Genomic DNA, 113,343 nt, shown 5'->3' on the forward strand with positions numbered 1-113,343 from the left:
ATTCGCGAAGGCGCGCTCCTAGCAATATTGCGCAGCGCGTCAAGCGGTAAGATAGGCGCTCGACAAGTACGTTCAAGCGGGGCAGGGCGCTGCGCCATGAATGACAATTTCAAACTGCCCGAGACCTGCACGAACATGGCGGAAGTACGGATCGGGGTGGACCAGACAGACCGTGAGTTGATGGAATTGCTCGACCGTCGGTTCGGCTATATGCGCGCCGCCGCCCGCATCAAGACCGACCGCAATGTCGTGAGAGACGAAGCGCGCAAGGCCGAGGTGATCGAAAACGCACGGGCGGATGCCGAGCGCCGCGGGCTGCCAGCAGAAGAGCTTAAGCGAATTTGGGACGATCTGGTCGAAACCTCGATCGCCTACGAATTGGTCGAATGGGACCGGATCAGGACTTAGGTTCGCGTTCCAAACTGGACAATACACCGCGCAGGGTTCGCACCTCCAGATGGTTCCAGCCCGGCTTGGTGAGGACACCCCGCAGGGTCCGGCGGGTTGCTTCGGCGCGGGCTTCGGGCAGAAAATAGCCCTTTGGCTCCAACAGGCGTTCGAGATGCCCGATCAGGCCGTCGAGTTCCCCCTGCGGTGCCGGCGGGAGGAGGTCTTCCTGCGGCGGCTGCACCAGTTCCTCGTGCTTGGACCACTCGTAAGCGCATAGAATCACCGCCTGCGCCAGATTGAGCGATCCGAATTCCGGATTGATCGGGACGGTCAGGATGGCGCGGGCAAGGGCGACGTCTTCGGTTTCCAGTCCCGACCGTTCCGGGCCGAACAGGATTGCACTGCGGCCGTGTGCTTCGGCAATCTCCCGGCTTGCCTCTTCCGGAGTGACGACGGGTTTGGTAACGCCACGCTTGCGCACCGTAGTGGCATAGACATGCGCGCAATCGGCCACCGCCTCGGCGGTCGTGGCATAGACCTGCGCCTTCTCCAGCACGATGTCGGCGCCCGCCGCAGCCGGACCTGCGGAAGGATTGGGCCAGCCGTCGCGCGGCTCGACCAGACGGAGCTCGACCAGCCCGAAATTGAGCATGGCGCGAGCGGCCTTGCCGATGTTCTCGCCCAGTTGCGGTCTGACGAGAACGATTATCGGTTTGCGGGTCTCAGCCGCGCTCATGGGCAGCCGCTTCCTGCACCGTGCTGGCGAATTCCTCGAAATCGCGAGCCTCGCTGAAGTCCCGATAGACGCTGGCAAAGCGGATATAGGCCACGCTGTCGAGACCCCGCAGCCCGTCCATAACCATTTCGCCGATGCGCTGCGAGGGGACTTCAGCCTCTCCGGCGGTTTCCACTTGTCTTTGGATACCGCTGACAAGCTGGTCGATCCTCTCTTGGGGCACATCGCGCTTGCGGCAAGCGAGCGCGATCGACTGCTCCAGCTTGCTTCGATCGAAACTTTCGCGCCGGTTGCCACTCTTGACCACGGTCACTTCGCGCAGTTGCACGCGTTCGAAAGTCGTGAACCGGGCGCCGCAGCTCGAGCATTGACGACGACGACGAATCGAGGTCGAATCCTCGGTCGGACGACTGTCCTTTACCTGGCTGTCGTCATGGGCGCAGAAAGGGCAACGCATTTACGGTCGCAGGCGCTTGTAGAGCATGAAGCCAGCGCCTGCGACAAGACCAAGCGGCCATGTCACCACGGGGAGTATCCCGCCGGCCAGGGCGCCGACGGCGGCGCCTGTCAGCACCGGCTTGGTCGAAGGGTGACTGAGTCCCTCCTTCGCCATGCCCTTGATTTCCGCACCCGCGTCGGAAACCAGATCGTGATCCTGATGCTGCGGTTCTTTATCGTCCATCGCTCGTCTCCTCAGCGGCCCGGATAGACGGGGAAGGCAGCGCAGAGCTCGGCGACCTCGCCGCGCACCCGCTCTTCGACCTGTCCGTCACCTTCGGGGCCATTGCGCGACAACCCATCTACCACTTCGCAGATCAGCGCGCCAATCCGACGGAATTCCTCGGGGCCGAAGCCCCGGGTGGTGCCCGCCGGGGTGCCCAGGCGAATGCCGCTGGTCACGAAGGGGCTGCGGGTGTCGTAGGGGATACCGTTCTTGTTGCAGGTCAGCCAAGCTCGGTCGAGACCGGCTTCGGCCGCCTTGCCCGTGACATCCTTGGCGGTGAGATCGACCAGCATCGAATGATTGTCCGTCCCGCCCGAGACAACGCGCAGCCCGTTTGCTTCGATGCCTTCCGCCAACGCACGCGCGTTTTCGACGACGCGGTGCGCATAGTCCTTGAAATCCGGGCGCAGCGCTTCACCGAATGCGACCGCCTTGGCAGCGACTACGTGCATCAGCGGGCCACCCTGCATGCCGGGGAATACCGCCATATTGATCGGCTTGGTCAGCTCTTCGTCGTCCCACAGGATCACGCCCGAACGCGGACCGCGCAAGCTCTTGTGGGTCGTGGTGGTGACGATATGCGCATGGGGGAAAGGGTTAGGATGCGCTCCGCCGGCAACAAGGCCCGAAATGTGGCTCATGTCGACCATCAGATAGGCGCCGACCTCGTCCGCCACCCTGCGAAAGGCTTCCCAGTCCCACACGCGCGAATAGGCAGTGCCGCCGGCGATGATGAGCTTGGGCTTGTTGGCTTTCGCGATCGCCATGACCTCGTCCATGTCGATCAGTTCGTCATCCTTGCGTACGCCGTAGCTCACCGGATTGAACCACTTGCCGCTCATATTGACCGGCGAGCCATGGGTGAGGTGCCCGCCCGAATTGAGATCGAGCCCCATGAAGGTATCGCCCGGTTGTAGCAGCGCGAGGAAGACCGCTTGGTTCATCTGGCTGCCAGAGTTGGGCTGGACGTTGGCGAAGTTACAGCCGAACAGTTGCTTGGCGCGTTCGATGGCCAGTGTTTCGATCACATCGGCATAGTCGCAGCCGCCATAATAGCGCTTGCCCGGATAGCCTTCCGCATATTTGTTGGTGAACACCGAGCCCGTGGCTTCGAGCACAGCACTCGAAGCGATGTTCTCGCTTGCGATCAGTTCGATCTTATCCTGCTGGCGCGCGAGTTCCTTGCGGATCGCAGCGTGGATCTCGGGATCGGCCTCGGCAAGCGTATCGTGCCAGAAGCGGTCCATCGGATTGCGGTCGGTATTGGCGGACTGGGTAGCCAAATCAGATCTCCGGATTGGAAAGCTTGTCGACGCGGCGCTGGTGACGCCCCGTTCCGTTTGGAAGAGAGTCGGCGAATTCGGTTTCAAGGAAGGCTGTAAGGCAGGCCTTGGCCATGTCGCTGCCGGTCAGGCGCGCACCCATGGCGATGCAATTCGCATCATTGTGTTCGCGCGCGAGGGATGCGGACAGGGGTTCCGAGACCAGCGCACAGCGCACGGTAGGGTTGCGATTGACGCTCATCGAAATGCCGATGCCAGAGCCGCACAAGGCGACGCCGCGCTCGGCTGTGCCGTCTGCAACGACGCTCGCCAGCTTGTAACCGAAGTCGGGATAATCGACGCTGTCTGTGGTGTCGGGGCCGAGGTCCGCGACCTCGTGACCCTGCTCGATCAACCAGTCGCGCAGCTCGGTCTTGAGGTCGATGGCGGCATGGTCGGAGGCAATGGCAATACGCATGGGGGCGGCATAGGGATTTGAACGCCTAGCTTCCAGTGCAAATCGGATTTTGGCAGGGGTAAAAAGCCGTGGTGATCGTGAAATGTCCTTTAACCAATCGCGCTTAAGTGTGATTCCATGTCGACTGGTCTCAAGCTTGCCTTACCTGCGGAAAAGCACCCCCTGCGGTTCGAAGCGGTCGAGAGTGAATCGATCCAGCGGATATTGCATACAACCCGTGAACATCTCGGAGCCGAAATCGCCTTCGTCGGACGCTACGTCGATGGGGATCAGCGTGAGTTAATGCACGTCGATACCGATCTTGACCTGCCGATGGGAGCGGGCTTTCGCGAGCCGCGCGAGGACAGTTTCTGCTGGCATATCCTAGAAGGACGTCTGCCCGAGCTCATTCAGGACGCTGCCGACTACGAGCTTGCCAAGAGTTTGCCGGTCACCAACATGCTGCCCGTGGGGTGCCACCTGAATGTCCCCTTGCGGTTTTCCGACGGAGCGGTCTTCGGAAGTTTCTGCTGCGTCAGCCGACAAGCCGATAGGACCGTAACCGAGCGCGACATGAATGTCCTTCGCGCGTTCGGAAGGCTCGCAGCCGAGCATATAGAGAGTTCGATTGCCGAGGACGAGCAATCAATGCGGCTCGATCGGAGGATTTCTGATGCTATCGGACGGCGTGCGATCAACATCGTACAACAACCGATTCATGAGGTGCGAACGCAGCGTGCTGTAGGCGTCGAGTGTCTATCGCGTTTCGAAGACGCGCAATCTCGCGGTCCCGACAAATGGTTTGCGGAGGCCGTTGCGGTTGGACGTGGCGTCGAGCTTGAGCTGGCGGCGATCGAGCTGGCCCTCGAGACGGTGGAACATGTTCCTCCAGGCGCGTATGTTTCCATTAACGCTTCGCCGGAAACCGTCCTTTCGGGCGAGATCGCGCCCCTCTTAGAAAAGCATCGCGCTCGTAACATAGTGGTCGAATTGACCGAGCACGAAAAAGTTAGTGATTTTATACGGCTGCGCGATTCGCTCAGGGAGATCGCAAAGTACGCGCGCATAGCGGTGGACGACGTCGGTGCTGGTTATGCAGGGCTGCGCTACCTCGTCGATCTGGCACCCGACCTTATGAAGCTCGATATGAGCCTGACCCGGAACATTCATCAAGACCTGGCGCGACAGGCCTTGGCAAAGGCGATCGTGAGCTTCGCCGGAGCAATCGGTAGCAAGGTTATTGCCGAGGGCATCGAATGCCAAAGCGAGCTGGATATGCTGACCCGCATAGGAGTGGATTACGGCCAAGGCTACCATTTCGCCGCACCCATGTCGGTCGCCGTGGCATCACGCCATTTGCGGGAGCATGCTTGACGGGACCGCAGGCGGCCCCGTCCGGCACTACTGATCCAGGAACGAACGCATCTTGCGGCTGCGGCTCGGATGCTTGAGCTTGCGCAGCGCCTTGGCTTCGATCTGACGGATACGTTCGCGCGTCACCGAGAACTGCTGACCGACTTCTTCCAGCGTGTGATCGGTATTCATGCCGATGCCGAAGCGCATGCGCAGCACACGTTCCTCGCGCGGGGTCAGGCTGGCAAGGACGCGGGTGACCGTTTCCTTTAGGTTGGCCTGGATCGCCGCGTCGACCGGGATGATCGCGTTCTTGTCCTCGATGAAATCGCCGAGGTGCGAATCCTCCTCGTCGCCGATCGGCGTTTCGAGGCTGATCGGTTCCTTGGCGATCTTCATCACCTTGCGCACCTTCTCGAGCGGCATGGAGAGCTTCTCCGCCATCTCTTCGGGCGTCGGCTCGCGGCCCTGATCGTGCAGGAACTGGCGCGAGCAGCGCACCAGCTTGTTGATCGTCTCGATCATGTGGACCGGAATGCGGATCGTGCGTGCCTGGTCGGCGATCGAGCGGGTGATCGCCTGACGGATCCACCATGTCGCGTAGGTGCTGAACTTGTAGCCACGGCGGTATTCGAACTTGTCGACCGCCTTCATCAGGCCGATATTGCCTTCCTGAATGAGGTCGAGGAACTGCAGGCCGCGATTGGTGTATTTCTTGGCGATCGAGATCACCAGGCGCAGGTTCGCCTCGACCATTTCCTTCTTGGCGATCCGCGCCTCGCGCTCACCCTTCTGGACCTTGTTGACGATCCGCCGGAATTCTTCCAGCGCCATGCCGGTCTGCGCAGCGATATCGGAAATTTCGGCGCGGATGCGCTCGACCGCATCTGCTTCCTTCTCGGCGAAGGCGGCCCATTTCTTGTCCTTCTTCGCGCGCGCCTTGAGCCAGCTATCGTCGAGCTCGTTGCCAATATAGGCATCGAGGAAATCGATCCGTTTGACCTTGTGACGTTCGGCTAGGCGCAGCATCTGGCCGCCCAGTGCGGTCAGCCGACGATTGAACGCATAGAGGTTGTCGACCAGGAACTCGATCTTCGTCGCATGGAACTGGACGCTTTCCACTTCCGCGGTAAGCTGTTCGGACAGCGCTTCGTATTTCTTTTCCTTGGCGGGCGGGAAAGCATCGCCCTTTGCCATGACATCGACGCGCTCTTTCTGGAGCTTCTCGAATTTGCCGAAGAGGTCGGTGATGCGGGCGAATCGTTCGATCGCGTCGGGCTTGAGTGCGGCCTCCATCTGAGCGAGCGACATGGTGTTGTCCTCGTCCTCGTCGTCGTCGCTCTTGGACGAACCCTCTTCGCCGTCTTCGTCTTCGCTGTCGTCGTCTTCATCGTCGCGTATCGAAGGGCCGGCGGTTTCTTCCGAAATTTCGCCGTCATCGTCTTCCTCTTCCTCCGCCATTTTCTCGGGCGGAGGTTCCTTCGACAGCATGGCATCGAGATCGAGGATTTCGCGTAGCTGCATCTCCTCGGCGTTCAGCGCTTCGGACCACTGGATGATTGCGTGGAAGGTGATCGGGCTCTGGCACAGGCCCATGATCATCATGTCGCGGCCGGCCTCGATCCGCTTGGCAATCGCGATCTCGCCCTCGCGGCTGAGCAGCTCGACCGCGCCCATTTCGCGCAGATACATACGCACCGGATCGTCGGTACGCTCGCCAGTGGCGGTCTTTTTGGCAGCCGGCTTTGCCGCTGCCTTGGTCTTCTTGTCGTCGGTCGCGATTTCCTCGACCTCGGCTGCTTCTTCCGCAGCCGCCTCGGCTTCCTCGTCGTTTTCGACGATCTGCACGCCCATGTCGGAGAGGGCGGACTGGATATCCTCGATCTGGTCCGAACTCATCTCGCCTTGAGGCAGGGCGTCGTTGAGCTCGTCATATGTGACGTAACCCTTTTTCTTAGCCTTGGTGATGAGCTTCTTGACCGACGCCTCGTTGAGATCGATCAGGGGAGCGTCGCCATCGTCCTTGGTCTTCGACTTGGTGGCCATAGAGATTTCAAATCCAGTCTATTCGCTTTGGGCGGGTCGCGATCCCGCCAAGATCAAGTATCCGATTCGCCGTCTGCCGCGGCTTTCCTGCGACCGAAACGCTTCAACCGCTCGTTTAGTGCCAGCAACCGCTCGCGCAATCGGGCCTGTTCGGCGATGGAGCCTTCCGGATCGCGTTCGAAACGCACCGTGGCCGCGCCAAGCGCAGCCTCCAGCGCCGGTCTTTCGACCAGCAGCGATACGGCCTCGGCCAGATCCTCGCGCGCATCACCCGGGTCGGTGCCTTCATCGAGGAAGGCGAAATGAGCTTTTGCCGGTGGGGCGGGAAGGCCTCGTTCGAGCGATATGGTCGATTGCGCGGACAAATCAAGCGTCTCTGCGGCTTCGAGCAGTGAATCGAGCGCCGGACCGACATTTTGGTCACGCCTGGCCAGTTCGGAGAGCGCTTCTTCGTGGCGCAGGATCTGGTCGGGATATTTGACCAACCCGGCAATCACCGCGCGGGTCAGCGAATCGCGCGCACCACCGCCCATCGCGCGGGTAAGGCTGTCTCGGGCCTCAGGCGACAGAGTCGGTGCGGGCTGTTTGAATTGCCCCTTCTTCCAGTCTCCGCGAGACCGGAATTCGCGTTGTGGGCGGGGCGGGAAGGCGAAGGCCGAGAAGCGTTCGAGCAGTTCGCGTTTGTAGAGCGGACCGATATCGGGGTGCTGGATGCTGTCGACATGGCCGAGAAGGCGCGCTTTGAGGCCCGCTTTCTCCTCCGGGGAGTCGAGCGGGGCCGCCGCTTTTTCGAACTCCCAAAGCGTATCGAGCAGACTCGTAGGATGCGCGAGCAATTCCTCAAGCGCGCCGACACCTTTCTCGCGGATGAGATCGTCCGGGTCGAGCCCGGCCGGAAGGCGCACGATCGCCAGCGAATGGCCGGGCCGCAGCATCGGCAGCGCGCGCGATATCGCCCGCATGGCGGCGCGCTGACCGGCATTGTCGCCATCGAAACAAAGGATCGGCCGTTCGACCTGCCGCCACAGCAGCTCGATCTGGTTTTCGGTCAGGGCCGTGCCGAGCGGAGCAACCGCTTCCCGGATGCCCGCATTGGCAAGCGCGATCGCGTCCATATAGCCTTCGACCACGATCATCCGCCCGCTTTGCCGCGCTGCGGGCGCGGCGCGGTGGAGATTGTAGAGCGTGCGGCCCTTGTCGAAGAGCGGTGTGTCGGGGCTGTTGAGGTATTTCGGCGCCTTGGAATTGGCCTCGCTGTCGAGAATGCGCCCGCCGAATGCAATCACGCGGCCGCGCGTGTCGTGGATCGGCAACATCAGCCGTCCGCGAAACCGGTCGTAGGGTTCCTTGTCCTCGACCGCGATCCGCATGCCCGCTTCGATCAGCATGGGCTCCTCAAATTTGCTCAGCGCGCGCTTCAGGGCCTGCCGGTCTTCAGGCGCGAAACCGAAGCCGAATTCGCGGATCGTCGCATCGGAGAAGCCGCGCCGCCCGAGATAGCCGCGTGCCTGCACGCCTTCGGTCCCCCGCAAATTGCTCTCGAACCACTCCTGCGCGGCGGCGGTCACATCGTGCAGGCTGGCGCGTTTTTCCGCTCGCTTCGCGGCTTGAGGGTCGGGGGCGGGGACCTCCATCCCGGCCTCGGCGGCCAGTTCCTTCACCGCATCCATAAAGGGCATGCCGCGCTGGTCGGTCAGCCAGCGGATCGCATCGCCATGCGCCTCGCAGCCGAAGCAGTGGTAGAAGCCCTTCTCGTCATTGACGTAGAAGCTTGGTGTCTTCTCGTTATGGAACGGGCAGCAGGCCTTGAACTCGCGGCCCGCCTTGGTCAGCCGCAGGGTACGACCGATCACGGCGGAAAGCGTGGTCCGCATGCGCAATTCGTCGAGCCATTGGGGAGACAGGGCCATAAGGTCACAGACCTTACCGGACCCGCAGAGGTGCGGCTAGCTCCCGGCGGCGCCCTCCACAGGCTTATCCTCAGGCGGGAAGGGGCCGGTCGCCGCGACCTGATTGCCGTCGACTTCGAACAGATAGGCTTCCGCCGGTCCTTGCGGGGGCAGGGTCGATTGCCACCAGAAGGTCACCGTACCGCCGGGCTTCCACCCCGATCCGCGAACCACGCGCCAGATCAGGCTGCCATTATCGTTGCTGATCGAGATCGCATCGGGATCGCCCAGCACGGCCTCGGCTTCGGCGGTCGAATAACCGATCGACTGGTTGAAGCCCGCGGCCTTGCGTATCGTGCGGAACAGAGTGGGTGGGGCCTCGACCACTTCGGGTCCTTCGGCAGGGTCCTCGGACTCGCTTTCCTCTGCCAGCGTGACCGCATGAACGTAAGTGTAGACTGTCCCTTCGGACATCTCGCCAGGCCTGCACTCCTCCACACCGGCAGGGCAGGCGACGTAGCTTACCAGCGTACCGACCTGGCGGTTGCGTGCGCTGAGGACAGTTTCGACCTCCGATCCTTGCGGCCCGGCGATCCTCGCACCGAGCGTCGACAGATCGAGATCTGCGCCGACGAGGGTGCGCGGTGCGGCGACGGTCGGGGTCGGGGTGGGCGCGGGCTCCGGCTCGGGGGAGCCGCACGAGGCGAGGGCAAACATAATCCCGGGTAGGGCAAGGGACGCGAGGCGCATTATCAGGTCATCCCTCGGCACCGGAAACGATGTCGCGATCGCAGGCATTGACCGCATCGGGTGCCTCGCCGGGGTAAGGCCCATTTCCCATGGCCATCGTATAGTTGGCCTCGATCGCATAAGCTTCCACGGGGCCGGCGGGCGGCACGGTCGATTGCCACCAGAAGGTAAGCGGTTCGGCCTGTTCCCACTGGTCGCCGCCATCGCCTGCGCTGACGGTCCAGACCAATGCGCCATCGTCGCAGGTAATCACGACATCGGCCTTGGCCCCGATCGCGGCCATCGCCTCGTCCTTGGAGTAACCCACCGCGCCGGTGAAGCCGGTGGAGGGTCGTGTCATGCGAAAGGCAGTGGCGCGTTCCACATCGGAGGAATCCGCGCCTTCACCGCTGCCGCTGTCGGGCTGGTTATCCTCTCCCGGATATACGATATGAACATACGTGTAGATCGTGCCCTCTGGCGCCGTCGCCGGATCGCATACCGTCATGCCTGCCGGGCAGGCCACATAGCTGCGCATATCGGCGAAATTGCCTTCGGGGTTGGACAGAGCGGCTTTCACCTCGGGGCCTTGTGGGCCGACGATTTTCGCGCCGAGTTCTAGGTCGAGGAAGTCGACTGCTTCGATATTGCGCGCCAGCGCTTCGGCCGCGCCAACGCTTTCGGCGGTTTCGAGATCGGTCGGCGGTTCGTCCGCGTCGGAACCGCAGGCGGCAAGCATCATTGCAAGCGCCGGGGTGAGGGAGAGGGCGACCGAAATCCTGTTCATGAAAGCGCTTCCTTTACCAGTCCGCTTGCCTTGCTCATGTCCAGAGTAGCGCCGTGGCGGCTCTTAAGTTCCCCCATTACGCGGCCCATGTCCTTCATGCCCTCGGCGCCAAGCTCTGCCTTGATCGCGGCAATCGCGGCGCGGGTTTCGTCCTCGCTCATCTGCTTGGGCAGGAATTCCTCGATCACGGCGAGTTCGGCCTTTTCCTTGTCGGCCAGTTCGGTGCGCCCGCCGTCCTCGTACATCTCGATCGATTCGCGGCGCTGCTTGGCCATTTTGAGCAGCACGTCGGTGACCAGCTCGTCGTCCTCCGGCTTCTTATCGGAGGTGCGCAGTTCGATGTCGCGATCCTTGATCTTCGCCCCGATCAGGCGCAGCGCGGCGGTGCGTTCCTTGTCCTTGGCCTTCATGGCGGTGACGGTTTCGGCCTGAATTTTTTCGCGCAGCATTGGGTTTCCCGGGTGGTTGGTGTCTGATTTCACCGGCTCATTTAGACCAGTGCGCCGATAAGCCAAGGGTTCCGCTTGACGGGACTCGTGCAGGTCCCTAGCGGCTGGGTCTTAGCACACATCGCTGGAAACCTTTTTATCCCGGAGCGCCCATGGCCCTGTCCGCATCTTCGCACGCGCAACCTAAAGATGCCACGGGAGTCCTCGTGTTAGGCGACGGCACGGTCGTCTGGGGCAAAGGCTTCGGCGCCACCGGATCCGCTGTGGGGGAGGTCTGCTTCAACACCGCGATGACCGGATATCAGGAGGTGATGACCGATCCCTCCTATGACAGCCAGATCGTCACCTTCACCTTCCCGCATATCGGCAATGTCGGCGCGAACGAGGAAGATCATGAGAGCCGCGGCCTCGGCGCAGTCGGCTGCGTCACGCGGCAGGAAGTGACCCCGCAGTCGAACTTCCGCGCGCAGAATGAATTCGTCGAATGGATGAAGGATCACGGCAAGATCGGCCTGTCGGGCGTCGATACGCGCGCTCTGACCCGTCGCATCCGTATTTCGGGCGCACCCAATGCGGTGATCGCGTACAGTCCGCGGGGTGAATTCGACCTCAAGGCGTTGAAAAAGCAGGCCGCCGAATGGAGCGGGCTCGAAGGGCTCGACCTCGTCCCCGGCGTGACGCGCGAGGCCCAAGAGGACTGGACCGGCGGCCACTGGCAACTCGGCTTCGGCTATACCAACGGCAGTGCGGAGAAGCCGCATGTCGTCGCGATCGATTACGGCGCGAAGGACAATATCTTCCGCAACCTCGTGAAGGCGGGGGCGAAGGTCACCGTGGTGCCCGCACGCACCTCATTCGACCAGATCATGGCGCTGAAGCCCGACGGCGTGTTCCTTTCGAACGGTCCGGGCGATCCGGCGGCGACGGGCGAATACGCCGTTCCAGTGATCAAGGCACTGCTCGACGCCGATACTCCGCTGTTCGGCATCTGTTTGGGACACCAGATGCTCGGGCTGGCGGCAGGGGCGAAGACCGCCAAGATGTTCCAGGGCCACCGCGGCGCCAACCACCCCGTCCAGCGCGTGGGTGAGGGCTGGGGCGCAAGCGAGGGCCTCGTCGAGATCACCAGCATGAACCACGGCTTCGCGGTCGATGTCGACACGCTGCCGCCGGAGGTGGAGCAGACCCATATCTCGCTGTTCGATGGCACCAATTGCGGCATTGCGATCAAGGGCAAAAAGGCGTTCGGCGTGCAATACCACCCCGAGGCGAGCCCCGGCCCGCAGGACAGCTTCTACCTGTTCGAGAAATTCGTGGGGATGTTGGGGTGAGGCGCAGCAATTTGGTTGCTTTTGCATTCGGCGCATTCGCTTCCTTGGTCAGCGTCGGAGTCGCGTCCCAATTCAATGCCGATCCAATTGAGGCCAAGGCATACCGAACAGTTTTTGCGCCGGACATCATCGAGCCTGAAGGCGAGTTGGACGAAACAAGCAATATCGCGTTCGAAGTCGGTGAAGTGCTTCGTGAATGCGGCCTTTCGGAGTTCGATATGAAGCTCGGCGACCTGCATGGAATAACATACGAGATCGAGATCTCAGCGAAAAACATGCGAGGCCTTCACTGCATCGAGGTCCGCGCCCGAGATGTCGATAATGCAGTCAAACTCGGTTTTAAGGTTATCTAATGCCCAAATGCACCGACATCTCCGCGATCCTCGTCATCTCCCTTCCCCTTGGGGAAGGGTTGGGGATGGGGGTCCGGCAGTGATGGGGCTGAGCTACATTTCGGGCGTCGTACACCCACCCCTAGCCCCTCCCTCGAGGGAGGGTGATTGGCAGTTAGGAAGTGGCACTTCAGTGCTGGTTTCGGGCGATTTCGATTTCTTTCATGATCGCTTCCAGCACGCCGTCGGTATTATCGAGGATGTCGTGGTTCCAGAAGCGGATGACGCGGTAGCCATGGGCTTCGATGACAGCCGCGCGTGCGGCGTCATTGGGGCTGTCGGAATGCTGCCCGCCGTCGCATTCGATGGCAAGCCTGAGGCTGCGACAGGCGAAGTCGGCGACGTGGTTTCCGATCGGGAACTGCCGTGTGAATTTCGCGCCCATCGGCCTTGTGCGCAGGTGCGACCAAAGCCGCCGCTCCGCATCCGTCATCTCGCGTCGCAGCTTGCGCGCAACGTCAGTCAGTCGCTTTTCAGCCATCGTGGCACACCCATCCCCAACCCTTTCCCGCAAGGGAAGGGGCTTTCAGTAGCGAAGTCGAGCTAGATGCCCAAACGTACAGACATTTCCTCCATCCTCGTCATCGGCGCCGGGCCGATCATCATCGGCCAGGCCTGCGAGTTCGACTATTCCGGCACGCAGGCGATCAAGGCGCTGAAGGAGGAGGGCTACCGGGTGATCCTGGTCAACTCCAACCCCGCCACGATCATGACCGATCCGGAAATGGCCGATGCGACCTATGTCGAGCCGATCACGCCCGAGATCGTCGCCAAGATCATCGAGAAGGAACGCCCCGACGCGGTGCTGCCGACGATGGGCGGGCAGACGGCGCTCAACTGCGCGCTCGACCTTGCCAATCAGGGTGTGCTGGAGAAATTCGGCGTGCAGATGATCGGCGCCAATGCCGATGCCATCGACAAGGCTGAGAACCGCCAGCGCTTCCGCGAGGCGATGGACAAGATCGGCCTCGAAAGCGCGCGCAGCGGCGTGGCGAACACGGTCGACGAGGCCTTCGCCGTGCTCGAGCGCACGGGCCTTCCCGCCATTATCCGCCCCAGCTTCACGCTCGGCGGGACAGGTGGCGGCATTGCCTACAACAAGGCCGAGTTCGACAAGATCGTGCGCGAAGGTCTCGACGCCTCACCCACCACCGAAGTCCTGATCGAGGAATCGCTCCTCGGCTGGAAGGAATACGAGATGGAGGTGGTGCGCGACCGGAAGGACAATTGCATCATCATCTGCTCGATCGAGAACGTCGATCCGATGGGCGTGCATACGGGCGATTCCATCACCGTCGCGCCCGCGCTGACGCTGACCGACAAGGAATACCAGATCATGCGCACCGCCAGCATCAATGTGCTGCGCGAAATCGGCGTGGAAACAGGTGGTTCGAACGTACAGTTCGCAGTCAATCCGAAGGATGGCCGCCTGATCGTGATCGAGATGAATCCGCGCGTATCGCGCAGCTCGGCGCTGGCTTCCAAGGCCACCGGCTTCCCCATCGCGCGCGTCGCGGCGAAGCTGGCGGTGGGCTACACGCTCGACGAGATCCAGAACGAGATTACCGGCGCAACCCCGGCGTCGTTCGAACCGACCATCGATTATGTCGTCACCAAGATCCCGCGCTTCGCCTTCGAGAAGTTCAAGGGATCGAAGAACGAGCTGTCGACCGCGATGAAATCGGTCGGCGAAGTCATGGCCATCGGTCGCTGCTTTGCCGAAAGCATGCAGAAGGCGCTGCGCGGCCTTGAAACCGGGCTCGACGGCTTCAACCGCATCACCGAGTTCGAGGGTGTCAGCCGCGAGGTCATCACTGCCTCGCTCAGCAAGCGCACGCCCGACCGTATTCTCAAGATCGCGCAAGCCTTCCGCGAGGATTTCACCGTCGAGGAAGTGGCCAGGATCACCGGCTTCGACCCGTGGTTCCTACGCCAGATCGAGGCCATCATCTATGAAGAGAAGATGATCGGTCACAATGGCCTGCCGGGCGATGCGGCCGAAATGCGCCGGCTGAAGGCCATGGGCTTTTCGGACAAGCGCTTGGCGACGCTGGCCGTGCGATCGGTCGGCGTGGCGGGAGGCCTCGGCGAGACGCAGGCCAAGCGTTCGGGCCTGCTGCACGACGCATTGCGTGCCATGGCGGGCGCGACCAGCGAACAGGAAGTACGCGATCTGCGCCGCAAGCTCGGCGTCTATCCGGTCTACAAGCGTATCGATAGCTGCGCCGCCGAGTTCGAGGCGATCACGCCCTATATGTATTCGACCTACGAAGCGCCGAGTTTCGGCGAGCCAGAGGACGAGGCCGATCCGTCCGACCGCAAGAAGATCGTTATCCTCGGCGGTGGCCCGAACCGTATCGGGCAGGGGATCGAGTTCGACTATTGCTGCGTCCACGCCTGTTTCGCGCTGGCCGAGGCTGGGTTCGAGACGATCATGGTCAACTGCAACCCGGAAACGGTTTCGACCGATTACGACACTTCCGACCGCCTCTATTTCGAGCCGCTGACCGAAGAAGACGTGCTCGAAATCATGCGCGTCGAAATGTCCCGGGGCGAAGTGGTGGGCGTCATCGTCCAGTTCGGCGGGCAGACCCCGCTGAAGCTCGCCGCCGCGCTCGAGCGTGAGGGTATCCCGATCCTCGGCACCAGTCCCGATGCGATCGATTTGGCCGAAGACCGCGAGCGTTTTGCCAAACTGGTCAACAAGTTGAAGCTCAAGCAGCCGATGAACGGTATCGCCAAGAGCCGCGACGAGGCCGTGGCCGTGGCCGCGCGGATCGGTTACCCGGTGTTGCTGCGCCCGAGCTACGTGCTCGGCGGACGGGCGATGGAAATCGTCGACAGCGAAGCGCAGCTCGACGATTACATTAACACCGCCGTCAACGTTTCGGGCGACAGCCCGGTGCTGGTCGATCAGTATCTGCGCGATGCGATCGAATGCGATGTCGATGTGGTATCCGACGGCAATGACGTCCGTATCGCGGGGGTGATGCAGCATATCGAGGAAGCCGGGGTCCATTCGGGCGACAGCGCCTGCACCCTGCCGCCTTACAGCCTGCCGCAGGACATCGTCGACGAAATGTCCCGCCAGGCGACCGAATTGGCCAAGGCGCTGGAGGTCCGCGGCCTGATGAACGTGCAGTTCGCGGTGAAGGACGGCGAGGTCTATCTGATCGAGGTGAACCCGCGCGCCAGCCGCACCGTGCCCTTCGTCGCCAAGGCCATCGGCCAGCCCATCGCGAAGGTCGCGGCACGCGTCATGGCGGGCGAGGCGCTGCATACGTTCGAACCCTTCGATCTCACTCCGGGTCACATGGCGGTGAAAGAGGCTGTCTTCCCCTTTGCGCGCTTCCCGGGCGCCGATCCTATCCTGTCGCCGGAGATGAAATCGACCGGCGAGGTCATGGGTATAGATCGCGATTTCGCAGCGGCGTTTCTCAAGTCGCAGCTCGGTGCGGGAATGAACCCGCCTCAATCCGGCACGCTGTTCGTATCGGTCAAAGATACCGACAAGCCGCTGATCGTGCCTGCGGTTCGGACACTGCTCGACAAGGGTTTCCGGGTCATCGCCACCGGGGGCACGCAGAGCTATCTGGCGGAGCAGGGCCTTGCAGTGGAACCGGTCAACAAGGTTGCCGAAGGCCGCCCGCATGTCGTCGATGCGATTATCGATGGCGAGGTGCAGCTGATCTTCAACACCACCGAGGGTTGGCAGTCGCTGCTGGACAGCAAATCCATCCGGGAAGCGGCGCTTGAAAAGAAGTTACCCTATTACACCACGGCTGCGGCATCGCTCGCGGTTGCGCAGGCTGTAGCCGAGGTTTCACCCGATCAGCTTGAAGTGCGTTCGTTGCAAGACTATTATAGCTGACGAAGAACACGCGCTTATCCCTCCTGACATTCGTATCGATCGGGCACCGCAATCCGGCGGGCCGGGTCCGAATTGTCCCGGGAGGCGCCGAACAGGAAGGACAAAGGGGTCCGATGGAAAAAGTGCCGATGCTGGCCGAGGGCTATGAGAAGCTCACGGCGGACCTGAAAGTCTTGCGTGCCGAGCGTCCTAAGATCGTCGATGCGATCGAGGAAGCGCGCGCGCATGGCGATCTGTCCGAAAACGCCGAATACCACGCCGCCAAGGAACGTCAGGGCCAGGTGGAGGCGATGATCGGCGAACTGGAAGACAAGATCAGCCGCGCGCAGATCATCGACCCGACGACACTTTCGGGGGACAAGGTAATCTTCGGCGCGACCGTTACCCTGCTCGATGAAAACGATAAGCCGGTGACATACCAGATTGTCGGCCAGACCGAAGCCGATGCCGCAAAGGGACGTATCAGTTACAATTCGCCCCTTGGACGCGCGTTGATCGGCAAACAGCTCGAGGAAGAGGTGGAAGTGACCGTTCCGTCTGGGGACAAATTCTACCTGATCGACAAGATCGAGTTCATCTGAGCCGCTTTTCCATCGCCCAGTTGTGAATCGGGACATCCCGACCCTCATTGGCGATGGTGAATTCGCGTTTGTTCGTCACGACATAGCCTGCACGCTCGAAAGCGGGTCGGGCGAGATCGCTCGCCTCGGTATAGATCCGCTCCACGCCGTGTGCCTGCGCATAGATTTCCGCACGCGCGAGCAATTGCGTCGCCAGACCGCGCCGCGTGTGGTCGGGGCGGTTGTAGAGATGGTCGAGATGATCGTCGGGCTCGATCAAGGCATAAGCGACCGGGCTGTCGTCCGCATCTGTGGCGACGAAGATCGCATGACCTTCCGACACACGCTCCCGGTACCGTCTGGCACCGGGATGTCGCGCGCTCCAGGCAGCGACCTGCTCGGGTGACTATGCGTGCGGGCCAATGGCGGCAATCGCCGCGGCGATTGCCTCGGCCAGCGCCTCGGCGTCATCGTCCCGATATGGCCTTATGGAATAGGCCATGGGGCAGTTCAGGCCCCCGGGTCGAGCAGCTTGTGCAGATGAACGATGACATATTTCATCTCGGCATCGTCTACCGTGCGCTGGGCATTCGAGCGCCAGGAATCGACGGCAGCATCGTAGCTGCTGAACACGCCTGCGACATGAAGGCTTTCGGGATCGGCGAAAGTGACGCTGCGCGGGTCTGCGACGCGGCCACCCATGACCAGATAGAGCGTTTGCTTGCTCTCGGTTTCTTCCATCGGATCGTCTTTCTCTAGGGAGGAATGAATCGTTGCGCGCCATAGCGAAAGCGGCGCGACAGGCAACCCTGTCGCGCCGCTACGGCATGCTACTAAATGACTATCATCAATGGGTGATACGAGTACGCAGCGCGCGATAGGCACGGCTGCCTTTGCGGCTTGCTTTCCGGCTCGAGCTGCGCAAGGCGTCACCGGCGACATCGAGTTTATAGGCCGTATCGCGGCGCAGGCCGCGCGCTGCCGTCGAAGCGCTGTCACCGAGATCTTCCATCCGGTCGCCCGCATATTGAGCGCCATCGACGACGCCATCGATCATTCGCGCGCCGTAGGCGAGGGCTGCATCTGCGGCGAGACCGGCCCAAATACTCCCGCGTCGACCGAGCCTGCGGCCCGGGCGTGTCATGGCCCCAATCGCAAGCCCGGCGACAAGTACGCCACCGACCACAGCGAAGGGGTGTTTCTTCGTGAATTCGATCGCGCTGTCGGCAACGTCTTTCGCCTGATCGGTCAGGCTGCGTTCTTCATTGCGCTTCTCCCCGGCCTCGATGCGGGCGCGCAATTGTTCGCGCTTCTGCTCATCGCTCAATTTCCTGTCGGCGCTGATAGGGGTGACATTGTTTTCGGCCGTGTCTGCCATGATATTTCTCCGCAATGCGTGTTCGTCGAAACAACGGTTCGTAAGGCGCTAACGTTCCGGATTTTCGGTCGCGGCGTCATCCCCTTCATTGGGGTCCCGCCCAAACAGTTCCATGATTGGATTGCGTGCAAACCAGACAACTATCGCCGCAATCAGAGCTGCCAGAGCACCTTTGTTGTCCCCGGCCATATCGGCCGCTTCTTCGTAGAGATCGGTGGCACCTTCTCTCACGCGCTCAATGGCGCGTTCTCCCAACCCTTTATGGGCGAAGTCGGATTTGAGGTGCTCGATATCGGCTTCGACCAATGCGCGAGCGGAATCGCGCATATACTTGTCTTCCAGCATTCGGATCCGCCGATCGCTCATTCGGCGTCCTCCTCTTCGAATGCGTCCCGGATATCGTCGAGGCGCCCTTTCAGCAGTCGCAAGAGAAATACCCCGCCCGCAATCAGCGCGAGCGTTACGATGGCAGTCGCGCCCCAAGGTCCGACGATGGGCGCGAGCGCGATGACGAGCCCAACCGTGGCCGCAATCAGGGCGAGGTGAAAAACGCCGAAAGCGCCGAGCCCGAAGGCGAGGGCGCCCTTGAACCGGTTCCCGATATAACCCGCGCGGCTTTTCTGGAAACGCAGTTCCGCTTCGGCATATGTCTTGCCATCCTCAAGCAGCGCGAGAACATCGTCGGTCAAGGAAAACTGCCGACCGCCTTCATCCTCCTCATTGGGGGATTCGTGCTCGTCGGGCAAATCGAGCGGGCCGGAATACTCATCGACCCGCTCGTCGTTATCGTCTCGCATTCAAACCCCCGTCATCGCTCGCTCAACGCGAGCCGCGGAATAGACGCGAAAGCATGAAACCGACAATCGCTGCGATCCCGAGTGCCTTGCCGGGGCTCTTGCGGACGAATTCACGGCCGTCCTCCACGAGATCGTCGACGCTTTTTTCGTCGAGCTTGGCAGCATAGCCATCCAGCGACTTCGAGGCGCTGCGAGCATAGTCACCGTATTTCGCGCCCAGTTTTTCGTCGACCTGATGAGCGTTCTCGTTGACGAGCTTGCTGAGCGAGCGCAGGCCTTCGCCGGCCTTGACCTTGCCTTCTGTCGCAAGTTCGCGGCCCTTCACCTTCGCTTCTTCGCCATAGGCTTTGGCTTCGGCGGCGAGGTCGTCGCCCTTGTGCTTGGCTTGATCGCGGTAGGCGGTGGCGCGGTCGCGGCCTTCTGCCTTGAGCGCGGCTGCACCTGCCTTTGCCTCTTCGAGAGCCGCGTTGAAGCGGGATTTCGCTTCGGCGCGGTTGTCGGTGGTGGGGCTTGGGTGCTGTATCGGTCACGGGGTCATCTCCTTCGCTGCGCCCTTCTTCGCCACGGTCTTGCGCGGCGTCTTGGCGCTCGTGGATTTCGAGGCTGCGGTCTTCTTGGTGGCAGGAGTATTGCGCTTCTTGGGCGCATCGCCTGCGGTGGTTTCTGCCATGATGGTCGTCCTTGCCCTTAATTCGTATTCGTCCGGCGAAATGGCCTTCGATGTTGCAACGCAACTTGCGCGCCAATGTTCCGGCGAATAGAGCGCTGCCAACTCCCCATCTGGGGGTGTTTTAGACGATTACAACACCTTTACCCCGGAGCGCCAGCACCCATGACCGCGATCATAGACATCCACGCCCGCGAAATCCTTGATTCACGGGGTAATCCCACGGTCGAGGTCGATGTGCTTCTCGACGATGGAAGCTTCGGTCGCGCGGCGGTGCCCAGCGGCGCATCAACCGGTGCGCATGAGGCCGTGGAGCTGCGCGACGGGGACAAGGACCGCTATCTCGGCAAAGGCGTGATCAAGGCTGTCGAGGCGGTCAACGCCGAAATTCGCGATATGCTGGTGGGCGCTTTCGATGCCGAAGACCAGCGCGACATCGATCTTTCGATGATCGCACTCGACGGAACGCCCAACAAGGGCCGCATCGGTGCGAACGCCATTCTCGGCACCAGCATGGCAGCGGCCAAGGCGGCGGCCAATGCGCGCGGCCTGCCGCTTTACAGCTATATCGGCGGCGTTTCGGCCCATGTGCTTCCCGTTCCGATGATGAATATCATCAATGGGGGCGAACATGCCGATAACCCGATCGACATTCAGGAATTCATGGTCATGCCGGTTGGCGCGGACAGTCTCGCCGAAGCGGTGCGCTGGGGCGCTGAGGTGTTCCACACGCTCAAGAAGAAGCTGCATGACAAGGGCCTGGCTACTTCGGTCGGTGACGAGGGCGGCTTTGCCCCCGACCTTGCCAGCACGCGCGACGCGCTCGATTTCATCATGGCCTCGATCGAGCAGGCGGGCTTCAAGCCGGGCGAGGACATCGTGCTTGCTCTCGACTGCGCCTCGACCGAGTTCTTCAAGAACGGCAAATACGAGATCTCGGGCGAGAACCTATCGCTCACCGGTCATGAAATGGCCGAGTATCTCGACAAGCTGTGCCGTGACTATCCGATTCGCTCGATCGAGGACGGCATGGCCGAAGACGATTTCGAAGGCTGGAAGGCGCTGACCGACCGGATCGGCAATACCGTCCAGCTGGTCGGCGACGACTTGTTCGTGACCAACCCTCAGCGCCTGCGCGAAGGGATCGACCAGGGGCTTGCCAATTCGCTGCTTGTTAAGGTCAACCAGATCGGCACCCTGTCGGAAACGCTCGACGCGGTCAGCATCGCCAATCGCGCGGGCTACACCGCCGTCATGTCGCATCGGTCGGGCGAAACCGAAGATGCGACGATCGCCGATCTGGCAGTCGCCACCAATTGCGGGCAGATCAAGACCGGCTCGCTGGCCCGGTCGGATCGGCTCGCCAAGTACAACCAGCTCATCCGTATCGAGGAAGAGCTGGGTGATAGCGCGCATTATGCCGGGCGGCACTGTTTCGGGCGTATCGGGGGCTGAAGCGGGGGTCCCCGTGCAGGCGGGGACCTCGGTCCACCAGGCCTGAGGGTCTGAGACGTCCGCTTTAGCGGAAGGTCAGCTTCGGTTCTTCGGGTGGAACCAATATTGCCATACGCCCCAGGCGTTGATCAGCAGCAGCACGCCGTTCATTGCTGCCAGCGGCAGCGCGTCTTCGGTCAGGCCGATATAGATCCACAGCGCCGAGACGACGCAGAACAGGACAAAGCCCCAGGCGGTTGCGCGGCGCCCCAGATCGAAGGCGATCATAGAGGCGGCTATGACCGCCCCGATCGATGCGGCCCATTCGAAAGCGCCGTTCATGACGTTTCTCCCAGCATGATTGTGACGACGCGCGGCGCCAGCTAGCGTTCCGGGAACTGCTTTTCTCACGCCTCATGCAAGCGAACAGGGGCGGGCGGGTAAGAGCCGACAAGACATGATTCAAACCCATCATGCGCGGCCGACGAGCGTATCCTCACCCAGCTTGGGAACCGTATTCATCCCCTATGGATTGCACCGGGCGCAATCGTCATGCGTTCGGCGATTTCGACCATGGCGTCAGGCGGCGAAGCGCGCCTGCAGATCGAGCAGGGCGATGGCCGCCTTGGCCGCTTCGCCACCCTTGTCCTTCTGGGCCGGATCGGCGCGAACCAGCGCCTGCTCCTCGTTCTCGACCGTCAGGATGCCATTGCCGATCGCCATGCCGTCCATGGTCAGCGCCATGATCCCGCGCGCGCTTTCGCCTGCGACGATTTCGAAGTGATAGGTTTCCCCGCGGATGACCACACCGATGCCGACATAGCCATCGTACCGGCCGCTTTCCGAGGCGAGCGCGATCGCTCCGGGCACTTCGAGTGCGCCGGGCACGGTCAGCACCTCGACCTCGTGCCCTTCCGCCTCGAGAGCGGCGCGGGCACCCGCGACGAGCATATCGTTGAGATGGTCGTAGAAACGGGCTTCGACGATCAGGAAACGGGCCATGCGTGTCACTCCGGGATAGGTTTATGATCGACGATGTTGAGGCCATAGCCTTCGATCGCCACGACATTGGGTTGCGAATTGCTGAGAAGGATCATGTCCTCGATACCGAGATCGGCAAGGATCTGTGAACCGATGCCGACGTTTCGCTGCGCATCGCTCTCGCTATAGCCCCGGTTAGACGCCGGTCGTCCGGTAATCAGCACGATCACACCGGCTCCGTGCTCGCCGACCGCATGCATGGAGCGCTGAAGCGTGCGCTTGCGCGGTCCCGGCCTGCCGAGCACGTCTTCGAAGATCGAAATCGGATGCACGCGGGCGAGGGTGGGCTGACCCTCCACGACATGGCCCTTCTGCAGGACGTAGCTTTCGCTGCCGTCCACTGTGTTACGATAGGTCAGCAGGCGCCATTCACCGCCATAATCGGATTCGAAACCGTCTTCGCCGACGCGTTCGACCAGATGATCGTGGCGCATGCGATATTCGATAAGATCGCGGATCGTGCCGATCTTCATATCGTGCTTGCGCGCGAAGGCGATCAGATCGTCGAGGCGCGCCATGGTGCCGTCCTCATTCATGATCTCGCAAATGACACCCGAGGGGTTGAGGCCCGCTAGGCGCGAGATATCGACGGCTGCCTCGGTGTGGCCCGCACGGACCAGCACACCGCCATCACGCGCGGCGAGCGGGAAGACATGGCCGGGCGTCACGATATCGTCCGGCCCCTTGGTCGCATCGATCGCCACGCAAACGGTGCGTGCGCGGTCGGCCGCGCTGATCCCCGTGGTGACGCCTTCTTTCGCCTCGATCGAAGTGGTGAAGGCGGTCTGCATGCTTTCGCGATTGTCGCGGCTCATCGGCTCGAGGCCGAGCGCCTCGACACGTTTGCGATCGAGCGAGAGGCAGATCAGGCCGCGGCCATGTGTCGCCATGAAATTGATTGCGCTGGGCGTCGCCATCTGGGCGGGAATGATAAGGTCGCCTTCGTTTTCGCGGTCCTCGTCATCCACGAGGATATACATCCGGCCGTTGCGCGCCTCGTCGATGATTTCCTCGGCGCCCACAATGACCGGCGTGTCGTCATTGGCTTCGAGAAAGGCTTCGAGCTTGGCGAGGGTTTCGGCGGTGGGATTCCAACTTTCCTCGCTGCACTCGCGCAGCGTATTGGCATGAAGGCCCGCTGCACGGGCAAGGCCGGCGCGGGTCATCAGCCCTTGCGAAACAAGCGTGCGAACTTTCTCGATCGTATCCATGCGGCGGTGGCTATCACATCATAATGTGATTGCCAACGACGATCGTCACATTGCATGTGATTTACGCGCGATAGCCCCCTGTCGGGACTCGCCTGAATTGATCGGCTGAAGAAAAATGGTGGACGCACTAGGGCTCGAACCTAGGACCCGCTGATTAAGAGTCAGCTGCTCTACCAACTGAGCTATGCGTCCACACTGCGGCATGCCGCAGCCTCGTGGAAGGAGGCGTTCCCGACTCGGGAGGCGCTCATATAGCGGGCTCTTTCGAGATGAAAAGCCCTAAATGACCGATCGGGTCGGATGCAGCTTGCGCAGATGCGGCATGGCGGCTTTCCGCACCCTCAGCGTTGCGCCGAAAGGGTCGGATGGATTGTCCCCAATGGCAACGAGGCGGTCGGATTCGAGCTTGCGCGCGGCGGCAAAAGCGGCGCGCAAAGGCAGGCCAGTTGGCTGCGGGAGATCCCAGATCGTTATCGGCGTATCTTGTTGGTTGGCATACCAAATTTCCAGCAGAACCCTGTTGCGGGCCTCGTGGCCGATCGTGTCGGCCACATCGCTGCGATTGGAGTCGAGTTCGTCGTCGGCCCGCCGCCGGGGCTTCTCGGGGGTCATAAGTGAGTGCGTCCCTACTTCGCGGAACCTCCCCCCGGTTTCCGCTTGCTGTTTCGCCGGGCAGGTAGCCGGATGGGAATGAGAATCGAGTCCCTCAAGCGGGTGACATTTGCCTGTCGGCGAAGCCGCGGCGCGGAGTCGCGGATGATGGTGCCATCGGCCGCAAGATGTCGCCAGAAGAGCGAAGGCCTGTAGGCAGCGGCCCCGGGAGGCGGCAAAATCGGCTTCGCTTGAAGCCTATCGCAACAGCCCCGTGCGGGGCGCAGTCCGGTTCCAGCGATTCACCATCATCAAGGATCCGATGCACACCATGTTGGTTAGCATAGAACTGCCTCCGTGGCTCATGAAGGGCAGGGGAATGCCTACGACGGGGCGAGGCCCATGACCATCATCAGATTGATCGCGACGTAAAAGAAGATCGAGGCGGTCATTCCAAAAGCCAACAGTTTGTCGAAGCGCTCGGTGCTGGCGCGGGCCACCGACAGTCCCCAGCCAAGGATCATGGCAAAGGCGCCCAATACGACGAGGCCGCCCAGGAAGCCCCATTCTTCGGCCATGGTTGCGAAGATGAAATCGGTGTGAGGTTCGGGAAGGTAATTGAGATGGCTCTGCGATCCTTCGTTGAAGCCCTTGCCGGAAAAGCCGCCAGAACCGATCGCGATCTTCGATTGAGTGATGTGATAGCCATCGCCGAGCGGATCGCTTTCGGGATCGAGAAAGGTGAAGACTCGCTTCTGCTGATAGGGTTGCAGTCCGAAGAAGAAGGCGAGGGGGGCGAGGAGGGCGGCCGCCAGGCCCGCGCCAAGAAACCAACGCAACGGCAGCCCGGCCGCGAACATCACCATGGCGCCGCCGAAGGTTATCGCCAGGGATGTCCCGAGGTCGGGCTGGAGAAGGACCAGGGCCACCGGTGTCAGGATCAAGGCGCCCGCCGGGATTAAAGCCCGCCAGGTCGGCACCATCCCGACCGGAAGCGTCGCGTAAAATCGCGCCAGCATCAGCACGATGGCGGGTTTCATCACCTCGGACGGCTGCAATTGCATGAAGCCGAGGTTGAGCCACCGCTGGCTGCCGCCTCCCACGAAGCCGATCACCTCCACGGCGCCCAGCATCAGGAGCACGATCACATAGATCGGGAAGGCGAAGAACATGGCCAGATCGCGGGAAAACCGGCTGAGCACAAAGGCCATGACCAGAAAGACGCCGAACCGGATCACATGCGACGATGCGTAGGGTTCCCAGCTCCCTGCGGCGGCCGAAAACAGAACCAGCGCGCCGAAAGCGATCAGCACGAAAAGGGGGAAAAGCATCTGCCATGGCTGCCGCGCGATCGGCGCGGGGACGATGCTGCTCATTGTTCCGCCTCCGCATTGGCGGCGGCGGATGAGCGCGAGATCTCTTCGGGCGTGCGATCGTCGACGCGCGAGGGATTCGACTCTTCGGCCAGTCCTTCGGGCTGGCGCGCCGCAAGTCGGGCTTCCGCCTCGACCCGGTCGAAAATATCCTCGTCGCGCGCCGGAACCGGCGGGACCGATTCGCCCTGCGCCGCGGCATAAGCACGGTATTTCGAATTCAGCCGCTGCTGCGCATTGCCGCCCCATTGTTCCTCGAGCGCGCGCAGGGCCTGCATGCCTTTGGCCGGGTCGAACATGAAGGTCATCACATCGCGCGCGATCGGATAGGCCGCGCCCGAACCGCCCCCATGTTCGATCACTACCGCGCCGGCATATTTCGGTTTGTCGAACGGCGCGAAAAACACGAACAGACCGTGGTCGCGATACTTCCATGGGCCACTGCGCCCGTCCGAGACGCTGAGCGACACAACCTGCGCGGTGCCCGTCTTACCGGCCATTTTGATGTCTTCGAAAGGCAGGCGAGCCCGCCCGGCGGTGCCCGGGCCGTTGACCGTATCGCTCATTGCCTGGCGGACATAGCCGATCTCTTCCGGGCTGAAATCGAAATGTTCGAAGCGCGGCTGCTTGTCCGACATGCGCAGGCGCGGCATGACTTTGAAGCCGGTCGCCATGCGCGCGCTCATGACCGCAAGCTGCAGGGGGTTGGTGAGGTAATAGCCCTGGCCGATCGACGAGTTCACCGTATCGTAGGGTTGCCAAGCGCTACCGTGGCGGCGCTGCTTCCATTCGGGCGAGGGAACCGTGCCGAAGAACTGGCTCTGCACCGGAAGCGGGAATTCTTCGCCGAGCCCCATCTTGTGCGCCCATTCGGCGACCTTTGCGAAGCCCACCTGCTGGGCGAAGTGATAGAAATAACTGTCGCAGCTTTGATAGATGGCCTTGGCCATGTCGACCCGGCCGTGATTGCTCCAGCAATTGAAGAAACGGTTGCCGATCCGGCGTCCGCCATTGCACATGATCGTTTCTTCGGGCTTCACCCCAGCATCGAGAAAAGCCATGCAGTGCATCGGCTTGACGGTCGATCCGGGTGGATACAGCCCCTTAAGCACCTTGTTGCGCAACGGCACGCGCTCGTCATCGCGCAGCATGGCATATTCGACCCGGCCGATGCCTTGCGAAAAACTGTTGGGATCGAAGCTTGGCATGGATGCCATGCACAGAAGGTCGCCGCTCTCGCAGTCCATCACCACGACCGATCCGCTTTCCAGACCGATCCGGCGCGCGGCGTAATCCTGCAATGGCCCGTCGATCGTCAGGCGAACCGGATCGCCCTGAATGTCTTCCCGCGTTTCGAGTTCGCGCACGATCCGGCCCGATGCGGTGACCTCCACCCGCCGCGCCCCGGGAATCCCGCGCAAATCCTGCTCGAACTGCTTCTCGAGCGCATCCTTGCCGATCTTGTAGCCGGGCGTGACGAGCAGCGGGTTGCGGTCCTGCTCGGCATATTCCTCGGCATTGGCCGTTCCGACATAGCCGATCAGGTGCCCGACGCTGGGACCGGTCGAATAAAAACGCGAGAATCCGCGCTGCGGCACGACGCCCGGCAGATCGGGCAGGCGCACGCTGACGGCGGCGAACTGATCGTAGCTGATGCCCGAGGCGATTTCCACTGGCTGGTAGCCGGGGCCATCATCGACGCGCTTGCGAATGTCGGCAGCCTGGTTCTCGTCGAGATTGAGGAGGTTGGCGAGCGCGGTGATCGTCGCATCGGAATCGGGTGTGCGTTCCGGGATTATGTCGACGCGAAAATCCGCGCGGTTCGACGCGAGCGGCGCGCCGTTCCGGTCGAGAATCCACCCACGACGCGGGGGTATCAGCGACAGGTTGACCCGGTTGCTCTCGCTTTCCAGTTCGTATCTCTCGTTCTCGGCGATTGCAATGTAACCCATGCGCGCCGCCAGCAGCACGCCGAGACCGCCCATCGCGGTTCCGATGACGAAGGTCCGACGGTCGAAGGCATTGTCGAGCGTCGAGTGGGTAACGACTTCGCGCGGCCGACTCCGCTTGCGCAGACGCATCAGACAGCCTTCCAGCGATGGAGGCGGAAGCGGTCGAGCGTGGCGACGATACGAGCTGCTATCGGGAAGAGAAGGGTGGTAAACACGAGTTGGGGCACAAGAGCGATGAGGGAATGAACATTGGGCTGGCCACCCGAAAGCAACCAACCTGTCAGCAGATAGGCCAATATCAATATACTGGCACTGAACCAGTCCTGCCAGAAGGCCCGCCATGGCATGCGGCTTTCGATCAGTTCGATAGCGATCATGATCAGAGACCAGGTGAAAATGGCGAAACCGAACGGTTGACCGCTATACAGATCGTCTACCAGACCAAGCGGCATTCCGGCCCATACGGGCAGCAGACCGGGGCGCACCAGCCGCCATGCAAGCAACATGAGAAGCCCCAGCGGCGGCACCATCGGAAGAGCCGCGGCGATGGCGAAGATCGGCAGTATCGACCCGATGACGATCGAGATCCACGGGACGGCATTGGCAATGATGGGAGAGTGCGAGCGGTTTATCCGGCTACCATACGCATCGCTGCGCGAACGCGGGTCATTGCGCTCCATCACTCGGACAGCTCGCGCTCGACCGGGGTGGTGGCGCCCAGTGCCGCTTCCGGCTCGAAAATTGGCTCCACGCTCACATAGTCGGTTGCCGCCGGATCGCTGACAATGCGGGCGAGCCCTCCATCATCGGTGGTTTCGGTCAGTATGGCGACTGCAATGCCGGGTGGATAATATCCGCCCGCGCCACTGGTGACGAAGACGTCTCCGGGCTCAAGCGGATTGATGCCGAGATTGATCAGCCTGATACGCAGAAGGCCGTCACCGCGCCCTTCGGCAAACGCCACGACTTCGTCCTTTGCACGCCGCACAGGAAGTACGCTTTCGCTGTCGGTGAGCAGCAGAACGCGTGAACTGTCGCCACCGGCTTCGAGAATGCGGCCAACCACGCCGCGCGGCGAACGCACGGGCATTCCGATCGTCACACCATCGTTCAGGCCTGCACCCAGGTATGCGAACCGTCGGCTGCTGGAAGCCGAAGATCCGACGAGCCGGGCAACCGCCACAGGCTTTCGCTCGTCATCCTGAAGGTCGAGCAGGCCCTTGAGGCGGGCATTTTCCTGCTTCACCGCCTCCGCTTCGGCCAGGCGAATGCGGGCGATCTCCATCTCGTGCTTCAGTTCGGCGTTCTTCGAGCCGGCCCGATAATACCCGCTGACCGTGTCCCAGAACCCTTTTGAGCCGGTGCGCACGGTCGCGGCGGTTTCCGTCGCCGGGGATACTCCATCCTGCGCCGCACCGCGCAGCCCGCCGAAGAGATGCGGCTGAAAGAAAGACAATACCAGCAGCGTGGCGCCGATCAGCGCACCCACGCCTGCAATAACGTAACCGGTGAAGAGGTTGTATTGCGCCCTTCGAGAATATCCCGAGCGCCGTGAGCCTGTCGGCGCCATCCCCTATGCCTTTCTCAAGCCGTCATCAGGACGCCGCGATAGATCGGGTCCTCCATCGCGCGCCCCGTGCCGAGCGCCACGCAGGAAAGCGGATCTTCGGCGATAGTCACCGGCAGGCCGGTTTCTTCGCGCAGATATTCGTCCAGCCCGCCGATCAACGCACCGCCGCCGGTGAGCACGATTCCCTGATCGACGATGTCCGCCGCCAGTTCGGGAGCGGTGTTTTCCAGTGCTATCCGTACGCCTTCGACAATGGCGCCAATCGGTTCGGACAGCGCTTCGGCGATATGGCCCTGGTTGATGGTGATTTCCTTGGGCACGCCGTTCACAAGGTCACGGCCCTTGATGGTGATGCTTTCGCCAACGCCGTCTTCGGGCGGGCGGGCGACACCGAAATCCTTCTTGATGCGTTCGGCAGTGCTTTCACCGATCAGCAGATTATGGTGTCGCCGGACATAGGACACGATCGCCTCGTCCATCTTGTCGCCGCCGGTGCGGACCGAAGTGGTGTAGGCCAGGCCACGCAGTGACAGAACGGCGACTTCGGTGGTGCCTCCGCCGATATCCACGACCATCGAACCGACCGGTTCGGTCACCGGCATGTCGGCGCCGATCGCGGCGGCCATGGGTTCGAGGATGAGATAGACCTGACTGGCGCCGGCATTCGAAGCGGCATCGCGGATCGCGCGGCGCTCGACGCTAGTCGAGCCGGAGGGGACGCAGATGGTGATTTCGGGGTAGCGCATCAGGCTCTTGCGCCCGTTCACCTTGCGGATGAAATGCTTGATCATCTCTTCGGCCACGTCGAGATCGGCGATCACGCCGTCGCGCAGCGGACGGATGGCCTCGATGCTGTCGGGCGTTTTGCCCATCATCATCTTGGCATCGTCGCCAACGGCCTTGACGCGCTTCATGCCGTTGATCGTCTCGAGCGCGACCACGCTCGGCTCGTTCAGTACGATGCCCTGATCCTGCACGTAAACCAGCGTATTGGCAGTCCCCAGGTCGATCGCCATATTCTGCACGCCGAATTTGAAGAGATTGTTCCAGAAGCCCATTGTTATTCGATTTTCCGTTATGTCGCGTGATCCGTCGAGAGGGGATGCGGCCCGCTCGCACCTCTCCGGAGGGAATGGTGGCGGTGCCTTAGCGATATAATGCTTCGAATGCCAAAAATTTCCGACATTCCTGCGGGGGATAGGTGAACGCGCCATCTCGGATTCGCGACACTTCACCGCTACACTTCATTGCCCATGCCAGAAATCCGCCGCCTGCCTGAAAATCTCGTCAATCGCATCGCTGCCGGCGAAGTGGTCGAACGGCCCTCATCCGCGCTCAAGGAGCTCGTCGAAAACGCGATCGACGCGGGGGCTTCGCGCATTGCCGTGAAGCTGGTCGAAGGCGGTCTCGACAGCCTGGAGGTGACCGATGACGGATGCGGGATGTCGCCCGAACAGATGGCCCTGGCGCTGGAACGTCACGCCACATCCAAGCTGGCCGACGATGCGATTGAACAGGTGTCCACCCTGGGCTTTCGCGGCGAAGCCTTGCCGAGCATTGCCAGTGTTGCGCGCTTCACCCTGGAAAGCCGCCCGCATGATGCGGAACAGGGCTGGCGCCGGGTTGTCGATCACGGCGAAACCGTGACCGAAGGCCCGGCTGCCCTGCCACCGGGTACGCGGGTAAGGGTGGAAAACCTCTTCGGCAAAATCCCGGCCCGGCGCAAGTTCCTTCGCACACCGCGCAGCGAATATGCCGCCTGCAAGGATGTGGTCCTTCGGCTCGCCATGGCGCGGCCCGATATCGCAATCACGCTGGACCATGGCGATCGGCGGATATTCGGACTGCAGGGCGGGGAAGGGCTTGCAAACCGGGTGGCGCAACTGATCGCCCGCGAACTCAAGGACAATGGGGTAGCCATCGATATGGAACGCGGCGCGATGCGGCTGACCGGGATTGCCGGCCTGCCAACCTATAATCGCGGCGTTGCCGACCACCAGTATCTGTTCGTCAATGGCCGCCCGGTGAAAGACCGCCTGCTGACCGGCGCGGTCCGCGGTGCCTATGCCGATATGCTGGCCCGCGATCGCCATGCGGTGCTCGCGCTGTTCCTAGACCTTCCGTGCGAGGATGTCGACGTCAACGTTCATCCGGCCAAGACCGAGGTGCGGTTTCGCGATTCGCAGGGGGTGCGCGGCTTTATCGTTTCGGGCTTGCGACAGGCGCTGGCCACGGGCGACAAGCGCAGCGCGCAAACGCCCGATGCGGGCGCCATGGCCCGCTGGCAGCAGGAGCCTGCCGGGGACGAACCGGCTCCGGCGCTTCGCTCGATCTTCAACGGGCGGGACTGGTCCGGCCCGCAGCATCGCGTGTCGGAAGCGAATGCGGCGTGGCGCGCGGTGGAGGCGGATGTCATGGCCGAGCCGCATGGCCGCGCCGAGGAGGCGGCGCCGGTCGCCCAAGACACCGAAGACTATCCGCTCGGCATCGCGCGCGGGCAGGTGGCCAACACCTATATCGTTGCCGAGGCCAAGGACGGGCTGGTGCTTGTCGATCAGCATGCGGCACACGAGCGGCTCGTGCTCGAACGGTTGCGCGCTGCCGGGGCGGAAGAGGCGGTGGCAAGAAGCCAGGCACTGCTCATCCCCGAAGTCGTCGAACTGGACGAGACGAGCTGCGACAGGCTCGAGGAAGCCGCACCGAAACTTGCCGAGCACGGGCTCGCGCTGGAACGTTTCGGGCCATCGGCCATGCTGGTGCGCAGCCTGCCCCACGCCATCGCGCGGACCGATCCTGAAAAACTGCTCCGCGATATCGACGACGATCTTGCCCTCAATGGCGAGGCCTTGTTGTTGGGCGAGAAGCTCGATCTCGTGCTTGCGACCATGGCCTGCCACGGTTCGGTCCGGGCAGGACGCGTATTGCGGGTCGACGAAATGAATGCCCTACTGCGTGAAATGGAGCGTACGCCGCGTTCGGGCCAGTGCAATCACGGCCGCCCGACCTGGGTGAAACTGTCGATGGAAGACGTCGAGAAACTCTTCGGGAGGCATTGATGCGCGCCGGAATTCTCTTGCTTGTGGTGGCACTGGCCGCCTGCTCGAACGAACCGACCGAGGAGGAGCGGCAGGCTGCCGTGGCCGAGGTGAAGGCCAACCAGACGCCGGCGCCCGAGAATCTCGAACTGGGCGCGATCCGGTATCGGGAAATCGAACAGCATGATCTTTATGGCGCCGGATGCAGTTTCGCGCCAGAAGGCGGTGGTTTGTCGGCGGTCGCCCTGGCCATGGCGGAGACCGGGCATTTCCTGCGCGGAACCGAACTGATGATGCTGGCTGCGGACAAGGGCAGCGCCGAACTGCCCTATCTCGCGCGGCGCAAATATGACGGAACGGAATATTCCATGACGCTCGACCTGGATGAGGCCGAGGGTGAGCAGGTGGGCGAGGAAGTCAGCGATTTTCCCGCGACGCTGACGATCCGCGATGCGGCCGACCAGATCGTCTACCGCAAGGACGGCATCGCCCAATGCGGAGCCTAGTCTAGGCTAGCCTAGACTAGGTTAGGCTAGTCGGCCCCGTTGGGATCGCGCGTACGGATCAATCCGTTGGACTGCATTTCCAGCACGACTTCGTCATGCTGGTTGAGCGTCCTGATCCGGGTTTTGAAAATGCCCATCTCAGGTCGTGACTGGCTGCGGCGCTTTTCGATCACCTCCGTCTCGCAGCGCAGAGTGTCCCCGGGATAGACCGGCTTTTTCCATCGCAGATGGTCGATGCCCGGAGATCCGAGACCGGCCGATTTCTCCTGTTTCATATTCTCGACCATCATCGCCATGGTCATCGAGCAGGTATGCCAGCCACTCGCGGACAGCCTGCCGAAATGGGTCTGCGCTGCTGCCTCCTCGTCGAGGTGAAACGATTGCGGATCGTATTTGGAGGCAAACTCCATCACCTCTTCCCGCGTGACCTCATAGTGGCCGAAGGCGCGCTCCCGCCCGATCTCGATGTCTTCGTAGAACTGCATTGCAAATTGCAATGGATCACAATGCTGGGCGAAGCAACATCCAAATTCCCATGCCCATCATCGCGAGGTTTTCGGTCAGCGAGATAAACCCGAGCGGCACATTGGCGCTTCCGCCCACGCAGGCGCATTTGATTTCGCGCTTCTGGATATAGACGGCATAGAACACGCTGACAGCCCCGACCGTGCCGATGAACAGGGCAATGGGGATCGACAGCCAGGGTAGCAATCGGCCCGCCATCAGGACGGCTGCGGTGGCCTCGAGAAAGGGGTAGGCATAGGCATAGCGAACCCAGCGCTGCCCCAGCAGGTCGTAGCCGACGAACATGGTCGAGAACTGTTCCACGTCCTGCAGCTTCAGCATGGCCAACATGGCCATGGAAAATGCCACGAACCATTCGGCGGTGCGGATCGTCAACGGGGTTCCGAATACGAACTGGCTGAGGGCAATGGCGAGGGCGGCGCCAACGGTGAAGACCGCGATCACGGGGCGGTAGCTGGTCGCATCCGGATCGCGGGCACGTCCGAAATGTTCGGCCAGATCGGTGTATCCTCCGATACGTTCGTCGGCAATGAAAGCCTGCGGCGTCGTCGATACATCGAACCTTTGCTTGAATGCGTCGGTTTCTTCACGGGTGCTGAGGTGATGATCCTCGACCCGGTAACCTTCGCGTTCCAGCAGCCATTTGGCTTTGATCCCATAGGGACAGACATGCTTGTCCATCACCATTCGATAGAGTGTGGCGGTCTTTTCCATGCGCGCCAGATATACCCCCAGGGGGTATAAATCAAGTCAGGCGCGAAATTGCGGAACCCGACCGTCGGAGCCCATGTCCGGAATAATCCTGTAGCGCGACAGCACGAGGCTGAAGAGACCGAATGCGAGCAGTCCGATGGCAACCAGAGTGAAGATCACGCCTTCTCCGGCCAAGCTGGCGACGGCATCGCCCAGCGTTTTGATCTGACCGGCCGAGCCAGACAGAAAGCCGGCCTTGAACAACGACCAGCCAATCACGAGGAACACCACTGCCCTGGCGACATAGCCGATGCCCCCTATCATCCGTGTCTGAGAAGGGGCCGCGCCACTGATACGGTTCATGAAGCTGCCCGTGAGCCCCTTCTTCGCCTGAAATACGGCAGTGACGAAAAAGGCAACTCCCAGGAGGCCCAGCAATGCGCCGCCGAATTCCATCGAGAGAACGCCCGAAGCCGCATCCTGTGCGCCGCTACCGCTGTCGCTGCCGGAGGTGGCGAATTTATACGCGGAATAGGCCAGTGCCAGGTGGCCGATGGCGCTGCCCGCGTGCCCGATACGATGAGCCCAGCCGGTGGTGTCGCTGCCGTGATTTTCGATATCGAAGAAGGTCGAGGCAAATCGAAACAGGGCATAGGCGAACAATCCCACGACCATCAGCCAGAGAATCGCGGTGCCGAGCGGGAATTCGTGGATCGCCTCGAAAATGCCGTTGGTGCCTTGGCCGATCTTGCCTGCACTGGTGAGCGCGATGAGGCCGAGAACCGAATAGAGAATGGCGCGGCTGAAATAGCCGACGCGCACCAACGTACTGAACTTTTCCGATTTATCGACCACGGTCGTCTCCCCGTTGAACTTTGAATGGCAACGGGGAGGGAGCGCGCTCGTTCCGGTCGACCCCTAATTTTGCGCCGCGAGCGCCGGTGCGACATCCGCCAAATCGCCGTCCGCGCGGCTTGCCTGAGGAAGCCCGACCAGATGGCGCAGCAGCGGCGCGACCGCGGTGTTCTGGAACGGTGCCAAGGTTGCCCCCCTGCGGAATGCGGGACCGTGTGCGATGAACAGCGCGGCCATTTCCGGCGAGAAGGGATCATAGCCATGGTTTCCGCCGCTCCAGCTTGTACCGGAAGCGGTGGCCGAAATCGTCCAGCCGGTTTCGGGCAGGCAGAAATAAGGCGGGATCCGGTCGTGCGTCCCATATTGATAGCGGGCCGGGATCTCGCCCTTGCGCCAACATTCCATCCGATCGTGTTCGCGTAGAAGCGCGGCTTCCAGCGCCGCTCTGTTACCTTCGGTCGGCTCGAAGGTCGCATAGGCGCCGCCTTCGACCAGACGATAGAGCGAGGGGTCGACGATATCGGCAAGCACGATCGTCTTGTCGGAACCCGTCGCGGCCATGCCATGATCGGAGACGATCACCAGATTGGCGGGCTGGCCGAGCGTTTCGAGACCGGCAACGAGATCGCGGATATGGCTGTCGATATCGCGCAGGGCGGTGTCGATCTGTTCGCTCTCCGGCCCTCCGCCATGGCCGGCGCTGTCCACGGTGTCGAAATAGAGCGTCACGAATTCCGGCCGGATATCGGCGGGGCGCCGCAACCAGTCGAGCACCGAATTGACCCGCTGGGTGTTCGATACCTGCATGCTGAAGGCCTGCCAGTCGCTCGCCATGATGCCGTCGGCGACTGGTCCGTAGCGTACGGCGGTGCCGCCCCAGGGCACGGCCGAGCCGGGCCAGAACATGGCCGCGCTGCGAATGCCTGCCTCTTCGGCCTCAACCCAGACGGGCTTCGCTTCGCTCCACCAATAGGGATCGACCGTGGCCATGGTGAAGGGGGCTTCCGGCCTTCCGGTATCTTCCATCCGGTTGGCGGTGATGCCGTGATGGTCGGGCACCAGCCCGGTTACCAGCGTCCAATGGTTGGGAAAGGTCTTGGTAGGGAAGGACGGGCGCATCGCGGCGCTTGCCCCTTCCGCCGCGAGACGGGAGAGGGTGGGGGTCAATCCGCGTTCGAGATAGTCCGGGTGGAACCCGTCGATCGATACGAGAAGGGTAACGGGATCGCGCTGTTCGACCGGAGCGCTGGCGATCGGCGGTTCGGCATAGGTAGCGCACCCGCCGAGAACGCTGGCAAGGCCAAGGGCGAGAGCAGCGGCGATCCGGTTCATGGGCGTGTCCTCAGACGTTGAATTTGAACAGCATCACATCGCCATCCTGGACGAGGTAATCCTTGCCCTCCTGCCGCAGCTTGCCCGCTTCGCGCGCACCGCCTTCACCGCCGAGAGCGATGTAATCATCGAAGGCAATTGTTTCAGCTCGAATAAAGCCACGCTCGAAATCGGTGTGAATTTCGCCAGCGGCCTGCGGTGCCTTGGCGCCAACGGGGAAGGTCCAGGCGCGCGCTTCCTTCGGACCGGCAGTGAAGAAGGTCTGCAGGCCGAGCAGTTTGTAGCCAGCCCGGATCACGCGGCTCAGGCCGCTTTCGTCGAGGCCGAGCTCGAAGAGGAATTCCCCCCGGTCTTCGGCCGGCATGGCGACCAGTTCGGCTTCGATAGCGGCGGAAACGACGACAGCCTCCGCGCCTTCGGCGGCAGCCTTGGCGAAGACCTGTTCGGACAGCGCGTTGCCGGTAGCCGCGTCTTCTTCGGCTACATTGCAGACATAGAGCACGGGTTTGGCGGTAAGCAGTTGCGCCTGGCGGAAGACACGGGCTTCTTCCTCGTCCTTCGGCTCGGTGAGGCGGGCGGGCTTGCCGTCCTTGAGCAGGTCCAGCGCCTGCCCGAGAACCGATGCCATCAGCTTGGCTTCCTTGTCGCCCCCGGTGGCCCGCTTGGCCGCGGCGGGGACGCGTTTTTCAAGGCTTTCCAGATCGGCGAGCAGCAATTCGGTTTCGACCACTTCGGCATCGGCCAGCGGATCGACCTTATTGGCGACGTGCTGGATGTCGTCATCCTCGAAGCAGCGCAGCACGTGGACGATCGCATCGACTTCGCGGATATTGCCGAGGAACTGGTTGCCGAGGCCTTCGCCCTGGCTCGCGCCTTTTACCAGACCGGCGATATCGACGAACGCAAGCTGCGTGGGGATCACCTTGGCCGATCCGGCAATGGCGGCGATCTTGTCGAGCCGTTCGTCGGGCACGGCAACCTGGCCGACATTCGGCTCGATCGTGCAGAACGGATAGTTCGCGGCCTGCGCGGCCTGCGTTTCGGTCAATGCATTGAAAAGGGTGGACTTGCCGACATTCGGCAGGCCGACGATCCCGCAACGGAAACCCATCAGAAACTCCGGAAAAAGTGTGTGGCGCGCGCCTTAGCCGCCCCCTTCACGAATTGCCAGAGTGTCGGAGGTTATGCACGAGCCCGATCATTGGGCCATAGGGTGTCTCGCGAATCCAGCCCACTTGGACCTCGGTGCTCACTTCGCTGATCGGGATTTGCAGTCCCGCGTCGGGATGAACCGGTTTACGCAACAATCGTGTGTCGGGCGGCAGGTAAATCGTCAGGGCGATGCGGAGCTTCCAGTGATCCCAAAACCGCCGCCGAGCTTAGCCCTTACATCCGCAGAGCGAGCTCGCTCATGAACCGGGGATCGTCCCCGTTCGCCAGCCATTCGGCCTCAGCCGCGATGCCTCCCAGCATCGCCGCTAATTGATCTATTTCCGACTTTGCGTAATTGCCCAGAACATGGCCATGGACGCGCTCTTTCGAGCCTGGATGTCCGATGCCTATCCGGACGCGGCGGAAATCGGGGCCGAGATGCTGGTTGATCGAACGCAGTCCGTTATGACCGGCAAGGCCGCCACCCCGGCGAACCTTCACCTTGAAGGGCGCCAGGTCGAGCTCGTCATGGAAGACGGTCAGCGCATCGGGTTGGAGCTTGTAGAACCGCAGCGCCTCACCGACCGCACGGCCGCTTTCGTTCATGAAGGTCGCCGGTTTGAGAAGCAGTATCTTCTCGTGCCCGATCCGCCCTTCCTGCACCCAACCCGAGAACTTCTTCTGCACCGGGCCGAATCCGTATGTTTCCGCGATGACGTCCACCGCCATGAAGCCGACATTGTGCCGGTGAAGCGCGTATTTGGGTCCGGGGTTTCCGAGGCCTGTCCAGATCTGCATGCGCGCCCCTTAGCTTCGCTGTTCCCAAAAGCAAAACGCCGGCCCCTTGCGGGACCGGCGCTTCGATTGCGATACCGGAAGTGCGGATCAGTCGTCGGACTGGTCGGCTTCGCCTTCGACGGTTTCGGCGTTCTGTTCGGTGACTTCGGTTTCTTGGACCTCGTCGCCTTCCTGCGTGGTGTCGCCTTCGGCCTTCTTGAGCGCCGAGGGAGCGACCAGCGTGGCGATGGTGAAGTCACGATCGGTGATCGCGCTCTCGCTGCCTTCGGGCAGGGTCACTTCGCTGATATGGATCGAATCGCCAACTTCCTTGCCGGTGACATCGATTTCGATCTCGCCGGGGATCTTGTCGTTTTCGCAAACCAGTTCGAGTTCGTGACGGACCACGTTGAGAACGCCGCCCTTTTTGAGGCCCGGGCTGGCTTCTTCGTTGAGGAATACGACAGGAACCGAGACTTCGATCTTGCCGCCCTTTGCGAGGCGGAAGAAGTCGACGTGTTCGGGACGATCGTTGACGGGGTGGAGCGACACATCCTTGGGAAGCGTCTTGATCTTCTTGCCACCGAGCTCGATCTCGACGATCGAGTTCATGAAGTGGCCGGTGCCGAGCTGGCGGACCAGTTCCTTCGCTTCCACGTGGATCATCGTGGGTTCTTCCTTGCCGCCATAAATCACGGCGGGGACGCGGCCTTCGCGACGCAGTGCACGGGAGGCTCCCTTGCCAGCCCGTTCGCGCGTCTCGGCCGGCAGGGTCAGAGCATCGCTCATGTCGCTTACCTTTCGAAATACGTTTGGTTACATGTTCGGTCCACCACGCCTCCAGGGATGACCATGGTGCCGAAGGGCGCGCGCTTAGCAGGGCGTGCGTGAAAAGCAAGCGCGAAGGTGCGGGGCAGGGCGCCCTATTCGATCCGGCGGACCGTATATCCACGGGCTTCGAGCAGGGCGGGCAAACCATGATCGCCCAGCAGGTGCCCGGCGCCGACCGCGATCAGCGGCTTGTCGCGGGCCGAGAGAAGGTTTTCGATCTGCGCCGCCCAATCGGCATTGCGATCGCGCAGCAACACCTGCACCAGTTCGGGGTCGGCCAGAATTCCGCGACGGGTCAATTGCGTAAGCCGTTCGGTATCGCCTTCCAGCCAGGCGTTTGCCAGCGTCCCGATCTCGCCCTGATAATCGCGTGATTCTTCCAGAACCGCATTGAGCAGATCGCGCTGCTCGTCTTCGGGCAAGCTGTCGAAGATCGCAAGCTGGCCGTGTGCGCCCTCCAGTTCGACCACCTCGCGTTTGTCGAATGCGGCAAGCAGGGCGCGATCGGCCCCGTTTTCGGCCTTCGCCGTTTGCGCCACCTGTGCCAGCGCCAGCGCCGCGGCCCAGCTTTCCATGGGATCGAAATAGCCGCGCCGCACCTTGGCCTTGACCAGCAGTTCCTCGAACTCGCCGCGCAGCTCGGGATCGATCCGTTCGGCGATCGGTCCGGCCGGGCGATCATAGGCCATCTGCTCGAACAAGGCGGAAAGCGCCTCGCCATTCTCGAGATTTGCGACCTCCACCACCAGCATGTCGGCCTGGCCCACCACCGTATCGAGCCGTTCGGAGCGCCATCGGGTGCCATCGGGCAGGGCGTGGATCGTGCCGAACATCCAGCCTTCGGTAGCGCCATTCCCGTCGGCAATTTCCCACAAAGCGGGATAAGGTCCTTCGGGCTTGGCGGTATCCGCCTGCTTGCCGCAGGCGGCCAGCAGGAACGTCAGGGCCGCAGTCAGGCCGAGGAGAAAGCGCGAGGTCATGCTGTTCGAGTGCATGGTTCGGTGGCGCTGGCAAGCCTGCAATGACGCCTGACCAGACATGGGACGGTTACTGTACCCGCGTCACGGTCAGTCCGCTGCCGGTGAGATAATCCTGCACACTGTCCTGACCGGCAAGGTGGCCTGCGCCGACCGCGATGAACACGGTGCCGGGCCGATCGAGCCGCTCGTCGATCCACTCTGCCCAGCGTTTATTGCGCTGGTAGAGCAGGGCATCGGCCAGCACCGGATCGGTCAGCCCTTCATTCATGAGCGCCGCCAGACCATCGGCATCGCCTTCGAGCCATTCGGCAACCATCCGGTCCATCATCGGAACGACTTCGTCGATATTGTCCGCCGACGCCATCAGAAAGGCGAGCTGCGATTCGACCGGCAGCGTGTCGAAAAGTTCGATCTGCCACTCCAGCGTCTCCAATGCGCCGCGCGCCGCATCGGCAGGCGCCAGCTCCTCCAGCTTCGTTTCCACCCCGCTTTCGGCGGCATAGCCCGCCTGCATCAGCGGAACCACGGCCAGCGTCATGCCCGCAAACCAGGGTTCGAAACGATCGAATGCTGCGGGCGGCAGGCCGAGCCTGGTCAGCGCGATCTCGTAACTCGTCCGATCCGGTTCACTGAGCATATCGCGCAGAGATTCGTCGGCGGGCAGCAAGGCCTTGGCCATGACCACTTGCTGCGATGCCGGGTCTTTCGCGGCACCATCGGGGATTTCGGTCACCAGCTCCTGCGAAGCGGCCAGCGCGCTTTCTATCGGCCCCTGATACCATTCGACGCTTTCGGGAAGCGCATGGACCGTTCCGAAAAGGTAAATCGTGGTGTCCTCGTCGGCGACTTTCCACAGCCCCGGCCCTTTAGCGACAGCCGCTTGCGCCGCGACGGGCGCAGTCGCGACATCGGTTTCGGGATAGGCCGCGCATCCCTGCAGGGCGAGCGTCAGCGGGGCAAGGCAGGCAATGGCCTGGCGGACAGTAGGACGGGTCATGCGCTGCGATTCCTTTTGGATTGGTTTCCCGCGATAGCGAGACGGCGTAGTATTTGCCAAGCCGGATGCTCGAGCGGTGTGTGCTGCTGTCGCCGCGCTGCGGCATTGACCGTGCAATTCGCTTGCGCCATTGCCCCGCGCCATGGACCGCAATCCGCAAAAATCCTTCCAGGACATGATCCTCGCGCTGCACGATTTCTGGGCCGCGCAGGGGTGCCTTATCCTTCAGCCTTACGACATGCGCATGGGTGCCGGCACCTTCCATACGGCGACCACCTTGCGCGCGCTCGGCCCCGAGCCGTGGAACGCCGCCTTCGTGCAGCCGTGCCGCCGCCCGACCGACGGCCGCTATGGCGAGAACCCGAACCGGCTGCAGCACTATTACCAGTATCAGGTAATCCTCAAACCGAGCCCGCCGGACATACAGGACCTCTATCTCAAGAGCCTCGAAGTCATCGGCATCGATCCTTTGAGGCACGATATCCGCTTCGTGGAAGACGACTGGGAAAGCCCGACGCTCGGGGCCTGGGGCCTTGGCTGGGAAGTCTGGTGCGACGGGATGGAAGTGACCCAGTTTACCTATTTCCAGCAGATGGGCGGCTTCGACTGCAAGCCCGTTGCGGGCGAACTGACCTACGGGCTCGAACGCCTCGCCATGTATATTCAGGGCGTCGACAATGTGTACGACCTGAATTTCAACGGGGGCACGTCCTCAAGTAGCGAAGCGGTAGGACGCGAAAGACTCGTGACCTATGGCGACGTCTTTCTCGAGAACGAGAAACAGATGTCGAAGTGGAACTTCGAGGTCGCGGAGACCGATGCGCTGTTCGACCTGTTCAACAAGGCCGAGGCCGAGTGCAAGAATGCGCTCGCCAACGACGTGCCCATCGCCGCTTACGAGCAGGCGGTGGAGGCGAGCCACATCTTCAACCTGCTGCAGGCGCGCGGCGTGATCAGCGTGCAGGAACGCGCCAGCTATATGGGCCGCGTGCGCGACCTCGCCCGCGGATCGTGCGAAGCGCATATGGAAAAGGAAGCCCCCGTGTGGGCCGAGAAATATCCGGAGTGGTCGAAATGAGCGACTTCCTCCTCGAACTGCGCAGCGAAGAAATCCCCGCCCGCATGCAGGCCGGTGCGCGCGCCGAACTGGAAAAGCTGTTCCGCCGCGAGATGGAAGCTGCCGGTGTCGCGACTGGCGAGATCACCGTCTGGTCGACCCCGCGCCGTCTTGCGCTGATTGCGCGCGGTCTGCCGGAAGCCACCGATGCGGTGAGCGAGGAACTGAAGGGACCGCCGGTCGGCGCGCCCGACCAGGCGCTCGACGGTTTCTGCCGCAAGGCCGGCGTCGACAAGAGCCAGCTCGAAACCCGCGAGGTGAAGGGCAGGGCGACCTATTTCGCCGTCAAGAATATCCCCGGCCGTGCAACGAAGGACCTGCTCGCCGAGGCGATCCCCGCGATCATCCGCGATTTTTCATGGCCCAAGTCGATGCGCTGGGGCGCCGCTTCGATCAGCACCGAGAGCCTGCGCTGGGTGCGCCCGCTTTCGGGCATCGTGGCGCTGCTGGGCGACGATGTTGTCGAATGCGAGGTGCATGGCGTCACCTCGGGCGCAGTCACGCTGGGCCACCGCTTCCACCATTCGGGCGACATCACCATCGGCAATGCCGACGATTACGCGATGAAGCTGCGCGCAGGCCATGTGATCGTAGACCACGGAGAACGGCAGGACCTGATCCGCTCGGGCGCGGCCAAGGTCGCAACCGGGGCTGGCCTCAAGCTGGTCGAGGACGAGGGGCTGGTGGTCGAGAATGCGGGCCTGACCGAATGGCCCGTCCCGCTACTCGGCCGCTTCGAGGAGGATTTCCTCGAGGTGCCGCCCGAGACGATCCAGCTCACCGCGCGCGTGAACCAGAAGTATTTCGTCTGCGAGGACGATAATGGCGAACTCGCCAACGCCTTCATCTGCACCGCCAATATCGAGGCGGAGGATGGCGGCGCGCGCGTGGTCGACGGCAACCGCAAGGTCCTCGCCGCCCGCCTGTCCGATGCGCGCTTCTTCTGGGATGTCGATCGCAAGAAGACCCTCGCCGAGCACGCCAGCGGGCTGGAGCGGATCACCTTCCACGAAAAGCTGGGCACCGTCGCCGACAAGGTCGAGCGCGTGGCGAAGCTGGCAAGGTGGCTGGTGGAAGAGGGTATCGTCACCGATGCCCCCTCCCCACGGGGGAGGGCCGGGGGTGGGGGGTACCACCTCGCAGACGTCGAACACCCATCCCCAACCCCTTCCCTCGAGGGAAGGGGCTTCCTTGGCCGACCTCGCCGAACAGGCCGCCCGCCTCGCCAAGGCCGACCTCGTCACCGAAATGGTCGGCGAGTTTCCCGAACTGCAGGGCCTGATGGGCGGCTACTACGCCCGCGCCGAGGGCCTGCCCGACGAAGTCGCCGACGCGATCCGCGATCACTACAAGCCGGTCGGGCAGGGCGACGAGGTGCCGACCGCGCCGGTAACGGTAGCGGTGAGTTTGGCGGATAAGCTAGATACGCTCTTCTCGTTCTTTGCCATCGACGAGCGTCCAAGTGGCTCGAAAGACCCTTTCGCTCTTCGGAGAGCGGCAATTGCATGTATCGGACTGCTAACCTCAAATTCTCTCCGCTTGCCAATGCTCGACCTCGATACCAAGCTCAGAGATCTTTTGAGTGCTCAGGCTTATCGCACGTCACTGACAGCGCGTGAGATGGTCAAATTTCGCGATGTGGACCAGAAACCTGCGTTCGGTTTCGAACGGAATGGTGACGACGTTGATTTGCTTATCAGTCAGGGCGGAAGCATCCAGCGTATTACGCTTCACCATCCCGATGAAGTTAACGGTGTGAAGCTATTCAACGCGCTTTTTTTCGAAAGCGAAGCAGGATTTCTCGATTTGTGGGCATTCCTTGCCGACCGCCTCAAGGTCCAGCAGCGCGAAGCAGGCGTTCGCCACGATCTCATCGACGCGGTCTTCGCGCTCGGCGGCGAGGACGATCTCGTCCGCCTGCTCGCCCGCGTGAAAGCGCTCCAGTCCTTCATGGACACCGAAGACGGCGCCAACCTCCTTGCAGGCTACAAGCGCGCGGCGAATATTCTCAAGAAGGAAGACTGGCTTAAATCCTCTACCGTCACCCCCGCGCAGGCGGGGGTCCCGCTGCCTTCGGACGTGGCCGAAGAAGACAAGCGGGATTCCCGCCTTCGCGGGAATGACGGGGATGTAGTCGAACATACCGGCGACGAGGACCCGCTGGAAAATGTCGACGACCCGCAAATGCGTGAAATCTATGCCGAAGCCGCCAAGGCGAAACAGCTTTCCTACACGCCCGAACCGGCGGAAAAGGCGCTGATGGATGCTCTGGCGACTTCAGAACCGGAGGCCGCCAAGGCGATCGAGGTGGAAGACTTCTCGGCCGCGATGGCGGCGCTTGCAGGTCTTCGCGCCCCGATCGACCGTTTCTTCGATGAAGTGACGGTAAACGCGGATGAAGAAAACAAGCGGGCACATCGCCTCAACCTGCTTGCAGCCTTTCGTGCTGCAGTGCACAAAGTGGCCGATTTCTCGCGTATCGAGGGTTAGGTCGGCCGTGTTCCGGGTGTAGGGGAGAAAAATCGGCCGATCTGTCACCCTGGGCACCGAGATGTATGACAAGCACCTGAAAACAGGTGCTTTCTTTTGTTGGAAATAGGGTGACACCCCTGTAACTTCGTGTCACCTACAGGCACCCGGACAGGAGCTTTCATGTCGGAAACAGTCTTCACCTTCGGCGGCGACGCGCCGCATACGAATGCAAGGCAGAAGGACAAGACCGTTACCGGCGGCAAGGGCGCCAATCTGGCCGAAATGGCCAGCATCGGCCTGCCTGTCCCTCCCGGCTTCACCATCGCGACCGAGGAATGCCTCAAATATCTCGCGGGCGGTTCGGACTTTTCGGAGAAGCTGCGCAGCGATGTCGCCGAGGCGCTGAACCATGTCGAGAAGACCGTGGGCAAGGATTTCGGCGATGCCGCCGATCCGTTGCTCGTCTCGGTCCGCTCGGGCGCGGCAGTGTCGATGCCCGGGATGATGGACACCGTGCTCAATCTCGGTCTCAACGACGAGACGGTCGAAGGCCTTGCCAGGACCAGCGGCGACGAACGTTTCGCCTGGGACAGCTATCGCCGCTTTATCCAGATGTATGGCGACGTGGTGCTCGGCGTCGATCACGGCCTGTTCGAGGAAGCGCTCGAAATCGCCAAGGAAGACAATGGCTATTACGCCGATACCGAGCTTTCCGCCGAAGAGTGGAAGGCCCTGGTCGCGCAGTACAAGTCCATCGTCGAGGAAGAGCTGGGCAAGCCGTTTCCGCAGGACCCGGTCGAACAGCTATGGGGTGCGATCAGCGCCGTGTTCGATAGCTGGGATACCGAACGCGCCAAGATTTATCGCCGCCTAAACGACATACCGCATGACATGGGCACGGCGGTCAACGTGCAGGCGATGGTCTTCGGCAATATGGGCGAAACCAGTGCCACCGGCGTCGCTTTCACGCGCGATCCCTCGACCGGCGAGAAGGCCTATTATGGCGAGTGGCTTGTCAATGCGCAGGGCGAGGATGTGGTCGCGGGCATCCGCACGCCGCAATATCTGACGAAAGCGGCGCGCGAGGCAGCCGGAGCCGACAAGCCGAGCATGGAAGAAGCCATGCCCGAGGCCTTTTCCGAACTGGCGCATCTCTTCGACCTGCTCGAAAAGCACTATCGCGACATGCAGGATATCGAGTTCACCGTGCAGCAGGGCAAGCTGTGGCTGCTGCAGACCCGCAATGGCAAGCGCACCGCCAAGGCGGCGCTCAAGCTGGCGGTCGACATGGTGGATGAAGGGCTGATCGACGAGAAAACCGCGATCCTGCGCGTCGACCCGATGGCGCTGGACCAGTTGCTTCACCCGACGCTCGACCCGGATGCGCCGCGCGATGTGCTGACCACGGGCCTGCCGGCTTCGCCCGGCGCGGCCAGCGGCAAGATCGTGCTCGATGCGGACACGGCGGAGCTATGGGCCAATCGCGGCGAGAAGGTTATCCTAGTCCGCGTTGAAACCAGCCCCGAGGACATTCACGGCATGCACGCCGCGACCGGTATTCTGACCGCACGCGGCGGCATGACCAGCCACGCCGCCGTGGTTGCGCGCGGTATGGGCCGACCCTGTGTTTCGGGCGCCTCGCAGGTCTCGATCGCGCGCGAAGGGCGCACGCTTGCAATCGGCTCGCGCGAATTGAAGGAAGGCGACGTCATCACCATCGATGGCGCCAACGGCCAGGTCATGGCGGGCGAAGTCGCGACCATCGAGCCCGAACTCGCGGGCGATTTCGCCACGCTGATGGAATGGGCGGACAGGCATCGCCGGATGAAGGTCCGTACCAATGCCGAAACCGAGACCGAATGCCGCATGGCGCGCCAGTTCGGGGCCGAGGGCATCGGGTTGTGCCGGACCGAGCACATGTTCTTCGATGCGAGCCGGATCAGTGCAGTGCGAGAGATGATCCTGGCGGATACCGAGGCTGGCCGCCGCGCCGCGCTCGACAAGCTGCTGCCCGAACAGCGCAGCGATTTCGTGACCATTTTCGAAGTCATGGCCGGGCTGCCGTGCACGATCCGCCTGCTCGACCCGCCACTGCACGAGTTCCTGCCGCATGGCGATGCCGAGTTTGAGGATCTCGCCGCGGCCACCGGTGTCGACATCGACAAACTTCGTCGCCGCGCGGGCGAACTGCACGAATTCAACCCCATGCTCGGCCATCGCGGCTGCCGCCTCGGGATCACCTATCCCGAGATCTACGAGATGCAGGCGCGGGCGATCTTCGAGGCTGCCTGCCAGGTCGCCAAGGATAGCGGCGAAGCGCCGGTGCCCGAAATCATGATCCCGCTGGTGGCGAGTCGCCGCGAGCTGGAACTGCTCAAGGCCGTGGTCGACCGTGTCGCGGGCGAGGTGTTCGAAGCTACGGGCTGCACGGTGGATTACCTCGTGGGCACGATGATCGAATTGCCGCGCGCCGCGCTGATGGCGGGCGAGATTGCCGAAGTGGGCGAGTTCTTCAGCTTCGGCACCAACGATCTCACCCAGACCACGCTCGGCGTCAGCCGCGACGATGCGGGACGGTTCCTGACGACCTATGTCGACAAGGGCATCTTCGCCCGCGACCCCTTCGTCAGCCTCGATATCGACGGGGTCGGCCAACTGGTCGAACTGGCGGCGGAGCGAGGCAGAGCCACACGCGACGGCCTCAAGCTGGGCATTTGCGGCGAACATGGGGCGATCCCGCCAGCATCGCTTTCTGCGAGGCGACCGGGCTCGATTACGTCAGCGCCTCACCCTATCGCGTGCCGATCGCGCGACTGGCAGCGGCACAGGCGAGCCTGAAAGACTGATCCCCGCGAAGCCGGGGTCTCAGCCCGAAATGCGGAGCTGTTGTGGGCTGTGAAAATAGAAAGAAGTTAATTTTTCCATCCGGTTAAGGTGAGTATCTCGAAAATTTCGAGAACCCGACCTTGATCGCTGGCAGTATCCAGAAACGCTGCCCCCGCACGCGCTTTCGCCGCTTTGTCGAGAGCAGGGGGCGGATTTGCCAAGGCGCTGCCCAGGCCTTGATCGCGCAGGTCCGATACCAGCCGGTCGAGCGAGCCGAAGGAGGCAGTGAGCGTGCGGCTGTCGACCACCTGCCGTTTGAACAGCGCGCGCTGCATCAGCGCGGAAGCCGCCTGATTGTCGACCAGCGGATGCATGCGGGCCGCGGGCCTGTCCGGCTCGGCGGCCAGCATGGCGCGGCGCAGATTGACGAGGCTTCCCGCGCCAAGGAAACTGGCGATCATCATCCCGCCCTCCGCCAGCGCATTGCGCAGGTGGAGCAGCGCGCCGGGAAGATCGTTCACCCGGTCGAGCGAGCACAGGCTGACGATGAGGTCGTAGGACTCGCTCTCGACCGGATGTTCTTCGTCGAGCGTGGCGACGTCATGTTCGGTTACATCCGATCCGCCGCCGCGCAGCGAAAGGGCCAGCGTACCGGTCCAGTCGCCGATAACCAGAACGCGCGTCGGCGACATACGGATGAATTCGAGCCGGTCGAGCACGTCCTCCACCATGTCGTCGAGGATGTAGCGCGCCGCATCGCGCTTGGCCTGCCTCACGCGGGCGCGGCGCAATCCGGCGATCCTTCGGCGGCGTGAGAAAATCTGCGGAGGTACCTGGCTTGCCATCGGGCCACGCCCTGCCGCGCTTGCCAGCCTCGCGCAAGCGGGGCAGCATGCGAATGTGTCGACAAGCCGCCTCCTCGCCGCCAGCTTCGCGCCGCTGCTCGATTTCGTCTATCCGCCCCGCTGCCCTGCCTGTGGCAGTGCGGTCGGCGAGCAGGGGGGGCTGTGTTTCGAATGCTGGGACGAACTGGTCATCCCGTCCGATCCCTGCTGCGAAAGCTGTCAAAGGCCGTTCGGCGATCGCGGCCCCGGCGAAGGCGCGACCTGTGCGGTCTGTCTTGCCCATCCGCCCGTGCATGACGGGATCGCGGCGGCCACGCTCTACACCGAGGTATCGCGCAAGCTGGTGCTGGCCCTCAAGCATGGCCGCCGGATCGCACTCGCACCGATGCTGGCCAGGCTTATCGCCGCGCGACTGCCAGAACCGGATGACAGCCGGGTGATCGTGCCCGTGCCCCTGCACCGTCGCCGGTTGTGGCAGCGCGGCTACAATCAGGCGGTCTTGCTCGGTCGGCAACTGGAAAAAGCCGGGCACGGAACCATGCAGGTCGACGCTCTGCTCCGCACGAAGCCGACACCGAGCCTGGGCGGGCTCGGGCGCAAGGCGCGGGCAAGGGCGCTGTCTGGGGCGATCGGGGTCAATCCCAGGCGCAGGATGGCGATCGCTGGCCGCGATATCCTGCTGGTCGACGATGTGCTCACCAGCGGGGCGACCAGCACGGCCTGCGTCAAGGCGCTCAAGCGAGCCGGCGCCCGGCGGGTGACGATCGCCTGTTTCTCGCGAGTACTCGACGAAGCGCTTGCGAACTAAGATTGCGCGGGAAGTAACCGGCAAACGAAACGCCCGGAACCTTGCGATCCCGGGCGCCACGTGACGAATATTACCGGACCTACCTTGCGGCGGCGGTGCAGCCCCCCAGCATGCACCTCGGTCCATCCCTCATCGTTGTCGGATGCGCCACGTACACCCTCGTTCGCGGCAGCGGATCCATTGACCCCCTGAACCTGGCGCTCTGCGACGCCGCTGCTCCGGTGGGCAGGCCTCACTTGCCTGCGAGGCCGTTTGTTCCTCAAAAAAGGCCTTCATCAAACAGTCATCTACCGATGTTCCCAATTTTGGGTCGACTTTGTGGTTATAATGCAACAAACCCCTTGTTCGGGAACACATCGAAAGGCGCCTTGGTGAGCGAAGCGACCGAACGTGAAGCGGGCAGAACCTTTATGCCCAAATTCGACGAGAAGGGGCTGTTGAGCGCGGTCGTCGTCCATCATGAAACGCGCGAGGTGTTGATGGTCGCTTTCATGGATGCCGAGGCTCTGGAGGCCACGCAAGCAACGGGCTTCGCGCATTTCCATTCTCGTTCGCGCGGTAGGCTGTGGAAGAAGGGCGAGACATCCGGAGATGTTCTCGAAGTGCGCGAAATCCTGGTCGATTGCGATCAGGACGCGCTTGTCATGGCGTGCGAGCCGGCAGGCCCGACTTGCCACACCGGAGCGCGCAGTTGTTTCTATCGGCGTCTCGACAAGGGTGTTCTCGAACCCGTCAAGACTTGACGCTTACGTAAACGTGCGATTATGGAAGGGGCATGACACAGCCGCTTCCCAAGGATGTTCCTTCCGAAACGGGCGACCGGCGTCATGCCGGTGCCCATATCGAACGGCCGGACGAACTCGGTCGCGAGCAATATTCGATCTCGGACCTTACCAGCGAATTCGACTGCACGGCACGAGCCTTGCGCTTTTACGAAGACGAGGGCCTGATCGCGCCGTCGCGGGTCGGCCTGACGCGTATCTATTCCAAACGCGACCGCGCACGGCTTGCATGGATTATGCGCGCCAAGAATGTCGGTTTTTCGTTGACCGAGATTCGCGAGATGATCGATCTTTACGATCTCGGCGATGGTCGCGTGGAGCAGCGTCGCGTCACGATTGAAAAGTGCAAGGCGCATGTCGCCAAGCTCAAGGAACAGCGGGACGATATCGACAGTTCGATCAGTGAACTCACCGAGTTCATCGAACACATCGAAACTCTCGATTTCGACTGATCCCGCCTGCAAGATTTTCACCTAGACTCCCCAAAAAAATCCAAGGACACGCCGATGCCCATCTATTCAGCGCCCACCCGCGATACCCGCTTCGTCGTCAACGAACTGCTCGATCTCGCCGGCTATGGAAATCTGCCGGGTTTCGAGATGGTCAGCCCCGATGTGACCGACGCGGTCCTGAATGAAGGCGGCAAGTTCTGCGCGGAGGTTCTTGCTCCGCTCAATCAGTCGGGCGATCAGGAGGGATGCGTCCGGCATGACGATGGGTCGGTCACCACCCCAAAAGGCTTCAAGGAAGCATTCGACAAGTTTCGCGAGGCGGGCTGGGGAACACTGTCGCAGCCGGAAGAATTCGGCGGGCAGGGCATGCCGCACGTGCTGGGTTTCGTGCTGGAAGAATTCATTTCCAGCGCCAACCAGGCTTTCGGCATGTATCCGGGCCTTACGAACGGCGCGGTCTCGGCCCTCATCGCCAAGGGATCGCAGGAGCAGAAGGATAAATACCTCCCGAAGATGATCTCCAATGAATGGACCGGCACCATGAATCTGACCGAGCCGCATTGCGGCACGGATCTGGGTATGATCCGGACCAAGGCCGAACCGCAGAGCGACGGCAGCTATTCGATAACCGGCACCAAGATCTTCATCTCGGCCGGCGAGCACGACATGAGTGAGAATATCATCCACCTCGTGCTGGCCAAGACACCCGGCGCGCCCGATAGCACCAAGGGCATCTCGCTCTTCGTCGTGCCGAAATTCCTCGTCAACGAAGATGGTTCGGTGGGCGAGCGCAACGGCGTGATATGCGGCTCGATCGAACACAAGATGGGCATCCACGCGAATTCGACCTGCGTGCTAAACTATGACGGGGCGAAAGGCTGGATGGTCGGCGAGGAGAATAAGGGGCTCGCCGCGATGTTCATTATGATGAATGCCGCGCGCCTCGGCGTCGGGATCCAGGGGCTGAGCCAGGCGGAAGTTGCGTACCAGAACGCGGTTGCCTATGCGCTCGACCGCCGCCAGGGCCGCGCCCTGACCGGCCCGGCCGAACCCGAAGCGCAGGCCGATCCCATCTTCGTCCACCCGGACGTGCGCCGTATGCTGATGGATGCGAAGGCCTTCACCGAAGGAATGCGTGCCCTGTGCCTGTGGGGCGCGTTGCAGGTCGACCTCACGCATAAGGCGCAAACCGAAGAGGAGCGCGCCGAAGCCGACCAGATGATCGGTCTGCTGACTCCGGTCATCAAGGGGTACGGCACCGACAAGGGCTACGAGGTAGCGACCAATATGCAGCAGGTCTTCGGCGGCCACGGCTACATTGAGGAATGGGGCATGAGCCAGTTCGTTCGCGACGCGCGCATCGCCCAGATCTACGAAGGCACCAATGGTGTGCAGGCTATGGACCTGTGCGGCCGCAAGCTCGCCAGCAAAGGTGGCGCAGCGATCCAGGCCTTCTTCAAGACGGTCGGTGACGAAATCGCGGCTGCCAAGGGTGACGAGAATCTCGGCGCGATGGCCGAGCAACTCGAAAAGGCGCTCGGACAGCAGCAGGCGGCGACGATGTGGTTCATGAACAATGCGATGCAGAACCCCAACCACCTCGGTGCAGGCGCGCATCACTACATGCATATCATGGGCATCGTAACTCTGGGCTGGATGTGGCTCCGTATGGCCAAGGTCGCGCAGGCCGCTTTGGCGGACGGCACCGAGGACAAGGCGTTCTACGAAGCCAAGCTCGCCACCGCGCGCTATTACATGGATCGCTTCCTGCCCGATGTCGGCGCGCTGCGCCGCAAGCTCGAGAGCGGTGCTGACAGCATGATGGCGTTGGGTGAAGACGCGTTCGCCACGGCTGCGTAGTCTTTCGTCGGCTTCAATATCGGATCGGCCCGGGCGGAGACGTCCGGGCTTTTTCGTTTCCGTCCAGGACCTCGCTGAAAAGGCTCCGCAGTTTGCGCATAGAGGCGAAGGCCTCATCGAAGTTGGAGGGAGCTTATGCTCGGTGGTAATTACTGGTCAGGACGGCAAAGCCCGCCTCGGCGAGTTGCCGAGCTCTCGCCTCGACCCCAGGGTCGAATTCATGAACATCGGATAGACCGCCACTGCCGCACGGGGCACTCTATCCGACGACGGGTGCGCGTGAAGGGCGGTCGGTTCGACCACTCCACCGCTTAAACCGGGCCTTCGCGAATTACGTCACTCCGGCAGGAAGTCCGGCACCGACAGATACCGCTCGCCGGTGTCGTAGTTGAAACCGAGCACGCGAGAACCGGCGGGTAGCTCGGTCAGTTTCTGCTTGATTGCGGCCAGCGTGGCACCGCTCGAAATGCCGACCAACAGGCCTTCCTTTACCGCGCATTGGCGGGCCATTTCCTTGGCCTCGGCGGCATCGACGGGGATTGCCCCTTCGATCGCGTCGGTATGGAGATTGCCGGGAATGAAGCCCGCGCCGATGCCCTGGATCGGGTGCGGGCCGGGCTGGCCGCCGCTGATGACCGGCGAGAGTTCCGGCTCGACGCCCCAGGCCTTCATGTTCGGCCAGCTTTCTTTCAACACTTCCGCACAGCCGGTCAGATGGCCGCCTGTACCGACGCCGGTGATCAGCGCGTCGATCGGCGTGTCGGCGAAGTCGTCTAGGATTTCCTTTGCAGTGGTCCGGGCGTGCACCTTCCAGTTGCTTTCATTGTCGAACTGACTGGGCATCCAGGCGCCTTCGGTCTTTTCGACGAGTTCCTGCGCGCGCTCGATCGCACCTTTCATGCCCTTTTCCTTGGGGGTCAGGTCGAAGGTCGCCCCGTAGGCCAGCATCAGGCGGCGGCGTTCCACGCTCATGCTTTCGGGCATGACCAGCACGAGCTTGTAGCCCTTGACCGCCGCGGTCATGGCGAGGCCAATGCCGGTATTGCCGCTGGTCGGCTCGATAATCGTGCCGCCTTCCCTGAGCTTGCCCGCCTGCTCGGCATCTTCGATCATGGCGAGGCCGATCCGGTCCTTGATGGAACCGCCCGGATTGGCGCGCTCGTTCTTCACCCAGACCTCGTGGTCAGGAAACAACCGCGACAGACGAATGTGGGGGTGTCGCCAATGGTGGCGAGGACGGAGTCGGCTTTCATGGCATCTGCTCCTTCAATTTCTCTTCGGGGGAGTGTCTAGCAATTCTTCTGGTGGGTCAAAGGTTCGCGTCGTGCGCAGAACCGGAAAAATGCGCGCCCAAATCGCAACGGTAACGATCGCTCCCGCGCCGCCGCCGACGACCGCCAGCACGGGGCCGACCAGGAAAGCGAGGCTGCCGGAAAAGAAATCGCCGAATTCGTTGGAGGCGCTGATCGTGAGCAGGCTGACGGAAGACACGCGGCCGCGCTTGTCATCGGGCGTGTGTAGCTGGATCAGCGATTGCCGGATATAGACGCTGAACATGTCCGCCGCCCCCACGATGAACAGCATGGCGAGGCTGAGCGGCATCAAGGTCGAAAGGCCGAAGACCACGGTGGCCAGTCCGAATATGGCAACAGCCCAGAGCATCTTCGGGCCGACATTGGTCTTGAGGGGACGGAAGCTGAACCACAATGCGGTGAGCGCGGCGCCAACGGCGGGCGCCATGGCGAGCTGGGCCAGGCCTGTCTCGCCGACCTCCAGAATGTCGCGCGCATAGACAGGGAACAGCGCGGTCGCCCCGGCAAGGAAAACGGCGAAGAGATCGAGCGTGATCGCACCCAGCACCATTTTGTTGCGCACGACATAGCGCAGCCCCTCTACCATCTGATGGATCGGGCGTTTGTTGGCTTCCCTCGGCGGCTGCTGGACTTTGCCGATAAAGGTCAGTGCAATCAGCGATAACACGAAGAGAACGCAGGCAGTCAGATAGGGAAGGGCGGGCAAGATCGCATAGGTGTATCCGCCGATCGCGGGGCCGACGATCATCCCGACTTGCCAGGCGATGCTGGACAGCGCGATCGCATTGGGCAGGATGGCTTTGGGCACGAGATTGGGCGCGAGAGCGGAGAGTGCCGGTCCGTTGAAGGCCCGGACTATACCCAGCACGATGGCAACCCCGAACAGGGCGAAAAGAGTGAGATTTCCGCTCCAGGTCAGCCAGGCAAGCGCTGCTGCGCATCCCAATTGCGCCAGCACTGTAAGTCGGGCGATATTGCGGCGGTCGAAATGGTCCGCGGCCCAGCCCGAAAATGGTGTGAGCAGGAACAGCGGCACGAATTGCAGCAGGCCAATGAGCGCGAGCTGGCCAGAGGCTTCGGCAACGCTCATCCCCCCATCGCGAGCGATATTGTACGTCTGCCATCCGATGATCAGCATCATCGCGTATTGCGCCAGAGTCATCGACAGGCGGCTGACCCAGTACGCTCTGAAATTGGCGATCCGCAGGGGCGATCGATCGGGGGTGGGGGTGGCGGTTTCGGTCACGCCGGACGCATGACAGGCCCGCCTTCACTTGTGAAGACGGGCCTGCTTGTCGTTCTAGTAGAAGGCGTTGCGGATCAGCGCAGCTTACGCAGGCGCGGATTGGGCTGCAGCGTGTCGATCATCGCCAGAAAATCGTCGACCCGAATGATGCGTTCGAACTGAAAGCCCGCCCGATTGTCGCGGGTCCAGATGCAATAGGCTTCGATGCGGCCGATCACCGGCAGGCGCACGATCACTCGTTCACCGCGCTCGATACCTTCCGCATTGTCGATCATGAAGCCGTTGGCGGAAATATTGGCGATATGAAGGCGCACATCGCCCTTGCCGAAATGTTCGGCGATGACCGGGTAATCGACCGGGTGACGCGTCATGCGCCGTTGGTCGGTAACGCTCAGTTGTGCTCCGGCACTCATGCGGGCGGCCCCTCTGCGATGAAACGATTGCCCGACTTTATGGGCGTAAAAGGCTGCCAATTGGTAAACCGGTCCAGCGGTTCATCCCTCACGGAGGAACGGTTCACCGACAATTAGCGGCGAATAATCGCGTGCTTCTTTTTACCCAGGCTGAGCTTGGATTCAGTGCCTTCATCGATCGCAACCAGAAAGCCCGGATCGGTCACCGGTTTTCCATCCAGTTTAACCGCGCCTTCGGCCAGCTTCCGCTTGGCCTCCCCGTTCGAGGCGGTGAAGCCAAGCGCAGTAAGCACCGCGCCGATCCGCATACCGTCATCGCCCACGTCGAGCGATGGAAGGTCGGCCCCGGCGCCGCCTCCGGCGAAAGTTTCGGCAGCGGTGCTCGCGGCCAGGACGGCGGCGTCCTCGCCGCGCACCAGCTTGGTTACCTCATTGGCGAGAACCGTTTTCGCTTCGTTGATCTGCGCACCCCCGAGCGATTCGAGACGCGCGATCTCTTCGAGCGGGAGATCGGTGAACAGGCGCAGGAAACGACCCACGTCGCGATCGTCGACATTGCGCCAGTACTGCCAGAAATCGTAGCTCGGCAACTGCGCTTCGTTCAGCCACACGGCCCCGGCGGCGGTCTTGCCCATCTTGGCGCCGTCGGCGGTGGTCAGAAGCGGGGTGGTCAACCCGAACAGCTCAGCGCCGTCCATCCGGCGGCCGAGTTCCATCCCGTTGACGATATTGCCCCACTGATCGCTGCCGCCCATTTGCAGACGTACGCCCATTTCCTGCGACAGGTACCGGAAATCGTAGCCTTGCAGGATCATGTAGTTGAATTCGAGAAAGGTCATCGGCTGTTCGCGTTCGAGCCGCAGGCGCACCGAATCGAACGTCAGCATACGATTGATCGTGAAATGCGTGCCGACCTTCTGCAGCATCTCGATATAGCCCAGCTTGCTGAGCCAATCCTGGTTATCGACCATGACCGCATCGGTCGGTCCGTCACCGAATTTCAGCAGCCTCTCGAAGACTGTGCGAATACCGGCGATATTGGCCGCGATCGCCTCGTCGGTCAGCATCTTGCGGCTTTCGTCGCGGCCCGTGGGGTCACCGATCCGCGTCGTCCCTCCGCCCATCAGAACGATGGGTTTGTGACCGGTCTGCTGCAACCGGCGCAGCATCATGATCTGGACCAGGCTGCCGATATGGAGCGAGGGCGCGGTCGCATCGAACCCGATATAGCCGGGCACGATCTTCTTTGAGGCAAGCGCATCGAGGCCTTCCGGATCGGTAATCTGGTGGATATAGCCACGCTCTTCGAGCAGGCGCAGGAGGTCGGACTGGTAGGTGCTCATGATGGACGGGCCGCTAGCATGGAGAACCGGGGTTGAGTAGTGTCTTGGGAAAGCGAGGCCTCGTGGCCCACCCTGACAGCGATGGAGGAGAGTTCTCCCTCGCCACCAAGCTAACGCGCTTCGGGGTCGATGTGCTCAAGTGCGAATTCATACTGCTTGGTCCGCTGGACCAGCTTGTCTTGCCGGATATCGATCTGCCGCAGCGGGAAGACGAGCTCTGGAAGACCACCTGCTTCGAACTGTTCCTGAAGTACCCGGAGAGCACCGCCTACCGGGAGTGGAACTTCGCGCCCACCGGCAAATACGCAAGCTATTGGTTCGAGGATTATCGTTCGGGCATGATGCCGATGCTCTACGATAGGATGGATATATGGCCCGAGCGGACCGGCAACGTCCGTTACCGCCTGAACGCCTATATCCAGTGCAGCGACATTCCGACGCTGCTGGAAGGGCAGGTGGGCCTCTCGACGATCCTCGAGCATCGCGACGGCAGCAAGAGCTATTGGGCGGTGTCACACCCCGAGGGGAAGCCCGATTTTCATCATAGCGATTGCTTTGGCACCAATCTCGGGGCACCGAGCCGAGCATGAAATTCGGTATCGATCGCCTCATCACGGAAGAGGACCTGCGCAAGCCGCTCGAAGGCAAGCGCGTAGCCTTGGTTGCCCATCCCGCCTCGGTCACCGCCAATCTGGATCATTCGCTCGATGCGCTGATCGAGCGCGGCGTAAAGGTGTCCTCCGCCTTCGGGCCGCAGCACGGGCTCAAGGGCGACAAGCAGGACAATATGGTCGAAACCGGGGACGAGACCGATCCGCGATACGGTATCCCCGTTTTCAGTCTCTACGGCGAAGTGCGGCGCCCGACCGGCCAGATGATGTCCAGCGCCGATATCTTCCTGTTCGACCTGCAGGACCTTGGCTGCCGCATCTACACCTTCGTTACGACGCTGCTCTACCTGCTGGAAGAAGCCGCCAAATCGGGCAAAAGCGTGTGGGTGCTCGACCGTCCCAACCCGGCCGGCGGGCCAGTGGAGGGAACTCTGCTCCTCCCGGGGCAGGAAAGCTTCGTCGGAGCCGGACCGATGGTCATGCGTCACGGCCTCACCATGGGGGAGATGGCGCGCTGGTTCGTCGATCATTTCAAGCTCGACGTCGACCTGCGCGTGATCGAGATGGAAAGCTGGAAACCGGGCAAGGCGCCGGGATATGGCTGGCCCGAAGATCGCATCTGGATCAATCCCAGCCCCAATGCCGCCAATCTCAACATGGCCCGTGCTTATGCGGGAACCGTCATGCTGGAAGGTACGACCCTGAGCGAAGGGCGGGGGACGACCCGACCGCTCGAAGTGCTGTTCGGCGCGCCGGACATCGATGCCAAGGCGGTGCTTGCGGAAATGCAGCGCATGGCTCCCGTATGGCTGCGCGGCTGTGCCTTGCGCGAATGCTGGTTCGAGCCGACTTTCCACAAACATGCCGGCACATTGTGTAACGGCTTGATGATTCATGCGGAAGGCAAGTTCTACGATCATCATGCTTTCCGGCCGTGGCGCTTGCAGGCGCTGGCATTCAAGGCGATCCGCTCTCTTTACCAGGATTATCCGATCTGGCGTGACTTCCCCTATGAATACGAGTTCGACCGGCTTGCCATCGATGTCATCAACGGGGGGCGAGCCTGCGCAAATGGGTCGACGACGCCGAAGCCATGCCCGACGATCTCGATGAACTCGCCGCAGCCGACGAGGCTGCCTGGCGCGAAGCGATCGCCCCCACCTGATCTATAGCTGATCGGGCAGCGCAGCCATGAAGAGCCGCCCCATATCGGTAAGGCGCTGACCGACCCGATCTTCGATTTTCGACGAACGGGCTTGACGAAATCGCCTTTGGCATGGAGCTTGTGCCCCAGCGACGGGCATACCCGCGCTTCGGGAGAGAGTCTTCATGGCCACTGCGGCAGCGCGCCAGACCGGCGGATCGGTCAGAGTCACCCTGTGGATTCTGCTGATCGTCTATATCTTCAATTTCATCGATCGGCAGATCGTCAACATTCTGGCCGAACCGATCCGGCTCGAACTCGGGCTGAGCGATACGCAGATCGGGCTGATGACAGGGCTGGCCTTCGCGCTGTTCTACACCATTCTGGGCCTGCCGATCGCGCGCTTTTCCGACCGTCCTACGACGCATCGGCCCAAATTGATCGCGGCGGCGCTCGCAACCTGGTCGGCGATGACCGCGCTATGCGGCATGGCGCAGAATTTCGTCCAACTGCTGCTCGCCCGCATCGGGGTAGGGATAGGGGAGGCCGGCTGCACACCGCCCGCGCATTCGCTCATCGCCGATATGGTCGAGCCGAAAAAGCGCAGCTCGGCTTTGGCCTTCTACGCCCTGGGCATACCTGTCGGCACTCTTTTGGGCATGATGATCGGCGGCCTGCTTGCCGATTTCGTGGGTTGGCGCAGGGCGTTTTTCATCGTCGGAGTGCCGGGTGTCCTGCTGGCGATCGTCGTCGCCTGGGTGCTCAAGGAGCCGCGGCGGCACCTGACGCAAGCACAAGCCGCATCGAACGCGCAGCAAACCATGCCGCTGGGGCAAGCGGTCCGGTCGGTCATGGGATCCAAGGCATTCGTACTGCTGCTGGTGGCGGGGTCGGCCGCAGCTTTCCTTGCTTACGGGAAGACCACCTGGACCACGATCTTCTTTCAGCGCACTCACGGGTTGACGCCGGGTGAAGTCGGCTTCTGGTTTGGCGTCGTCAATGGCGCCGCCGGTATCGCCGGGACATTTCTCGGAGGCTGGCTGGCGGATCGCTACGGCGCCGAAAATCGTCGGCACGTCCTCACGGCGCCAGCGGTGGGCATGGCGCTGGCAGTGCCGCTCGCATTCCTTGCTTATCGGGCGGACAACTGGCTCTTCGCTTTGACACTGCTGTTTCTGCCCACACTGTTCAACTCGCTCTATTACGGGCCGACCTATTCGGCGGCGCAGGGGCTGGTGCCATTGCGCGCACGGGCGATCGCGGCGGCGGTGCTATTGTTTTTCCAGAATCTGATCGGGTTGGGGCTGGGGCCGCTGTTCTTCGGCATGTTGTCGGACTGGTTGCGCCCGGAATTCGGCGAGGAGAGCGTACGTTACGTGCTTTACGGCGCGGCCTTCCTCGGTCTGCTTCCCGCCTTCTTCTTCTGGCGCTGTTCGCTGCGGCTGAATGAGGAGCTCGACCAGAAGGATTAACCGGGCTTTCGCACCGGCGAAACCAGTTCGACCAAGACGAAGCTGATCAGCATCAGCAGGAACCAACTGCCGAGCTTCGCCAGGCTGACCATTTCCCAGCCATCTTCCTGCCCAGGATAGGTCCAGGCCCGTGCGAAAGTGCCGATGTTCTCCGCGCCCCAGATGAACAGCGCGACCAGCAGGAAACCCAGCAATGGGGGCATCCAGCGATGGTCGCGCCAGTTGCGGAAATGGATACGCGTTCGCCAAAAAAGGAGGATCGTTACCGCAAACAGCAGCACGCGGATGTCGGGCAGCCAGTGGTGGGCGAAAAAGTTGACATAAATCGCGGCGGCCAGCAGCCATGTGGCCCAGCGCGCGGGATAGTTCGTGAAGCGGAAGTCGAAGATCCGCCAGACGCGCGCGATATAGCTCCCCACGGCGGCATACATGAAGCCCGAGAACAGCGGCACCGCGCCAATGTGGAGAACGCTTGGTTCGGGATAAATCCACGATCCGGCGGCGGTCTTGAACAGTTCCATCACCGTGCCGACGATATGGAAGATCAGGATGACCTTGGCCTCGGCCCAGGTTTCGAGCCGGAGGGCCAGCATCGCCGCCTGTATCGCGATCGCGGAAAGGGTGAGAAAGTCGTAGCGATGTAGCGCTGCGTTTTCCGGATATAGGAAATGCGTGGCCAGCAGGAGGGCCAGCATCAGCCCCCCGAACAGGCACGCCCAGCCCTGTTTGAAACCGAACAGCACGAACTCGTAGAGCCAGAGCCGCCAGCCCGTGCCCGGATCGAATCGTTCGAGGCGGAGGCGAACCGCCTCGAAGCGGCTGTGTCTCAACTCAGGCGCCTGTTTTGCGGCTCAACTCGCGCATCGCATCATCCAGGCCATCGAGCGTCAGCGGATACATCCGGTCGTTGACGAGATGCTTCATAACCTTGGTCGACTGCGAATAGCCCCACTGCTTTTCGGGCACGGGATTGAGCCACACGGTCGCGGGATAGGTGTTGGTCACGCGCTGCATCCAGGTGGCGCCGGCTTCCTCGTTCATATGCTCGACGCTGCCCCCGGATGGGTGATCTCATAAGGGCTCATCGCCGCGTCGCCGACGAAGATCACCTTATAGTCATGCCCATATTTGTGGAGCACGTCCCAGGTCTTGGTGCGTTCCTGCCAGCGGCGGCGGTTGTCCTTCCACACACCTTCGTAAAGACAGTTGTGGAAGTAGAAGAATTCGAGGTTCTTGAATTCGGCGGTGGCGGCGCTGAACAGCTCTTCGCACATCTTGATGAAGGGGTCCATCGAGCCGCCGACATCGAGGAATAGCAGCAGCTTGACCGCATTGTGCCGCTCGGGCCGCATATGGATGTCGAGCCAGCCCTGCTTGGCGGTACCTTCGATGGTTGCGTCGAGATCGAGCTCGTCCGCTGCACCTTCGCGAGCGAAGCGGCGCAGGCGGCGCAGGGCCATCTTGATGTTGCGCGTGCCCAATTCCTTGGTGTTGTCGAGGTTTCTGAACTCGCGCTTGTCCCACACCTTCAGCGCGCGTTTGTGCTTGCTCTCGCCGCCAATGCGCACGCCCTCGGGATTGTAGCCCGAATTGCCGAAGGGTGAGGTGCCGCCCGTCCCGATCCATTTATTGCCGCCCTGGTGGCGCTTTTCCTGTTCCTCGAGCCGCTTCTTCAGCGTCTCCATGATCTCGTCCCAGTCGCCCAGGCTCTTGATCTTCTCCATCTCTTCTTCGGAGAGGAATTTTTCGGCGACGGCCTTGAGCCAGTCTTCCGGGATATCGACCGGGTTCTGCCCGTAATCGGTCAGGATACCCTTGAACACTTTCTGGAAAACCTGATCGAACCGATCGAGCAGGCCTTCGTCCTTCACGAAGGTCGCGCGGCTGAGATAATAGAACGCTTCCGGCGATTGCTCGATCACATCGCGATCCAGCGCCTCGATCAGCGTGAGGTGTTCCTTGAAGCTTGCGGGAATGCCCGCAGCGCGCAGCTCGTCGACGAAATTGAAGAACATATACGAGGGTCTAGCGCGTGCCCGCGGCCCGCACCAGTGCTCGATTTACGACTTTGTCTTTACCGTCCGCTAACCATCCTGTCCTACGCAGGTCGCGTGAAAATCCATTCAGGGGTCAGTTTGACAATGGAACTTAGCGCGATCGATGCTCGGGGCGGATCGGCTCTGGACGAGATACCGGAAGCTTGCGGCAGGGTCACTGTCGGCTGCTCGGATGTTGCGGGCATCGTTCAGGGTGTGATCGATTCCTTTGGCCATCTACGCAGCGAATATGTCGAATTGCAGGGCACGGTGCGCGCGCTCGACGAAGACCAGCGCAAGGTTCTCGAAGCGAGCGACGAGGCCCGCCTCTTGTCGGAACGGGCGATCGAGCGACTGAACGATGGTTCGTTGATGATCAACAACTCGCTGAACGAGATCGGCAATCTGCTCAGCCTCGTCGAAACTCTCACCGAGCATGTCACCGGCTTCGCTGCGGCGATGGATCAGGTACGCCGTTCGAGCCAAGAGATCGACCAGATCGCAGAAACCACAAATATCCTGGCGCTGAATGCCACGATCGAGGCGATGCGCGCGGGTGAGCAGGGCCGAACTTTCGCCGTCGTCGCGAACGAGGTGAAATCGCTCGCCAGCGAAACGCGCAAGGCTACCGAGGAGATCGGTCGCACAATCGACATGCTGGACAATGAAGCCGGGCAGGTGATCGAAAAAATCCAGACCGGCGCGGAGGCCAGCAGCCAAGCAAAGAACTCGGTCGGATCCATCGAAGACACGATGCGCAGCGTTACCGAACTGTTGCTGGAGGTGGATGGCCAGCAGGATCAGATCGCGCGTAACACGGCGACCATTTCGGACCATGTTCATCGTGTTCAGGATGTGCTTGGCGATTTCGACGGCGCAGTCAGCGAAAACGAAGATAAGCTCGCGACTGCACACGACCGGATGGAAAGCCTCGAATTGATCGCCAGTGAAATGTTCGACAAGCTGGTCAAGGCGGGCCTTTCACCACAAGACAGTGCGATGGTCGAAAAAGCGCAAGGCCACGCGCAAGACATCGTCGCCATGGCCGAAGAAGCCATAGCCACAGGCGAGCTGACAATCGAGCAGCTCTTTGACCGGGACTATCGCCCGATCGAAGGATCGAACCCCCAACGTTTCCAGACCGGATTGATGGAATGGGCGAACGAGCATTGGCGCCCTGTTCTCGACGCTGCGGCAGGCGCAGAGGGCGGCGACATTCTCGGTTCCGTCTGCAGTGATGTGAACGGCTATCTTCCGACGCATCTCACACGGAACTCGCGGGCTCCGACGGGCGATCTGGCTCACGACACCCAGTATTGCCGCAATGGCCGCATCATCTTCAATCCCATAGACCAGAAGGCGAAGAAGAGCGGTGCAAGCTACATGATGGCAGTCTATCGTCACGAAAATGACGGTCAGTCTTATCGTGTGGTCCGCAATGTCTACGTCCCGCTTCTCGTCAACGGGCGCCGTTGGGGCGATTTCGAACTGGCTTACAGCTTCTCTTGAAGGGTTTCCGGGCGGCGCCATTCGGGCGATCCCGGACCGGCCTGTAGCACAGGCATGCCTTCTGGGAAGGGCGCCCAACTCGGAGCGCTCGGCCCCCAGATAATCAGGCTGGGCGGGCATATCTCAGGATCATCCAGCGTTCCGGCACGTACCCGCATGGGTTGCTGCGGGCCGATGACCGTCTTGCTGTACATTTGCGAGCCGCATTGCGAGCAAAATCCCCGTTCGACGGTATTGCCGCTGTCCGCGACCAGACGCATCGTCGTCATCTCACCCGAATACGCCACTGCCTCGGATGGAAACAGCACGTTCATCGTCGCCATACCCGACGCGATCCGTTGGCAATCCCGGCACCAGCAATACCGTGCTCCGATCGGGTCCGCGGTAATCTCGAACCGAACGGCGCCGCAAAGGCAGCCACCCTGATGGGGCATCAGCTTTGCCGCCGCGCCATGAAGGCTAGGCGTTCGAACATCATCACGTCCTGCTCGTTTTTGAGCAGCGCGCCGTGCAGCGGCGGAATAGCCGCGTTGGGGTTCGCATCCTGCAGCACGTCGAGTGGCATGTCCTCGTTGAGCAGCAGTTTGAGCCAGTCGAGCAACTCGCTGGTCGAGGGCTTCTTCTTGAGGCCCGGAACGTCGCGAATCTCGTAGAAGATCTCCATCGCTTTGGTGACGAGGTTTTTCTGAATGCCGGGGAAGTGGACCTCGATGATCTCGCGCATCGTCTCAGTGTCGGGGAATTTGATGTAGTGGAAGAAGCAGCGGCGCAGGAAGGCGTCGGGCAGTTCCTTCTCATTGTTCGACGTGATGACGACGATCGGGCGTTCCTTCGCCTCGATCCGCTCATGCGTTTCGTAGACGTCGAAGCTCATCCGGTCGAGCTCCTGCAACAAGTCGTTGGGAAACTCGATATCGGCCTTGTCGATCTCGTCGATCAGCAGCACGGGAAGCTGTGGTGCGGTGAACGCCTCCCAAAGCTTGCCCTTCTTGATGTAGTTCGAAATGTCGTGAACGCGCTCGTCGCCGAGCTGACCGTCGCGCAGGCGGGCGACTGCATCGTATTCGTAAAGGCCCTGCTGGGCCTTGGTGGTCGACTTGACGTTCCACTCGATCAGCGGTGCATCGATCGCCTTGGCGATCTCGTGCGCGAGGACTGTTTTGCCCGTACCCGGCTCGCCCTTGACCAGCAGCGGACGGCGCAGCGTGACTGCGGCATTGACCGCAACCTTGAGGTCGTCTGTGGCGATATAGGATTTCGTACCTTCGAAACGGGTCGGTTCGGTCATCGGTTTTCCCTTGCAACTTTACGTAAGCGTTAGGGGCCGGGCACGAGACACGCAAGGGGGCGTTGTAACCGCGAGGCCCCGACCTACGGATGTGGAGAAACTATGCCGACCGAAAAGATCACCATCGCCACCGAAGCCGGACACGCCCTGGAAGGTTCTATAGAACTGCCCACCGGCCTGGTGCGCGGCGCGGCCCTGTTCGCGCATTGCTTCACGTGTACCAAGCAGAGCAAGGCTGCCGTGAGCGTTGCGCGAGCGCTGGCAAATGAGGGCATTGCCTGCCTGCGGTTCGATTTCACCGGGCTGGGCGGCAGCGAAGGCGATTTCGGGCGTGCCGGTTTCGCGACGGACGTCACGGATTTGGTTGCGGCGGCAGAAACCCTGCTAGATCGCTTTGCACAGCCGATCCTGTTGGTCGGACATAGCCTGGGCGGAGCGGCGGTGCTCGCGGCGGCGAACGACCTCGGTTCCGAAAAGGTCGCGGCGATCGCGACCATCGGCGCGCCCAGCGACGTGCCGCATGTTCTGCAGCGGATCGATGGCGACATCGAAGCGATCCGCAAGGAAGGCGAGGGCGAAGTCACAATCGGCGGGCGGGATTTCGCACTCAGCCGCGATTTCCTGGAGAAGGTCGAAAACATCGATTTGCTGGAGGAGGTCGGGCGGCTGAAACGCCCACTACTCTTCCTCCATTCACCGACCGATGATGTGGTCGGGATCGAGAACGCCAGCGCGCTTTTCGGCGCCGCGAAGCATCCCAAAAGTTTCGTCAGCCTGGAAGGGGCCGATCATCTTCTGTTGGACCAGGCTGATGCCCAATTCGCCGCCAGTGTGATCGCCGCCTGGGCGACCCGCTATATTCCGATGCGCGAAGACTGGCCGATGCCGGATCAAGGCGTGGTCATAAAGACCGGGCATGGCAAATTCGGCACCGAGGTTCACACCAAAACACACCGGTTCGTCGCCGATGAACCGAAAAGCTATGGCGGCGATGATTCCGGGCCGACGCCTTACGATCTGCTCAATGCCGCGCTGGGCACCTGCACGGCGATGACGATGAAGATGTATGCGGATAAGAAGGGCTGGCCGCTTGAAGGCGTGACGGTGCAGGTCACGCATGAACGCAATCACCGGGATGAATGCGATCATGTCGAGGCTATGGAGGAGGGCAGGCAGATGCAGGCGCTGAATCGCCGAATCGAATTACATGGCGATGCGCTCGACGAAGGTCAGCGTCGCAAGATCGTCGAAATCGCCGACAAATGCCCGGTGCACCGCACGCTTGAAGGGGACCTGCACGTCCATACTCGAAGTTAGCGCGGGCAATCATTCCGCTCGGCATCATATGCGGCCTGCGTCAGCCGATAGCCGGTGCGCCCGTCCCTCGGCTCTACCCGCTCGCGCCAGGGTGTCGGCTCATCCGTGAGCACAGCCTTGAGGTCGGCGCGCCCGATACAGGTGTCGAACACGTCGGAATGCCGGTTGAAGCCGCCCGATGCGGCACCCGACGTTTCGACGATGCTGAGACCCGGTAAATCCGGCCCGAGGTGACACTCGCCGTAGCGCCCCCGGTCCCGTTCCTCATAGTTCACGGAATACCGGCAGTCGGAACTCCCCAAACGGCTGTATCCATGCAAACGGCGGGAGGTGCGAAGCGGGAAATCCTCTTGGGAGGAATAAATCGTTACGGAACGTCCTCCATGAAGCAGTGCTTCGACTGATCCCTTTTCTCGCAATACCCGATCGCGATCGACATCGGGAGAAACGAGGATGATCTTCCGGATATTGGCCGCCGCCCCTTCGTCTTCCAAATTCAGCCGTTCAACCGCTCCGATCAGCGCACGACTACCCATGCTATGCGCAACCAGCGTAACGTTGTCGATCTTGTGAACAAGCCTTCGGAGGAGGCGATCTATATGGCTCTGCGCCCATCCGATGCTCGACGCGTCGTAGATGTAGCCAAGATACCGCTTTCGGGACGGCCAAACGATCGACACGGTCGGGACCGCATAGGGATAAAGGTTTCTTACGGTGACGGCGCGTTGTAATCCGTCGTGGAAATTGTTCCGATAACCGTGGACGAATATGAGGAGCTCCTGCTGCTCTCCCAACGAATTGACCTGGTCGACCAAGGTTTCGACCCAGTCCTCTTCGCGCAAGAGCTTGGCTTCGTGGGTCTGCCAGGGCTCATCATTGCTCCCTCTCGGCGTTACAAAACCGTAAGAAAGCGCGTTCGACCGGATGGGGGCGAACCGCAGTTCCGGTTTCCGGCAATCCGCCATGCTGCTGGCCATGAAAAAGACGTCCGGACTGCGCACGACATCGGCTGAGGAGAATTGAGCGTCGCAATCGGCACTTCGTAGCGAAAGGCTTGGGGCAGGGACGCCGCAAGAACCCAGCGCCCCGGCCATGCCAATTGCGATTAGGGAAAATCGACCGTTCATGATCCGTCCCCTTGATTGGCCGGCGAAGACCATATCGGACAAATGCTCGGTGACGCAAATCTGTTAGGTAGACTTGTTACGCGTCGATCATCTCACGGTCCATGTCACCGGCATTGTTCTGGATGAAGTTGAACCGATGTTCCGGATTGCGGCCCATGAGCTGGTCGACCAGTTCCTTCACTTTCGCGCGGTCTTCGAACTCGGGCGGCAGCGTGATGCGGATCAGGCCGCGTGTGTCGGGATTCATGGTAGTCTCGCGCAATTGCGCGGGGTTCATCTCGCCCAGGCCCTTGAACCGTCCGACATCGACCTTCTTGCCCTTGAACACCGTTTCCTCAAGCTCCGCACGGTGCGCGTCGTCGCGGGCATAGCGGCTCTCCTTGCCCGAAGTGAGCCGGTAGAGCGGTGGCTGGGCGAGATAAAGATGCCCATTGCGCACTATCTCGGGCATTTCCTGGAAGAAGAAGGTCATCAGCAGCGTCGCGATATGCGCGCCGTCGACATCGGCATCGGTCATGATGATGATGCGGTCGTAGCGCAGGTTTTCCGGGTCGCAATCCTTGCGTGTGCCGCAGCCCATTGCCAGTGTGAGGTCGGCGATTTCGCTGTTCGCGCGGATCTTGTCGGCGGATGCGCTGGCGACGTTGAGGATCTTGCCGCGGATCGGCAGGATCGCCTGCGTCTTGCGGTTGCGCGCCTGCTTGGCGCTGCCGCCTGCGCTGTCGCCTTCGACGATGAACAGCTCGGTCTCGCCGTTGCCTTCTCCCGAACAATCGGTGAGCTTGCCCGGTAGGCGCAACTTCTTGGCATTGGTCGCGGTCTTGCGCTTGATCTCGCGTTCCTGCTTGCGGCGCAGGCGTTCGTCCATGCGCTCCATAACCTGGCCGAGCAGTGCCTTGCCGCGATCCATGTTGTCGGCAAGGAAATGGTCGAAATGGTCGCGTACCGCATTTTCGACCAGACGCGCCGCCTCGGGCGAAGTCAGGCGGTCCTTGGTCTGGCTCTGGAACTGCGGATCGCGGATGAAGACACTTAGCATCACCTCGGCGCCGACCATGATGTCGTCCGCGGTCAGATCCTTGGCTTTCTTCACGCCGGTCAGGTCGCCGAAAGCTCGCAACCCCTTGGTCAACGCCGCGCGCACGCCCTGTTCATGCGTGCCCCCATCGGGCGTGGGCACGGTGTTGCAATACCAGCTCGTGGAACCGTCCGAATAGAGCGGCCAGGCGATCGCCCATTCGACGCGTCCCGCCTCTTCAGGAAAGTCCTGACTGCCGGTAAAGGGCTGCGCGGTTACGCATTCGCGGCCGTCGATTTGCTCGGCAAGGTGGTCCGCAAGGCCGCCTGGGAACTTGAACACGGCCTCGGCAGGCACGTCCTCGCTGGCGAGGCTGTCGGCGCATTTCCAGCGGATCTCGACCCCGGCAAAGAGATAGGCCTTGGACCGCGCGAGCTTGAACAGCCGTTTCGGGTTGAACTGACGGTCACCGAAAATTTCGGTGTCGGGCACGAAGCTGACCGTGGTGCCGCGACGGTTGGGCGTCGGGCCGAGCTGTTCGATCGGGCCGAGCGTCTGTCCTTTGGAAAAGCTCTGCGCATAGAGCTGCTTGTCGCGCGCCACCTCGACCCGCGTATCGCTCGACAAGGCATTGACCACCGAGACACCAACGCCGTGCAGTCCGCCACTGGTGGCATAGGCCTTGCCCGAGAACTTTCCTCCCGAGTGGAGCGTCGAGAGGATAACTTCGAGCGTCGACTTGCCCGGATATTTGGGATGCTCGTCAACCGGGATGCCCCGACCATTGTCGGCGATAATGACCCGGTTGCCTTCCTCGATGCGCATTTCGATGCGCGTCGCATGGCCTGCAACCGCCTCGTCCATCGCATTGTCGAGCACTTCGGCGACGAGGTGATGCAGCGCCCGATCGTCCGTCCCGCCGATATACATGCCGGGGCGCCGGCGCACCGGTTCGAGGCCTTCCAGCACCTCGATCGAGGAGGCATCGTAATCGCCGCTGGAGGTGGGCGTGTTTTCGAACAGATCGTCGGACATGATTGCCAGCTATATCGCGCTGCTTCGCCGCGCCACAAGCGGACGAGGCGGGTTATCCGCCCTGCTCAGAACCGAGTCGGCGCATTGTCCACAATCACGACCGTTCCATCGCGTACCTCGCGTACTTCGAAAGCACGCTCGACCAGGCCGTCGCGTCCGAAGCGGAAGGCACCGTCGAGCCCGAGAAAGCCATCCCTGGTGCGCAGTGCCCGGTCCGGGAAGTCGCGACCCACGCGCCAGTCGCGCGCCACCCGCAAGGTCAGCAGGACCGCATCGTATCCGAGCGTCGCGATGCGATAGGGCTGGCTGCCGAACCGGGCCTCGTAACTGTCGACGAAGCGCTTGTAGCGGTCATCGGAAACGGCCGAGAAAAGAGCACCCTGAAGCGCCGAGGCGCGGGTGATCGAACCTTCGCCGCTCCACAGTTCGGTGCCGAGCAATTGGGTTGCACCGCCACCGCCGGGCGAAAGCACGCCCGCGGCCTGCGCGGCCAGCCTCGGTCCGTCGGCGATCAGGACGGTATCGAAGCCGCCATGGGCTTTGAGCCGCTCGGCGGCGCTTACTACCGAAGTGTTCCCGCGCGCATAGCGTTCCGTCCAGACGACCGTGCCGCCATAGGCCGAAACTGCCCGCCGCATGGCTTCCTCGGACCGCGCGCCATACGCGCCATCGGGCGCGATGATCGCGAAGTTCTGCGATCCGCGTTCACGCGCATACTCGACGGTGCGCATGATCGACTGTTCGGGAATATGGCCCATGATGAAGACATCGGGGCCTGCCGCGCCGGTATCGTTGGAAAAAGAGATTACCGGGACATCGGCCGCCCGGGCCGGAGCGAGGACCGACGGAATGTTCGATCCCAGCAGCGGACCGAGGATCAGCTTGTTTCCTTCCGTGATTGCCTGCCGCGCGGCGGCCTCGGGGCCTTTCGCGGTGTCGTAAGTCGTGATCCGCAGATTGCTCGCATTGGTGTCGAGCAAGGCCATGGTGGTGGCATTGGCGATCGCCTGACCGACCGGGCCATTCCGCCCCGACATTGGGACGAGCAGGGCGATACGATGACGCGTCTGGTCGGTGGGCAGCGCCTCGGTCGGCTGCGGTGTCGGTGTGGGATCGACAGGCTCGGCGCGATCGGTCCCGCGTGGGAGAATCGTGGAACACCCGGCGAGCAACGCCGCGAGGCCTACGGTGACGATCGTCCGACGGTTCAAACTCCAGCGCTTCATGCTTGCCGCGTCCCTCATTGATGTTCATTGAAGGAGGGTGAACGAAAAAGCCCCTCCCGAAGATAGCCTTACACCGGGGCTCTATATCGTCGCCACCCCGATCGGCAACCTTGGTGACATAACACTGCGGGCCGTCGACGTGTTGCGGCGCTGCGATGGCATCGCCTGCGAAGATACGCGCGTTACCGGCAAGCTGCTCAAGCACCTCGGCATTTCCAGGCCGATGTGGCGCTACGACGATCACAGCGAGCATCGCGACCGTTCGCGCCTGGTCGATTCGATGCGTCAGCGTGCGGTGGCACTGGTTAGCGACGCAGGCACGCCGATGATATCCGACCCTGGCTATCGCTTGGTCAATGATTGCCGTGCCGAGGGCATTCCAGTGACCGTAGTCCCGGGGGCCTGTGCCGCCATTGCGGGTCTTGCGCTGTCGGGCCTGCCCAATGATCGCTTCCTGTTCGGCGGCTTCCTGCCCAGCAAGGACAAAGCCCGGCGTGAGGCGCTGGAGGAACTGGCCGGTGTCGATGCGACATTGATATTCTACGACACGGCTCCCCGGCTCGGAAAGTCGCTGGCAGCGATAGCCGAAACACTTCCCGACCGTGAGGTGGCGGTCGCGCGCGAACTCACCAAGCTGCACGAGGAATTGCGGCGCGGGCTTCCCGCCGGGCTGATCGCCTATTTCGAAGCCAACCCGCCCAAGGGGGAAATCGTCTTGCTGGTCGGGCCGCCGCCCGAAAGCGTTGCCCGTGAAGAGGATGCCGACGCCATGCTTATCGACGCCTTGCGCACGATGAAGGTTTCGCAGGCCGCGGCGCAGGTGGCCAAGGCCACGGGGATGGATCGCAAGACCCTCTATGCCAGAGCGATGGAATTACGTTCGGCATGAAACGCCAACTGGCCGAAAAAAGCGGCCGTGACGGCGAAACCCGCGCTGCAATGTGGCTCAGGGCCAAGGGTTGGCAGATCCTCGACCGCCGCGTGAAAACAGCGGCGGGGAGATCGACCTGATCGCCAAGCGGCGTGGAGTGATTGCCTTCGTCGAGGTCAAATGGCGACGCAGGCGCGCCGACCTCGACCATGCGATCGACGAATACCGGCTGTCGCGCGCCGCCGCCGCCGCCGAAGCGGTGGCGCATCGTTATGCGCTGGACGGCGAAGACATCCGCATCGACGTGATCCTGCTTGCGCCGGGCAGCTTCCCTCGCCACATCGCCAATGCCTGGCAGCCGTAATCGCAAGTCAGGCGAGGATGATCGGAGACTAGAATGCCGCTACGTGTCGCCGTCCAGATGGACCCGCTCGAAACTATCAATATAGCGGGCGACAGCTCATTCGCGCTGATGCTGGCCGCGCAGGCGCGCGGGCATAACGTGTGGCACTACGATGTCGCCAGCCTTGCATATGAAAGCGACGGGGCGCCCGGCGGCCTCATTACGGCCCATGCTGCCCCGGTGCGCGTGCAGCGGGTGGAGGGCGACCATTTCAGCGCCGGCGAACGTCGGCGGATCGACCTCGCGCGGGATATCGATGTCGTGCTGATGCGGCAGGACCCTCCGTTCCATCTGGGCTATATCAGCAGCGCTCTGCTGCTCGACCGGCTCAAGGGCACAACGCTGGTGGTCAACGACCCGCGCGAAGTCGTGAACGCGCCCGAGAAAATGTTCGTGCTCGATTATGCGCAGTATATGCCGCCAACTCTCGTCGCCCGGCATCTGGAAGATCTGCGCGATTTCCAGAAGAAGCACGGTTCGGTGGTGGTCAAACCGTTGCACGGCAATGGGGGCAAGGCGATCTTCCGGATCGATGCGGAGGGGACCAACCTTTCGGCTCTGTCCGAGGTTTTCGACCAGACCTGGCCCGAACCGCATATGGTCCAGCCCTTCATTCCCGAAGTCAGTGAAGGCGACAAGCGGATCGTGCTCGTCGATGGGGAATTCACAGGGGCAATCAATCGTTTCCCTGGCGAAGGTGAGTTCCGTTCGAACCTGGCGCAAGGGGGACATGCCGAAGCGACAACGCTGACGGCGCGCGAAGAGGAAATCTGCGCCGCGATGGGGCCGGAATTGAAGCGCCGCGGTCTGGTTTTCGTCGGTATCGACGTGATCGGCGGCAAATGGCTGACCGAAATCAACGTCACCTCTCCTACCGGCATCGTGGCGATCGACACCTTCAACGGTACGGATACAGCCGCGCTGATATGGGAGGCGATCGAGCGGCGTCACGCGGCGATGTGACCGTGCCGGTTAGCGCGCGATGACCGAATTCATCATCCGCACGATCGAGCTCGGCGGTCTGCTGGGTATCTTCGTGCTGATGGCGTTGGAAAACATCTTCCCGCCGCTCCCTTCCGAAATCATCATGGGGCTGGGCGGGGTCGCGGTGGCGCGCGGCGCGATGGAGTATTGGCCGCTTCTCCTGGTGGGCAGCGCGGGAACGACGCTGGGCAATTACTGGTGGTACTGGATTTGCGATCGCTGGGGGCGGACGCGGCTCGAACCCTTCGTCACGCGACACGGTCGCTGGCTGACGATGGAGTGGCACGATGTCGAACGCGCGCAGGCGTTCTTTCGCAGGCATGGCTCGTGGGTGGTCTTCGCCATGCGATTCACGCCGGTCCTGCGCACACTCATCTCGATCCCCGCGGGATTATCGCACATGGGGGCTGTCCGGTTCCTGGTCTATACCTTCGCGGGCGCTTTGGTTTGGAACTTGGCCATGGTTGAGCTGGGCCGCAGGCTGGCCCGTTCGCAGGAATTGCTGGGTTGGCTCGTTCTGGCGATCTTCGTGGCCGCATTCGGTAGTTATGTGTGGCGGGTACTGACCTGGAAACCGCGGAAACGCGATTAGTCCTTTTCGCGTGGGTGGGCGCTGCGATAGGTATCGAGCAGCCGAGCCGCGTCGACCTTGGTGTAGATTTGCGTCGAGCCCAGACTGGCATGGCCGAGCAGCTCCTGCAGGCTCCGCAAATCCGCGCCTGCGCCAAGCAGGTGAGTGGCAAAGCTGTGCCTTAGCGCGTGGGGCGTGGCGCTGTCGGGCAAGCCCAGTACTTTGCGCGCTCGTGCCGTCGCCTTCTGAACCATACCTTGCGACAGCGGCCCGCCCTTTGCGCCGCGAAACAGCGCATCGTCCTTCGCCATGGGGTAGGGACAGCGCGCGGCATAGTCCGCGACAGCTTCGCACACGATGGGGAGCAGCGGCACGACACGCTGTTTGCCGCCCTTGCCGCTAACGGTCAGCCTCTCGCCCAGCGGCAGCGCGCTGCCGGTCAACGACAGCGCCTCTGCGATCCGCATCCCCGCGCCGTAAAGCAATAGCAGAACTGCGCGATCGCGTGCGCCGATCCAGTCTTCAGCGGCCAGCGCCTCGACCGCATCGGCGAGCCCGATTGCATCGTCGGGCGTGACCGGGCGAGGCAGGCCTTTCTTTATCCTCGGCCCCCGCAGGCGCGGCGGGTCGGACACGGCATGTCCCGCCTGTGTCCGAGCGAAGGCGATGAAGCCCTTCAGCGCCGAAAGTTCACGCGCGGCGGAGGCATTGGAAAGTCCCTCTGCACGGCGCGATGCGAGATGCGTGCGCAGACGTGTTGCCGTGATTTCGGCGACGGCGTCCCAGGACGAAAGGCCCATTCGCGTAAGAAGACGCTCCGCCGCCTTGTCATAAGCGCGCACTGTGTGATGGGAACGGCGCAATCCAAGTGCCAGGTGATCGTGCCAAGCCGCGAGCAGATCGGCCCTGCTCATGACGTCACGAGGTCTGTGCAGACCACTTCGCCAAGCAAGGCATCGAGCAGCGGCATGCCCTGCGGCGTGACGCCGATCCGTTCTTGCTCCATCCAGACAAGGCCGAGATCGCGATACAGTGCCAGTTTGGCCTCGTCGACCAACGCAGCGGGCGCTGCGTCGAACCGGCGGGCCAGTGCCGCGAGATCGACCCCTTCGGCCAGCCGCAGTCCCATCAGCAACGCTTCGCTAGCCTGTTCTCCGTGAGCTAGCGGACGCGCTTCGGCGATCCCGTGCCCCTGCATCGCCACTGCGGAGAGGTAGTTCTCGGGCTTGCGGTGGCGTATCGTCGCGATGCCGCACCGCCGTCCATGCGCACCGGGGCCGATGCCGACATAATCCTGATAGCGCCAGTATGTCAGATTGTGGCGGCTCTCCTGACCCGGCCGCGCGTGGTTGCTGACCTCATAGGCCGGGAGGCCGGCAGCTTCGGTCATCTCGCGAGTCAGAGCAAACAGATCGGCCGCATAATCATCGCCGAGGGGTTCGAACACGCCGCGCCGCACATCGGTCGCGAAGCGCGTCGCGGGCTCTATCGTAAGCTGATAGAGCGACATGTGATCGGTACCGAGCGCCAGTGCCTCGCCCAGTTCTACTTCCCAGTCCGCCTCCGTCTGGTCGGGCCGGGCATAAATCAGGTCGATCGAAACGCGAGCGAAATGCCGCTGCGCCACCGTCACCGCCTTCAGCGCTTCGTCGACGCCATGCAGCCTGCCGAGAAAACGCAACACCTCGTCGCTCAGACTCTGCACGCCCAGCGAAACGCGATTGATCCCCGCTGCCGCGAGTTCGGCGAAATTGCCCGCTTCGACACTGCTGGGATTGGCTTCGAGCGTAATCTCGATCGTCGGATCGAAGCCCCACAAGCGCTCTACTTTCTCCAGCAGGGCGGCAACGAGGGTGGGAGGCATGAGAGACGGAGTTCCTCCGCCAAAAAAGATACTTGCGAGGGGTTCTTGCGACTGTGTCTCATCATGCTCATGCTGCATGTCCGCCACCAGCGCAGCTTTCCATTGCGCGATATCCGCAGTTTTCCGGACATGGCTGTTGAAATCGCAATAAGGACATTTCGCGATACAGAAGGGCCAGTGAATGTAGAGAGCGCGGGCCAAGGATCTCTTCAGCTAATCTTAATCATCGGAACGGAATTCCACCTGTCATGGATGGGTCGAAAAAATGGATCGCGTCGCTGGGCGGCGCCATTGCCGTGCTATGTGCCACGGTCACTGCTGCAGCCGCAAGCGGGGCGTCGAAACCGCTCGATTTGCGCCGCGCCGACCCGGCACCGCGCTCGATTGATCGCCAAGGCATATCCGACCTGCGCATGGCGGCCCGCATTCTGGACGCCCATAATCGGGAGCGGGACCGGCTGAGCCTGCGCCCGCTGAAATGGAATGTCCACCTCGAACGCGAGGCGCGGGAATGGGCGCATCATCTCTCCCGCAAGGGCAAGCTTCAGCATGCCGACGGGAAAACACGGAACCGGACAGGTGAAAACCTCTGGATGGGCACAGCCGGACATTGGCCCGTTGAAACCATGGTCGGCATGTTCATCGAGGAAAAGCAACACTATCGCCACGCTCATTTTCCCGACATCTCCAAAACCGGGAACTGGGCCGATGTCGGGCACTATACACAGGTGGTCTGGCGTGAAACCAAGGAAGTCGGTTGTGCAGTGGTGAGCGCGCGCGGCAACGACGTGCTTGTCTGCCGTTACTGGCCGGCCGGAAACGTGTGGGGACAGAAGGCTTTCTAACCGTCAGCCAAACTGGTCGGCGACGAGCTTGGCAAAAGCATCGGCGCGGTGGCTGATGGCGTGTTTCTCTGCCGGATCGAGCTGCGCGAACGTTTGCTCGCGCCCCCTGGGCACGAAGACGGGATCGTATCCGAACCCCATGGTGCCGCGCGGCGGCCAGGTTAACGTGCCGGGGGCGGTGCCTTCATAGACCGCTTGCTCGCCATCGGGCCAGGCGACCGCGAGGACGCAATGAAAAGCGCAGGACCGATCGACCTCGGCGCCTTTCTCCTGCAGCATGCCTTCGACCTTGCCCATCGCCATATACCAGTCGCGCCCCGGATCGCCTTCGAACCACTGTCGTTCGGCCCAGTCGGCGGTGTAAACGCCGGGCCGTCCGTCGAGTGCATCGACGGACAAACCGCTATCATCCGCCAGGGCGACGAGGCCCGATGCCTCCGCCGCAGCACGCGCCTTGATCAGCGCGTTCTGAACGAAGGTCGTACCCGTCTCGGCAGGTTCGGGCAGGCCCAGCGATCCGGCCGAGATACATTTGACGCCATGCGGTTCGAGCAGAGCGGAAATTTCCTTCAGCTTGCCTTCGTTATGCGTGGCGATTACCAGCGCGCCCGAACCGATGCGGCGTGTCATTTCCGCGTTGCCTCGTCTTGGGCCTTGAAGATGTCCGCGCAGCCCATCTGAGCGAGGCGGAGCAGGCGCAGGAAAGCTTCCTCGTCATAGGGTGCGCCCTCGGCCGTGGCCTGTGCCTCCGCGATCTTGCCGCCTTCGATGAGTACGAAATTGGCGTCCGCATCGGCATTGCTGTCTTCGGGATAGTCGAGATCGAGCACCGGCGTACCGTCATAGATGCCGCAGGAAATCGCAGCGACCTTGGCCGTAATCGGATCCTGGGTGATTGCGCCGGATTTCATCAGCCCGTCGACCGCGAGACGCAGGGCAACCCAAGCACCGGAGATCGAGGCTGTGCGCGTGCCGCCATCGGCTTGCAGCACGTCGCAATCGAGCGTGATCTGGCGCTCGCCGAGCTTCTTATGATCGACCACGGCGCGCAAGCTCCGCCCGATTAGGCGCTGGATTTCCTGCGTTCGTCCGCTTTGTTTTCCCTTGGCCGCCTCGCGCTGGCCGCGCGTATGCGTAGCGCGGGGGAGCATCGAATATTCGCCGGTCACCCAGCCTTCGCCCTTGCCGCGCAGCCATGGCGGAATGCGTTCTTCGACACTGGCGGTGCACAGCACGCGCGTTTCGCCGAAGCTGATAAGGCAGCTACCTTCGGCATGCTTGGTGTAACCGGTTTCGATGGTGATGGCACGCATTTCGTCGGGCGCACGGCCGGAAGGTCGCATAGGGGTCTCCATTGCAGTCGAATCTCGGGGACGCGTGTGGCGCATGGGTCTTGAGGCCGCAAGGGGAGTGGTTAGATAGGCACTATGAATTCTCCACCGCTCACTGATTTGTCGGATCGCGCGCGGGATATCTTCCGTCTCGTGGTGGAAGGCTATCTCGACAGCGGCGCGCCGGTGGGATCGAAAGCTCTCGCGAGCGAGAGCGGAGTAAACCTCTCACCGGCCTCGATCCGTTCGGTTCTGGCCGAGCTCGAACAACGCGGCCTGCTGGCGGCACCCCATACCAGTGCCGGACGGATGCCGACGGAAAGCGGCCTGCGCCTTTTCGTCGATGCGATGATGCAGGTTGCCGAACCGTCTCAAGAGGAGCGTGCCGCCATCGAACAGCGGCTGGCCGAACCGGGGCCGATCGAGCGTGCACTCGAGAAAACCAGCGCACTTCTTTCCGATCTTTCGGGCGCTGCGGGGATGGTCATGGTGCCCACGCGCGAACCTCGGTTGTCTCAGGTTTCGCTGACAGCGCTCGATGCCAACCGGGTGCTAGCCGTGCTCGTCGGCGAAGATGGGCATATCGAGAACCGCATTCTGTCGCTGCCGGTAGAAGCGCTCGGCACCTCGCTTGAGCAGGCCAGTAATTATCTCACCGCGCATACCTCGGGTCGGACGCTGGCCGAGGCCGCCAGCACGGTTAAGGAGGAAATCGCCAGCGGCAGGTCCGCTCTCGACGAGGCAAGCCGCGATCTCGTGCAGCGCGGACTTGCTACCTGGAGCGAGGATGCAACCAACCGCCCGGTGTTGATCGTACGCGGCCAGGCAAATCTGCTCGACGATGTGGCGCTGGGGGATATCGAACGTGTGCGTTCGCTGCTCGACGATCTGGAAAGCAAGCAATCGGTCGCCAGCCTGCTTGATCGCGCGCGGCGTGCGGAGGCGATGCGGATATTCATCGGCAGCGAGAACCGGCTGTTCTCGCTTTCCGGGTCATCGGTGATCGCTTCGCCCTATCGCGATCGCGAGGGCAGAGTGGTCGGCGTGCTGGGTGTGATCGGTCCGACGCGGTTGAATTACGCGCGGGTCGTCCCCATGGTGGATTTCACGGCCCGATCCTTGGGCAAACGAATAGGCTAACAGGGTTTTTCCAGTGAACGACGAAAACAACAAAGAACCGCAAGACAAGGCGGTCGACGAAGAAGTGGCACGCGAAATGGAAGGCGTCCCGGAACATCTGCGTGACGATGGTGAAGCTGCCGATGAAGATAAGGGCCTCGAAGAAGCGCTCGCCAAGCTGAAGGGCGATCTCGATAGCGCAATGCAGGACGTGCTTTATGCCCGTGCGGAAACGCAGAATGTACGCCGCCGCCTCGAAAAAGACGTCCAGGATGCCCGCAATTACGGCGCAACCAGTTTCGCCCGCGATATCCTGAGCGTGGCCGATAACCTCGCCCGTGCGCTCGACCACGTGCCCGAAGAGCTGCGTGAGCATGAGAAAGCGAAGAATTTCATCGCCGGGATCGAGGCCACACAGCGCGAGCTGGAGAAGGTGTTCGGTCAGAACGGTATCACCCGTATCGCCGCCAAGGGCATACCGCTCGATCCGAACCAGCACCAGGCGATGATGGAAGTGCCGACCGACGAGGCAGAGCCCGGCACGATCGTGCAGGAAATGCAGGCCGGCTACATGATCAAGGACCGGCTGCTGCGCCCGGCCATGGTCGGCGTGGCGAAGAAGCCCGACTGATCCGATAGGATAGGGGAAAGACGATGAGGACTGCTATTTTCGGAGCGGCGGTCCTCGTCGCTGCCACCTGTACCACGCCGCTTGCCGCGCAAGAGAGCGCCGATGAGCGGCTCGAGGCGCTGGCGGATGCCTATTACGATTATCAGCTCGAACAATTCGGGCTTACCGAAAATGCCAATGGCAGCACCGAACAGGGCGATCGGCTGTGGTCGGTTGCCCCGGAAGCGCAGCGGGCGCGCGCTGCGCAACATGCCGAATATCTGGCCCAGCTCGACAAGATCGATATCTCGAAGTTGAGCGAGACGGCGCAGACCAATGCGCTGGTTTTGCGCACTCTGCTCGAAGCTGAAATTGGCGATGCGCGCTTTAGCGAATGGGAAATGCCCTTCGACAGCGATAGCAATTTCTGGTCTTACCTTGCCGCGCGCAGCAGCTTTCCCACGGCTGAGGAATACGAGAACTATATCGGCCGGATGCGCGATATTCCGCGCTATTTCGCCGAACATACAGCCAATGCGAAAGCAGGGCTGGAACGCGGATTTTCCGTTCCCCGGATCACGCTGGAGGGGCGCGATGTCTCGATCAGTTCCTATGTCGTCGACGACCCCGAACAGAGCCCCTTCTGGACACCCTTCGCCGATATGCCGCGCAGCATTCCCCAGGCGGAACAGGAGCGTTTGCGCGCAGCCGGACGCGCAGCGATTCGTGAAAGCGTCACCCCTGCCTATGCCGCGTGGCTTGCCTTTTTCCGCGAAGAATATCTGCCCAACACCCGCACCACATTGGGGGCGAGCGAGTTTCCCGATGGCCCGGCCTATTACGCCCAGCAGATCCGGCAATATACGACACTGGATCTGACCGCTGAGGAGATCCACCAGATCGGTCTCGACGAAGTGGCGCGAATCACCGCCGAAATGGAAACGGCGAAGGAAGAGGCCGGATTTGACGGGACGCTGGACGAATTCATCGCCTTCCTGCGCAGCGATCCGCAATTTGTGGCAGATACGCCGGACGAACTGATGGGAGTCGCGGCCTATACGGCCAAGCGAGTCGACGACAAGTTGGACGAATATTTCGGCTTCCTGCCGCGCTATCGCCATGGCCTGCGACCGGTCGATCCGGCCATCGCGCCTTACTATACGGCGGGCAGGGGTGGGCTGGAGTTCTGCCAGATCAACACCCACGATCTACCCTCGCGTCCGGTCTACAACATTCCCGCGCTGACAATGCACGAATGCGCGCCGGGTCATTCCTTTCAGGCGGCCATCGCGCTCGAGCGCGACGATGCACCGCGCTTCCGCCGCCAAACCTATTTCTCCGGCTTCGGCGAGGGCTGGGGGCTTTATGTCGAGTATCTCGGCAATGAGATGGGCATTTACCGCAATCCGTATGAGCGTTTCGGCCAACTATCGTACGAGATGTGGCGTGCCGCGCGGCTGGTGATCGACACCGGCATTCACCATTATGGCTGGACCCGCGAGCAGGCGATCGAGTACCTCTCCAGCCACACCGCCCTGTCGGACCGGGAAGTGGGGACCGAAATCGACCGTTATATCAGTTGGCCGGGCCAGGCCCTGGCTTACAAGCTGGGCGAAATGACCATGCGCCGCGTGCGTGCGAAAGCGGAAAAGGCGCTGGGCAAGGATTTCGACATCCGCAAATTCCACGATGTTGTGCTCTCGCTTGGTTCGGTGCCGCTGCCCGCGCTCGAAGCCCGGATCGATGCCTTCATTGCCGATGGCGGGCAGGGTCTTTCCGGTGTGACATACGACTGAGGAACAGGCGCGCTTCTCGTCCGTAAAACTACCGACAGGGAAGCCGACGGAGAGAACCGATGAATACCAAATTGTTACTCGCGCCCGCACTTTTGGCTTCAAGTTTGAGTCTCGGCGCCTGCGCGCAAAACTACGCGGTCGAAGGCGCGGTTGCCGGTGCCGCTGCGGGCGCCGGGCTGAGCGCTCTTCTGGGCGAAGATCTCGAAACCTACGCGCTCGCTGGCGCTGCGATCGGCGGGGTCGTCGGCTACGTCAACGACAAGAACGACGATTGCGACGGCTATTACGGCGACGGGCGCTATGTCGACGACGATTGCCGCTATGATGACCGTTATGCGCGCTACTGGCGCTAGGGCATCGAATCGATCCCGCTGAATGATGAGCCGTCCCGCAAGGGGCGGCTTTTCTTTGCTAGCCGCTTACGGACCTACCCCCGGCGCCGCGAAAGCGCACCAGCAGATCATAGGCTGCGGGATCGGCGACCCCCGCGACTTTGATACCGTTGCGCAGCCAGAAAGCATGCTTCACGATTTCGGCCTGCTGTTCGATGCCGTAGCGTTCGAGCGGCCATCCCGGCCTGAGCGCATAGTCGTAGCGCGCCCAGGGCATGCGCCGGGTAACGAGGAACCACTTGCCGCGCGTCTGGACCTGCCAGACATGCACCAATTCGTGAATCAGCAGTCCCTGACGCAGGATGTCGGCCTTGGAGAAATCATCGCAATAGGCTTCCGCGCGCGGGTGGAAATGCACGTGGCCGCGGGGGGCCATGGTGATCGTGCGGGGCTGAAACGGAAACCATTTACGGCGGCGGATCGTGACTTTTTCATAATCGATCACATCGCCGAACACCGACCGTGCAAGTGCAATTTCGCCTGGCGTGAGCGCACGTTCGCCGCCCGCCGGACAAGAAGGCGCGACAGCTTCGTCGTGGGTCTCAAGCCCGAGGCTGTCGCGCGCATCGTTCAGCGTTCGTCACCCGCCGCGCGAATTTCCACCGGAAAGGATTTTTTCTTCCCGCCGACGACTGTGAGTGTCATTTCGGTCGTTCCTCCTGCTTCCAGCGACGGATCGAGATCGAAGACCATCACGTGAAATCCGCCCGGCTCGAAGCTTTCGGTGCCGCCGGCATTCACAAGGACCTGGCCGACGCTGTCCATCATCATCTGACCGTCCATTTCCATCGAGCCGTGCAGCTCCGCATTCCCTGCGCCTTCGACATCGGCACGGCGGATCGCGTAGTTTCTGTCGCCAGTGTTCTCGACATCGAAATATATCGCCCCGGGTCTGTCCGAAACCGCCGGAAGCATCAGCCGCGCATTGCTGACCTCCAGGGAAACTCCATCGGATGCGGGAGTGGTGGATTCTTCCGTTTCACTGGCGCAACCGGCCAGTCCAATTGCGGTACAAGCAAGCGCAAAGGGCGCGAAATGCGTCATTTTCATGGATTTGATCCCCTCTTGGTAATGTCGAAAAACTAGCGGCGCCTCTCCCTTGTGCCAAGAAAAACCGCACCTATATCGCCCGGGTAACACACCACCGGATAGAGCCGCCGACCGGTTCCGCCAGGATATGGGGAGCCAACGAAGCGGTGTCCAACGACTTGAAACAGATGGGGAAACCATGAGCAAAGTTATCGGTATCGACCTCGGCACCACCAACAGCTGCGTTGCCGTGATGGACGGGGGCAAGCCCAAAGTCATCGAGAATTCGGAAGGCGCGCGCACCACGCCTTCGATCGTCGCCTTCACCAAGGATGGCGAACGCCTGATCGGACAGCCGGCCAAGCGCCAGGCCGTGACCAACCCGGACAACACCCTTTTCGCGATCAAGCGCCTGATCGGTCGCCGTTTCGACGATCCGCTGACCAAGAAGGACATGGAGCTGGTCCCCTATGACATCGTCAAGGGCAAGAATGGCGACGCATGGGTCGAAGCTGGCGGCGAGGAATATTCGCCCAGTCAGGTTTCCGCCTTCATTCTTCAGAAGATGAAGGAAACCGCCGAGAGCTATCTCGGCGAAACCGTCACGCAGGCCGTGATCACCGTTCCCGCATACTTCAACGACGCGCAGCGCCAGGCGACCAAGGACGCCGGCCAGATCGCCGGTCTCGAAGTGCTGCGCATCATCAACGAGCCGACTGCGGCCGCGCTTGCCTATGGCATGGACAAGGAAGACGGCAAGACCATCGCCGTTTACGACCTTGGCGGCGGTACCTTCGACGTCTCGGTTCTCGAAATCGGCGACGGCGTCTTCGAAGTTAAGTCGACCAATGGCGACACCTTCCTGGGCGGTGAAGACTTCGACAGCGCGATCGTCGAATATCTCGCGGACGAGTTCAGGAAGAAGGAGAACATGGATCTCCGGACCGACAAGCTCGCCCTGCAGCGCCTCAAGGAAGCAGCCGAAAAGGCCAAGATCGAACTGTCGAGCTCGGCCCAGACCGAAGTCAACCTGCCCTTCATCACCGCACGCATGGAAGGCGGCAGCTCGACCCCGCTGCACCTCGTCGAAACGATCAGCCGCTCGAAGCTCGAGCAGCTCGTCGGCGATCTGATCAAGCGCACACTCGAGCCCTGTAAGAAGGCACTCGCCGATGCGGGCGTTTCCAAAGACGAGATCGACGAGGTTATCCTGGTCGGCGGCATGACCCGCATGCCCAAGGTCCGCGAAGTGGTGGAGGAATTCTTCGGTTCGAAGCCGCATACCGGCGTGAACCCCGATGAAGTCGTGGCCATGGGTGCTGCCATCCAGGCTGGCGTCCTCCAGGGCGACGTCAAGGATGTGTTGCTGCTCGACGTGACCCCGCTTTCGCTGGGCATCGAAACGCTGGGCGGCATCATGACCAAGATGATCGATCGCAACACGACGATCCCGACCAAGAAAACGCAAACCTACTCCACCGCCGAGGACAACCAGAACGCGGTGACGATCCGCGTTTTCCAGGGCGAACGCGAGATGGCGCAGGACAACAAGATGCTGGGCCAGTTCGATCTGGTCGGCATCCCTGCAGCACCTCGCGGCGTCCCGCAGATCGAAGTTACCTTCGACATCGACGCCAACGGCATCGTGAACGTGTCTGCCAAGGACAAGGGCACCGGCAAGGAGCAGCAGATCCGCATCCAGGCGTCGGGCGGTCTGTCCGATGACGACATCGAGAAGATGGTCCAGGACGCCGAAAAGTTCGCCGACGAGGACAAGAAGCGCAAGGAAAGCGCCGAAGCGCGCAACCAGGCCGACAGCCTCGTCCACGCCACCGAAAAGCAGCTCGAAGAGCATGGCGACAAGATCGACGCTTCGCTGAAGAGCGAAGTCGAAGAAAAGGTCGCGGCGCTCAAGGCCGCGCTCGAAGGTGACGATGCGGCCGACATCAATGCGAAGGCCCAGGATCTGTCGCAGTCGGCGATGAAAATGGGTCAGTCGATCTACGAGCAGGAACAGGCCAATGCCGCGCCTGACGCCCCGGAAGGCGATGCATCCTCCGGCGGTGGCGCGGAAGAAGAGGTTGTCGACGCCGAATTCTCCGAAGTCGACGAAGACTCGAAGAACTGATTGCCTGATGAGAAGCCAATCGCCATCGGTGCATTCCCGCACCGGTGGCGATTAGCCATTGGAAAGCCATGTCGACGACTGAAACCGATCTCTACGAACTGCTCGAGGTAAGCCGCGACGCCGATGGCGCGACGATCAAGTCCGCCTATCGCAAACTGGCGATGAAGCACCACCCCGATCGCAACCCGGGCTGCACCGAAAGCGAAGGCAAATTCAAGGCGGTCAGCGCCGCCTACGAAGTGCTCAAGGACCCGCAAAAGCGGGCAGCCTATGACCGCTACGGACATGCCGCCTTTCAACAGGGCGGCCCGGGTGGTGGGCCGGGCGGTGCAGATTTCGGGGATCTCGGCGATATTTTCGAGACGATTTTCGGCAGCGCTTTCGGTGGCGGAGGCCGTGCGCGTCCGCGCCGGGGTGCGGATTTGCGCTACGACATGCAGATCGATCTCGAAGAGGCCTTTCACGGAAAATCGACCGAAATCGAAATCGAAGTCTCGCAGAATTGCGAAACCTGCCACGGTTCGGGCGCCACGCCCGGCACGCGCGCCCGTACCTGCAATCTTTGCCATGGCCAGGGCAGTGTCCGGGCCAAGCAGGGGTTCTTCGTCGTCGAGCGGCCTTGCCCCAATTGCCATGGCAGCGGGGAAGTCATTTCGTCGCCCTGTCGCGATTGCCGCGGCGAAGGGCGCATCGACAAGGTTCAGGCGCTCGAGGTGGACATCCCGCCCGGTGTCGATACCGGCACGCGTATCCGTCTGTCGGGCAAGGGCGAGGCCGGGCCACGCGGTGCGCCGCCGGGCGATCTCTACATCTTCATTCATGTGAAACCGCACGACATCTTCCAGCGCGAAGGCACGACGCTGGCTACGCGTGTGCCGATCAGCTTCACAGCAGCCGCACTCGGCGGATCGATCGATATTCCCAATATCGATGGGGAAGAGGTTACGATCGAAATCCCCGCAGGCATTCAGTCGGGTAAGCAGTTGCGGCAGCGTGGGGCAGGCATGCCCGTGCTGCAGGGCCGCGGTCGCGGCGATCTCGTGGTGGAAATCGCGGTCGAAACGCCGACCAGGCTAAGCAAGGAGCAGCGCGCGCTGCTCGAACAGTTCCGCGAACTGGAAACCGGTGAGGAGTGCCCCGAAAGCCGCGGCTTCTTCGACAAGCTCAAGGATGCCTTTGGCGGGTGATTGCCAAGTGACGTAGGGGCCGCGATAAGCGCGCCCCATGTTGCCTTCGCTGACCATTATCGACGATTTTCTGTCCGATCCCTGGGCCGCGCGCCGTGCGGCGCTGGCGCTGCGATATGCGCTCCCCGGCACTGGCGGAAATTATCCGGGCCGGGATTCGACTTCCGCTCTGGAGGTGGATGGCATCAATGCCGCCGTTTCGCGCCATATCGGTATCGACTTGGCGGGAGCGGAGGGCACCGAACACGGACACTGTCGGCTTACGCTGAAATCGGACAAGGGGCGGAGCGGCGTACACGTGGACCCGGCCTTCTATTCCGGCATCCTCTATCTCTCGCGGCCCGAGGATTGCGTGAAGCCTGGAGCCGGTGGAACCGATTTTTTCCGCCACAAACGTACCGGTCTCGAACGGGTACCCACGAATGGCGCAGAGCTTGCCGCGACCGGATATGACAATCTCGACGATCTCGTCGGCACCGTTGTAAACAAGGATACGATGCACCCCGCCAAGTGGGAGCGCGTGATGCGCGTGCCGATACGCTTCAATCGGCTGCTGCTGTTCTCACCGTGGCAATTCCACAATTCGGCTCCGGGTTTCGGCACCGATCCGGAAAGCGGGCGTCTGGTGATGCTGCTCTTCTTCGCCAAGGCAAAGGGTTAGGGCAGGCGCTCAACGATTTCGGCGCGAAGCGTGTCGAGCAGCCGCTGGCCGCAGCGGCCCGCCTCTTGCTCCTCGTCGAGAATGGCGTGAAAGGCCTCGCGCTTGAAGGACCGGCAAGTCTCTACCGCAAAGGGAGTGCCAAGGGTCGAGCAGACGAGGTCGATCATCCGCTCGGCGCCGTGCAATCGGCCCCAGAGATAATCGTTTTCACGATAGGCCCGGCTGAAAAACGCCCCGAAATTGTAAAATTCGATACCGCGCAGCGTCGCTTGCGTGCCGCCTTCGCGAATGCTTCGCGCATCTTCGGGACTGATCCGATCGACCTTGACCGGATCGAATTCGGTCAATCCCTCGTTGCGCAGCAAAGGCAGCGTGGCCACATCATAGAAGGGAAAGCCGAGATAGGTCAGCAGCATGCGCCGCCGCAGGTTCTTGGGCATGTTCTCGAGCGCGGTAGCGAGCATTTCCTCGGCCCGTTCGTCCAGCGCGGGCAGCAGGCGCCGTGCCTCGATCAGGTCGAGTAGCGTTCCCGGATCGCGCATGACTTCTTCGGCGAGTGGTTCGAACGCATCGCCGAGAGCCGACAACCCTTCCTTTTCGAAATAGAGCGCAAGAATCTCATAAACCGCATCACGTCCCGTCTCGAGCGCATCGTCGGGAATATCCGGATCCGCTTCCCAATCTCGTGCAAGCCGGCGGGCAAGCAAGCGCAGGCGGCGGATACGGAATCCGATATCGTGTTCGCGAAAGAAAGCGATCGCGTCGGCCGATGCGCCACCGGAAGGCGCCGACAGTGTGTCGAGACCCCGGCGCATGAGTTCCTGGCGCAGCACGCTTTCGATGGGCGCGGGATCGTCCAGGCCGAGTTTGGGCGCCGATTGCAGTGTAAGCCGCGCCAGCCTACCAACGATGCCGGTGAACTTGGCTTGGGCATAGGCATGGAAGGCATAACCCGCCCGTTCCGCGGCGGCCTGCTGCGCCTTTTGGCGCCAGTTCTTGAGCCGTGCAGGCGTCGGCCGGTCGAGAAACAAGGTACGGCCGAATAGCTTTTCCACCGCCGCGTCGACTTCGGGGCGCAAGGCGGCCACCATCCGGCTCAGCCGTTCGGCCTCCTGGCTCTGCTCTTCGAGTTGCTCCAGATTGTCCCGTATCGGCTGTTCGCGCGGAAGGGTCGAGAGCGAACCGAAGATAGCCGAGAAGAAACCGACCGGCTCGCTTTTCTCGGCGGTACGATCACCGATCCGTTCGGGACGCGGATCGACATAGACGAACCGCCGGTCGACCTCGCGCTGGGCAGGCCTGCCCTGCAGCGCGGCAATGGCCCCGGCAAACGGTTTGTTGACCAATACCGAACCATCGATAAGCGATACGTTATCAAGTGTTTGCCGCGCAACATGAACCGGCATTATGCGGTTCAGAAAGCTCTCCCGCTCGGGCCAGGTGCGTTCGGTGAGGTTGGATAGCCGGTCGATCTCCTCGATCCGCAAGGGGGGGAAGGCTCCGGGGAAACTCGCCGTCGCGCGCGCGGCGAAGACCAGTTCGAGAGGGTTCGCCAAGTCCAGGCCGCCACGCGCGGGCGTGCGTGCACGAAAGGTAATCGGCATCCGGTGTTCGGTATCCTCGACCACAGAGGGGCTGTGTAGCCGCAACATTTCGAGATGGCCGTGAAAGTCGGTCGCCGTGACATAGAGATCCAGCGGGTGACCGGGCGGCAGCAGCGGCGCATCGATCGGGTTGGCGGCCATCGCCGAGAAGGCCCGCTCCAGAAGCCGCGAGAAGCCCAGCCCGGAGAAGGGCGGTTCGAACCAACGTCCACGAATGAGATGCGAGACCTTGCGCTCCACCTCGGCCTGCGTTTCGGCGGCGACTTCGCCCGCGAGGTTGCTACCGGGTCGGCTCAGCAGCCAGGTGGCGAGGGGTTGTGCCCAGAACTTCGAGAACCGCCATTTTATTCGGGCGGCCGGATCGACCAGCTCGTCCACATCGGCGATTTCGAGCCACAGGTCGGTGAGCGGTTCGAGCGACTGCCCCGAATGAATGGCCTGCGCCAGAAAGACGGTATTGATCCCGCCCGCGCTCGCTCCGCTCATGATGTCGGGCAGGACCCGAAGCCGGAGCCCTTTTTCCTCTTCGATCGTCTCCAACAACGCGCGATAGACCGCGTCGACCCCGCCGCGTGGCGAAGCCCGTGTGTGGAAATCGCGACTGGCGCGGGCAAGCTGCCACAATTCCCGCGTTACGCCGTGCATATAGATCGCCAGGCTCACGCCGCCATAGCAGACCAGTGCGATCCTCAATTCCTTTTGACGCATCGCCCAGCTTCATGGCGGGATAAAACGCGCAAGGCAATTGCGTTCCGCAAATGTTCCGTTTAGCGATACGCCATGGCGAAACCGAAGAAACGCTATGTCTGTCAGGCCTGTGGCAGTGTCTCGCACCGCTGGCAGGGGCAATGCGCCGACTGCGCGGAGTGGAATACGCTGGTGGAGGATGCTCCTGCCACCGTGTTTTCGATGAAGCACGATCTGTCCAGTGGTGGCAGGGCGGTGCAGTTCGTCGATCTCGACAAGCCCGGCGAATTGCCAATACGCCAGCCGACCGGCCTGGCGGAATTCGACCGGGCGCTGGGCGGGGGGCTGGTCCCCGGCTCCGCCATTCTGCTGGGCGGCGATCCCGGTATCGGAAAATCGACCTTGCTGCTCCAGGCGGCGGCCCGGATCGCGCGCGAAGGGCATGGCGTGGTCTATGTCAGCGGCGAGGAGGCATCGGGTCAGGTGCGTATGCGCGCCGCACGGCTCGGTCTGTCCGACGCTCCCGTCAAACTCGCCGCCGCGACGGGCGTGCGCGACATTCTCACCACACTTGGCACGATGGATACGCCGAAGCTGATGGTGATCGATTCGATCCAGACCATGCATTCGGACACGATCGAAGGCGCACCCGGAACGGTCAGCCAGGTACGCGGCTGCGCTTTCGAACTGATCCGCTATGCCAAGGAAAACGGCGTTGCGCTGGTTCTGGTCGGCCACGTGACCAAGGACGGCAACATCGCCGGCCCGCGCGTGCTCGAACATATGGTCGATGTGGTGATGAGCTTCGAGGGCGAGCGCAGCCATCAGTACCGCATCCTGCGCGCGCTCAAGAACCGCTTCGGCGCGGTCGACGAGATCGGCGTCTTCGCCATGGCGGGGGAAGGGCTGGAAGAGGTCGACAATCCTTCGATGCTGTTCCTGTCCGGCCGCGACGAGCCGATGGCGGGCAGCGCGGTGTTCCCGGCAATCGAAGGCACGCGGCCGGTGCTGGTCGAAATCCAGGCGCTGATCGTGCGGCTGCAATCGGGCGCGACGCCGAGGCGGGCGGTTGTGGGCTGGGACAATGGCCGCCTTGCGATGCTGCTGGCGGTGCTGGAATCGCGCTGCGGGCTGAACTTCTCTTCGGCCGAGGTCTATCTCAATGTCGCTGGCGGTTATCGTCTCTCCGATCCCGCCGCCGATCTGGCGGTTGCCGCGGCGCTGGTCAGCGCGATGGCCGACAAGCCGCTTCCACCGCGCAGCGTCTGGCTCGGCGAAGTGTCGCTTGCCGGAGAGATCCGGCCTGTGGCCCATGGCGGTTTGCGGCTGCGCGAAGCGGCCAAGCTTGGCTTCGATTGCGGCTTCGGGCCGTCCGACGTGAAGAGCAGCTCGTCCGCGCTTCGCTATGACGGTTTGGGACAATTGGCCAATCTCGTTGACCGGATAATCGGGAACCCATAAATCCGCCATTTCAAGGAAGGGTCATGACGGGTTTCGATTACTTAGTCCTGCTGATCGTCGGCATTGCCGCGGCCGGTGGATTCATGCGCGGTTTCATGCAGGAAATCCTGTCGCTGGCGGCCTGGATTCTGGCGGCTTTCGCGATCCGTTTCCTGCACAGGCCTCTGACGCTGGCGCTGGAAGAGTATATCGGCCCCGAAATCACGACTTCGCTGCTATCCTTCACCCTGCTGCTTCTGATCCCCTATGCCGCGATGAAAGTCATCGCCAGCAATGTCGGAACCGCTTCACGCGGTTCGATCATGGGGCCGATCGATCGCGTATTGGGTTTTGGCTTCGGAGCCTTGAAGGGGGTGTTAATCGTGGTCATCGCTTTCTCGCTGCTTGTGCTGGGTTATGACGGGATTTGGGGCTATAAGGGGCGACCGAGCTGGATCACTACCGCGCGGAGTTATGAGCTCGTCGATGCAAGTTCGCGCGCGCTGGTCGAAGCCCTCGCGGAACGTCGGTCGCGCCTGCGCGAGCAGTCTGCCGACGGGCAATAATGGACACCCCGCGCGCACCCGCGCTTTATTCGCCGCAGCTTTTGGCACTGGCCATCGAACTGGCGGACTATCCCTTCGACGGGGCCGCTGCGGCCACCGGGCGCGCGCGATCGCGTAGTTGCGGCAGCGTGATCGAGCTGTCATCGTCCGGGTCCGAACGGCTCGCGGACATTGGATTGAAAGCCACAGCCTGCGCGGTCGGACAGGCTTCGGCAGCTATCTTCGCCCGGGAGGCGCAAGGGATGGACCGGGCAGAAGTCGGCGATATGCTTCGCGCCTTGGAAAGCTGGCTGGCGGGCACTGCTCCGAGTTCGATCCTGCCGCGGCTCGAATTGCTCGAGCCCGCGCGTCGACATCACGGCCGGCACGAAGCGATCCTGCTGCCGTGGAGAGCGGCGCTGGACGCGCTTTCCAAGCCCTCTGACGCTCGCTAGACCGGCATGTCGAGAAGATGAATATCGCGAAGGAGGGAGCGCGAAATGGTCGAGGGTGCCGTCACGCCGCACAGGGAGCCGACGGAAAAGGAGATCCGTCTCGTGATCGCCGCGAGCAGCGCCGGCACGGTCTTCGAATGGTATGATTTTTTCATCTATGGGACTCTCGCCGGACTGATCGGCGCGGCCTTTTTTCCCAGCGATAACGAGACGCTCGAAATCTTGCTGGTCTGGGCAGGCTTCGCGGTCGGTTTCGGATTTCGTCCACTTGGCGCAATCCTTTTCGGCTTTCTCGGCGACCGACTGGGCCGGAAATATACCTTCCTCGTCACGGTCACGCTGATGGGCATTGCGACGGCGGGCGTCGGCCTGATTCCGAGCGCGGCCAGCATCGGCTTGGCAGCGCCGATTATCGTGATCTGCTTGCGGATATTGCAGGGCCTGGCCCTGGGCGGCGAATATGGGGGCGCGGCAATCTATGTAGCCGAACATGCCCCGCCGGAAAAGCGCGGTTTCTATACCAGCTTTATCCAGGCGAGCGTGGTTGGCGGCTTCGTGCTGTCGATCGCGGTGGTGATTGCCTGCCGCGCCCTGATCCCGGCCGACGATTTCGCGGCCTGGGGCTGGCGCATTCCCTTCCTGCTGTCGATCGTGCTGCTGTTCATCTCGCTCTGGATGCGGCTGAAACTGTCGGAAAGCCCCGTGTTCCAGGCGATGAAGGCTGCTGGCGAAACCAGCGCCAATCCGTTCAAGGAAAGCCTGACCTATCCCGGCAATCCGAAGCGGATTTTCGTGGCCTTGTTCGGCATTACCGGCGTTCTCACGACGATCTGGTACACAGCCTTCTTCTCTGGCCTTTCGTTCCTGCGCGGGCCGATGCGCGTGGACGAAAGCGTGGTGGAATGGATGCTGCTGATCGCGGGCACGATTTCGATGAGCTTCTACGTCGTGGTCGGCAAGTGGTCCGACAGGGTGGGGCGCAAAAAACCGATCATTATCGGCGCCATTGCTTCGCTGGTTCTGCTGTTTCCCGTGTTCTGGGCCATCGGTTCGCTGGCAAATCCAGGGCTGGAGCGCAGCGCGCGCGCTGCCCCGGTGACGGTCAGCGGGCCTGCATGTGAATACGACCCTTTCGCCGAGGTTCAGGCCAGTCCGTGCGGCCGCGCGCTTCAGGACCTTACCGCGCTCGGCATTCCCTATACCATCGATGACGCGGCGGCAGCCCAGCTTGCCATCGGAAGCAGGATCTATGGCTACGAAGACCTGCCCGACGATACACGCCGGGCGAGCATTCAGTCATGGCTCGAAACCAATGGATATGATTTCACCCGCCAGACACCACCGCTCGCGAGCCTGGTCGGGATCGTCGCCCTGTTGCTGTTGCTGGGCGTGTTGTCGGCGCTGACCTACGGCTCGGTCGCGGCCTTGCTGTCGGAGATGTTTCCCGCGAAAATCCGGTATAGCTCGATGTCGATCCCATACCATATCGGTGCGGGCTATCTCGGCGGTTTCCTGCCACTGATCGCCGGCTATATCGTGGCGATGACCGGCAACGCCTATGCAGGCCTTTGGTACACGATAGCGGTAGTCGGCTTTGGCTTGATTGTCGCTTGGTGGGGTCTGCCGGATGGGCCACCGCGCGATTTCGAGGATAGCGGGCAGGACCCGCCTGCATCCCCAGTTCTTCCGTGAGACCCGCATGACCGAACTCCCGCCGCCGACCTTGCGGCTGCATATCGATGACGCCGCGTTGGCGAGCAACTGGCGCGCACTCGACACGCTTTCCGGAAAGGCTCGCGCGGGGGCGGCGGTGAAGGCCGATTGCTATGGCCTGGGCGTGGATCGGTGCGTGCCGGTCCTGCGCGATGCGGGCTGCCGCGATTTCTTCGTCGCGCATTGGAGCGAGGTGCCCGCTATCCTCGCGCATGTTCCGGCCGATCGGGTCGCGGTGCTTCACGGCCCGTCGACATCGGACGATGTGGAGTTTGCCCGCGCTACCGGCGTCCGTCCGGTTATCGACAGCCTGCGGCAGGCCACGCTCTGGACGGAGGGCGGGGGCGGTCCCTGCCACCTGATGATCGATACGGGCATTAATCGCCTCGGCATTTCGCCCGGCGAAGCGGATGCCCCTGCCATTCAGGCGCTCAATGTAGAGGTGGTGATGAGCCACCTGGCCTGCGCCGACGAAAATAGCGCCATGAATGCACGCCAATTGGCAGCATTCCGTGCTTGTCTTCCGCAGGTGTCGCACAAGGAGGCAAGTCTCGCGAACAGCGCGGGGATAGCCTTGGGCGCCGAGTATGGCTTCGATCTGACGCGGCCCGGGCTCTCGCTTTATGGCGGCGTTCCTAGAGACGAGCTTGCCGATGACATAAGGCAGGTGGTCAGCCCGCAAGCCGCGCTGATCCAGACCCGCGAAATCGATGCCGGGTCGACCGTCGGCTACAACGCCACCTTCACCGCACGGCGCAGGATGAAGATCGGGGTCGTCTCGCTCGGCTATGCCGATGGCATTTTACGCAGTTGGGCGGGGGCGTATTTTACGCAAGGAGACAGGCGTCTTCCGGTTCTGGGAAAAGTATCCATGGACATGATCGTCCTCGATCTTTCCGAGGCGTCCGAACTTGCCGAGGGCGACTGGGTCGAACTGCCCTACCATCTGCCCGATGCTGCGCGGCAAACCACTCTATCGCAATATGAATTGCTCACCGTACTCGGCAATCGCTTCGGTTGACCTTTGCGTCATGTTGCGCCGCAGTTTGTGCACATGCTAAGCCCCTTGCAACGCACAATTGGGGAGCATGCGCATATGGCAAAGCGGACCGCCGAGGGCGAACCGATCATCATCAAGAAATACGCCAACCGGCGGCTCTACAATACCGACACCAGCAGCTACATCACGCTGGACGATCTGGCCAAGATGGTTCGCGAGAACGTCGACTTCCACGTGCTCGACGCAAAGTCCGGCGATGATATCACGCATACCATCCTGACGCAGATCATCGTCGAAGAAGAAAGCCACGGCACACAGATGCTGCCCGTCAGCTTTCTGCGCGATCTCATCTCCATGTATGGCAATTCGATGCAGGCGATGATGCCGAGCTATCTCGAGGCGAGCATGGCGAACCTGCGCAAGAATCGCGAGCAGTTGCAGGCAGCCTTCGCCAAGGGAATCGAAAGTAACCCCCTGGCCAAAATGGCCGAAGCCAATTTCAAGATGATGCAGAATGCCGCCGAGGCCTTTATCCCGGGCCGAGCGAAGAGTCCCAAGGCTGACCAGTCCGACGAGTTGGCCCAGATGCGCAAGCAGATGGCCGAAATGCAGAAGAAGCTGGACGAGATCAGCAAATAGCGGCATCGGCCCGCGCGCCGATCCGACCAGCAATTACGGGAAATACAACGTGGCCCACATCCGCCATGCCTTGAAGACCAAGCGCGAAGACGATTTCGCCGCCTGGTACCAGGAAGTTATCAGCGCCGCCGAAATGGCCGAGGAATCGGGCGTGCGCGGTTGCATGGTCATCCGCCCGTGGGGTTGGGGGATCTGGGAGCGGATGCAGCGCCTGCTGGACGACCGGATCAAGGCGACGGGACACGACAACTGCTATTTCCCGCTGTTCATCCCGCTCTCCAATTTCGAGCGCGAAGCCGAGCACGTCGAAGGTTTCGCCAAGGAAATGGCGGTCGTCACCCATCATCGCCTCATCGCTGGCGCGGACGGCGGGTTGGTCCCCGATCCCGAAGCGAAGCTGGAAGAACCGCTGGTCGTTCGCCCCACTTCCGAAACCATCATCGGCGATGCCATGGCGCGCTGGGTGCAAAGCTGGCGCGACCTGCCGTTGAAGCTCAACCAGTGGGCCAATGTCGTGCGCTGGGAAATGCGCACCCGCATGTTCCTGCGCACCAGCGAGTTTCTCTGGCAGGAAGGCCACACCGCCCATGCCGACGAGGCCGAGGCGAAGGACCACACGCTCACCATGCTCGAGGTCTATCGCGCCTTTGCCGACGAGGATCTCGCACTGGCCGTCATTCCGGGCGAGAAGCCCGAGAACGAACGCTTCCCCGGCGCGGTCGAGACCTGGTCGATCGAAGCCATGATGCAGGATGGCAAGGCGTTGCAGGCCGGCACCAGCCATTATCTCGGTACCAATTTCGCCAAGGCCAGCGGCATCAAGTTCCAAAACAAGGAAGGCAGCGAAAGCCTCGCCCATACCACCAGCTGGGGCGTCTCCACCCGGATGGTCGGCGGTGTCATTATGACGCATGGCGATGACGACGGCCTGCGCCTGCCGCCCAAGATCGCACCGCAGCAGGTCGTTATCCTGCCGATGCTGCGCGACAAACCCGAGGACGAGACGCTGATCGACTATTGCGAGGCGCTCCGCGCGACGCTGGCGAGCCAGATTGTGCTCGGCGAGCCGCTGCGCGTGCTGCTCGACACACGCCCCGGCAAGGCGGCGCAGAAGCGCTGGGACTATGTGCGCAAGGGCGCCCCGATCATCGTCGAGGTCGGTGGCCGCGACATGGAGAACGGCGTCGTCAGCCTGCTGCGCCGCGACCGGCTATGGGATGCCGAAACCGGCAAGCCCGCCTTCCAGAACCCGACCCGCCAAGTGGCCGGGAAGGCCATTCCCGATATCCTCGCCGACATGCAGGCCGCGCTGCTGACCGAAGCGGCCGAACGCCGCGATGCCAACATTACGCGCGGCGTCACCGATTTTTCCGAGGTCGAAAAGCACTTCGCGGCCTCGCGTTATCCCGGCTGGATCGAGGTCCAGTGGTCGAAGCCCACAGGTGCGGCGCTTGAGAAGGTCGTCGAGCGGCTCAAGGAGCACAAGCTCACCATTCGCAACGTGCCGATGGATGCCGCGCCTGCCGACGGTAGCTGCATCTTCACCGGAGATCCGGCAGTGGAACGCATCCTTATGGCCAAGGCTTACTAGCACGCGCGTGACATGGGGACTTCGGGTCCCCATATTGCGCGCATGACAAAACAGAACAAATTCCGGAAGCCGCAGGGGCTTCCGACGAAAGACCAGATTCTCGAATTCATCCAGACCTCCGATATCCCCGCTGGCAAGCGTGAAATTGCCAAGGCGTTCGGGCTGAAAGGTCAGGAAAAGATCGCGCTTAAAAAGCGCCTCAAGGACATGGCCGAAGAAGGCCTGATCGACGGCAAGCGCACCGCCTATCACCGGATGGGCGGCGTACCCAAGGTAACCGTGCTCAAGATCGTAGCGATCGAGGATGGCGAACCTGTGGCCGAGCCCGAGAACTGGGCTCCCGACAACAAGGAAAAGCCGCCGCGCCTGATGGTGAAGGAAAGCAAGAAGATGGCCGCGCTCAAACGTGGCGACCGGATTCTTGCGCGCAATGAAGAAACCGAGCGTGGATGGCGCGCGACGCCGATAAAGAAACTGCCCGCGCGCACCGAAGGGCTGATGGGCGTGGTCGAAAAGGATGGCAGCGGCAATTACTGGCTCGCGCCCGTCGACAAGCGCGTACGCGAAAGTGCGCCCATCGGCGATGTGGGCGAGGCGAAGGAAGGCGAGCTGGTGCTGGCCGAGCGCATGGGCAAATCCGCCCGCTCCAAGGTCAAGGTGGTCGAGGTCGTCGGCGACCCGCTCGCTCCCAAGGCCTTCAGCCTGATCGCCATCGCCAAGCACGGTATCCCGCACATCTTCCCGCAAGAAACGATTGCCGAGGCCGAACGTGCGGTCGACCTGCCGCTCTCGCCCGACCACCGCGAGGACCTGCGCGATATCCCCATCGTCGCCATCGACCCCGCCGATGCCCGCGATCACGACGATGCGATCTGGGCCGAGCCGGACGGCAAGGGCGGCTACCGCGCGATTATCGCGATCGCCGATGTCAGCTATTACGTCCGCCCCGGCGGTGCACTCGACCGCGAGGCGAGGAAGCGCGGTAATTCGGTCTATTTCCCCGACCGTGTGGTGCCGATGCTGCCCGAAGTGCTGAGCGCCGACGTTTGCAGCCTCAAACAGGATGTCGACCGCGCGGCGATGGCCTGCCACATCCGTATCGACAAGGACGGCAAGGTCAGCGACTGGCGCTTCACCCGCGCGATCGTGCGGCTCGCAAAGAACATCGCCTACGAGGACGCGCAGGCGGCCATCGATGCCGGCGACGCGCCCGAGTACCTCGCAAACCTGTGGGGCGCGTGGAAACTGCTGTTCAAGGCGCGGCAGGCGCGCGATCCGCTCGATCTCGAATTGCCCGAGCGCCAGGTGCGCCTCAACGACGAGGGTGTGATCGAGGAGATCGCCGTGCGCGAACGGCTCGATGCGCACCGCGTGGTCGAGGATTTCATGATCGCCGCCAATGTCGCCGCGGCCAAGGCGCTGGAAGCCAAGGCCGCGCCGGTCGTCTACCGCGTCCACGAGACGCCGAGCCGCGAGAAGCTGCTCGCCTTCCGCGAATATCTCGCCACGCAGGGCAAGAAGTTCGCGCTGGGCCAGGTTATCACGCCGGGAATCTTCAACCGCATGCTCAAGGACATCGCCGATCCGGCCGAAAAGGCGCTTATCATGGAAGCGGTGCTGCGCAGCCAGACGCAGGCTTTTTACGGGCCGCAGAACGCGGGGCATTTCGGCCTATCGCTCGGCTCTTACGCGCATTTCACCTCGCCGATCCGCCGCTACGCCGACCTTCTCGTCCATCGCGCGCTGGTCGATGCCTATAAGCTGGAACAGCCCGAACCGAAGATAGACCTGCCAGAGACATCGGGCCTTTCGGATCGTGACAAGACCGCGCTGCACCAGATCACCGATGCGATCAGCCAGACCGAGCGCCGCGCGATGGAGGCGGAACGCGACACGATCGATCGCTATGTCGCGGCCTGGCTTTCAGGCCGCGTGGGCGAGACGTTCGATACGCGCATCACAGGCGTTCAGGGCTTCGGCTTTTTCGCCACGATCGAGAAGCTGGGCGGAGACGGCCTTGTCCCGGTCAGCACGCTGGGCCGCGAATATTTCAGCTATGACGAGAAAGCGCAAAAGCTGATCGGCGAAAGCAGCGGGACCGAATATGCCGTGGGCGACCTCCTGAAATTGAAGCTCGCCGAGGCCAATGCGCTGACCGGTGCACTGAAATTCGAAGTGCCCGACAGCGATGGTTCGGGTATCGAACCGCGCGGCAATCGCGTTCGCGCGAAGAAGCGCACACATCAGAAGCGTGGCCCGAAAAAGCCGCCGGTCAAGGGCAAGGGCGCTCCACGCCAGCAGCACGATCAGGGCAAACGCGGGCGGCCGGGGAATATCCGGCACCAAGGGCGCAAGAAGAAGTGACCTAACGGGCGGAGCGGGGCTCCGCCGACCGATTTCGACAGGGAGGGGCAGGCGGATATGGCCGCGAACACAGAAGGGTCTTGTAGTTGCGGCGCCGTCCGGTTCCGGGTCACGGGGCCTTTCGAGAGCTTCTTCCTGTGCCATTGTCGGCGCTGCCGCAAGGATACCGGATCGGCCCATGCCGCCAATCTCTTCTCGCAGGCGGCCGAGCTCCACTGGCTTCGCGGGCAGGACACGGTCAGGACCTATCGCGTACCGCACACCCGGCATCGGAAGAGCTTCTGCACGATTTGCGGATCATCGGTCCCCAACAGTGCGGACGACGGGGCGGGGATTGTGGTGCCGGCAGGCTGTCTCGACAGCGCCATCGATCTTCTGCCCGACGCACATATCTTCTGTGCAAGCAGGGCGGAATGGGATGTGCGCCTGGAAGACATCCCGCATTGCGCCGCTCTGCCGGGTTAGGCCAGCGCGTCGATCTGTTCGCGGCTCAGGCCGCCGGGGACGAGGTAGAGCGGGCAGGGCAGGCTGCTCGCACTTCCCGCGAAATGCGTCACCAGCGGGCCGGACCCGCCTTCGGCACTCGTCGCCAGAACCAGTGCGGCGATATTGCCGTGTTCCTCGATATATTTGCGGATAACGTCGGCCGCCGAGCCCGGTCGTACGGCGATGGTCGGCATCTTGCCCATCTCGCCGAAGATGTTTCCCGCCGCGCTATTGGCCATCACTTCGGCCCGCTCGCGCGCTTCCTGCTCGATCGTCGCCTGAACGCCGCCGAACGCGTTGAAGGTCTGCTGCGGTACCAGTGCTAGGATATGGACCGATCCGCCGGTTTTCTGTGCCCGCAACGAGGCAAAACGCAGCGCCTGTCTGGCTTCTTCGGTCTCGTCCATGACGACAAGGTATGTACGCATCGATGCTCCCCGGCTCCCTCGGCAGCGGACTACCCGTTAATTCGTGTTCTCCGCAAGGACCTTGCAGTCGACCGACCTTTTCGCCAGAGGTGCGATCGAACTCATTCCCCAGCGAGGACGTAACGTCAACACCATGCCCACGCCGATCAAGATGCCCGCCCTGTCGCCCACCATGGAGGAGGGCACGCTCGCCAAATGGCTGGTAAAGCCGGGGGATACGGTCAATGCCGGCGACATCATGGCCGAGATCGAAACCGACAAGGCGACGATGGAATTCGAAGCCGTGGACGAAGGCACGATCGCCAGCATCGCGGTGGAGGAAGGGACCGAGGGCGTGAAGGTCGGCACGGTTATCGCCATGCTTGCCGAGGAGGGCGAGGATGTGGACGAGGCCGCTGCGGCGGCGCCTCCGGGCGATTCTCCTGCTAAAGAGCCCACCGAAACCAAGGAAGAAGAAAAGGGCGTCGTCCCAGCGAAAGCTGGGACCGCTAACGGCTCCGCTCAACCGAAAGCGACCCCAGCGTCCGCTGGGGTGACGGACAAGGACCGTATCATCGCCTCGCCGCTAGCCAAGCGGATCGCCGAGCAGAAGGGTATCGATCTTTCGGGCGTGAAGGGCAGCGGCCCGAACGGCCGTATCGTGAAAGCAGACGTCGAGAGTGCGACGGCCGGTGCCGCGCCCGCCAAGGAAGCCGCCACACCTGCGCCCAGCGCTCCGGCAAAACCCGCGACGCTCGGCGGCGATCTCGACGCGCCTTACGAAGCGCAAAAGCTCAACAATGTCCGCAAGGTCATCGCCAAGCGCCTCACCGAGGCGAAGCAGACCATCCCGCACATCTACCTCACCGTGGACGTGAGGCTCGATGCGCTGCTCGACCTGCGCAAACAATTGAACGCCTCGCTGGAGGCGGACGGCGTGAAGCTGTCGGTCAACGATCTGCTCATCAAGGCGCTCGCCCGCGCGCTACAGCGTGTTCCGGCCTGCAATGTCAGCTTCCAGGGCGACGAGCTGTTCCAGTATGCGCGCGAGGATATCTCGGTCGCGGTCGCCGCGCCTTCGGGCCTGATCACGCCGATCATTCGCGATGCGGGCCGCAAGGGCCTCGCCCAGATCAGCACCGAGATGAAGGAACTTGCGGGCAAGGCGCGCGACGGCAAGCTGCAGCCGCATGAATTCCAGGGCGGCACCGCGTCGCTCTCCAACCTCGGCATGTTCGGCACCAAGCAGTTCGACGCGGTGATCAACCCGCCGCAGGCGATGATCCTCGCGGTCGGCGCAGGCGAGCAGCGTCCGCATGTGATCGACGGCGCACTCGGCGTCGCCACCGTGATGAGCGCCACCGGCAGCTTCGACCACCGCGCCATCGACGGCGCCGACGGCGCGCAGTTGATGGAAGCTTTCCAGCAACTGGTCGAGAACCCGATGGGGCTGGTGGTGTGACCTCTCCAACTCCGACTAGCGAGCATGCTCGCAAGTCTGCGTATCCTCGCCGGCAAGCGGAGAGGACCAATAGAACGAACTCCTCTCCCCTCGCGGGAGAGGAAGGGACCCGCCGCGCAGCGGTGGGAAGGAGAGGGGGCAAGCGCAACCTCCTGCCATTGGCAAAACGTATGCGCCGCGAGCCGACCGAGGCCGAACGTCGCTTATGGTCGATCTTCCGCGCAGGTCGAATAGCCGGTGCGAAATTCAAGCGCCAAGAACAGATTGGCGATTACATTGTGGATTTCGTCTGCTTCAAGGCGCGGCTGATCGTCGAAGCGGATGGCTCACAGCACATCGATAGCGACGCGGACAAGGCCCGCGATGCCTGGCTCATCTCGCAAGGATTTCGAATTCTTCGGTTTTGGAACAATGATATACTGCAGGATAGCGACGCGGTCGCTGCTGCGATTCTGGAAGCGGTAAAATCCAGTGCCTGAACGCTCCCCCCTCATCCGCGTCACCGCCATGCCGACCGACCTCAACCCCTATGGCGGGGTGTTCGGCGGGTGGCTGATGAGCCAGATGGCGCTCGGCGCCGGTTCGCTCGCGAGCCGTGAGGGCAAGGGCAAGGCGGTGGTCGTCTCGGCAACCGATTTCGCCTTCCCCGGTGCGATGCAGGTGGGGGACGAATTGTCGGTCTATTGCGAGATCGCCGCAACCGGGAACACCTCGCTCACCATCGCCGCCGAAGCCATCGCCCGCGAGCGTAATGGCGAGGCTGAGACCAAGGTGGCGCAGGGCACGTTCAAGTTCGTCTTGCTCGACGATGACGATCGCCCGCGCGCGGTGGCGGAGCGGTGGGCATGATTGCCGCGCTGCTCCTTTCGCTGGGGACAGTCAGCGGCCCGCCTGCACCCGAGGCCGAGAGCTTTCCCGAGCCTCGCGCGCCGATGATCGGTCTCGACGGGCCGAGCCTCGATGCATGCGGCGGACTTGGCCGGGTCGGTGGAATGTACCGCAAGCAGGTCATCCGCGACGCGCCCGAAGAAGGCGCGCGCACCAGCGACACGCTCGAGCAGAGCACGCTTGTCTGGCTGTGCGAGGCCGAGGGTGACTGGCAGGGCGTGGTCTATGCGAGCGGTGAATTCCAGGAGCCCGGCGATTGCCGCGTCAGCAGTCCGGTCGCCGAGCCTCGCGCCTATGACGGGCCGTGCCGCGCCGGTTGGGTGCTGGCGAAAGATGTAGAATTTCTCGCCGGGTAAGCGGCGAACCATTTCGGAGTTATCATGGCTGACAAATACGACGTCATCGTTCTCGGTTCCGGGCCTGGCGGATATGTCGCGGCGATCCGCTGCGCGCAGCTGGGGCTGAAAACCGCCATTGTCGAGCGCGAGCTGCTCGGCGGCATTTGTCTCAACTGGGGTTGCATCCCGACCAAGGCGCTGCTGCGCAGTGCCGAAATCCTGCACTACGCCCAGCACGCCAAGGACTATGGCCTCAAGATCGCGGGCAAGATCGAAGCCGATCTCGAAGCTGTCGTGAAGCGCAGCCGGGGGGTGGCCAAGCAACTCAATCAGGGCGTCACGCACCTGATGAAGAAGAACAAGATCACGGTGCATATGGGCGAAGGGACGCTGACCGGCCCCACCAGCCTCACCGTGAAGGGCGAGAAGGGCGAGGAGAAGCTCAGCGCCAAGCACGTGATCGTCGCCACCGGCGCGCGCGCCCGCGACCTGCCCTTCGCCCCGGCCGACGGTAAGCGCGTGTGGACCTATCGCCATGCGATGACCCCGCCCGAAATGCCGAAGAAGCTGCTCGTCATCGGCTCGGGCGCGATCGGGATCGAGTTCGCCAGCTTCTACAACGATATGGGCTGCGAGGTGACCGTGGTGGAAATGCTCGACCGGATCGTGCCGGTGGAAGACAAGGACGTTTCCGCCTTCCTCGAGAAGAGCCTGACCAAGCAGGGCATGACCATCATGACCGGCGCCGGGGTCGAGGACCTGAAAGTCTCAGACAAGGGCGTGAAGGCCAAGATCAACCCCGGATCGAAGTCCGGGGCTCCGGGCAAAGCGGTCGAGACCGAGTTCACGCACTGCATCGTGGCCATCGGCATCGTGCCGAACACTGAGAACGTGGGGCTGGAAAAGCTGGTCGAAATGGACCGCGGCTTCATCCAGATCGACGACTATGGGCGCACCAAGTCGAAGGGCCTCTGGGCCATCGGCGACTGCACGCCCGGCCCCTGGCTGGCGCACAAGGCGAGTCATGAGGGTGTGACGACCGCCGAGGCAATCGCCAAGGAACTCGGCAACACAGACGTTCACCCGCATCCTCTCGACCGGGGCAACATCCCGGGCTGCACCTATTGTCACCCGCAAATCGCGTCGGTCGGAATGACCGAGGCCAAGGCCAAGGAAGCGGGCCATGAAGTGAAGGCGGGCACATTCCCCTTCATCGGCAATGGCAAGGCCATCGCCCTCGGCGAAGCGGACGGCTTCGTGAAGACGGTGTTCGATGCGAAGACGGGCGAGCTGCTGGGCGCGCATATGGTCGGCGCCGAAGTGACCGAGATGATCCAGGGCTTCGTCGTCGGCAAGACGCTCGAGACGACCGAAGCGGAACTGATGCGGACTGTCTTCCCGCACCCGACGATCAGCGAGAGCATGCATGAAAGCGTGCTTGCGAGCTACGGTCGGGCGCTGCATATCTGACCCGGTTTAGGGGAGGGCGAGACTACTGTGACCGGGTTCCTGATCCTCGCCTTCCTCATCCTCATCGCAGGTGTAGTCGCCGTTCCGCTGGCGAGCCGGTTCGGGCTCGGCTCGGTGCTCGGCTATTTGCTTGCGGGCATGGCGATCAGCCCACTGCTTGCCTCGCTCAATGTCGATGTCGACGCGTTGCAGGTCTTCGCCGAATTCGGCGTGGTGATGATGCTGTTCATCATCGGCCTCGAAATGGAACCCAGGCGGCTGTGGGCGATGCGCGGCAAGCTGGCCGGGCTCGGCGGCGGTCAGGTTTTGCTGACCACTCTGGTCATTACCGGTATTGCCCTGATCGATCGCCAGCCTTGGCAGACGGCGCTCGCGATCGGAATGGTGCTCGCACTCAGCTCGACCGCCATCATCGTCCAGACACTGACTGAAAAGGGGCTGCTCAAGACCGAGGGCGGCGAGGCCAGTTTCTCGGTGCTGCTGGTGCAAGACGTCGCCGTGATCCCGATTCTGGCACTGCTGCCGCTGCTGGCACTGCCCGACCTCGCGGCGGGGACGGTGGCCCATGGTGGGGGCGGCGCGCATGGCGGCATCGACCTCACCGCGCGCATGTCCGGATGGCTGGCAGGCGTCACCAGAATCGGCGCTGTTGCGACGGTGATCGCCATTGGAATCTATGCGATCCGGCCACTGTTCCGTTACATCGCCAAGGCCAATCTGCGCGAACTGTTCACGGCCGCCGCGCTGATGGTCGTTATCGGCATCGCGCTGCTGATGTCGCTTGTCGGACTATCGCCTGCGCTGGGCGCTTTCGTCGCGGGCGTGGTGCTCGCAACCAGCGAATACCGCCACGAATTGGAAAGCGATATCAACCCGTTCAAGGGCCTGCTGCTCGGACTGTTCTTCATCACGGTCGGCGCGGGGATCGACTTCGTGCTGGCCAGCACCATCTGGCAATCGGTGGTCTTCTGGGCGGCTGTGACGATCGCGGCGAAGATGGCGGTGCTGCTGACTATCGGCTGGCTCTACGGCCTGCGCCGCCAGGCACTGTGGCTATTTTGCCTGAGCCTGCCCCAGGCAGGGGAATTCGCCTTCGTGCTGATCGCCTTTGCAGTCGGCAATGCGGTGTTCGACCAGGCCTTCGCCGATCAATTGCTGCTGATCGTGGCGTTGACCATGTTGGCCACACCGCTGCTCTTCATCCTATACGACAAGCTGATCGCGCATGCCTATTGCACCAGCCAGGCCCTCGACGAGGCCGACACCATCGATGAGGAGAACCCGATTATCATCGCCGGACGAGGGCGTGTAGGCGGGATCGTCGATCGCATGCTCGATGCCGCGGGACACCGCGCGACGGTCATCGATTACAACAGCCAGCACCTCGAAAACCTAAAGAAATTCGGCATAACAACCTATTACGGCGATGCGACGCGCCCCGATCTGCTGGCAAGCGCCGGGATCGAGCGGGCGCGCATCCTGGTGGTCGCGCTGGACGAGCGCCAGCAGATCGACAAGCTGGTCCGCTATGCCTGCGAAGCCTTTCCGAATTTGCATGTGGTGGCTCGCGCGAAAGATCGCGACCATGTCTATCACCTATGGGCCATGGGGTGCCGGGACATCGTTCGCGAGACCTACGACAGCGCGCTGCGCATGGGCCGCTCGGTCTACGAGGCGCTGGGCCATGACCGCCAAGCCGCGACTGCGATGGTGGAGGCATTCGAGGAAATGGATCGCACATCCATGCGCGAAGTCGCCGATGCCTATCGACTCGACATTCCGCCTTATGAAAACGAGGAGCTCCTGGCCAAGATCAGGGAACTGAAGGCCGAATGGGACCCGAAATTGCGCGACGCGATGGACGAAATCGCAGGGAGGGGAAAGTGATACGTACCCTGCCACGGTAAGACCAAGGGGTCGCACGCCGCCATGGTATCCGATGTCGCTTTGGCGGCGCGGTTGTGAAACCTGCCTTTGATCTCACTGCCAGGGCGCCTTGCCGCCATGTCTGGACATGATAGCATCGACCGGCGTTTACCGAACGAAGGAGTAAACGCATGGAATACGAGATCGACGATGATCCGCAGGATAGCGATTGCATATCCGAAGGTCAGCGCGATGGCGGCCTGATCGAAGACCATATCGCGCTTCGAAATCAATCGAGCGTCCAGCCGAGAGACTATCCCTCTGCCGACCGGGAGGACCAATCGGTCGGAAGAGCACCGCCTCGCGGCGAATAGCTGGCGGAGAGGGTGGGATTCGAACCCACGAAGGGCTTGCACCCTTGCCGGTTTTCAAGACCGGTGCATTCAACCGCTCTGCCACCTCTCCGCGAGCGCGGCGCTAGCTACCCACATAGAGTGTATTTGTCACGCCCCGAGGAAGTTCGATGGATAGTTTTTCGTAAACGGTGAATGACACTTGCCGTTAAGCTTCCCTCTGCGACAATGAACGTATGATTTTTCGCCGCTTTCTTGTCGCCCTCGGGGCCATCGCCCTCTCGCTTCCTTCCGTCCCCGCGCAAGCGCAGGAGGATCTCGGCTTCGACGCCTATCTGCAGCTTTTGATTGCACGGGCACGCGCCGAGGGAGTCAGCGAAAGTACGCTCGCCCGGATGACCGCGGGTCTGGAGCCGAATTATCGAGTCATCGAATTGGATCGCAACCAGCCCGGCGCGCCGACCAGCACCGGCTATCCGCCGTTGGCGCCCTACATAGCGAGGCACGTCGATAGTGCTCGTATCATGGGTGGCCGCAGAGCGTATTCCCAGTATTCGGGCACCATCCGTTCTATCGAGCGGCAATACGGCGTTCCGGGAGAGATACTCGTGGCAATCTGGGGGCACGAAACCGCCTATGGTGCAGTCAAGGGCGGCTTCGATCTGTCGCGGGCTCTGGCGACCATGGCGTGGGAAGGGCGTCGCCGCGATCTGTTCGCCAGCGAATGGGTCGCGCTGATGAAGGTTGCCGACAAAGGCTATTCCCGCAGCGAGCTCAAGGGCAGTTGGGCGGGCGCGTTCGGCAATCCGCAGTTTCTGCCCTCCGTCTACCTTCGCCTCGCGGCCGACGGGAACGGCGACGGCCGCGCGGATATCATGAATAGCGGCGCTGACGCCCTTGCATCCATCGCCAACTATTTCCGCGATGCCGGTTGGCGCAGCGGCCAGCCTTGGGGTGTGCGAGCATACATCCCCTCCAATTTCGATGTCGCTTCCCACCGCACCGAGATTGTCGCTCCGGTTTGCGCCAGGGTGCATGAGCGCCACAGCGTCTACAAGACCGTTCGAGAATGGCGTGAACTGGGCATTCAACCCCAAGGTGCGATCGGTGACGATCTGCTTGTGACGCTCTTTCAGCCCGATGGCCCCGGAACATCCGCTTGGCTGTTAACGTCGAATTATCGGGTCATTCTCGAATATAACTGCTCGAATTATTACGCCATGAGTGTGGGATTGCTGGCCGATGAAATTGGAAACTAGGATCCTTGGCGCCGCACTGGCCGGGCTAAGCTCTTTCGGCCTGGGTGCTTGCGCCAGCATCGCGCAGGACGCACCGGCACCTGCAGCACGGCCTATCGGCAACGGACCTTCGGCCGATTATCCGATCGTCATTGGCGATCCTTTCACCATAGACGGTGTGACCTATACACCGCTCGACACGATGAATTACGATCAGGTCGGATATGTCACGGTGGACGAATCCGGTACGAAAGGCATTACCGGCGCGCACCGCACGCTCCCCTTGCCAAGCTATGTCGAAGTGACTGCTCTCGATACGGGAAGAACGATCCTGGTGCGGGTCGAGCGGCGTGGTCCGATGACCAATGAACGCCTGCTGTCATTGTCGGCTAATGCCTTGGGTCAATTGGGTGCGGAGGAGGGGGCTCCGATACGGGTCCGCCGAGTCAATCCTCCCGAAGAACATCGCGCGGAATTGCGTGCCGGGCGCGAAGCGCCATTGCGCATGGATACCCCGCAGGGCCTGCTCGAAGTGCTCAAACGCCGCTTGCCCGAACGCGGTTCCGCCCCTCTGGGGGATACCCGGCAGGCGCCGGTGAGCGGCGCGGTGCCCGTCCCGGATATCGCAACAGTCGATCCCGATGAGGAGGCTGTCATGCCATCGCCCACGCAAGAAACCGACGCTAGTGACGAGGCCCAACCCGCCCCGCGAAACGACGCGCTGCGCCCACAATTGCCCATGGCGGTTGAGGGTGGCCCCACACCCGCGCCGGTCATGGTGGAGACGTCCGAAGATGGGAAATTCGCGGTGCAACTGGGTGCCTTTTCAGTGCGATCCAATGCCGATAGCCTGGCCAGGCGGGTTCAGGGCTATCTCGAAACGAGCGGCAATCTAACTCTCGTCCGTGTCGGGCCATTCGCAACCCGTGGACAGGCAGCGCAGGCGCTCGCCATGCTGCGAGAGCGGGGCTATAGCGACGCCGAAATTCGTTTACTCGACTGACACGGCCGTGGCGCTTGCCTCGGCGAGAGGGAGCCCATTTGAGTTATCGTCTGACTTCGCTCGCCGTTCTGGCAACGGTTTTGGTCGCCGCACCACTGGGAGCGAGGGATAACCCTGGTCCCGCCATACCCAGCGTGGAAGACGCGCCGATCGCTTACCTCCTCGACTCGTCGAGCGGACAAGTCCTCTTCGAACGGGATATCGACCGTCGCTTCATGCCGGCATCGATCACCAAGGTGATGACCACTTTCCTGGCATTCGAGTGGATGGAGGAGGGGCGGCTTTTCCCCCAGCAGGTTTTTGGAATCAGACCTGAAACGTTCCGCCAATGGAGCCGCAAGGGATCCACCATGTTCCTGTCGGCGGACGCGCGCGTTACGGTCGACGATCTGCTGCATGGGGTCACTACCGTTTCGGCCAATGATGGCGCCGTCGTTCTGGCGGAAGGAGCCGCCGGATCGGTGGAAGATTGGGTCGCCGCGATGAACGCCAAGGCCCGCGAGATAGGCATGGCAGACAGCCGGTTCGGCAATCCCAACGGGTGGATGGATGAAGGCAGGACCTTTGTCACCGCCCGCGATCTGGGAACGCTGGCGCAGGCAATGGTGACCCGCCATCCTTCGAAATATCGCCATTTCGTTGGTGCCAGGGAATTCGAATATAACGGTATTACGCAAAGCAACCACGATCCGATTTCGGGCGTGGTAAGAGGTGCGGACGGTATCAAGACCGGTTTCACCAATCAGGCCGGGTTCGGTTTCCTGGGCTCGGCACAACGCGACGGGAGGCGCCTGATCATGGTCGTTGCCGGCAGTCCAGGCGGGCGTGTCCGGGCGTATGCCTCCCGTTCCCTTGTTGAATGGGGTTTTGAGGCGTTCGACAGTCGGACGCTTATCGATCCTGACGAACGGGTGGCAAGCGCCCGTGTGCAAGGTGGAGGCGCATCCGAGGTCGGCTTGACGACGCCGCGAGGCATACGGGTATCCGTACCGAAGGGCAGAGAGCCGCAAATTTCACTCTCGGTCCGCTATGAAGGGCCGTTGCGCGCGCCGATCGCCAAGGGCGAACATGTTGCCGAACTTCTCGTCACCGTGACGGGCATGCCGAGTTACCGCGTCCCGCTTGTAGCCCGAGAGGAGGTTCTCGAGGCGACGGTGATTCAAAGGGTATTCAATGCCTTCAGGAGCTGGCTTACCTGATGCCGGGCCGTTTCATCGCATTCGAGGGTGGCGAAGGCATGGGCAAGTCGACCCAGGCTCGCTTGTTGGCCGAATTTCTGCGTGGAGAAGGCCGTTCGGTTGAATTGACGCGCGAGCCGGGCGGAACACCCGGTGCGGAAGCGATCAGAGAGCTGCTCCTTTCGCCACCCGGGGAGGGCTGGACTCTCGGAGCGGAGGCGCTGCTTTTCGCTGCCGCGCGGGCCGATCACGTTGCCCGCAAAATTCGCCCCGCGATCGAGGCCGGCGACTGGGTGATCTGCGACCGCTTCCTCGATTCCAGTCGCGCCTATCAGGGCCGAGCGGGCGGGATGGGCGATGATCGTGTGAGGACTTTGCACGAGATAGGCAGCGGCGGATTGGTGCCGGATGTCACAGTCGTCATCGACGCGCCCATTGGCGATGTCGCCGCGCGTCTCGTCAATCGCGACGGAGAGGAAAGCGATGCGATCGGCGGGAGAGCAGCCGAGTATCACGCATCCGTAAACGCTGCCTTTCTGGAATTCGCGCGGGCCGAGCCGGATCGATTCGCTATCGTCGATGGCAGGGGGTCCGTCGAGGAGGTGCACGAAAAGGTCCTCGATGCGCTGTCACGCTTTTTGGGAACCCCCTGATGCTGCTTGGCCATGAAACCGCCTGGCGCGAGTGGCACGAGGCGCTGGCAGGGGAAAGGATGCACCATGCCTGGTTGCTGGCGGGGCGCCGCGGCGTCGGTAAGGGCAGCTTTGCCCTGGCGGCCGCGCGCGAACTCGTCGGAGCGGATCAAACCGAGGCCCAGCACCACCCGGACATCCATGTGCTCACATATGCTCCCAAGGACGACAAGGAAGAGCGCAAGCGCGCCGATGGTAAACCTTACGAATTGGCCCGAAGCATCCGCATCGCACAGATCCGAGCCATGCAAAGCAGGCTGAGTACGCGGCCGACAATGGGCGACAGGCGTGCCATCATCGTCGACCCGGCCGACGATCTCGAGCGCAACGCCGCCAATGCTTTGCTCAAAAGTCTGGAGGAACCACCAGTGGGGACATATTTCCTCCTGGTTTCCCACAGCCCGGCCCGGCTATTGCCCACTATCCGCTCGCGCTGCCGTGTATTGCGCTTCCCGACCGTATCCGAAGCGCAAATGGACCTTCTATTACGCGATCTGGCGCCGGATGCGGATGACGCAACCCGGGCGGCAGCCATTGCGGCGGCTGCGGGGTCTCCGGGGGCCGCTCGGCAATTCGTCGACATGGAACTGGGCAAGGTCGCGCAGGCCATGGGGAACATCCTCGACCGGGGAGATCCCGATTTTCACCTCCGGGGCACGCTGGCCGGGTTGATCGGCGCCCGTCCGGACCGCGAACGCATCCGCGCCGTCCTGGAACTTGCGCGATCGGTGGTGGCGCAGCGTCTCGAGGCTTCGCTGGACAATCCGCACAGGATAATCGACGCGCATAGCGAGCTGGTACGCCTGAGCGGCGAGCAGCCGACCTACAATTTCGACGCCGGGCTTCTGGCGATGGAAATCGGCACCTTGCTCGCGAAGGCCGCTGCGGCTAGCGAGCGGGCCGATGGCTGAACCTTATTACCTTACCACCGCGATCCACTATCCCAATGGCAGGCCGCATATCGGCCATGCCTATGAAACGATCGCGGCCGATGTAATCGCCCGCTTCCAGCGCCTTCGCGGGCGCGAGGTCCGTTTTCAGACCGGCACCGACGAGCATGGGTTGAAAATGGCCCAGAAAGCGCGCGACATGGGCAAGACGCCGCGTGAGCTCGCGGATGAAATGTCGGGCTATTTCAGGGAGCTGTTCGATGTCTTGAATATCTCCTACGATCGTTTCATCCGCACGACCGATGCCGATCACCATCGTGCCAGTCAGGCGATCTGGCAAGCGATGGAGGCAAAGGGAGATCTCTATCTCGATCGCTATGAGGGGTGGTACTCGGTCCGCGACGAGGCTTATTACGACGAGAAAGAGCTTGTCGAAGGGGAGGGGGGCGAAAAGCTCTCACCGCAAGGCACGCCGGTCGAGTGGACCGAGGAAGAGACGTGGTTCTTCCGACTGTCGCGATATGCCGAACCGCTGCTCGAATTGCTCAAAACGCCCGGTTTTCTCGAACCGGCAAGCCGACGCAACGAAATGGTCGCGTTTGTCGAACGCGGTTTGCAGGATCTGTCGGTTAGCCGGACGAGTTTCGACTGGGGTGTCAAGGTCCCGAACAGCGACGGTCACGTCATGTATGTCTGGGTCGATGCGCTGACCAATTACATCACCGGCGTCGGCTATCCCGACGGCGGCGAATTGTGGGAAAAGTTCTGGCCGGCCGATCTGCATCTGATCGGCAAAGACATCGTTCGCTTCCACACGATTTACTGGCCCGCCTTCCTGATGAGCGCCGATCTACCGCTGCCCAAAAAGGTTTTCGGTCATGGCTTCCTGCTCAATCGCGGCGTCAAGGAATCGAAATCGCTGGGCAATGTCACCGACCCGATGGAGCTGGCGGAAAAGTTCGGGGTTGATGCGCTGCGCTATTTCCTACTGGCCGAGGTGACCTTCGGACAGGATGGTAGCTATTCGGCAGAAGCACTTGTAAATAAAGTAAATGCAGAGTTGGCTAATAGCTTTGGCAACCTCGCGCAGCGCACGCTATCGATGATCGCCAAGAATATGGATGGCGTATTGGAAGTTTTCGAGCCGTCGGACGACGACAAGGTTTTGCTTGCCAAGGTCCGCGAGGTCTGCGCCGACATCCTGCCGCGCGAATTCGAGCAACTCGCGTTTTCCATCGGGATCGAAGCCTGGCTCAAGGCGGTCTACGCCTGCAATGCCTATGTCGACGAACAGGCGCCTTGGGCCCTCAAGAAAACCGATCCGGAGCGGATGAAGGCCGTGCTTCAGACGCTTTTCATGGCGATCAGGGATCTTGCCATCGCTATTCAGCCCGTAGTGCCGGAGAAGGCCGCTGCGGTGCTCGACCAGCTTGGCGTTCCGGCGGAGAAGCGGGCTTACGCCGATCTCGCGGACGATGGTTGGTTCCGCGCGCTCGCTGGTGCCGGGCACTCGATCGGCAAGCCCACACCGGTCTTTCCGCGCCTCGAACTGCCGGAAGAAGAGCCCGCCTGATGCTGGTCGATAGCCATTGCCACCTCGAATACGAAGGCCTCGTCGAGGAGCAGGGCGAGGTACTGGACCGTGCCCGCGGGGCAGGGGTGCAGGCCTTCCTCAACATCTCGACGAAGCGTTCGGAATGGGGGCAGGTGATCGGTACGGCCCAGGCCGATGCCGACATTTTCGCCAGCGTCGGAATTCATCCGCACAACGCGGATCAGCATCTCGACCTAACCCGTAACGAACTGCTGGAAGCCTGTCGGGAAAAAACGGTGATCGGGATCGGCGAAACCGGGCTCGACTACTATTACGATCATTCAGATCGCGCCGCGCAGCAGAAGCTCTTTCGAATGCACATCGACGTAGCGCGCGAGCTTCAGCTCCCGGTGATCATTCACACGCGCGATGCCGAAGACGACACGCTCGAGATACTCGAAGATGAATTGGGGAAGGGGCGCTTCCCGGCACTGATCCATTGCTTCACCGCTTCGGCCCAATTCGGCGAGCGCGTGCTGGAGCTTGGACTGTCCATTTCGATTTCGGGTATCGTTACCTTTAAGAATGCCAAGGACTTGCAGGCTTTCGCCAAAGCCATTCCTCAGGATCGGCTATTGGTCGAAACGGATAGCCCTTTCCTCGCGCCGGTCCCCCATCGCGGTAAGACCTGCGAACCCGGTTTCGTGCGCGACACTGCCCAATTCCTCGCGGATTTGCGCTCCGAAAGCCTCGAAGATTTGGCAGAGTATACCACGCGCAATTTCTACACACTGTTCAGCAAGGCGGTCGCGTGAAACTGCTGATGCTCGGCTCCGGCACGTCTACAGGTGTGCCGAGGATCGGCAACGACTGGGGCGAATGCGACCCGCACGAGCCGCGCAACCGGCGTATGCGTGTATCGATTATCGTCGAAAACGATGCGGGCCGAAAGCTCCTCGTCGATACCTCGACGGACTTGCGGGCGCAGCTTCTGGCCAACGGAGTTGCGAAGGTCGATGCGGTCTTCTGGACGCATGACCATGCCGACCATTGCCACGGTATCGATGACCTACGGGTCATGCGGTATGATCGCAGCAATCCGTTACCGGGCTTTGCGAGCAAGGTGACCTGCGAACGGTTGCGGCGGCGTTTCGATTATGTCTTCGAAGGTCAGTTCGGTTATCCTACCCTAATCGATCTTCGGGAAATCACGCAAAAACAACTGATTGCGGGCTTTTCCTTCGACCATGTAGAGATGCCGCATGGTCCGGTGACAAGCACCGGCTTTCGCTTCGAGGCCGATGGTAAGTCGATCGTATACGCCACCGATTTCAGCGAGATCACACCGGCAATGGTCCGGTGCTTTCAACGCGCCGATATTCTGGTGGTCGATTGCCTGCGCAGGCGGCCGCATCCAACGCACGCCAATCTCGATATGGCTCTCGAGCTGGCGCGCAAGGCCAAGGTGCGCAAAACCGTGCTCACGCATATGGACAAGAGCATGGACTACCGGAGCCTATGTTCCGAAGTTCCGGCGAATGTCACCGTGGGTTACGATGGATTGGAGATGGCCGCGTGAACGAATATCAAATCGTTTCGCTGGTTTCCTTGCTTGGGTTCCTGATCCTTGTCGCGTCGGGCTTCCGTTCGCATCAGGTCGGCTTGCGAAGGGGATTTTTCATGGCAGGGGCATGGGCTGGAATCTTCGCCATTGTCATCCTGTTTATCGACATGGTTCGCTAAATGCATGACCGCATTTAACATAATATATATTAT

107 protein-coding genes, 2 tRNA genes and 8 pseudogenes are annotated in these 113,343 nt (G+C 62.1%); 59 read left to right on the top strand and 58 right to left on the bottom strand.

All coding sequences use genetic code 11. The features are described 5' to 3' along the window. The first annotated feature begins 96 nt into the window (after positions 1 to 96). Positions 97 to 408 carry a chorismate mutase gene (locus DVR09_RS09350; protein ID WP_115416686.1) on the top strand — a complete coding sequence of 104 codons (312 nt, stop codon included), beginning with the start codon at positions 97 to 99 and terminating at the stop codon, positions 406 to 408. Here DVR09_RS09350 and DVR09_RS09355 read toward each other — a convergent pair. Genes DVR09_RS09355 through DVR09_RS09375 form a run of 5 tightly spaced genes read right to left on the bottom strand, consistent with a single transcriptional unit; the run spans position 398 to position 3,590 of the window. After that, complete coding sequence (locus tag DVR09_RS09355; RefSeq protein ID WP_115416687.1) at positions 398 to 1,126, bottom strand: RNA methyltransferase; 729 nt, start codon at positions 1,124 to 1,126, stop codon at positions 398 to 400. The genes DVR09_RS09350 and DVR09_RS09355 overlap by 11 nt on opposite strands. After that, a complete protein-coding gene (gene nrdR, locus DVR09_RS09360; protein ID WP_115416688.1) occupies positions 1,113 to 1,583 on the bottom strand; it encodes a transcriptional regulator NrdR in 471 nt (156 codons plus the stop codon). Before nrdR ends, DVR09_RS09355 begins: the two co-directional genes overlap by 14 nt. Beyond that, the gene (locus DVR09_RS09365) at positions 1,584 to 1,808 is read right to left on the bottom strand and encodes a hypothetical protein (protein ID WP_115416689.1); all 225 of its coding nucleotides are present in this window, start codon (positions 1,806 to 1,808) and stop codon (positions 1,584 to 1,586) included. Between the two features lie 11 nt (positions 1,809 to 1,819). Next, on the bottom strand, positions 1,820 to 3,097 hold the full coding sequence (gene glyA, locus DVR09_RS09370) for a serine hydroxymethyltransferase (protein WP_174223775.1): 1,278 nt from the start codon (positions 3,095 to 3,097) through the stop codon (positions 1,820 to 1,822). Between the two features lie 37 nt (positions 3,098 to 3,134). Continuing rightward, positions 3,135 to 3,590, bottom strand: coding sequence for an RpiB/LacA/LacB family sugar-phosphate isomerase (locus DVR09_RS09375; protein ID WP_115416691.1), 456 nt, complete (start codon positions 3,588 to 3,590; stop codon positions 3,135 to 3,137). 117 nt (positions 3,591 to 3,707) lie between these two features. Between DVR09_RS09375 and DVR09_RS09380 the strand changes: the two genes are divergently transcribed. Then, on the top strand, positions 3,708 to 4,943 hold the full coding sequence (locus DVR09_RS09380) for a sensor domain-containing phosphodiesterase (RefSeq protein WP_115416692.1): 1,236 nt from the start codon (positions 3,708 to 3,710) through the stop codon (positions 4,941 to 4,943). Positions 4,944 to 4,970: 27 nt separating this feature from the next. Here DVR09_RS09380 and rpoD read toward each other — a convergent pair whose 3' ends face one another. The 5 genes from rpoD to DVR09_RS09405 are packed head-to-tail and all read right to left on the bottom strand — an operon-like array spanning position 4,971 to position 10,822. Further along, complete coding sequence (rpoD, locus tag DVR09_RS09385) at positions 4,971 to 6,968, bottom strand: RNA polymerase sigma factor RpoD (protein WP_115416693.1); 1,998 nt, start codon at positions 6,966 to 6,968, stop codon at positions 4,971 to 4,973. A 53-nt stretch (positions 6,969 to 7,021) separates the two neighbouring features. Continuing rightward, a complete protein-coding gene (dnaG, locus tag DVR09_RS09390) occupies positions 7,022 to 8,878 on the bottom strand; it encodes a DNA primase (RefSeq protein WP_115416694.1) in 1,857 nt (618 codons plus the stop codon). A gap of 36 nt (positions 8,879 to 8,914) precedes the next feature. Continuing rightward, positions 8,915 to 9,607, bottom strand: a complete 693-nt coding sequence (locus tag DVR09_RS09395) for a hypothetical protein (RefSeq protein ID WP_115416695.1) — start codon at positions 9,605 to 9,607, stop codon at positions 8,915 to 8,917. Positions 9,608 to 9,614: 7 nt separating this feature from the next. Continuing rightward, positions 9,615 to 10,373, bottom strand: coding sequence for a hypothetical protein (locus DVR09_RS09400; protein WP_234041390.1), 759 nt, complete (start codon positions 10,371 to 10,373; stop codon positions 9,615 to 9,617). Further along, positions 10,370 to 10,822, bottom strand: coding sequence for a GatB/YqeY domain-containing protein (locus tag DVR09_RS09405; protein ID WP_115416696.1), 453 nt, complete (start codon positions 10,820 to 10,822; stop codon positions 10,370 to 10,372). The genes DVR09_RS09400 and DVR09_RS09405 overlap by 4 nt, the downstream gene beginning before the upstream one ends. 152 nt (positions 10,823 to 10,974) lie before the next feature. Between DVR09_RS09405 and carA the strand changes: the two genes are divergently transcribed. Further along, positions 10,975 to 12,153, top strand: a complete 1,179-nt coding sequence (gene carA, locus DVR09_RS09410; protein ID WP_115416697.1) for a glutamine-hydrolyzing carbamoyl-phosphate synthase small subunit — start codon at positions 10,975 to 10,977, stop codon at positions 12,151 to 12,153. Continuing rightward, the gene (locus DVR09_RS09415) at positions 12,150 to 12,506 is read left to right on the top strand and encodes a hypothetical protein (RefSeq protein WP_115416698.1); all 357 of its coding nucleotides are present in this window, start codon (positions 12,150 to 12,152) and stop codon (positions 12,504 to 12,506) included. The genes carA and DVR09_RS09415 overlap by 4 nt, the downstream gene beginning before the upstream one ends. A 169-nt stretch (positions 12,507 to 12,675) precedes the next feature. On the opposite strand, the gene DVR09_RS09420 is transcribed toward DVR09_RS09415, so the two are convergent. After that, positions 12,676 to 13,026, bottom strand: a complete 351-nt coding sequence (locus DVR09_RS09420) for an endonuclease domain-containing protein (RefSeq protein WP_174223737.1) — start codon at positions 13,024 to 13,026, stop codon at positions 12,676 to 12,678. A 66-nt stretch (positions 13,027 to 13,092) separates the two neighbouring features. On the opposite strand from DVR09_RS09420, the gene carB reads away from it, so the two are divergent. Continuing rightward, positions 13,093 to 16,416, top strand: coding sequence for a carbamoyl-phosphate synthase large subunit (gene carB, locus DVR09_RS09425; RefSeq protein ID WP_115416699.1), 3,324 nt, complete (start codon positions 13,093 to 13,095; stop codon positions 16,414 to 16,416). A gap of 113 nt (positions 16,417 to 16,529) precedes the next feature. Then, the gene (gene greA / locus DVR09_RS09430; protein ID WP_115416700.1) at positions 16,530 to 16,997 is read left to right on the top strand and encodes a transcription elongation factor GreA; all 468 of its coding nucleotides are present in this window, start codon (positions 16,530 to 16,532) and stop codon (positions 16,995 to 16,997) included. Here greA and DVR09_RS09435 read toward each other — a convergent pair. The 7 genes and pseudogenes from DVR09_RS09435 to DVR09_RS17625 all read right to left on the bottom strand — a co-directional run. Next, positions 16,990 to 17,322 (bottom strand): annotated as a pseudogene (locus tag DVR09_RS09435) (GNAT family N-acetyltransferase); the annotation flags it as partial. The gene greA and the pseudogene DVR09_RS09435 overlap by 8 nt on opposite strands. A gap of 164 nt (positions 17,323 to 17,486) precedes the next feature. Further along, the gene (locus DVR09_RS09440; RefSeq protein WP_115416701.1) at positions 17,487 to 17,717 is read right to left on the bottom strand and encodes a DUF4170 domain-containing protein; all 231 of its coding nucleotides are present in this window, start codon (positions 17,715 to 17,717) and stop codon (positions 17,487 to 17,489) included. 106 nt (positions 17,718 to 17,823) lie between these two features. Beyond that, on the bottom strand, positions 17,824 to 18,354 hold the full coding sequence (locus tag DVR09_RS09445; protein WP_115416702.1) for a hypothetical protein: 531 nt from the start codon (positions 18,352 to 18,354) through the stop codon (positions 17,824 to 17,826). Positions 18,355 to 18,402: 48 nt separating this feature from the next. Beyond that, positions 18,403 to 18,699, bottom strand: coding sequence for a hypothetical protein (locus DVR09_RS09450; RefSeq protein WP_162814926.1), 297 nt, complete (start codon positions 18,697 to 18,699; stop codon positions 18,403 to 18,405). 17 nt (positions 18,700 to 18,716) lie between these two features. Continuing rightward, entirely contained in the window at positions 18,717 to 19,151 is a 435-nt protein-coding gene (locus DVR09_RS09455) for a phage holin family protein (protein WP_115416704.1), read from the bottom strand. Positions 19,152 to 19,173: 22 nt separating this feature from the next. Continuing rightward, positions 19,174 to 19,476 (bottom strand): hypothetical protein, encoded by a 303-nt coding sequence (locus DVR09_RS17620; RefSeq protein ID WP_234041392.1) that lies wholly within the window; start codon positions 19,474 to 19,476, stop codon positions 19,174 to 19,176. Positions 19,477 to 19,677: 201 nt separating this feature from the next. Further along, on the bottom strand, positions 19,678 to 19,821 hold the full coding sequence (locus DVR09_RS17625) for a hypothetical protein (RefSeq protein WP_162814927.1): 144 nt from the start codon (positions 19,819 to 19,821) through the stop codon (positions 19,678 to 19,680). Positions 19,822 to 19,983: 162 nt separating this feature from the next. Here DVR09_RS17625 and eno point away from each other — a divergent pair, with 162 nt between their 5' ends. Further along, positions 19,984 to 21,273, top strand: a complete 1,290-nt coding sequence (gene eno, locus DVR09_RS09465; protein WP_115416706.1) for a phosphopyruvate hydratase — start codon at positions 19,984 to 19,986, stop codon at positions 21,271 to 21,273. Positions 21,274 to 21,348: 75 nt separating this feature from the next. Here eno and DVR09_RS09470 read toward each other — a convergent pair whose 3' ends face one another. From DVR09_RS09470 to DVR09_RS09515, 10 genes and pseudogenes are all read right to left on the bottom strand, one after another. After that, complete coding sequence (locus DVR09_RS09470) at positions 21,349 to 21,594, bottom strand: hypothetical protein (protein ID WP_115416707.1); 246 nt, start codon at positions 21,592 to 21,594, stop codon at positions 21,349 to 21,351. 237 nt (positions 21,595 to 21,831) lie between these two features. Further along, positions 21,832 to 22,254 carry a 6,7-dimethyl-8-ribityllumazine synthase gene (ribH, locus tag DVR09_RS09475; protein WP_115416708.1) on the bottom strand — a complete coding sequence of 141 codons (423 nt, stop codon included), beginning with the start codon at positions 22,252 to 22,254 and terminating at the stop codon, positions 21,832 to 21,834. Positions 22,255 to 22,259: 5 nt separating this feature from the next. Beyond that, the gene (gene ribB, locus DVR09_RS09480; RefSeq protein ID WP_115416709.1) at positions 22,260 to 23,504 is read right to left on the bottom strand and encodes a 3,4-dihydroxy-2-butanone-4-phosphate synthase; all 1,245 of its coding nucleotides are present in this window, start codon (positions 23,502 to 23,504) and stop codon (positions 22,260 to 22,262) included. A 116-nt stretch (positions 23,505 to 23,620) separates the two neighbouring features. After that, a tRNA-Lys gene (locus DVR09_RS09485) sits at positions 23,621 to 23,696 on the bottom strand. An 87-nt stretch (positions 23,697 to 23,783) separates the two neighbouring features. Then, positions 23,784 to 24,116 carry a hypothetical protein gene (locus DVR09_RS09490; RefSeq protein ID WP_115416710.1) on the bottom strand — a complete coding sequence of 111 codons (333 nt, stop codon included), beginning with the start codon at positions 24,114 to 24,116 and terminating at the stop codon, positions 23,784 to 23,786. A gap of 237 nt (positions 24,117 to 24,353) precedes the next feature. Further along, positions 24,354 to 25,471 (bottom strand): annotated as a pseudogene (gene rodA, locus DVR09_RS09495) (rod shape-determining protein RodA). Beyond that, entirely contained in the window at positions 25,468 to 27,549 is a 2,082-nt protein-coding gene (gene mrdA / locus DVR09_RS09500; RefSeq protein WP_115416711.1) for a penicillin-binding protein 2, read from the bottom strand. The pseudogene rodA and the gene mrdA overlap by 4 nt, the downstream one beginning before the upstream one ends. Then, on the bottom strand, positions 27,549 to 28,100 hold the full coding sequence (locus tag DVR09_RS09505) for a rod shape-determining protein MreD (RefSeq protein ID WP_115416712.1): 552 nt from the start codon (positions 28,098 to 28,100) through the stop codon (positions 27,549 to 27,551). The genes mrdA and DVR09_RS09505 overlap by 1 nt, the downstream gene beginning before the upstream one ends. Next, positions 28,100 to 28,990, bottom strand: a complete 891-nt coding sequence (gene mreC / locus DVR09_RS09510; protein WP_115416713.1) for a rod shape-determining protein MreC — start codon at positions 28,988 to 28,990, stop codon at positions 28,100 to 28,102. Before mreC ends, DVR09_RS09505 begins: the two co-directional genes overlap by 1 nt. A 14-nt stretch (positions 28,991 to 29,004) precedes the next feature. Further along, positions 29,005 to 30,048 carry a rod shape-determining protein gene (locus tag DVR09_RS09515; RefSeq protein WP_115416714.1) on the bottom strand — a complete coding sequence of 348 codons (1,044 nt, stop codon included), beginning with the start codon at positions 30,046 to 30,048 and terminating at the stop codon, positions 29,005 to 29,007. Positions 30,049 to 30,243: 195 nt separating this feature from the next. Here DVR09_RS09515 and mutL point away from each other — a divergent pair, with 195 nt between their 5' ends. Both mutL and DVR09_RS09525 read left to right on the top strand, forming a co-directional pair. After that, positions 30,244 to 32,046, top strand: coding sequence for a DNA mismatch repair endonuclease MutL (gene mutL, locus DVR09_RS09520; RefSeq protein ID WP_115416715.1), 1,803 nt, complete (start codon positions 30,244 to 30,246; stop codon positions 32,044 to 32,046). Next, entirely contained in the window at positions 32,046 to 32,531 is a 486-nt protein-coding gene (locus DVR09_RS09525) for a hypothetical protein (protein ID WP_115416716.1), read from the top strand. Before mutL ends, DVR09_RS09525 begins: the two co-directional genes overlap by 1 nt. Before the next feature lie 26 nt (positions 32,532 to 32,557). Here the strand turns inward: DVR09_RS09525 and DVR09_RS09530 are convergent, their stop codons facing one another. The 9 genes from DVR09_RS09530 to DVR09_RS09570 all read right to left on the bottom strand — a co-directional run bounded on the left by DVR09_RS09530 (position 32,558) and on the right by DVR09_RS09570 (position 40,673). Continuing rightward, the gene (locus tag DVR09_RS09530) at positions 32,558 to 33,016 is read right to left on the bottom strand and encodes a MaoC family dehydratase (protein ID WP_115416717.1); all 459 of its coding nucleotides are present in this window, start codon (positions 33,014 to 33,016) and stop codon (positions 32,558 to 32,560) included. A gap of 16 nt (positions 33,017 to 33,032) precedes the next feature. Then, positions 33,033 to 33,770 carry a MauE/DoxX family redox-associated membrane protein gene (locus DVR09_RS09535; protein ID WP_115416718.1) on the bottom strand — a complete coding sequence of 246 codons (738 nt, stop codon included), beginning with the start codon at positions 33,768 to 33,770 and terminating at the stop codon, positions 33,033 to 33,035. A gap of 36 nt (positions 33,771 to 33,806) precedes the next feature. Then, positions 33,807 to 34,604, bottom strand: a complete 798-nt coding sequence (locus DVR09_RS09540) for a DUF1206 domain-containing protein (RefSeq protein ID WP_115416719.1) — start codon at positions 34,602 to 34,604, stop codon at positions 33,807 to 33,809. Between the two features lie 63 nt (positions 34,605 to 34,667). Beyond that, positions 34,668 to 35,936, bottom strand: a complete 1,269-nt coding sequence (locus DVR09_RS09545; protein ID WP_115416720.1) for an alkaline phosphatase family protein — start codon at positions 35,934 to 35,936, stop codon at positions 34,668 to 34,670. 10 nt (positions 35,937 to 35,946) lie between these two features. Further along, on the bottom strand, positions 35,947 to 37,047 hold the full coding sequence (gene ychF / locus DVR09_RS09550; RefSeq protein WP_115416721.1) for a redox-regulated ATPase YchF: 1,101 nt from the start codon (positions 37,045 to 37,047) through the stop codon (positions 35,947 to 35,949). Positions 37,048 to 37,322: 275 nt separating this feature from the next. Next, the gene (pth, locus tag DVR09_RS09555; RefSeq protein WP_115416722.1) at positions 37,323 to 37,886 is read right to left on the bottom strand and encodes an aminoacyl-tRNA hydrolase; all 564 of its coding nucleotides are present in this window, start codon (positions 37,884 to 37,886) and stop codon (positions 37,323 to 37,325) included. A gap of 87 nt (positions 37,887 to 37,973) precedes the next feature. Then, a complete protein-coding gene (locus DVR09_RS09560) occupies positions 37,974 to 38,654 on the bottom strand; it encodes a 50S ribosomal protein L25/general stress protein Ctc (RefSeq protein WP_115416723.1) in 681 nt (226 codons plus the stop codon). 134 nt (positions 38,655 to 38,788) lie between these two features. Next, positions 38,789 to 39,676 (bottom strand): TraB/GumN family protein, encoded by an 888-nt coding sequence (locus DVR09_RS09565; protein ID WP_162814928.1) that lies wholly within the window; start codon positions 39,674 to 39,676, stop codon positions 38,789 to 38,791. A gap of 67 nt (positions 39,677 to 39,743) precedes the next feature. Further along, the gene (locus DVR09_RS09570) at positions 39,744 to 40,673 is read right to left on the bottom strand and encodes a TraB/GumN family protein (protein WP_162814929.1); all 930 of its coding nucleotides are present in this window, start codon (positions 40,671 to 40,673) and stop codon (positions 39,744 to 39,746) included. Between the two features lie 142 nt (positions 40,674 to 40,815). Here DVR09_RS09570 and DVR09_RS09575 point away from each other — a divergent pair, with 142 nt between their 5' ends. From DVR09_RS09575 to ppdK, 4 genes and pseudogenes are all read left to right on the top strand, one after another. Continuing rightward, entirely contained in the window at positions 40,816 to 41,751 is a 936-nt protein-coding gene (locus tag DVR09_RS09575) for a glycine--tRNA ligase subunit alpha (RefSeq protein WP_115417887.1), read from the top strand. A 44-nt stretch (positions 41,752 to 41,795) separates the two neighbouring features. Further along, positions 41,796 to 42,809: pseudogene (glyS, locus tag DVR09_RS18030) on the top strand (glycine--tRNA ligase subunit beta); the annotation flags it as partial. Between the two features lie 229 nt (positions 42,810 to 43,038). Further along, positions 43,039 to 44,280, top strand: a complete 1,242-nt coding sequence (locus DVR09_RS18035) for a glycine--tRNA ligase subunit beta (RefSeq protein ID WP_435867814.1) — start codon at positions 43,039 to 43,041, stop codon at positions 44,278 to 44,280. Positions 44,281 to 44,442: 162 nt separating this feature from the next. Further along, positions 44,443 to 47,108: pseudogene (gene ppdK, locus DVR09_RS09585) on the top strand (pyruvate, phosphate dikinase). 66 nt (positions 47,109 to 47,174) lie between these two features. Here ppdK and DVR09_RS09590 read toward each other — a convergent pair. Further along, on the bottom strand, positions 47,175 to 47,933 hold the full coding sequence (locus DVR09_RS09590) for a class I SAM-dependent methyltransferase (RefSeq protein ID WP_115416726.1): 759 nt from the start codon (positions 47,931 to 47,933) through the stop codon (positions 47,175 to 47,177). 55 nt (positions 47,934 to 47,988) lie between these two features. Between DVR09_RS09590 and DVR09_RS09595 the strand changes: the two genes are divergently transcribed. The 4 genes from DVR09_RS09595 to DVR09_RS09610 all read left to right on the top strand — a co-directional run bounded on the left by DVR09_RS09595 (position 47,989) and on the right by DVR09_RS09610 (position 51,835). After that, entirely contained in the window at positions 47,989 to 48,741 is a 753-nt protein-coding gene (locus DVR09_RS09595; protein WP_115416727.1) for a ComF family protein, read from the top strand. Between the two features lie 410 nt (positions 48,742 to 49,151). After that, positions 49,152 to 49,484, top strand: coding sequence for a phosphoribosyl-AMP cyclohydrolase (gene hisI, locus DVR09_RS09600; RefSeq protein ID WP_435867815.1), 333 nt, complete (start codon positions 49,152 to 49,154; stop codon positions 49,482 to 49,484). Positions 49,485 to 49,516: 32 nt separating this feature from the next. Beyond that, a complete protein-coding gene (locus DVR09_RS09605) occupies positions 49,517 to 49,975 on the top strand; it encodes a MerR family transcriptional regulator (protein WP_115416729.1) in 459 nt (152 codons plus the stop codon). Between the two features lie 54 nt (positions 49,976 to 50,029). Beyond that, on the top strand, positions 50,030 to 51,835 hold the full coding sequence (locus tag DVR09_RS09610; RefSeq protein ID WP_115416730.1) for an acyl-CoA dehydrogenase C-terminal domain-containing protein: 1,806 nt from the start codon (positions 50,030 to 50,032) through the stop codon (positions 51,833 to 51,835). A gap of 336 nt (positions 51,836 to 52,171) precedes the next feature. Here DVR09_RS09610 and cysK read toward each other — a convergent pair. From cysK to tyrS, 4 genes and pseudogenes are all read right to left on the bottom strand, one after another. Further along, positions 52,172 to 53,088, bottom strand: a pseudogene (cysK, locus tag DVR09_RS09615) (cysteine synthase A). Between the two features lie 13 nt (positions 53,089 to 53,101). Further along, positions 53,102 to 54,394: an MFS transporter gene (locus DVR09_RS09620; protein ID WP_115416731.1), complete on the bottom strand. Its 1,293-nt coding sequence runs from the start codon at positions 54,392 to 54,394 to the stop codon at positions 53,102 to 53,104. Between the two features lie 74 nt (positions 54,395 to 54,468). Continuing rightward, positions 54,469 to 54,807: a PilZ domain-containing protein gene (locus DVR09_RS09625; protein ID WP_115416732.1), complete on the bottom strand. Its 339-nt coding sequence runs from the start codon at positions 54,805 to 54,807 to the stop codon at positions 54,469 to 54,471. A 113-nt stretch (positions 54,808 to 54,920) separates the two neighbouring features. Then, positions 54,921 to 56,150, bottom strand: a complete 1,230-nt coding sequence (tyrS, locus tag DVR09_RS09630) for a tyrosine--tRNA ligase (protein WP_115416733.1) — start codon at positions 56,148 to 56,150, stop codon at positions 54,921 to 54,923. A 62-nt stretch (positions 56,151 to 56,212) separates the two neighbouring features. Here tyrS and DVR09_RS09635 point away from each other — a divergent pair, with 62 nt between their 5' ends. From DVR09_RS09635 to DVR09_RS09645, 3 genes and pseudogenes are all read left to right on the top strand, one after another. Next, the gene (locus tag DVR09_RS09635; RefSeq protein ID WP_115416734.1) at positions 56,213 to 56,740 is read left to right on the top strand and encodes a DOMON-like domain-containing protein; all 528 of its coding nucleotides are present in this window, start codon (positions 56,213 to 56,215) and stop codon (positions 56,738 to 56,740) included. Next, a pseudogene (locus tag DVR09_RS09640) lies at positions 56,737 to 57,926 on the top strand (exo-beta-N-acetylmuramidase NamZ family protein). The gene DVR09_RS09635 and the pseudogene DVR09_RS09640 overlap by 4 nt, the downstream one beginning before the upstream one ends. A 164-nt stretch (positions 57,927 to 58,090) precedes the next feature. After that, positions 58,091 to 59,377 (top strand): spinster family MFS transporter, encoded by a 1,287-nt coding sequence (locus DVR09_RS09645; RefSeq protein ID WP_115416735.1) that lies wholly within the window; start codon positions 58,091 to 58,093, stop codon positions 59,375 to 59,377. On the opposite strand, the gene DVR09_RS09650 is transcribed toward DVR09_RS09645, so the two are convergent. Both DVR09_RS09650 and DVR09_RS09655 read right to left on the bottom strand, forming a co-directional pair. Beyond that, positions 59,374 to 60,207 (bottom strand): DUF817 domain-containing protein, encoded by an 834-nt coding sequence (locus DVR09_RS09650; RefSeq protein ID WP_115416736.1) that lies wholly within the window; start codon positions 60,205 to 60,207, stop codon positions 59,374 to 59,376. The two genes, DVR09_RS09645 and DVR09_RS09650, sit on opposite strands and share 4 nt — an antisense overlap. A 1-nt stretch (position 60,208) precedes the next feature. After that, positions 60,209 to 61,392: pseudogene (locus tag DVR09_RS09655) on the bottom strand (vWA domain-containing protein). A gap of 126 nt (positions 61,393 to 61,518) precedes the next feature. On the opposite strand from DVR09_RS09655, the gene DVR09_RS09660 reads away from it, so the two are divergent. After that, positions 61,519 to 62,922, top strand: a complete 1,404-nt coding sequence (locus DVR09_RS09660; RefSeq protein ID WP_115416737.1) for a methyl-accepting chemotaxis protein — start codon at positions 61,519 to 61,521, stop codon at positions 62,920 to 62,922. Here DVR09_RS09660 and DVR09_RS09665 read toward each other — a convergent pair. Together DVR09_RS09665 and DVR09_RS09670 are read right to left on the bottom strand one after the other, a co-directional pair. Beyond that, positions 62,907 to 63,356 carry a GFA family protein gene (locus tag DVR09_RS09665; RefSeq protein WP_115416738.1) on the bottom strand — a complete coding sequence of 150 codons (450 nt, stop codon included), beginning with the start codon at positions 63,354 to 63,356 and terminating at the stop codon, positions 62,907 to 62,909. The two genes, DVR09_RS09660 and DVR09_RS09665, sit on opposite strands and share 16 nt — an antisense overlap. Next, positions 63,356 to 64,210 carry an AAA family ATPase gene (locus tag DVR09_RS09670; RefSeq protein WP_115416739.1) on the bottom strand — a complete coding sequence of 285 codons (855 nt, stop codon included), beginning with the start codon at positions 64,208 to 64,210 and terminating at the stop codon, positions 63,356 to 63,358. The genes DVR09_RS09665 and DVR09_RS09670 overlap by 1 nt, the downstream gene beginning before the upstream one ends. A 102-nt stretch (positions 64,211 to 64,312) precedes the next feature. On the opposite strand from DVR09_RS09670, the gene DVR09_RS09675 reads away from it, so the two are divergent. Next, positions 64,313 to 65,527 carry a bifunctional alpha/beta hydrolase/OsmC family protein gene (locus DVR09_RS09675; RefSeq protein ID WP_115416740.1) on the top strand — a complete coding sequence of 405 codons (1,215 nt, stop codon included), beginning with the start codon at positions 64,313 to 64,315 and terminating at the stop codon, positions 65,525 to 65,527. On the opposite strand, the gene DVR09_RS09680 is transcribed toward DVR09_RS09675, so the two are convergent. From DVR09_RS09680 to DVR09_RS09690, 3 genes are all read right to left on the bottom strand, one after another. Next, positions 65,524 to 66,342, bottom strand: a complete 819-nt coding sequence (locus tag DVR09_RS09680) for an alpha/beta hydrolase (RefSeq protein WP_234041395.1) — start codon at positions 66,340 to 66,342, stop codon at positions 65,524 to 65,526. The genes DVR09_RS09675 and DVR09_RS09680 overlap by 4 nt on opposite strands. 388 nt (positions 66,343 to 66,730) lie before the next feature. After that, a complete protein-coding gene (gene parE / locus DVR09_RS09685; RefSeq protein ID WP_115416742.1) occupies positions 66,731 to 68,707 on the bottom strand; it encodes a DNA topoisomerase IV subunit B in 1,977 nt (658 codons plus the stop codon). Between the two features lie 65 nt (positions 68,708 to 68,772). After that, positions 68,773 to 69,951, bottom strand: a complete 1,179-nt coding sequence (locus DVR09_RS09690) for a penicillin-binding protein activator (RefSeq protein ID WP_234041396.1) — start codon at positions 69,949 to 69,951, stop codon at positions 68,773 to 68,775. A 19-nt stretch (positions 69,952 to 69,970) separates the two neighbouring features. On the opposite strand from DVR09_RS09690, the gene rsmI reads away from it, so the two are divergent. From rsmI to DVR09_RS09710, 4 genes and pseudogenes are all read left to right on the top strand, one after another. Next, positions 69,971 to 70,822 (top strand): 16S rRNA (cytidine(1402)-2'-O)-methyltransferase, encoded by an 852-nt coding sequence (gene rsmI / locus DVR09_RS09695; protein ID WP_115416744.1) that lies wholly within the window; start codon positions 69,971 to 69,973, stop codon positions 70,820 to 70,822. Next, positions 70,819 to 71,168, top strand: a pseudogene (locus tag DVR09_RS09700) (YraN family protein). The gene rsmI and the pseudogene DVR09_RS09700 overlap by 4 nt, the downstream one beginning before the upstream one ends. A 33-nt stretch (positions 71,169 to 71,201) precedes the next feature. Beyond that, entirely contained in the window at positions 71,202 to 72,170 is a 969-nt protein-coding gene (gene gshB, locus DVR09_RS09705; protein ID WP_115416745.1) for a glutathione synthase, read from the top strand. Between the two features lie 19 nt (positions 72,171 to 72,189). Next, positions 72,190 to 72,783: a DedA family protein gene (locus DVR09_RS09710; protein ID WP_115416746.1), complete on the top strand. Its 594-nt coding sequence runs from the start codon at positions 72,190 to 72,192 to the stop codon at positions 72,781 to 72,783. Here DVR09_RS09710 and DVR09_RS09715 read toward each other — a convergent pair. Beyond that, positions 72,780 to 73,676, bottom strand: coding sequence for a tyrosine recombinase XerC (locus DVR09_RS09715; RefSeq protein WP_115416747.1), 897 nt, complete (start codon positions 73,674 to 73,676; stop codon positions 72,780 to 72,782). The genes DVR09_RS09710 and DVR09_RS09715 overlap by 4 nt on opposite strands. Further along, the gene (gene hemW, locus DVR09_RS09720) at positions 73,673 to 74,827 is read right to left on the bottom strand and encodes a radical SAM family heme chaperone HemW (protein ID WP_115416748.1); all 1,155 of its coding nucleotides are present in this window, start codon (positions 74,825 to 74,827) and stop codon (positions 73,673 to 73,675) included. Before hemW ends, DVR09_RS09715 begins: the two co-directional genes overlap by 4 nt. A 47-nt stretch (positions 74,828 to 74,874) precedes the next feature. Between hemW and DVR09_RS09725 the strand changes: the two genes are divergently transcribed. Beyond that, complete coding sequence (locus DVR09_RS09725) at positions 74,875 to 75,471, top strand: CAP domain-containing protein (RefSeq protein WP_115416749.1); 597 nt, start codon at positions 74,875 to 74,877, stop codon at positions 75,469 to 75,471. 3 nt (positions 75,472 to 75,474) lie between these two features. Here DVR09_RS09725 and rdgB read toward each other — a convergent pair whose 3' ends face one another. After that, on the bottom strand, positions 75,475 to 76,101 hold the full coding sequence (gene rdgB, locus DVR09_RS09730; protein WP_115416750.1) for an RdgB/HAM1 family non-canonical purine NTP pyrophosphatase: 627 nt from the start codon (positions 76,099 to 76,101) through the stop codon (positions 75,475 to 75,477). Next, positions 76,098 to 76,814, bottom strand: a complete 717-nt coding sequence (gene rph / locus DVR09_RS09735; protein WP_115416751.1) for a ribonuclease PH — start codon at positions 76,812 to 76,814, stop codon at positions 76,098 to 76,100. Before rph ends, rdgB begins: the two co-directional genes overlap by 4 nt. Positions 76,815 to 76,898: 84 nt before the next feature. Between rph and hrcA the strand changes: the two genes are divergently transcribed. From hrcA to DVR09_RS09755, 4 genes are read left to right on the top strand one after another with little or no spacing between them, the layout of a single operon-like run. Next, on the top strand, positions 76,899 to 77,942 hold the full coding sequence (hrcA, locus tag DVR09_RS09740; protein ID WP_115416752.1) for a heat-inducible transcriptional repressor HrcA: 1,044 nt from the start codon (positions 76,899 to 76,901) through the stop codon (positions 77,940 to 77,942). Positions 77,943 to 77,955: 13 nt separating this feature from the next. Continuing rightward, positions 77,956 to 78,552 (top strand): nucleotide exchange factor GrpE, encoded by a 597-nt coding sequence (gene grpE / locus DVR09_RS09745; protein ID WP_115416753.1) that lies wholly within the window; start codon positions 77,956 to 77,958, stop codon positions 78,550 to 78,552. Positions 78,553 to 78,575: 23 nt separating this feature from the next. Continuing rightward, positions 78,576 to 80,327, top strand: coding sequence for a DUF885 domain-containing protein (locus DVR09_RS09750; protein WP_115416754.1), 1,752 nt, complete (start codon positions 78,576 to 78,578; stop codon positions 80,325 to 80,327). A gap of 59 nt (positions 80,328 to 80,386) precedes the next feature. Further along, on the top strand, positions 80,387 to 80,680 hold the full coding sequence (locus DVR09_RS09755; protein WP_115416755.1) for a YMGG-like glycine zipper-containing protein: 294 nt from the start codon (positions 80,387 to 80,389) through the stop codon (positions 80,678 to 80,680). Positions 80,681 to 80,738: 58 nt separating this feature from the next. Here DVR09_RS09755 and DVR09_RS09760 read toward each other — a convergent pair whose 3' ends face one another. Continuing rightward, complete coding sequence (locus DVR09_RS09760; protein WP_115416756.1) at positions 80,739 to 81,194, bottom strand: vgr related protein; 456 nt, start codon at positions 81,192 to 81,194, stop codon at positions 80,739 to 80,741. A 95-nt stretch (positions 81,195 to 81,289) separates the two neighbouring features. Then, positions 81,290 to 81,769, bottom strand: a complete 480-nt coding sequence (locus tag DVR09_RS09765; RefSeq protein WP_115416757.1) for a copper chaperone PCu(A)C — start codon at positions 81,767 to 81,769, stop codon at positions 81,290 to 81,292. 178 nt (positions 81,770 to 81,947) lie between these two features. Here DVR09_RS09765 and dnaK point away from each other — a divergent pair, with 178 nt between their 5' ends. The 3 genes from dnaK (at position 81,948) to DVR09_RS09780 (ending at position 85,724) form a co-directional block, all read left to right on the top strand. Continuing rightward, on the top strand, positions 81,948 to 83,876 hold the full coding sequence (gene dnaK, locus DVR09_RS09770; protein WP_115416758.1) for a molecular chaperone DnaK: 1,929 nt from the start codon (positions 81,948 to 81,950) through the stop codon (positions 83,874 to 83,876). 68 nt (positions 83,877 to 83,944) lie between these two features. Next, on the top strand, positions 83,945 to 85,063 hold the full coding sequence (gene dnaJ, locus DVR09_RS09775; protein ID WP_115416759.1) for a molecular chaperone DnaJ: 1,119 nt from the start codon (positions 83,945 to 83,947) through the stop codon (positions 85,061 to 85,063). A 37-nt stretch (positions 85,064 to 85,100) separates the two neighbouring features. Beyond that, a complete protein-coding gene (locus DVR09_RS09780; RefSeq protein ID WP_115416760.1) occupies positions 85,101 to 85,724 on the top strand; it encodes a DUF6445 family protein in 624 nt (207 codons plus the stop codon). Here DVR09_RS09780 and DVR09_RS09785 read toward each other — a convergent pair. Beyond that, complete coding sequence (locus tag DVR09_RS09785) at positions 85,721 to 88,036, bottom strand: patatin-like protein (protein ID WP_115416761.1); 2,316 nt, start codon at positions 88,034 to 88,036, stop codon at positions 85,721 to 85,723. The genes DVR09_RS09780 and DVR09_RS09785 overlap by 4 nt on opposite strands. 72 nt (positions 88,037 to 88,108) lie before the next feature. On the opposite strand from DVR09_RS09785, the gene radA reads away from it, so the two are divergent. The 9 genes from radA to DVR09_RS09830 all read left to right on the top strand — a co-directional run bounded on the left by radA (position 88,109) and on the right by DVR09_RS09830 (position 98,227). Continuing rightward, a complete protein-coding gene (gene radA, locus DVR09_RS09790) occupies positions 88,109 to 89,476 on the top strand; it encodes a DNA repair protein RadA (RefSeq protein WP_115416762.1) in 1,368 nt (455 codons plus the stop codon). A 23-nt stretch (positions 89,477 to 89,499) separates the two neighbouring features. After that, a complete protein-coding gene (locus DVR09_RS09795) occupies positions 89,500 to 90,021 on the top strand; it encodes a CvpA family protein (protein ID WP_115416763.1) in 522 nt (173 codons plus the stop codon). Further along, the gene (locus DVR09_RS09800) at positions 90,021 to 90,455 is read left to right on the top strand and encodes an iron-sulfur cluster assembly scaffold protein (RefSeq protein WP_115416764.1); all 435 of its coding nucleotides are present in this window, start codon (positions 90,021 to 90,023) and stop codon (positions 90,453 to 90,455) included. The genes DVR09_RS09795 and DVR09_RS09800 overlap by 1 nt, the downstream gene beginning before the upstream one ends. Positions 90,456 to 90,500: 45 nt before the next feature. Then, positions 90,501 to 92,147: an MFS transporter gene (locus tag DVR09_RS09805; protein ID WP_115416765.1), complete on the top strand. Its 1,647-nt coding sequence runs from the start codon at positions 90,501 to 90,503 to the stop codon at positions 92,145 to 92,147. Positions 92,148 to 92,154: 7 nt separating this feature from the next. Beyond that, on the top strand, positions 92,155 to 93,189 hold the full coding sequence (gene alr / locus DVR09_RS09810; RefSeq protein ID WP_115416766.1) for an alanine racemase: 1,035 nt from the start codon (positions 92,155 to 92,157) through the stop codon (positions 93,187 to 93,189). A gap of 75 nt (positions 93,190 to 93,264) precedes the next feature. Continuing rightward, positions 93,265 to 93,807, top strand: coding sequence for a polyhydroxyalkanoate synthesis repressor PhaR (gene phaR, locus DVR09_RS09815; RefSeq protein ID WP_115416767.1), 543 nt, complete (start codon positions 93,265 to 93,267; stop codon positions 93,805 to 93,807). 49 nt (positions 93,808 to 93,856) lie between these two features. After that, positions 93,857 to 95,398, top strand: a complete 1,542-nt coding sequence (gene proS, locus DVR09_RS09820) for a proline--tRNA ligase (protein WP_115416768.1) — start codon at positions 93,857 to 93,859, stop codon at positions 95,396 to 95,398. Between the two features lie 42 nt (positions 95,399 to 95,440). Further along, positions 95,441 to 97,762, top strand: coding sequence for a ribonuclease R (rnr, locus tag DVR09_RS09825; RefSeq protein ID WP_174223738.1), 2,322 nt, complete (start codon positions 95,441 to 95,443; stop codon positions 97,760 to 97,762). A gap of 57 nt (positions 97,763 to 97,819) precedes the next feature. Continuing rightward, positions 97,820 to 98,227: a GFA family protein gene (locus tag DVR09_RS09830; protein WP_115416770.1), complete on the top strand. Its 408-nt coding sequence runs from the start codon at positions 97,820 to 97,822 to the stop codon at positions 98,225 to 98,227. Here DVR09_RS09830 and DVR09_RS09835 read toward each other — a convergent pair. Then, positions 98,224 to 98,676 carry a universal stress protein gene (locus tag DVR09_RS09835; RefSeq protein WP_115416771.1) on the bottom strand — a complete coding sequence of 151 codons (453 nt, stop codon included), beginning with the start codon at positions 98,674 to 98,676 and terminating at the stop codon, positions 98,224 to 98,226. The two genes, DVR09_RS09830 and DVR09_RS09835, sit on opposite strands and share 4 nt — an antisense overlap. A gap of 133 nt (positions 98,677 to 98,809) precedes the next feature. Here DVR09_RS09835 and DVR09_RS09840 point away from each other — a divergent pair, with 133 nt between their 5' ends. From DVR09_RS09840 to DVR09_RS09870, 7 genes are all read left to right on the top strand, one after another. Beyond that, complete coding sequence (locus DVR09_RS09840; protein WP_115417888.1) at positions 98,810 to 100,117, top strand: pyruvate dehydrogenase complex dihydrolipoamide acetyltransferase; 1,308 nt, start codon at positions 98,810 to 98,812, stop codon at positions 100,115 to 100,117. Between the two features lie 170 nt (positions 100,118 to 100,287). After that, on the top strand, positions 100,288 to 100,596 hold the full coding sequence (locus DVR09_RS09845) for an endonuclease domain-containing protein (protein WP_115416772.1): 309 nt from the start codon (positions 100,288 to 100,290) through the stop codon (positions 100,594 to 100,596). A gap of 28 nt (positions 100,597 to 100,624) precedes the next feature. Further along, positions 100,625 to 100,966, top strand: a complete 342-nt coding sequence (locus DVR09_RS09850; RefSeq protein WP_115416773.1) for an acyl-CoA thioesterase — start codon at positions 100,625 to 100,627, stop codon at positions 100,964 to 100,966. Continuing rightward, positions 100,963 to 101,361 carry a hypothetical protein gene (locus tag DVR09_RS09855; RefSeq protein ID WP_115416774.1) on the top strand — a complete coding sequence of 133 codons (399 nt, stop codon included), beginning with the start codon at positions 100,963 to 100,965 and terminating at the stop codon, positions 101,359 to 101,361. Before DVR09_RS09850 ends, DVR09_RS09855 begins: the two co-directional genes overlap by 4 nt. Positions 101,362 to 101,385: 24 nt before the next feature. After that, complete coding sequence (gene lpdA, locus DVR09_RS09860; RefSeq protein WP_115416775.1) at positions 101,386 to 102,813, top strand: dihydrolipoyl dehydrogenase; 1,428 nt, start codon at positions 101,386 to 101,388, stop codon at positions 102,811 to 102,813. Positions 102,814 to 102,840: 27 nt separating this feature from the next. After that, a complete protein-coding gene (locus DVR09_RS09865; protein ID WP_115416776.1) occupies positions 102,841 to 104,700 on the top strand; it encodes a cation:proton antiporter domain-containing protein in 1,860 nt (619 codons plus the stop codon). 170 nt (positions 104,701 to 104,870) lie between these two features. Continuing rightward, entirely contained in the window at positions 104,871 to 105,053 is a 183-nt protein-coding gene (locus DVR09_RS09870) for a hypothetical protein (protein ID WP_115416777.1), read from the top strand. 1 nt (position 105,054) lies between these two features. Here DVR09_RS09870 and DVR09_RS09875 read toward each other — a convergent pair. Then, a tRNA-Ser gene (locus DVR09_RS09875) sits at positions 105,055 to 105,144 on the bottom strand. A 124-nt stretch (positions 105,145 to 105,268) separates the two neighbouring features. On the opposite strand from DVR09_RS09875, the gene DVR09_RS09880 reads away from it, so the two are divergent. From DVR09_RS09880 to DVR09_RS17185, 9 genes are read left to right on the top strand one after another with little or no spacing between them, the layout of a single operon-like run. After that, complete coding sequence (locus DVR09_RS09880; RefSeq protein WP_115416778.1) at positions 105,269 to 106,291, top strand: lytic murein transglycosylase; 1,023 nt, start codon at positions 105,269 to 105,271, stop codon at positions 106,289 to 106,291. After that, positions 106,275 to 107,273 carry an SPOR domain-containing protein gene (locus DVR09_RS09885; protein WP_115416779.1) on the top strand — a complete coding sequence of 333 codons (999 nt, stop codon included), beginning with the start codon at positions 106,275 to 106,277 and terminating at the stop codon, positions 107,271 to 107,273. The genes DVR09_RS09880 and DVR09_RS09885 overlap by 17 nt, the downstream gene beginning before the upstream one ends. A gap of 38 nt (positions 107,274 to 107,311) precedes the next feature. Then, positions 107,312 to 108,472: a D-alanyl-D-alanine carboxypeptidase family protein gene (locus tag DVR09_RS09890; protein ID WP_115416780.1), complete on the top strand. Its 1,161-nt coding sequence runs from the start codon at positions 107,312 to 107,314 to the stop codon at positions 108,470 to 108,472. Then, positions 108,469 to 109,104 (top strand): dTMP kinase, encoded by a 636-nt coding sequence (tmk, locus tag DVR09_RS09895; protein WP_115416781.1) that lies wholly within the window; start codon positions 108,469 to 108,471, stop codon positions 109,102 to 109,104. Before DVR09_RS09890 ends, tmk begins: the two co-directional genes overlap by 4 nt. Beyond that, a complete protein-coding gene (locus tag DVR09_RS09900; protein WP_115416782.1) occupies positions 109,104 to 110,054 on the top strand; it encodes a DNA polymerase III delta subunit-related protein in 951 nt (316 codons plus the stop codon). Before tmk ends, DVR09_RS09900 begins: the two co-directional genes overlap by 1 nt. Continuing rightward, positions 110,047 to 111,606, top strand: coding sequence for a methionine--tRNA ligase (gene metG, locus DVR09_RS09905; protein WP_115416783.1), 1,560 nt, complete (start codon positions 110,047 to 110,049; stop codon positions 111,604 to 111,606). Before DVR09_RS09900 ends, metG begins: the two co-directional genes overlap by 8 nt. Beyond that, the gene (locus DVR09_RS09910; protein WP_115416784.1) at positions 111,606 to 112,382 is read left to right on the top strand and encodes a TatD family hydrolase; all 777 of its coding nucleotides are present in this window, start codon (positions 111,606 to 111,608) and stop codon (positions 112,380 to 112,382) included. The genes metG and DVR09_RS09910 overlap by 1 nt, the downstream gene beginning before the upstream one ends. After that, the gene (locus DVR09_RS09915; protein ID WP_115416785.1) at positions 112,379 to 113,146 is read left to right on the top strand and encodes an MBL fold metallo-hydrolase; all 768 of its coding nucleotides are present in this window, start codon (positions 112,379 to 112,381) and stop codon (positions 113,144 to 113,146) included. Before DVR09_RS09910 ends, DVR09_RS09915 begins: the two co-directional genes overlap by 4 nt. Further along, positions 113,143 to 113,310 carry a hypothetical protein gene (locus DVR09_RS17185; RefSeq protein ID WP_162814931.1) on the top strand — a complete coding sequence of 56 codons (168 nt, stop codon included), beginning with the start codon at positions 113,143 to 113,145 and terminating at the stop codon, positions 113,308 to 113,310. The genes DVR09_RS09915 and DVR09_RS17185 overlap by 4 nt, the downstream gene beginning before the upstream one ends. Positions 113,311 to 113,343 lie beyond the last annotated feature (33 nt).

The organism is Erythrobacter aureus, from assembly GCF_003355455.1.
In the GTDB taxonomy this organism is placed as follows: Bacteria; Pseudomonadota; Alphaproteobacteria; order Sphingomonadales; family Sphingomonadaceae; genus Qipengyuania; species Qipengyuania aurea.

Coding starts and splice junctions, on each gene's coding strand:
- DVR09_RS09845 (WP_115416772.1), top strand. CDS start 100,288: ATGCGCCGCGAGCCGACCGAGGCCGAACGTCGCTTATGGTCGATCTTC.
- alr (WP_115416766.1), top strand. CDS start 92,155: ATGACCGAACTCCCGCCGCCGACCTTGCGGCTGCATATCGATGACGCC.
- DVR09_RS09380 (WP_115416692.1), top strand. CDS start 3,708: ATGTCGACTGGTCTCAAGCTTGCCTTACCTGCGGAAAAGCACCCCCTG.
- DVR09_RS09490 (WP_115416710.1), bottom strand. CDS start 24,116: ATGACCCCCGAGAAGCCCCGGCGGCGGGCCGACGACGAACTCGACTCC.
- DVR09_RS09660 (WP_115416737.1), top strand. CDS start 61,519: ATGGAACTTAGCGCGATCGATGCTCGGGGCGGATCGGCTCTGGACGAG.
- DVR09_RS09910 (WP_115416784.1), top strand. CDS start 111,606: ATGCTGGTCGATAGCCATTGCCACCTCGAATACGAAGGCCTCGTCGAG.
- phaR (WP_115416767.1), top strand. CDS start 93,265: ATGGCAAAGCGGACCGCCGAGGGCGAACCGATCATCATCAAGAAATAC.
- DVR09_RS09885 (WP_115416779.1), top strand. CDS start 106,275: ATGAAATTGGAAACTAGGATCCTTGGCGCCGCACTGGCCGGGCTAAGC.
- rnr (WP_174223738.1), top strand. CDS start 95,441: ATGACAAAACAGAACAAATTCCGGAAGCCGCAGGGGCTTCCGACGAAA.
- DVR09_RS09545 (WP_115416720.1), bottom strand. CDS start 35,936: ATGAACCGGATCGCCGCTGCTCTCGCCCTTGGCCTTGCCAGCGTTCTC.
- DVR09_RS09535 (WP_115416718.1), bottom strand. CDS start 33,770: ATGGAAAAGACCGCCACACTCTATCGAATGGTGATGGACAAGCATGTC.
- parE (WP_115416742.1), bottom strand. CDS start 68,707: ATGTCCGACGATCTGTTCGAAAACACGCCCACCTCCAGCGGCGATTAC.
- rdgB (WP_115416750.1), bottom strand. CDS start 76,101: ATGACACGCCGCATCGGTTCGGGCGCGCTGGTAATCGCCACGCATAAC.
- DVR09_RS09715 (WP_115416747.1), bottom strand. CDS start 73,676: ATGAGCAGGGCCGATCTGCTCGCGGCTTGGCACGATCACCTGGCACTT.
- nrdR (WP_115416688.1), bottom strand. CDS start 1,583: ATGCGTTGCCCTTTCTGCGCCCATGACGACAGCCAGGTAAAGGACAGT.
- DVR09_RS09755 (WP_115416755.1), top strand. CDS start 80,387: ATGAATACCAAATTGTTACTCGCGCCCGCACTTTTGGCTTCAAGTTTG.
- DVR09_RS09445 (WP_115416702.1), bottom strand. CDS start 18,354: ATGGCAGACACGGCCGAAAACAATGTCACCCCTATCAGCGCCGACAGG.
- DVR09_RS09750 (WP_115416754.1), top strand. CDS start 78,576: ATGAGGACTGCTATTTTCGGAGCGGCGGTCCTCGTCGCTGCCACCTGT.
- greA (WP_115416700.1), top strand. CDS start 16,530: ATGGAAAAAGTGCCGATGCTGGCCGAGGGCTATGAGAAGCTCACGGCG.
- DVR09_RS09780 (WP_115416760.1), top strand. CDS start 85,101: ATGTTGCCTTCGCTGACCATTATCGACGATTTTCTGTCCGATCCCTGG.
- DVR09_RS09670 (WP_115416739.1), bottom strand. CDS start 64,210: ATGACCGAACCGACCCGTTTCGAAGGTACGAAATCCTATATCGCCACA.
- DVR09_RS09675 (WP_115416740.1), top strand. CDS start 64,313: ATGCCGACCGAAAAGATCACCATCGCCACCGAAGCCGGACACGCCCTG.
- DVR09_RS09420 (WP_174223737.1), bottom strand. CDS start 13,026: ATGGCTGAAAAGCGACTGACTGACGTTGCGCGCAAGCTGCGACGCGAG.
- DVR09_RS09830 (WP_115416770.1), top strand. CDS start 97,820: ATGGCCGCGAACACAGAAGGGTCTTGTAGTTGCGGCGCCGTCCGGTTC.
- DVR09_RS18035 (WP_435867814.1), top strand. CDS start 43,039: ATGGTCGGCGAGTTTCCCGAACTGCAGGGCCTGATGGGCGGCTACTAC.
- DVR09_RS09805 (WP_115416765.1), top strand. CDS start 90,501: ATGGTCGAGGGTGCCGTCACGCCGCACAGGGAGCCGACGGAAAAGGAG.
- DVR09_RS09590 (WP_115416726.1), bottom strand. CDS start 47,933: ATGGCAAGCCAGGTACCTCCGCAGATTTTCTCACGCCGCCGAAGGATC.
- DVR09_RS09365 (WP_115416689.1), bottom strand. CDS start 1,808: ATGGACGATAAAGAACCGCAGCATCAGGATCACGATCTGGTTTCCGAC.
- ribB (WP_115416709.1), bottom strand. CDS start 23,504: ATGGATACGATCGAGAAAGTTCGCACGCTTGTTTCGCAAGGGCTGATG.
- DVR09_RS09795 (WP_115416763.1), top strand. CDS start 89,500: ATGACGGGTTTCGATTACTTAGTCCTGCTGATCGTCGGCATTGCCGCG.
- mutL (WP_115416715.1), top strand. CDS start 30,244: ATGCCAGAAATCCGCCGCCTGCCTGAAAATCTCGTCAATCGCATCGCT.
- lpdA (WP_115416775.1), top strand. CDS start 101,386: ATGGCTGACAAATACGACGTCATCGTTCTCGGTTCCGGGCCTGGCGGA.
- DVR09_RS09450 (WP_162814926.1), bottom strand. CDS start 18,699: ATGCTGGAAGACAAGTATATGCGCGATTCCGCTCGCGCATTGGTCGAA.
- carB (WP_115416699.1), top strand. CDS start 13,093: ATGCCCAAACGTACAGACATTTCCTCCATCCTCGTCATCGGCGCCGGG.
- DVR09_RS09835 (WP_115416771.1), bottom strand. CDS start 98,676: ATGCGTACATACCTTGTCGTCATGGACGAGACCGAAGAAGCCAGACAG.
- DVR09_RS09530 (WP_115416717.1), bottom strand. CDS start 33,016: ATGCAGTTCTACGAAGACATCGAGATCGGGCGGGAGCGCGCCTTCGGC.
- DVR09_RS09405 (WP_115416696.1), bottom strand. CDS start 10,822: ATGCTGCGCGAAAAAATTCAGGCCGAAACCGTCACCGCCATGAAGGCC.
- glyA (WP_174223775.1), bottom strand. CDS start 3,097: ATGGACCGCTTCTGGCACGATACGCTTGCCGAGGCCGATCCCGAGATC.
- DVR09_RS09900 (WP_115416782.1), top strand. CDS start 109,104: ATGCTGCTTGGCCATGAAACCGCCTGGCGCGAGTGGCACGAGGCGCTG.
- DVR09_RS09350 (WP_115416686.1), top strand. CDS start 97: ATGAATGACAATTTCAAACTGCCCGAGACCTGCACGAACATGGCGGAA.
- DVR09_RS09840 (WP_115417888.1), top strand. CDS start 98,810: ATGCCCACGCCGATCAAGATGCCCGCCCTGTCGCCCACCATGGAGGAG.
- carA (WP_115416697.1), top strand. CDS start 10,975: ATGGCCCTGTCCGCATCTTCGCACGCGCAACCTAAAGATGCCACGGGA.
- DVR09_RS09575 (WP_115417887.1), top strand. CDS start 40,816: ATGGACCGCAATCCGCAAAAATCCTTCCAGGACATGATCCTCGCGCTG.
- DVR09_RS09470 (WP_115416707.1), bottom strand. CDS start 21,594: ATGAACGGCGCTTTCGAATGGGCCGCATCGATCGGGGCGGTCATAGCC.
- DVR09_RS09570 (WP_162814929.1), bottom strand. CDS start 40,673: ATGACCCGTCCTACTGTCCGCCAGGCCATTGCCTGCCTTGCCCCGCTG.
- DVR09_RS09880 (WP_115416778.1), top strand. CDS start 105,269: ATGATTTTTCGCCGCTTTCTTGTCGCCCTCGGGGCCATCGCCCTCTCG.
- DVR09_RS09665 (WP_115416738.1), bottom strand. CDS start 63,356: ATGCCCCATCAGGGTGGCTGCCTTTGCGGCGCCGTTCGGTTCGAGATT.
- radA (WP_115416762.1), top strand. CDS start 88,109: ATGGCGAAACCGAAGAAACGCTATGTCTGTCAGGCCTGTGGCAGTGTC.
- DVR09_RS09515 (WP_115416714.1), bottom strand. CDS start 30,048: ATGGGCTTCTGGAACAATCTCTTCAAATTCGGCGTGCAGAATATGGCG.
- hisI (WP_435867815.1), top strand. CDS start 49,152: ATGCCCAAATTCGACGAGAAGGGGCTGTTGAGCGCGGTCGTCGTCCAT.
- DVR09_RS09560 (WP_115416723.1), bottom strand. CDS start 38,654: ATGAGCGATGCTCTGACCCTGCCGGCCGAGACGCGCGAACGGGCTGGC.
- DVR09_RS09870 (WP_115416777.1), top strand. CDS start 104,871: ATGGAATACGAGATCGACGATGATCCGCAGGATAGCGATTGCATATCC.
- DVR09_RS09690 (WP_234041396.1), bottom strand. CDS start 69,951: ATGAGGGACGCGGCAAGCATGAAGCGCTGGAGTTTGAACCGTCGGACG.
- dnaK (WP_115416758.1), top strand. CDS start 81,948: ATGAGCAAAGTTATCGGTATCGACCTCGGCACCACCAACAGCTGCGTT.
- DVR09_RS09525 (WP_115416716.1), top strand. CDS start 32,046: ATGCGCGCCGGAATTCTCTTGCTTGTGGTGGCACTGGCCGCCTGCTCG.
- DVR09_RS09785 (WP_115416761.1), bottom strand. CDS start 88,036: ATGCGTCAAAAGGAATTGAGGATCGCACTGGTCTGCTATGGCGGCGTG.
- DVR09_RS09565 (WP_162814928.1), bottom strand. CDS start 39,676: ATGACCTCGCGCTTTCTCCTCGGCCTGACTGCGGCCCTGACGTTCCTG.
- gshB (WP_115416745.1), top strand. CDS start 71,202: ATGCCGCTACGTGTCGCCGTCCAGATGGACCCGCTCGAAACTATCAAT.
- DVR09_RS09850 (WP_115416773.1), top strand. CDS start 100,625: ATGCCGACCGACCTCAACCCCTATGGCGGGGTGTTCGGCGGGTGGCTG.
- DVR09_RS09395 (WP_115416695.1), bottom strand. CDS start 9,607: ATGCGCCTCGCGTCCCTTGCCCTACCCGGGATTATGTTTGCCCTCGCC.
- DVR09_RS09400 (WP_234041390.1), bottom strand. CDS start 10,373: ATGAACAGGATTTCGGTCGCCCTCTCCCTCACCCCGGCGCTTGCAATG.
- DVR09_RS09725 (WP_115416749.1), top strand. CDS start 74,875: ATGGATGGGTCGAAAAAATGGATCGCGTCGCTGGGCGGCGCCATTGCC.
- ribH (WP_115416708.1), bottom strand. CDS start 22,254: ATGGCCCGTTTCCTGATCGTCGAAGCCCGTTTCTACGACCATCTCAAC.
- ychF (WP_115416721.1), bottom strand. CDS start 37,047: ATGGGTTTCCGTTGCGGGATCGTCGGCCTGCCGAATGTCGGCAAGTCC.
- DVR09_RS09605 (WP_115416729.1), top strand. CDS start 49,517: ATGACACAGCCGCTTCCCAAGGATGTTCCTTCCGAAACGGGCGACCGG.
- DVR09_RS09855 (WP_115416774.1), top strand. CDS start 100,963: ATGATTGCCGCGCTGCTCCTTTCGCTGGGGACAGTCAGCGGCCCGCCT.
- hrcA (WP_115416752.1), top strand. CDS start 76,899: ATGAATTCTCCACCGCTCACTGATTTGTCGGATCGCGCGCGGGATATC.
- DVR09_RS09355 (WP_115416687.1), bottom strand. CDS start 1,126: ATGAGCGCGGCTGAGACCCGCAAACCGATAATCGTTCTCGTCAGACCG.
- DVR09_RS09710 (WP_115416746.1), top strand. CDS start 72,190: ATGACCGAATTCATCATCCGCACGATCGAGCTCGGCGGTCTGCTGGGT.
- mrdA (WP_115416711.1), bottom strand. CDS start 27,549: ATGCGTCTGCGCAAGCGGAGTCGGCCGCGCGAAGTCGTTACCCACTCG.
- DVR09_RS09645 (WP_115416735.1), top strand. CDS start 58,091: ATGGCCACTGCGGCAGCGCGCCAGACCGGCGGATCGGTCAGAGTCACC.
- eno (WP_115416706.1), top strand. CDS start 19,984: ATGACCGCGATCATAGACATCCACGCCCGCGAAATCCTTGATTCACGG.
- pth (WP_115416722.1), bottom strand. CDS start 37,886: ATGCAGATCTGGACAGGCCTCGGAAACCCCGGACCCAAATACGCGCTT.
- DVR09_RS09375 (WP_115416691.1), bottom strand. CDS start 3,590: ATGCGTATTGCCATTGCCTCCGACCATGCCGCCATCGACCTCAAGACC.
- DVR09_RS09455 (WP_115416704.1), bottom strand. CDS start 19,151: ATGCGAGACGATAACGACGAGCGGGTCGATGAGTATTCCGGCCCGCTC.
- DVR09_RS09440 (WP_115416701.1), bottom strand. CDS start 17,717: ATGGAAGAAACCGAGAGCAAGCAAACGCTCTATCTGGTCATGGGTGGC.
- DVR09_RS17625 (WP_162814927.1), bottom strand. CDS start 19,821: ATGGCAGAAACCACCGCAGGCGATGCGCCCAAGAAGCGCAATACTCCT.
- DVR09_RS09625 (WP_115416732.1), bottom strand. CDS start 54,807: ATGAGTGCCGGAGCACAACTGAGCGTTACCGACCAACGGCGCATGACG.
- DVR09_RS09800 (WP_115416764.1), top strand. CDS start 90,021: ATGGACACCCCGCGCGCACCCGCGCTTTATTCGCCGCAGCTTTTGGCA.
- rpoD (WP_115416693.1), bottom strand. CDS start 6,968: ATGGCCACCAAGTCGAAGACCAAGGACGATGGCGACGCTCCCCTGATC.
- dnaJ (WP_115416759.1), top strand. CDS start 83,945: ATGTCGACGACTGAAACCGATCTCTACGAACTGCTCGAGGTAAGCCGC.
- DVR09_RS09765 (WP_115416757.1), bottom strand. CDS start 81,769: ATGAAAATGACGCATTTCGCGCCCTTTGCGCTTGCTTGTACCGCAATT.
- dnaG (WP_115416694.1), bottom strand. CDS start 8,878: ATGGCCCTGTCTCCCCAATGGCTCGACGAATTGCGCATGCGGACCACG.
- rph (WP_115416751.1), bottom strand. CDS start 76,814: ATGCGACCTTCCGGCCGTGCGCCCGACGAAATGCGTGCCATCACCATC.
- DVR09_RS09610 (WP_115416730.1), top strand. CDS start 50,030: ATGCCCATCTATTCAGCGCCCACCCGCGATACCCGCTTCGTCGTCAAC.
- metG (WP_115416783.1), top strand. CDS start 110,047: ATGGCTGAACCTTATTACCTTACCACCGCGATCCACTATCCCAATGGC.
- DVR09_RS09505 (WP_115416712.1), bottom strand. CDS start 28,100: ATGGAGCGCAATGACCCGCGTTCGCGCAGCGATGCGTATGGTAGCCGG.
- tyrS (WP_115416733.1), bottom strand. CDS start 56,150: ATGAGCACCTACCAGTCCGACCTCCTGCGCCTGCTCGAAGAGCGTGGC.
- mreC (WP_115416713.1), bottom strand. CDS start 28,990: ATGGCGCCGACAGGCTCACGGCGCTCGGGATATTCTCGAAGGGCGCAA.